The organism is Streptomyces sp. GD-15H (assembly GCF_045291515.1).
Lineage (GTDB): Bacteria > Actinomycetota > Actinomycetes > Streptomycetales > Streptomycetaceae > Streptomyces.
Genome location: NZ_CP149447.1, coordinates 1598337 through 1713679 on the forward strand (window position 1 = coordinate 1598337; position 115343 = coordinate 1713679).

Genomic DNA, 115343 nt, shown 5'->3' on the forward strand with positions numbered 1-115343 from the left:
CCCGCTGGACGCCGTCCACGGCGAGCGCCGCCGCACCTGGGCCGAGGCCCCGCCCGCCGCCCGCCGTCGACTGCGCGGCACCGTAACGGACCTGCTGAGCGTGGCGCCCGAGGCACCCGCCGACACGGCCGAACCCCTGCGCTGGCTGCTGGAGTCGGTCGGCGACGGAGTGACGCTGACCCAGGCCGGCGACCTGCCGCGCGCCCTGGTCATCGAGGCCGCCGAACGCTACGACTGGTATCTGCCCGGCATGGTGCCGCGCACCGAGTACGACGTCGTCCGCCTCGCCGAACTGCACGAACTCGCCCGTGCGGCGCGGCTGCTCGCCAAGCGGCACCGCAAGCTCGCCCTGACCGCCCGTGGCCGGCAGCACCTCGCCGACCCGGCCCTGTTGCAGGCCACCGCGGCCCACGCCTGGTTCGGCGACGGCGTCCGAGCCGAGCTCGCCGAAGCCGCCGCCGCAGCCCTGCTCGACGGGGAGCTCACGCTCGACGACCTCACCGCCGCCGTGCACACCCTGGCCGCCGAGGCGTTCACCCTCGCCGACGGCAGCGCCCCACGGCCCGACGACACCCGCCACTTCCTGTGGCAGTGGCTGCGTCCCGGCGAGGCCCTGGGCTTCCTGGCGTACCGCGACCGCCGCCGCTCCACCCTCTCCCTCACCCCCACCGGCCGAGCCGCCGCCCTCACCGCGCTCCGAGCACGTGCCCACGCCCCGCGGACCGCGCCCTGGGCGTGAACCTTCCGCTCAGGGGCGGGCGGGCAGGACGCAGCCGAGTTTCAGCAGCGCGGTGCGGAAGGCCGGGAGATCGTCGGGAGCCACCATGAGGTGCCTCGCCGGGAGCACAGCGCGCCCGCCCTGCGGTCCTTCGCGATCATCACGGCCTGTGCCTCGTCCACGCACTCCAGCAGGTGGCACGTGCCCAGATCCCGTACCTTTTCGGTGCGGGAGGTGGCGTCGGCCGGCAAAGCCGTGACGGTCTGCGGCAGTTCCTCTCCTGGGCTGCCCTCGGTCAGGAAGCGACGCAGTTCCTCCAGGCCGCGGCCTGCGTGGAGGGCCTTCGACAGGAAGGCGGTGGACAGCGTCCAGACATGGTCGGCGGACCGGGTCGCGAACGCGTCGAGCAGCAGCGCCTCGGCCGGGGCCAGGCCGTCGAGTTCCACGACGTCGAAGTTCGGCAGGACCCTGACCGGGCTCTGCGCCCCGACAGCGGGTGCCGGACCCGGCCCGGTAAGCGCCAGCGGCCAGGCGAAGGCCCTGACCGCCTCGCCTCCGTAGAAGCCACCGCCGGTGAGGATCTCGCCCAGCGCTCGGATCGTGGCCGCGGAGGGGCGCTTCGTCTTGTCGCTGCACCGCAGCCTGTCCGCGGCGGCCGGCTGCAGCACCGCTGCCGTTCCCCGCCCGCACCCACCCGCGGCGGCGGTAGGGTCCGCCATGTGAGCGAGTACCAGTACTACGAGTTCCAGGCCCTCGACCGGCCGCTCAGCCGCGAGGAACAGGAACAGCTGCGGGCCATCTCCACCCGGGCCCGGATCACCGCGACCAGCTTCACCAACACCTACCACTGGGGTGACCTGAGCGGGAATCCGCGCCGTATGGTCGAGCGCTACTTCGACGCGCACCTGTACGTCACCAACTGGGGCACCCACCGTCTGATGCTCCGCCTGCCCAGGCAGACCCTGGCTCTGCCCACGGTGAAGCCGTACTGCCTCGACCACCACGTCGACGCCTGGACCACCCGCACCCACCTCCTGCTCGACCTCACCAGCGACGACGAAGGCGGCGACTGGGTCGAGGGCGCCGACGACTCCCTGGCCGCCCTCATCGGCGTCCGCGACGAACTCGCCACCGGCGACCTGCGCCCCCTCTACCTCGCCTGGCTCTCCGCGCTCGCCGCCTGGGAACTCGAGGACGACGACGAAGAGGAGTACCAGACCTGCCCGGAGCCGCCCGTCCCGGCCGGGCTCGGCGAACTGACCGCCCCGCAGAGCGCGCTCGCAGACTTCCTGCGCGTGGACAACGACCTGCTGACAGTCGCGGCCCAGGCCAGTCCCGCCGCGCCCAAGAAACCGGCCAGGCCCACGAAGAAGGAACTCGCCCCGCTGATCGCCGCAATGCCCCAGAAGGAGAAGGACGCTCTGCTGCTGCGGCTCGCCCTCGGCCCGGAACCCGGGCTGCGCACCGAACTCCTGCACCGCCTGCACGGCGCCGACGCACCCACCACGGTCCCCGGGCGCCGCTCCGCCGCCCAACTCCTGGACGCCGCCCACACACGGCGCGCCGAACGCCAGAAGCGCGCCGAACACGAACGGACCACCGCCCGCGCCCAGCGCCTGACCGCCCTCGCGAGCGAGGCCGAATCGGCCTGGCAGAAGATCGAGGCGCACATCGCCACCAAGAAGACCAGCGCCTACGACCAGGCCGTCACCCTCCTCGCGGAACTGCGCGACGCCTCCTCCCACACCGGGCAGGACACGGACTTCCACCAGCGGCTGACCCGCCTTCGCGAGGACAATCAACGCCGCCCCGGCCTCATCCACCGCCTCGACCGCCACGGCCTCCGATAGGACCTCTCCTCCCTGGCACCGATCGGGCCGAACTGCGCCCTCCCCACCTCGGGGAGACAGCGTGAGCGCCGGAACGCGCACGGTCCCATGGAGCGCCGGTCTCCACGGTCACCGCATCGTGACTCCTCGCTGTCTCTTTCCGAGACAGTTGCCGCGTGGTTCGCAGCAGATCGTTCAGGCGCTTCTCCCCCTCACCCGAGCCCCTCACTCTGCAACCCAAAGCCACCTGACACCCCATCAGAAAGAGCGTCAAATGAGCGTCACGAGCGTCATTTCAGCGTCAAGACATCGCCCGTAACGCCCACACCGCGCATCATGCGCACGCACAAATCCGCACTCATGAGGGCCGGGCCTGTCAAGAGGCGTAGACGGTCCTCGCCCGCGGCTTTCGGTGGGATGCCGGGGCGTTTTCCTTGCGGAGCTTCCTCGCGGTGTGTCCGTGGGGCCGCCGCGTGGGAGGGGTCCAGTTGGAGCGCCCGGAGCCCCGCGAGGAACGAGCGGGGCGAGGACGAACGAGCTGGAGGCCGACGAGCGGTGACCCAGAATGGAGGCCGAGGAAGCGTCACGGATATTCGCGGATACGGTCGTTGGCATCCCCGGAGTTCGTGCTGGTCGGCGGAGTGGTCTCACAAGCACCCATTCGGCGTCTGGCCGCACAGGCCGGCGCCATGACCATGGTTCGGGGATCCGGACTGCTCAGTCAGGTCATCGAGCGCGGCCGTGAGGCCGTCTCATGCATGTTTGCGAGCGCACCCGGGGTCTGCGACCGCCCCTGGCGGTTGTCATCGGCTGCTGTCATCGCGCCCCCTGTTGCGCCTGCACGGCGCGCAGCAGGTGGTAGGCGCGCGTGAGCAGCCGGCGAGCCACCGCCGTTGTGGCGATCTTCTTGCCGCGGCGGTGGGCGAGGCGCTGGTAGGAGGCGGCGAATTCCGGCGACCGCTTCGCGGTCTGCGCGGCCTCGCACAAGATCCACCGAAGCCAGTTGGAGCCCTGTTTGGAGATGTGGCCGTGCCGCACGGTCAGATCGGATCCGCGGACGGTGGGGGTCAGTCCGGCCCAGGCGGCGAGCTTGCGCGCGGAGGGGAAGCGGGTGATGTCCCCGACCTCGGCCACGATCATCAAGGCGGTGAGCGTGCCGACCCCCGGCAGCTGGGTGAGCGCCTTGACCTGGGGATCGCCCCGTGCGGTGGCGAGCAGCTGCCGGTCGAGGGCGTCGATCGGCTCTTTGAGGGCATCCATCAGGCCCAGCAGATCGTCGATCACGCGACGTGAGGCGTCCGGCAGCTCCAGGCCGCCCAGCCAGGCCCGGCCGGGGGCGGTGAAGCAGTTGCCGGGCCGGTCGCAGCCGTGGTCCGCCAGAACAGCGTGGACGCGGTTGCGCAGCCGGGTACGCAGCCGCACCAGCTGGCAGCGGTGCCGCACCAGGGCCCGCTGCTGCCGCACCTGGAGCGGGGCGATCCACGCCTCCGGCAGCAGATCCGCACGCAGCAGCTGCGCGAGGGTCGCCGCGTCGACCTTGTCGTTCTTCAGCCGGGCGGAGGCGATCGCCTTGCACCGCAGCGGGTGGACCAGGTGCGGCTCGAAACCGTAGTCCTCCAGCAGCTCCACCAGCCAGCCCCACCCGTAGGCGGCCTCGAACGCGACCGGCGCCCCGATCGGCAGATCCCCGATCACCGACAGCACCGTCTTGACCCCGTTCGGCACATTCCGGTTGGCCTGCACCGCACCCTCGCGATCCACCACGGCGATCTGTGACCGCTTGCGGTGTACGTCGATACCGACGTAGACAGACATTGAGGGCCTCCTTCCCGAGTTCGTACATATCCGGACGGTAGGTACCGCCGGGCTGAGCAGGGAAGGGGGCCCGGCCCTCATAGGGTCAGGTCAGAAACCCTTTGCGGCCGGTCCGAGGATGGCGACGCACTCCACATGGTGCGTCATCGGGAACAGGTAGATGGCCGCCGTTCAGCTGCATCGGTGCCTGGACCGAACAACCTCGTCAGCGAAGGGCGGGGATGATGTCGGTGCCGTAGGCGTCGATGGTGGCTTCGCGGTTGTCGTGCATGTCGTAGACGGCAAACTGGTCGACGCCCAGGTCCTTGAGGTGCCGGAGCTTGTCGATGTGGGCCCCGGTGGGGCCGAGGAGGCAGAAGCGGTCGACGATCTTGTCGGGGACGAAGTCGGTGGACGGGTTGTCGGCGCGGCCGTGGTGGCTGTAGTCGTAGCCGTGGCGGTCCTTGATGTACGTGGTGAGCTCGTCGGGGACCATGGCGGAGTGCTCGCCGTACTTGGCGACGAGGTCGGCGACGTGGTTGCCGACCATGCCGCCGAACCACCGGCACTGGTCCCGGGCGTGCGCCAGGGCATCGGGCGAGTCGTCGGCCGTGACATATGCGGGCGCGGCGACGCAGATCGTGAGGGCGTCGGGGTCCCGGCCGGCGTCCTGGGCCGCCTTCCGTACCGCCTTGACCATCCATTCGGTGAGGAAGGGGTCGGCGAGCTGGAGGATGAAGCCGTCGGCCTTCTGGCCGGCGAGCGCCAGCGCCTTCGGGCCGTACGCGGCCATCCAGACCGGCAGCCTGCCGTTCTGGATCCACGGGATGCGGACCGGGTTGCCGTCGACCAGCGCCTCCCGGCCCTCGGCGAGGTCGCGGATGACCTCGATGGCCTCGCCGAGCCGGGCCAGGGTGTTGGGCCTGCGGCCGGCGACCCGCATCGCGGAGTCGCCGCGGCCGATGCCGCAGACGGTCCGGTTGCCGTACATCTCGTTGAGGGTGGCGAAGGTGGAGGCGGTGACCTCCCAGGTGCGGGTGCCGGGGTTCGTCACCATCGGACCCACGTGCAGCTTCGTGGTGTGTTCCAGGATCCGGCTGTAGATGACGAAGGGCTCCTGCCACAGCACGGCCGAGTCGAAGGTCCAGCCGTAGCGGAAGCCGTTGCGCTCCGCCCGGCGCATCAGCCCGACGACCTGCGACGCCGGCGGGTCGGTCTGCAGGACGAGTCCGAAGTCCAACGCGGGACCTCCAGTTCAAATCGGTGCGGGGAGGTCCTGGGGGTCAGCCCAGGTACTGGCAGGTGGAGCGCGGGACGAACGTGCCGTGGCCGGCGTGACCGACGTACTTGCGCTGGTCGATGACGACCTCACCCCGCGAGAGCACGGTCTCGACCTGGCCGGTCACCGTCTTCCCCTCGTACGCCGAATAGTCGACGTTCATGTGGTGAGTCTCGGCCGAGAGCGTCTGGGTGACGTGCGGGTCGTAGATCACCACGTCGGCGTCGGCGCCCGGCGCGATCGTGCCCTTCTGCGGGTAGAGGCCGAACATCCGGGCCGGGGTCGCGCAGGCGATCTCGATCCAGCGGCGGCGTGAGATGTGCCCTTCGACGACAGCCTGGTGCAGCAGGTCCATACGGTTCTCGACGCCAGGCAGGCCATTGGGGATCTTCGAGAAGTCGCCCCGGCCCAGCTCCTTCTGGCCCACGAAGCAGAACGGGCAGTGATCCGTCGACACCACCTGGAGGTCGTTCGTCCGCAGACCCCGCCACAGCGCCGCCTGATGCTCCTTCGGCCTCAGCGGCGTCGAGCACACGTACTTGGCGCCCTCGAAGTCCGGCTCCGCCAGATTGTCCGTCGACAGGAACAGGTACTGCGGGCAGGTCTCGCCGAACACCGGCAGCCCCATGTCCCTCGCCGCCGCCAGCTCCGCCACCGCCTCCTGGGCCGAGACGTGGACGACGTAGAGCGGCGCGCCGGCCACCCGGGCGAGCTGGATCGCCCGGTGGGTGGCCTCCGCCTCAAGGAGCGTCTTGCGGACCTCCCCGTGATGGCGCGGATCGGTCTCGCCGCGGGCCAGGGCCTGCTCCACCAGGACGTCGATCGCGATGCCGTTCTCCGCGTGCATCATGATCAGACCGGCCGTGTCACCGGCCACCTGCATCGCCCGCAGGATCTGGCCGTCATCCGAATAAAAGACCCCCGGATAGGCCATAAACAATTTGAACGAGGAAATGCCATGCTCGATGAGCTTCGGCATCTCCTTGAGCGTCGCCTCGTTCACGTCCGACATGATCATGTGGAACGCGTAGTCGATCGCGCACTTCCCGTCCGCCTTCTCCAGCCAGGCATTCAGGCCGGCCTGCAGCGAATGGCCCTTTGACTGCACCGCGAAATCAACGATCGTCGTCGTCCCGCCCCACGCCGCCGCCCGCGTCCCCGTCTCGAACGTGTCCGAAGCGAACGTCCCACCGAACGGCAGCTCCATATGCGTGTGCGCGTCGACCCCGCCCGGGATCACGTACTTCTGCGACGCGTCGATAACACGGTCAGCCGTCCACTCCTGCGTCCCCGGCGCCGCCAACGCCACCACCCGGCCATGTTCGATCAGCACATCCGCGTGCACCTCGTCCGCGGCCGTGATCACCAGACCACCGGTAATCAGAGTCCGAGTCATTTCCCAGCCATCCCTTCATACCCGCCGACCACGCCACCCCTGACACAGGCCGGGACCACGCCCCGGCCCACCCGCCCCCTCACGCCGCCATCTCGCACGGCACACGGCCTACTCCGCTAGAAAACCCCTGGTCACGCGGCCGAATGAAACCCTTGAAGGAGGTGACGCCCTCCTCGACCAGGTGGTCCATCTCCTTGAGGGTCTGCGGGGTCACATCGGAGACGATCATGTGGAAGCCGTAGTCGATGGCGCAGTTGCCCTCGGCCTTGGCGTGCCAGGCGTCCAGCCCCTCGCGCAGGGAACGGCCGACGCTCTGCACCGCGAAGTCGACGACGGTGGTGGTGCCGCCCCAGGCGGCGGCCCTGGTGCCGGTCTCGAAGGTGTCGGAGGCGAAGGTGCCGCCGAACGGCAGCTCCATGTGGGTGTGGGCGTCGACGCCGCCCGGGATGACGTACTTGCCGGTGGCGTCGACGACCCGGCCGTCGGTGAACGCGGCGGCGGCCGGGGTGCCGGAGGCGGCGAGGGCGGCGATGCGGCCGTCCTCGATCAGGATGTCGGCGTGGATCTCGTCGGAGGCGGTGATGACGAGGCCACCACGGATGACGGTGCGGCTCATGCGTTGACCCTCCGCTGGGTTGTGGTGGAGAGTTGCGGGTCGTCGGTGGCTGTCGCGCGGTTCCCCGCGCCCTTCGACGGCTTCGCCGGGCACGGGGGGCACGGCCGATCGCACTGGTCACGGCGCGGGGCGGTGATCATGCGGCGGTCCCTTTTTCGGCTTTGGTCACCTTCGAAGGGCTGGGCGCGGTTCGGGAGACCGACCGGGCCCAGCCCTTCGGGCCGCTACAGTGCGCTCCGCAGCGCGTGCTCGAGGATCGCGGCTCCCTCCTCGGCCTCCGCCACGTTGAGGGACAGCGGCGGGGCGATACGCAGGGCGCTGGTGTTGTGGCCGCCGCCCTTGCCGATGAGCAGTCCGCCCCGGCGGGCGGCCTCCAGTACGGCGGAGGCGGCCTGCGGGTCGGCCTCGTCGGTGCCCGGTTTCGTCAGCTCGACGCCGATCATCAGCCCGCGCCCGCGCACCTCCCGTACCGCGGGCACCTGGGCGGCGGCGGCCCGCAGGCGTTCGATGAGCATGCCGCCGACCCGCCGGGCGTTGCCCTGGAGGTCGTGCTCCAGCAGGTAGGTGAGGTTGGCCAGGCCGGCCGCCATGGTGACCTGGGTGCCGCCGAACGTCGAAATGCTGTTGGCGTCCAGACAGTTCATGATCTCGGCGCGGGCAACGACACCGCCGATGGACATGCCGTTGCCGATGCCCTTGGCGAAGGTCACGATGTCGGGCGGGCCGTTGCGTCCGTGGGCCTGCCAGCCCCAGAAGTGGTCGCCGGTGCGACCCCACCCGGTCTGCACCTCGTCGGAGATCCACAGGATGCCGTGTGCGTTCAGCACCTCGCGGAACGCCGCGTACAGCCCGTCGGGCGGTGAGGTGAAGCCGCCGACGCCCTGGATCGGTTCGGCGATCAGCGCCGCGGGCGGGCGGGTGTGGCCGAGCAGGTCCTTGAGGTCGTCGACGCAGGCCGCGATGAAGTCGTCGTCACCGAGCGAGGCGTACGGGCCTCGGGTGCGCACGCCGCCGTGCACGTACAGGGTCTGCAGCGGGGACAGGGAGGTCGGGGACCAGCCACGGTTGCCGGTGATGCCGACCGCGCTGAAGGAGCGGCCGTGGTAGCTGTTGCGCATCGCCAGGATCGAGTTGCCGCGCCGGTAGGTGGTGGCGAGCAGCAGGGCGGTGTCGTTGGCCTCGGTGCCGGACGTGGTGAAGAAGACGCGGGCGTCCGGGATGCCGCTCAATTGGGCGATGCGTTCGGCGAGTTCCACCATCTGCCGGTCGAGGTAGAGGGTGGAGGAGTGGATGATCCGCCCGGCCTGCTCGGCGACCGCCTTCGTCACCTCGGGCAGGGCGTGGGCGGTCATGGTGGTGAGGATGCCGCCGAAGAAGTCGAGGTACCGGTTGCCCGCGGAGTCCCAGACGTGGCGGCCCTCGCCGTGGGTGATCTCGATGGGCTCCTCGTAGTAGAGGGCGAGCCAGTCGGGGAGCACGGAGCGGTGCCGGCCCAGCAGGTCGTCGGTCACGGCCGCACCAGCCCCTCGTAGGCGTCGGGGCGGCGGTCGCGGTAGAACGCCCACTGCTGCCGCACGTCTTCGATGAGGTCGAAGTCGAGGTCCCGGACCACGAGTTCCTCCTTGCTGTCGCTGGCGACGTCGCCGACGAACTGTCCACGGGGGTCGACGAAGTACGAGGTTCCGTAGAAGTCGTTGTCCCCGTACTCCTCCTGGCCCACCCGGTTGATCGCGGCGACGAAGTACTCGTTGGCGACGGCCGCGGCCGGCTGTTCCAGCTGCCAGAGGTAGGACGAGAGGCCACGGTGCGTGGCTGACGGGTTGTAGACCAACTGGGCGCCGTTCAGACCGAGTTGCCGCCAGCCTTCCGGGAAGTGGCGGTCGTAGCAGATGTAGACGCCGACCTTGCCGACGGCGGTGTCGAAGACGGGCCAGCCGAGGTTGCCGGGCTTGAAGTAGAACTTCTCCCAGAACCCCTTGACCTGGGGGATGTGATGCTTGCGGTACTTTCCGAGGACGGTGCCGTCGGCGTCGATCACGGCCGCGGTGTTGTAGTAGAACCCCGACTGCTCGACCTCGAACACCGGCACGACGATCACCATGCCGGTCTCGCGGGCCAGCTCCCGCATCCGGCGGACGGTCGGCCCGTCGGGCACGGGTTCGGCCCAGCGGTAGTGCTCGGCGTCCTGGACCTGACAGAAGTAGGGGGAGTTGAAGACCTCCTGGAACCCGATGATCTTCGCACCCCGCCGGGCCGCCTCGCGGGCGTACTCCTCGTGTTTCGCCAACATGGACTCCGTGTCGCCGGTCCAGGTGGCCTGGACCAGGGCGGCACGTACGACGTGTGCCATGAGCTACTCCTTCGACGCGACGTCAGCGCCTCTACGCTCGTAGAGAGGGCGTAGAGGGACGAACGTATGCCTCTCGGGCGGCCTTGCCAAGACCATCGCCGTCAACCCGCGGGGTCGATCACGATTCGCACTCCGGTGGGTGAGTCCCGCCCTGAGCCCGTCGCGCGACGGGCGGGCAGGCGGACGGCCCGCGTATGGGACTCCGGCTCGGGCCCGGACTCAGGCCCAGCCCCCGGCCCTGGCCCAGCCCCCGGCTCAGGCAGCGACCGACGGCACGACGGGTGGCACCACGGGCGGTACGACCGGGGCGCAGCGGCTCACCAGCTCGTCCATCGACAGGTCGAGCACGCGGGCGAGGGCGGCCACCGTGAAGAACGCCGGGGTGGGGGCCCGGCCGGTCTCGATCTTCCGGAGGGTCTCCGGGGAGATGCCCGCGCTCGCCGCGATCCGCGTCATGCTCCGGTCGCCGCGCGCCTCACGCAGCAGCCGGCCGAGCCGCTCGCCGCGTTCGCGCTCTTCGGGGGTGAGAGGGGTGCGTACCATGCCGCCATTCTAATACCGGTATAGTAATTGGCATGGTGGAGTTGAAGACCGACATGTCGATCGACGCGATGTATGAGGCGGGCCAGGTCGTCGCGACCGCCCTGAAGGCCGTGCGGAAGGCCGCCGGGGTGGATGTGTCCCTGCTGGAGCTGGACGAGGTGGCTCGGGACGTGCTGCGCGAGGCGGGTGCGAGCTCGCCCTTCCTGGGCTACCGGCCCTCCTTCGCCCCGACCCCGTTCCCCGCCGTCATCTGTGCGTCGGTCAACGACGCGATCGTGCACGGCGTCCCAAACGGCTACCGGCTGCGCGACGGCGACCTGGTGTCGGTGGACTTCGGTGCCGAACTGGGCGGCTGGGTCGGCGATTCGGCGATCAGTTTCCTCGTGGGCACCCGGCGTGCGGGCGACATGAGGCTGATCGAGACCGCCGAGCGGGCCCTGACGGCGGGCATCGAGGCCGCCGTCGTCGGCAACCGCATCGGGGACATCGCGCACGCGATCGGCACGGTGTGCCGCGCGGCGGGCTACGGCGTCTTAGACGGCTTCGGTGGGCACGGCATCGGCCGCCGTATGCACGAGGACCCGCCCGTCCCCAACGAGGGCCGGCCGGGCCGGGGCATGCCGCTGCGGCACGGCATGGTCCTGGCGATCGAGCCCATGCTCATCGGTGGCGGCACCGACGGCTTCCGCACCGCGCCCGACGGCTGGACCCTGTGCACCGAAGACGGCTCGCGCGCCGCCCACGCCGAACACACGGTCGCGATCACCGCCGCCGGCCCCGCGTCCTGACGGCCCACTGAGCACGGACCCGCGGACCCACCGAACGTCCCGCCGACGGGCTACGCCGGCCCGCTTCCGAGGTGCTGCGCCGGAGCGATCGTGCGAGGGTGTTCTACGAGCGCGCCGCAGGCACCGCACACGCCAGACCCACACCGTGCGGGCACCGCACGCACCGCGGGGACACGCACGAGTGTAACCGGGAGACGGTCGGGCACCCGCGTCCGGACCGTACGTCGAGCAGTGAGCGCGCCCCGGGCCTCCTTCGGGTCCCCGGTTCCGCCCGGCCCAGGGGGACCCCGCGGGGCGCCGGAACGGATGTCCATGAGCAGCGGGTTCACGGGTCCGCAGGGCTACGGCTCGGACCCCTTCGGAGAATTCCTCGCACGCTTCTTCGGCGGGCCGCGCCCCCGGCAGATCGACATCGGCCGGCTGCTGAGCCAGCCGGCCAGGGAGCTGGTGCGCGGCGCCGCGCAGTACGCCGCCGAGCACGGCAGCCGGGACCTGGACACCCAGCACCTGCTGCGCGCCGCGCTCGCCACCGAGCCGACCCGCGGCCTGCTCAGCCGGGCGGGTGCGGACCCCGACTCGCTGGCGGCGGAGATCGACAAACGGTCCGGGCCCGTCCAGCACGGGCCGGACGACGCCCCTCCGCCGACGTCACTCTCGCTGACCCCCGCCGTCAAACGGGCCCTGCTGAAAGCCCACGACATGGCGCGGTCGACCGGAGCCGGCGACATCGGCCCGGAGCATGTCCTCAGCGCCCTGGCCGCCAACCCCGACTCGGCCGCCGGGCACATCCTGCACTCGGCCCGGTTCGCCTCCGCCGGGATGCCGCTGCCGCCCGACGCGCCGGACTCCGCGCAGCCGCGCACCGAACGCCCCCGCCCCGCGACGGGCACACCGACGCTGGACAAGTACAGCCGTGACCTGACCGAGCTGGCCCGCGAGGGCCGTATCGACCCGGTGATCGGGCGGGAGGAGGAGATCGAGCAGACCGTCGAGGTGCTCTCCCGGCGCGGCAAGAACAATCCGGTGCTGATCGGTGACGCGGGCGTCGGCAAGACCGCCGTGGTGGAGGGGCTGGCGCAGCGGATCTCCGACGGGGACGTGCCCGACGCGCTCATGACCCGGCGGGTGGTCTCACTGGACCTGACGGGCGTGGTCGCCGGTACCCGCTACCGGGGCGACTTCGAGGAGCGGATGAACACCATCGTCGACGAGATCCGCGCCCACTCCGACCGGCTGATCGTCTTCATCGACGAGCTGCACACCGTCGTGGGCGCCGGAGGCGGCGGCGAGGGCGGTTCGATGGACGCCGGCAACATCCTCAAGCCGGCGCTGGCCCGCGGCGAGCTGCACATCGTGGGCGCGACCACGATGGAGGAGTACCGCCGGATCGAGAAGGACGCGGCGCTGGCTCGCCGCTTCCAGCCGATCATGGTGCCGGAACCCACGCCCGTGGACACGGTCGCGATCCTGCGCGGACTGCGCGACCGGTACGAGGCCCACCACCAGGTCCGCTACACCGACGAGGCGCTGGTGGCGGCCGTGGAGCTGTCCGACCGCTACCTCAGCGAACGTCGCCTGCCGGACAAGGCGATCGACCTGATCGACCAGGCCGGCGCCCGGGTTCGGCTGCGGGCCCGGACCAAGGGCACGGACGTACGCGCCATGGAGCAGGAGCTGGAGCAGCTGATCTGCGACAAGGACCAGGCGGTCGCCGACGAGAAGTACGAGCAGGCGACGCAGTTGCGCGACCGCATCGGCGAACTGAAGGAGCGCATCGCCGAGGCCGGCGGTGAGGGCCGGGTCGACGAGGGACAGAGTCTGATGGTGGACGCCGAGGCGATCGCCGAGGTGGTGTCCCGGCAGACCGGCGTCCCGGTCAGCCGGCTCACCGAGGAGGAGAAGGACCGGCTGCTGGGCCTCGAGGAGCACCTGCACCAGCGCGTCGTCGGCCAGGACGAGGCGGTGCGGGTGGTCGCGGACGCGGTGCTGCGCTCCCGGGCCGGGCTCGCCAGCCCCGACCGGCCGATCGGCAGCTTCCTGTTCCTCGGGCCGACCGGCGTCGGCAAGACGGAGCTGGCCCGAGCGCTGGCCGAGGCCCTGTTCGGCAGCGACGACCGGATGGTCCGCCTCGACATGAGCGAGTACCAGGAGCGGCACACGGTCAGCCGGCTGGTCGGCGCCCCGCCCGGGTACGTCGGCCATGAGGAGGCGGGGCAGCTGACCGAGGTGGTGCGCAGGCATCCGTACTCGCTGCTGCTCCTCGACGAGGTGGAGAAGGCGCACCCGGATGTCTTCAACATCCTGCTCCAGGTCCTCGACGACGGCCGGCTGACCGACGCCCAGGGCAGGACGGTGGACTTCAGCAACACCGTCGTCGTGATGACCAGCAACCTCGGTTCCGAGGCGATCACCCGGCGCGGTGCGACGCTGGGCTTCGCGACGGGCGGCGCGGAGGCGGACGAGGAGGCGCGGCGCGAGCAGATCCTGCGGCCGCTGCGGGAGCACTTCCGGCCCGAGTTCCTCAACCGGATCGACGAGGTGGTGGTGTTCCGCCAACTCAGCGCCGGGGAGCTGCGGCAGATCACCGATCTGCTGCTGGAGGGGACGCGACGCGGCCTGCGGGGTCAGGGCGTCACGGTCGAGTTCACCGACGCGGCCGTGGACTGGCTGGCGCGGCGCGGCCACCAGCCCGAGTACGGGGCGCGGCCGCTGCGCCGCACCATCCAGCGCGAGGTCGACAACCAGTTGTCCCGGCTGCTGCTGGACGGCAGTGTCCAGGGCGGCGACCGGGTGACGGTGGACGCGGCGGACGGGAACCTCACGTTCCGGACCGGGGCGAGGGGCGGAGCCGGCACCGAGGCCGAGCCCGGCAGGACCGGAGCCGAGGCAGGGGCGGGCCCGGACGCTGAGGCCCGCCACCGGCCCGGGGAGGCGCCGGCTTCCGGACGGTGAGCGGACAGGAACCTCACGTTCCGGGCGGGGGCGGGTCCAGTGGACGAGAGCGGGTCCGGTACCGGTACCGGTGCCGCGGCCGACGGGACCGGTGCCGAGGCAGGGCGGGCTCGGATCCGGAGGCCGGTGGTTCAGACGCTGAGGCCCGGGACCGGCCACGGGCCCGGGAAGGCGCCGGCTCCCGGACGGTGAGCGGGTGGGCCGGGCGCCTCTCCGACACCCGCTCACCGCGCCGGAAGGCGCCGTTCCCCGCCCGCCCACCTGTCTCACCGGGTCACCGGTGCTCCGGGCGCACGACCATCGCGGAACCGCCGCCCCGGCGGGTCTTCTCCGCCGCGGCGAGCCATCGGCCGTCCGGCATCCGCTGCACACCGGTGGTCGCGCCGATCTCCGGGTTCTCCTGGAACGAGTGCCCGATCGCCTCCAGTTTCTGCCTCAACGCACTGTCGTACAGGCCGGGTTCGAGGTCCGTGCGGGCCGTGTTGCGTTGGCTGGCGCGCGGCGCGGCGATCGCGTCGACCAGTGGCAGACCTCGGTCGAGGAACCCGGTGAGGGTCTGCAGCACGGTGGTGATGATGGTCGGACCACCGGGCGAACCGAGCGCCACGACCGGCCGGTCGTGCCGGTCGAGCACAATCGTCGGGGCGATCGACGACCGGGGCCGCTTGCCGGGGCCCGGCAGGTTCGGGTCGTGTACGGCCGGGTTCGCCGGGGCGAAGGAGAAGTCGGTCAGCTCGTTGTTGAGCAGGAAGCCGCGGCCGGGCACGGTGATGCCGCTGCCGCCGGTCTGCTCGATGGTGAGGGTGTAGGCGACGACGTTGCCCCACCGGTTGGCGGTGGTGAGGTGCGTGGTGCTCTCACCCTCGTACGTCGTCGGGGCCGAGGTGCCTCCCTCCGCGCAGGGCGCGGGATCGCGCGGGTCGCCGGGGGCGAGCGGGCTGGTGAGGACCGCGTCGTCCTCGATGAGGCACTCGCGGGAGTCGGCGTACCGCTGGGAGAGCAGTTCCGCCGTCGGTACGTCCTCGAAGGCGGGGTCGCCGAGCCAGCGCCCCCGGTCCGCGAACGCGATGCGGCTCGCTTCGATGAGGCGGTGCAGGTAGCGGGTGTCGTCGGCCCGGGAGAGGTCGGTCCGCTCCAGGATGTTGAGGGCCTCGCCGACTGTGGTGCCGCCGGAGGAGGAGGGCGCGATGGAGTAGACGTCCAGACCGCGGTACGACGTCTTCGTGGGCGGCTGGAACTTGGCGCGGTACGCCGCGAGGTCCCGGGTGGACAGCTCGCCGGGGCGGGCGTTCCAGCCGGAGGCCGGGTCCACGGGCGGCTTGTTGACCGTGTTCACGATGTCCCGGCCGATGCCGCCCCGGTACAGCGCGTCGACGCCCTTTCTGCTCAGCTCCGCGTAGGTGCGGGCGAGGTCGGGGTTCTTGAAGGTGGTGCCGACGACCGGGAGCCGCCCGCCGGGCAGGAACAGTTCGGCGGTGTCGGGGAAGTGACGGAAGCGGGCCTCGTTGGCGGCGGTCTGGTCGCGGAAGGTGCTGTCGACGGTGAAGCCGTCGCGGGCGAGCCGCTCGGCGGGCTTCAGGACGGTACGCAGGGACGTGGTGCCCCACGTGTCCAGCGCCCGCTGCCAGGTGGCCGGGGTGCCCGGGGTGCCGACGGCGAGGCCACTGGTGACGGCCTCGGCGAAGGGGAGAGGCGTGCCGTTCTCCAGGAAGAGGCCGGAGTCGGCGGTCAGCGGGGCGGTCTCGCGTCCGTCGATGGTCCGCACGGCGCGGGACCCGGCGTCGTAGAGGACGAAGTAGCCGCCTCCGCCGATCCCGGCCGAATAGGGCTCGGTGACGCCCAGTGCGGCGGCGGTGGCGACGGCCGCGTCGACGGCGTTGCCGCCTTTCCTGAGGATCTCGATCCCGGCGGCGGAGGCGTCGGCGTCGACGCTGGAGACCGCTCCGCCGTAGCCGACGGCCACGGGGGTCTTGGCAGGGGGCCAGCCGGGTCCGCCTCCCTGCGGCCCGCCGTCCTGCGGCCCGCCGCCCTGCGGTGTGGCGGCCGAGGGCGGCGCTGCCGCTCCCGACGAGACCACGAAGGCGGCGACCGCCAGAACCGTCAGCTTCCGTCTGACACGATGACGCATGCGCACCTCCGTTGAAGGGCCGTTCGCGCGGCCTAATCCATCACCATGCCCGCGTCAGGAACCTCGCGGGGCGTGCCGCCGCGGCCTCCCGGACGCCCTTTCCCCGGACGCCTCGAACACGGGTTTGCTCGAGCCCGCTGACATGCGCGCCCATGAGTGACGACGTACGCAACATTGTTCTGGGTGTGGTCGCCTCCGGCCTCTTCGCCGCGCTGGGCTGGATCGCCCGTACCTACCTGTGGAAGCGCGGACTCAGGCGCAAGCAGGCCTTCTTCGGACTGCCGGACAACTCCGAGTCGCTCCTCGTCGTCAACCGCGATCCTGCCACGGCGGAACCGGCCGTGCATCGTTTCGACGTCTTCTCGCTGCTCGGACTCTCGGCGTTGATCAAGGAATGCGGTGCGCATGTCCAGGTGGTCACGCAGGACGCGCCCCACCAGGGTTTCGGCGAGCGCACGGAGTTCTGCGTGGGGAGTCCCGGGTCGAACGGTCGCGTTTCTCCGCGGCACCCACAATGGATGCAATGGTCAACGGCTTGAGGCTCACCGGATCTCAGCTTGACTCTGTCGGGATCTTGGTTGCGCCTCACGGCGCAACCAAGATCCCGACAGAGTCAAGCTGGGTGGGGTCCGTCCGGGGTCAGTGGCCCCTGCGCACCCGGGCCGCCGCCCGGGCCTCCGCCGCCTTGCGGGCCTCGGCGGCCTTGCGGGACTCCTTGACGGGACGGCCCGGACGGCTGCCGAGGCCGCGGAAGGGCATGTTGCCGCTGTTGGCCTTCGTCCCAGCCGGCGGGCGTTTCGCACCGGTGAGGGCGGTCAGCGTCGCCTCGCCGGAGCGCACCGGGGTGACGGTCGGCCGGACACCGGCGTCGGACATCATCCGGTTCACCTCGCGCCGCTGGGCGGGAGTGACCAGGGTGACCACGGTCCCGGACTGTCCGGCCCGCGCCGTGCGCCCGCCGCGGTGCAGGTAGTCCTTGGGGTCGGCCGGCGGATCGACGTTGACGACGAGGTCGAGCGCGTCGATGTGAATGCCCCGCGCCGCGACGTTGGTGGCCACCAGCACGGTGATGTCACCGTCCGCGAACCGGGCGAGCGTGTGCGTGCGCTGCGGCTGCGACTTGCCGCTGTGCAGGGCAACGGCCCGCACACCGCTGGCCCGCAGATGACGTGTGAACTGGTCGACGCCCGCCTTGGTGTCCAGGAACATCAGCACCCGGCCGTCCCGAGCGGCGATCTCGGTCGCCGTGGCGTACTTGTCGGCGGGATGAACGGTCAGGACGTGATGGTCCATCGTGCTCACCGAGCCCGCCCCGGGGTCGACCGACGCGTGGACCGGTTCGTTCAGATGACTCCGCACCAGTTGCTCGACGTGACGGTCGAGCGTGGCCGAGAACAGAAGCCGCTGCCCGTCGGAGGGGACCTGTTCCAGAATGTCCGAGACCTGTGGCAGAAACCCCAAGTCGCACATCTGGTCCGCCTCGTCCAACACCGTGATCCGAACGTGGTTCAGATGGCAGTCCCGGCGCGACACGAGGTCGGCCAGCCGCCCCGGCGTCGCGACGACCACATCGGCACCGCTCCGCAGCTCCGCCACCTGCCGGTTGATCGACAGCCCGCCGACCACCGTCGCCAGCCGTACGTTCAGCGTCCGCGCGTACGGCACCAGGGCGTCGCTCACCTGCTGGGCGAGCTCCCGGGTCGGCACCAGGACCAGCGCGAGCGGCCGCTTCGCCTCTGCCCGCCGGCCCGCCGTCCGGACGAGCAGAGCGAGCCCGAAGGCCAGCGTCTTGCCGGACCCCGTCCGTGCCCGTCCGAGGATGTCACGGCCGGCCAGCGCGTCGGGCAGCGTCGCCGCCTGGATGGGGAACGGTTCCGTCACCCCGAGCCCTCCCATCGTCTCCACCAGCTCCGGCGGCAGCCCGAACGCGTCGAAGGACGCGGCCGGGGTCACCTCCGGCGACGCTGTCACTCGCGGGGACGTGCCGCCCCTGGAGAGTCCGGAGGCCGACGGCTTCGCGTTCATGAGGCACCTTCCTGATCTGGCGCCCGGAGCGCACCGGGGCCCGTACCGTTCGGTACGGACCCCGGTGTAATGAAGCGCGGGCACAGCTTACCAGCGGCCCGGAATGCACCTCTGGCACTGATTTCTCCGCCTTCGCCGGCGTTCACACCCTTTGTTTTGTCGTCCCCTCCTCGGTTTGTGAATCGTGTCGGAGAAGCATGACCGGGCCTGGCTCGGCACCAGCCCGAGTTCCACCTTCACTCACAGGTTCACTTGCTCGGACGTCGCCGCCGCCCTGAGCTGCCCGAGCCGTCCAGCCTCCCCGGCTACGACTGCCGCCGCACCGACGCCGAAGTGATGATCTGCGACAGTTTGCCCTTATTGCTTCGGTGTTGATGTGTCAGTGATCCGGGGCGGTGTTGGCCCGGGGCGGTGTTGGCCCGGGGCGGTGTTGGCCCGGGGCGGTGTTGGCCCGGGGCGGTGTTGGCCCGGGGCGGGATGGTGACGGCCGGTGTTGTGCCGCTGACACCGGTTGCCGGTAGAGCACTGACGTTTTTGATGGACCGCCAGGTCATGGTGGTGCCGATCGGCATCACGGCTCGGTGTTTGTGCTGGTCGGTGGGCCAGGCTATGGCGAACGGCTTCGGTGCAGGTGGCGAGTTCGGTGTCGTTCCGGGTCGTGAGGAGGGGGAGAGGGCGGCGGCGCTGCCCGGCCATCTGCGCGCCGATCAACCCCCAAGCCCTTTGCCGGTCAGCGGCGCCTGGGGTGCTCACCGAGGCGTCTGCGCCCCACGCGCGATGTGTCGGCTTCGTGTCAGTGCCGGTGGCCGGCAGTCACCGTGGGCCGCTGCTGGCCATCTTTCCGCTGGTCACCGTGGAGGCGTGTGACGGTCCGCCACCGACACCGGGGTGGCATGGGCATCGGATTTCACTGTCATGAGGCGACAGATCCCCAGGTGGTCTGCCGGCATGAAGCCGAGAGATCACAGGTAAGAGGTTCGCCGTCACCCGCCGCCTGCCGGGTGCCGGTTGTGCTGATGACGTCGCCGCGCCGGCGGCTGCTGACCTTCCCGCCCTTCTCTGCGCCGGCCTTCAGCGCCGCGGGCTCGGTCACTTCTTCGAGGGGCACACGGTCGACCTATAGTGGGCCTCATGAGCCGTTGGAGCGAGTTGACCGGGGAGAAGTCCGGAGAGGAGTACGCCGCACGGTTCGCGGCCCTGGCCCGTAGCGGGAAGGAGGTGCACGGTGAGGCACGCTTCTGCGCGGCTCTCGTGCCTGCCGGAGCGCGGGTGCTGGACGCCGGGTGCGGTACCGGACGGGTCATGATCCGGCTTGCGGAGCTCGGGTACGACTGTGTCGGGGTGGATCTCGACGCGTCGATGCTGGCGGTGGCGCGGCAGCAGGCGCCGGAACTGCCCTGGTTCCAGGTGGATCTGGCCGGGTTCGAGCCGGACCTGCTCGGCGTCGCAGCGGACTTCGATCTCGTGGTCGCCGCAGGGAACGTTTTCCCGCTGCTCGCCGCCGGCACCGAGGCCCCGGTGGTCAAGCGCCTGGCCGCGGCCCTACGTCCGGGCGGTCTGATGGTCGCCGGCTTCGGCCTGGACGAGGCCCACCTGCCCGTGCCGCCCGGCATCACGCTGCCGGAGTACGACGACTGCTGCGCCGCGGCCGGCCTCACCCTCGTCGACCGCTTCGCCACCTGGGACGCCGCCCCTTACGACGGCGGCGGCTATGCCGTCAGCGTCCACCGCCGCTGAGGACGTGAGAGTTCGGCCCGCGGCCCGCGCGCCCCGACATCGTCGCGTACCACCCACGTGCCGCCGTCATCATCGGGCGGTTTCATGACTGGGACGAAACGAAGCCGCACGCTCTACACGGGCTCAACGGCAGGATGCACGGCATCACCGTCATGACCCATGACCAGCTCATTTCCCAATGTCACGCACTGCTGAGCCATGTAACGGCCGTCAACGAGATCCCCGAAGCCGCAGCCACCGAGTTGACCGCATAGACCTCATGCCGTCTCGGAACGTCAGCGGGGCCGGACAGGAACTCCTGCCCGGCCCGCGCTGTTTGCCCGTACGCAGCTACGTCCAGCGCATGCCGATTGCGGAGAGCTGTTCCACACGCTCCGGTGCCAGCGTCGCGGCCCGGGACCGCTGGTTCCCGATCCATGCCCCAGCCGGAGTTCTCGTTCCTCCTGGTGCTCGCCGTCGCGGGCCGGACGCGCGGGTGGTGTCCTGGGGTGTGGTGTTTCAGATGACCCAGAGCAGTCCGTTGCCGCCGAGGAGTGTGCCGTGGTCCTGGGTGAGTCCGACGGAGGATGCCGTGAACAGACGGCTGCCGGTGGCGGTCGGGCGGGAGGTGCCGCCGGGGAACACCCATACCGCGCCGGTGGAGTTGTTCTCCTCCGCGGCGCCGACGAACAGTTCAGGTTTGCCGTCCTTGTTGATGTCGCCGGCGGAGACCGTGGTGCCGAAGAAGTCGTCCGTTTCGGAGGCGCCGGGGACACCGGCGGTGTCCTGGGAGAAGGAGTAGGCGCCGGTGCCGAGGGTGCCCGTGCGGCGGCCCGGGACGATGGTCACCTGGCCGGCGCGGGGTGTGGCGAGATCCTCGTACGGGGAGCCGATCATGATGTCCGCGAGGCCGTCCCGGTTGAGGTCGGCCACGGCGAGGGAGCCGCCGAAGGCGTCTCCCTTTTCGCTCGCGCCGGGGACTCCGGTGGTGTTCTGGGTGATCTGCACGGGCCTGGTGTCGTTCGTGATGCCTTGTGCCGAGCCGTACCAGACCAGGACACGGCCGCCCGTTGCGCCGTCCACGCCCGCGACTTCCGGCTCGTCGGGGTCGCCGGCCACGAGGTCGGTGTAGCCGTCGCCGTTGAGGTCGCCGGTGGCGGCAATGAGTCCGTTGCCGTGCTTCAGTTCGCTGCCGTAGGCGGGCTTGGTGTAGATCTGGCCGCCGCTGAGGCCGGACAGGCGGCTGGTGACGACGGCCGGGTCGGGCACCGCGTCCTTGTCGAAGTCGCCGAGGGCGACGGACTCCAGGGAGGGGGTATTCTCGTTGAGGGTGGCCGAGCCGAAGGTGCCGCTGCGGCTGAAGGGCCCGGTGAAGTGCACGGACGCGTCCCAACCCGCGACCAGGACACGGGTCCTGGTGCCCGCGCCGGTGCTGAGCGCGGCGACGTCGAGGCCGTAGGAGCCGGGGCGGCCGGACGGCGTCGGCAGGTTCGTACCGCTGGTCAGTCCGCTTCGGCTGCCCCAAAGGACCGTGACCGTACCGGAGTCGGTGCCCTTGGTGGTGTCCTCGTACGGCGAGGAGACCACCAGGTCGGCGTACCCGTCCCGGTTCAGGTCGGCCATCGCGGTGGACGCGCCGAAGCGGTCGTACGCCTCGGCCGTGCCGGGCACCCCGGACGTGTTCTGCGTGATCGTTTTACGCCGGGAGGCCGACAGTCCCGAGGAGGATCCGTACAGCACGACGACGGCCCCGGCCGCCTCCTTGCCCGACACGTTGGCGCCGGGTGCGGGCAGGACCGCGTCGCGGTATCCGTCGCCGTTGAAGTCACCCGGTACGGCACCGTGCACGGCGGCCGCGGGGCCGGCGGCAGCAGGCCTCCCACGAGGCCGACGGTGACGACTGCGGCCGCACCCCATCGCAAGCTCATGCGTGTCCCCTTCACCCCAGGCGCACCCCCTGTGCGCCGACATCACACGGGAAGTGTAGAGGCAGGTCCGCCCAGACATGGGGCGCCGGTGTCAGGGCCGGAGTGCAGGCGGTTCGCCGTCGATGCCGCACAGGGACGGGGGTATGGACGTACGGCGTCGGCAGGGGGTCAGGCCGGACGCGCTGGAGGGGGCAAGGGGGACAGTCGTGCCCGCTGCCAGCAGCAGGACGGCTCGCGCCGAAGTGGGCGCGGAAACGGTACGTGGTGCCCGCGCTCGGCTTGGCCTTCTTCCTCGGCATCGGCGCCGGAGGCGGCGGCAGCCAGCCGCCGACGACGCCAAGCCGGCCGCGGCCAAAGCTCAGCCGACGGCCACCGTCACCGCGACCATGACAGCCACGCCGACCGCGAGACCCGAGCCTGCGCCGATCGTGACGGAGACCGCGGAGGTCGAGGTAACTGAGACGGTTACCGCGAAGTCCGCCGCCGACTCCGGCAGCAGCAGTAGCGACGGTGGCAGTGTCCACTACCAGAACTGTGCCGCCGCCCGAGCCGCCGGGGCCGCACCCGTCCACCGCGGCGAGCCCGGCTACGGCAGTCACCTCGACCGCGACGGCATCGGCTGCGACTGGGGATAGGCAGGCGAAAGGGCATTGTCACGTTGGCCGACCGGCCTGGGATGATCTTGGAGTTGGTCGTGCCGGGGAGGGGTTCGCTCGTGTCGTCCGCGCCGCCGTCGTACCAGGGGCACCGGTACCCGGTGGAGGTCATCTCCCACTGCGCGTGGCGGTACTTCCGCTTCCCGCTGTCGTTCCGCGAGGTCGAGGAACTGCTGCCCGAGCGCGGTGTCATCGTGTTTCACGAGACGGTCCGCCGCTGGTGTGCGAAGTTCGGGCAGTCCTACGCCGGCGGTCTGCGCCGCCGTCGTGCGAGGCCGGGCGACAAGGGCACCTGGGACGAGGTCTTCATCAAGATCAGCGGGGAGCCGAAGTACCTGTGGCGGGCCGTGGACGCCGCCGGCACCGTGCTCGACATCCTCGTCCGGAACCGGCGCAACAGGGCCGCGCCAGGCGCTTCTTCCGTCGGCTCCTCAAAGGAATCGGAGCCGTGCCGCGGGTGGTCGTCACGGACAGGCTCCGTTCCTGCGGGTCGGCCCGGTTGTTCAGGCCCTCGGTCGAGCACCGCTCGCACAAGGGCCTGAACAACCGGGCCGAGAACTCCCACCAGCCGACGAGGCAGCGCGAACGCGCCGTGAAAGGCTTCCGTAACGTCGGAGGAGCCCAGCGGTTCCTGTCCGCGTTCCGCGGCATCTCACCCCCTTCCGGCCACGCCGGCACCGGATGACCGTCCCCGACCACCGCACCGAGACGATCACCCGCTTCGCCGTCCGGGACCAGATCATCGGCACCGCCGCACAGCCCTCCGATGTCTGACCCGGACCCGGCACCGGCGCCCCCGCACCCCGACGCAACCTCGGACGAGCATTCCTCAGCCCACGTGACAAGGCTCTCCTCCGTTCCCATGACGAAGGCCCCCGTCGGAGCGGGAGCCCTGCATTTCCGCACCCATGAGGGCCGGGCCTGTCACCCATGAGGGCCGGGCCTGTCAAGGGGTGTAGACAACCCCCGCCTGCGGCTTTCGGTGGGATGCCGGGACGTTTTCCTTGCGGAGCTTCCTCGCGGCATGTCTGCGGACCGCCGCGTGGGAGGGGTCCAGTTGGAGCGCCCGGAGCCCCGCGAGGAACGAGCGGGGCGAGGACGAACGAGCTGGAGGCCGACGAGCGGTGGTCGACCATGGAGGCCGAGGGAGCGTCACGGATGTTCAGCAGGGTGGTCGTTGTGGTCCCCGGCGCGGTGGTCGGCGGAGTGGTCTCACAAGCACCCATTCGGCGTCCGGCCGCACAGGCCGGCGCCATGACCATGGTGCGGGGATCCGGGCTGCTCAGTCAGGTCATCGAGCGCGGCCGGCAGGCCGTCTCATGCGGAAAGGCGAGCTCACCCGGGGTCTGCGACCGCCCGTGGCGGTTGTCCTCGGCCGCTGTCATCGCGCCCCCCGCCGGTCGTGTGGGGCCTGCACATCGCGCAGCAGGTGGTAGGCGCGGGCCAGCAGGCGGCGGGCCACCGCAGTGGTGGCGATCTTCTTGCCGCGGCGGTGCGCGAGGCGCTGGTAGGCATCGGCGAACTCCGGCGACCGCTTGGCGGTCTGGGCGGCCTCGCACAGGATCCACCGCAGCCAGGGCGAGCCCTGTTTGGAGATGTGCCCGTGCCGGACGGTGAGGTCCGAGCCGCGGACGGTCGGGGTCAGTCCGGCCCAGGCGGCGAGCTTGCGCGCGGAGGAAAAGCGCGTGACGTCGCCGATCTCGGCCGCGATGATCAGGGCGGTGAGTACGCCGACCCCCGGCAGCCGGGTGAGGGCCCGCACCCGGGGATCGCCCCGCGCCTGCGCGAGCAGCTGCGCATCCAGCGCGTCGATCGGCTCTTTGAGGGCGTCCATCAGGCCTAGAAGATCATCGACCACGTGACGCGAGGCGTCCGGCAGCTCCAGGCCCTCCAGCCAGGCCCGGCCGGGGGCGGTGAAGCAGCCGCCGGGCCGGTCGCTGCCCTGGTCCGCCAGGACGGCATGGACGCGGTTGCGCAACAGGGTACGCAGCCGCACCAGCCGGCAGCGGTGCCGCACCAGGGCCCGCTGCTGCCGCACCTGGAGCGGGGCGATCCATGCCTCCGGCAGCAGATCCGCGCGCAGCAGCTGCGCGAGGGTCGCCGCATCGACCTTGTCGTTCTTCAGCCGGGCGGAGGCGATGGCCTTGCAGCGCAGCGGGTGCACCAGGTGCGGCTCGAAACCGTAGTCCTCCAGCAGCTCGACCAGCCAGCCCCAGCCGTAGGCGGCCTCGAAGGCGACCGGCGCCCCGATCGGCAGATCACCGATCACCGACAGCACCGGTTCCACCCCGTTGGGCACGTTCCGGTTGGCCCGTACCGCGCCGTCGTCCTCGACCACCGCGATCTGTGACCGCTTGCGGTGTACGTCGATACCGACGTAGACAGACATTGAGGGCCTCCTTCCTGAGCTCGCACATATCCGGACGATAGGTATCGCCGGGCTGAGCAGGGAAGGGGGCCCGGCCCTCATAGGGTCAGGTCAGGCGGCTGTCATGAAACTGAGTTCAAGGTGGGACTCCTGGAACGTGTCCGAACCGGCGGATGGTGGCCCGTATGTCGGCGATGCCGCCCGGGGTTCGGGTCAACGTCGATCCGGAGCCGGGGCCGGACCGGGGCGCCTTCCGGATCGGCACCGAGCGCTACCGCATGGAACCGGGGGTGACGGAGTACGTCCTGCTCGCCCGGCTCACCGCCGGTGAACGGCGCGATGCCCGGCCGGTGTTCCTGTTCTGCGGTCAGCGCGCGATCACCGACCAGGCCGCCACCCGGTACCTCGCCCGCATCCACGAGCGGCTGGCCCGCAAGTACGGCTCGAACTCCTTCGTCCTGCTGCTGAAGGTCATCAACTCGCAGGCGTACGGCCCCGATGTGGTGGACCTGGTGGAGGACGTGACCCGCGCGGCGCAGACCCCGCTGCCGACGCCCGCCGCCAACTCGGCGACCTCGGCGGAGCCGCCGTCCGCGCCCGCTCCACCCAGCTCACGCGGCTCACGCAGGAAGGAGCAGAAGTCTGAGCCGCTCGTGAGCAGCGCAACCCGTCCGGCGCGCAGCTGACCTTCTTCCCGCCGGTGAGCGGCCCGTGGTGCGGGTCGTCTCCACCGCGCGAGCAGTGATCTCCGGCTGCCGCCGGACGGGACTGGCCTATGTGAACCGCCGCCCGCAGGTGTGGGGCGGTAGGCCCCACCCGGCGGCAGCGTCCCCGCTCCGGTCGCGAAGTCCCCTCCCCCACCGGAATGGAGAGCACATCGTAGTCGAGGTTCGGCGGGACGGACTTCTCCGCGTCATCCCGTTCGGTGCTTGAGGATCTTGGAGAGGGAGTCCTCGGCCCGGTCACTGCTCGGATTCGGGAAGAACTCCTCGGGCGTGCGGTCCTCTGCGATACGACCGCCGGCCACGAAGACGACGCGGTGGGCGGCCATCAGCCGTATTCACACCGGAGCGCGGCCCGGCGTCTCACGCCTCCGCGACCTCGGCATACAGCTGCGACAACTCGGGCACACCACTGGCGGCCCATTGGTGTCCGGAGTCCACCACGTCGAACTCCCGCCCGGAGGCGAGCCGTACGACGGGCTGCCCGTCGGACCGGATCTCCCAGGCGGCTCCCGGCACGGTGCGCACGATGACGGTGCCCAGATAGAGTCCGGCGTCGTTGCCCAGCCAGGTCAGCGTGTCCTCGTCGTCCCGCCAACTCCCGGGCACCAGCTGGTCCAGCGCCTCCAACGAGGCCTGGGAGTCGTCCAGTCGGACTCCGGCACGGGACGCCTGGGAGCGCAGCAGCTCACACTCGGCGAGGAGTTCCGCAATGCCCTCGGGATCACGGACTCCTGGCTTCTCGCGCCGGTTGCCCAGGAAAGGGATGTTCATACCCCCAGCCTGACATTCGTACCGCCATCCGCACCACAGGCGCGCGGGCAGCCCCTTCACCGAAGACCGTCACCCGGGGAACTGCCCCCGGAGCCTTACAGGTCGAGATCCACCACGACCGGCGCGTGGTCCGAGGCGCCCTTGCCCTTGCGCTCCTCACGGTCGACGTACGCGTCGGAAACGGCCTTGGCGAACGGCTCGTTGCCGTACACCAGGTCGATGCGCATGCCGCGGTTCTTGGGGAAGCAGAGCTGGCGGTAGTCCCAGTACGTGAACGGGTGGTCGTACTTCAGCGGGCGCGGGACGACGTCCGACAGGCCCGTCTCGCGCAGGGAGGTCAGGGCGGCGCGCTCGGCGGGGGTGACATGGGTGGCGCCCTCGAAGGCGGCGATGTCGTGGACGTCGTCGTCGGTCGGCGCCACGTTGTAGTCGCCGAGCACCGCGAAGGGGCGGCTGCCCGCCGCGTCACCGGCCACGGCCGCCTTCAGCGCCTCGAACCACTGGAGCTTGTACGCATAGTGGGGGTGGTCCACCTCACGGCCGTTGGGCACGTACACCGACCAGACGCGGACCGGGCCGCAGGTCGCGGAGATGGCACGGGGCTCCACGGCACCGTCGTACCCCGGATCGCCGGGCAGGCCCTTGACGACGTCCTCGAGGCCCACCCGGGAGAGCACCGCCACGCCGTTCCACCGGCCGGTCGCGTGCACTGCGGACTCGTAGCCCAGCTCGCGCAGTTGCTCGGCAGGGAACCGCTCCTCGGCGACCTTGGCCTCCTGGAGGCACAGCACGTCCGTGCCGCTGCTCTCCAGCCAGGCCAGGAGCCTCGGCAGGCGGGCGGTGATCGAGTTCACGTTCCAGGTGGCGATGCGCATGTCTCACAACCTACCCGGCACCACCGACAATGCCCGGCCGCCGACGGGCGACCGCCGCCTCGGCTCACAGCTCGGCCGTCGCCCCGGGGGCGAGCCGCAGGTGCTCCGAGCCGCCGAGCGCGCCGATCTGGCGGTCGTAGATCGGGCGGGCCAGATCGGTGAGCAGGGCGTCATGGACGTCGTAGGCGCGCTCCGGCCGGACCTCGCGGAGGTAGTCGATGACCTCCGAGATCTTGTTCCAGGGGGCCATGACCGGGAGCATCAGCGTCCGGACGGGGTGGTCGGGGACGGTGAGGGCGTCGCCGGGATGGAAGAGGACTCCGTCGTCGACGAGGTAGCCGACGTTGGTGACGCGCGGGATGTCCGGGTGGATCACGGCGTGCAGCTCGCCGTGGACCTGGATGTCGAAGCCCGCGGCGGTGAAGGCGTCGCCGTGCCCGACGGTGTGCACACGGCCCGGGAACGCGGCCGAGAGCTGCTCCGCGACGGACTTCAGGGTCCAGACCGCCGCGGCCGGGTCGGCCTCCAGGGCGGCCCTCAGCCGACCCTCGTCGAAGTGGTCGGGGTGTTCGTGCGTGACCAGGATGACGTCCGCGCCGAGTGCGGCGTCCTCCTCGCTGAACCCGCCGGGGTCGATGACGAGGGTGCGGCCGTCCTTCTCCAGGCGGACGCAGGAGTGCGACTTCTTCGTGAGCCTCATGAGCCCATTCTGCCCCGCACCCACACCCGCGCGGGGTGCCCGGTGCTCACTGGTCGCCCGGTGCTCACTCCTGGGGGGTGGTCTCCTCCCGGACAACCTGCTGGGCCACCCGGAACGCGCTGTTCGCCGCGGGGACCCCGCAGTAGACGGCCGCCTGGAGCAGTACCTCCTTGATCTCCCCCGGGGTGAGACCGTTGCGCAGGGCCGCCCGGGTGTGGACGGCGAGGTCCTCCAGGTGGCCGCCGGCGACCAGGGCGGTGAGGGTGACGCAGCTGCGGGTGCGCCGGTCGAGGCCGGGCCGGTTCCAGACCTCGCCCCAGGCGGAGCGGGTGACGAACTCCTGGAAGTCGCCCGAGAAGTTGTCGGTCTGCGCCAGCACCTGGTCGACATGCGCGTCGCCCAGCACCTCCCGGCGAACCTTGGTCCCGGTCTCGTACGGGTCGGGCCTGCCCTGGGCCTGCGACGGGACGGCGGCGGCGATCTCGGCGACGGGCCCGCTCTGCCGCGGTACCACCGCCCGCGCGGCCTGGTCCGGGACGGCGGGCAGGGCGGTCTGGCCGGTGGCGGACTCGAAGGCGGGCTGCCAGGCGGTGGAGAAGTGCCGGACCAGCAGGTCGGTGACCGCGGCCGGCTGCTCCACCGGCACCAGGTGGGAGGCGCCGGGCACGACGGCCAGCCGGGCGTCCGGCACGCCGGCGACCAGCGTGCGGGCCTCGGCGGGGCCGGTGACCTGGTCGTCTGAGCCGACCAGTACCAGGGTCGGCACGCCGACGCTGCCGAGTTCGGCCCGCACGTCGAACGAGGCGAGGGCCTCACAGGCGGCGATGTAGCAGCCCGGGTCGGTGGTACGCACCATCTGCACGGCCCACTCGGTGATCGCGGGCTGCGCGGCCGCGAAGCCGCTGGTGAACCAGCGGTCGGGCGCGGTGCGGGCGATCGGGTCGAGCCCGTTGGTCCGGACGATCACCCCGCGCTGGCGGAACTCGTCGGCGGTGCCGAACCGGGGCGAGGCGGCGATCAGGGCGAGGGAGGCGACGCGTTCCGGGTGCCGCAGGGCCAGTTCGAGGCCGATCGCGCCGCCGAACGCGCAGCCGGCGTAGCCGAAGCGCTGCACACCGAGGCCCTCGAGGGTGGCGAGCAGTCGCGCGGTGAGATCGCCGACCGAGCCCGCCGGGTAGGCGGGGGCGCCTCCGTGCCCCGGCAGATCGAACCGGAACACCCGCCACTGCTTCGTCAGCTCGGGGATCTGCCGGTCCCACATGTGCCATGTGGTACCCAGTGAGGGAGCCAGGATCAGGACGGGAGCCTCTTCCGGCCCGTCAAAGCGGTATTGCAGGGTGTTCGGTGGTGTCTCACTCACGCCCAAACTCTCTCACGTGTCACGAGCTGTCACACGGCCGGGGAAAAACCCGGCGACTCCCGCGCCCGGCAGCGCCACACCGCCGGCGCTGCCGGAACCCTCGGGGACCCAGGTACGAGCTCTCCGGCGTGTACGCGTGGCCGCCCGGACAGTGCATCCTCCTGACACGCGCGCTCTCCCAGCCCCTGCTCCGCAGAGCTTCCTGCTTCGACGTGGCTTCCAGATAGTCCGGTTTGCAGCAAAGCGTATACTGCCGGCCCCAAGGATCAGCACGACGCACTTGAAAGCCTTCCGGGATCTCACCGCCAGCAGCCGGAACACCACACGGTGGACAAGCTGCGCCTTTCCCTCGTAGGAGACTTGGCCGTAGCCTGACCGCCCCTCCCCGTTGCAGCTGCCGGTCCACAACCAGCAGCCGGTGTCCGAATCCACCTCGATCTTGGCTTTCATACGGCTGGGCAAATCGCTCCGCCGCCAGGCTTCCTGGCTCACGCTTGCTTCTCCGCCTCAGAACCGTGAAGGCCGTCCCACGTGGTCGCGGCTCCGCGGAGGTCCTCCACGTCCGGCTTCACGTACCACTTCTTCGTGGTCCTGACGTTCGTGTGCCCGGCCCATCGGGCGAGGATGTGATCCGGCACGCCGTTGTTGGCGAGATAGGTGAGACAGGACGAGCGAGCGTCGTACAGGCGTACTCGGCGGAGGCCAAGGACCTCCATGAGCCGGTACGCGCGTCTACGGAGCTGCTTGATCGTGAAGGCTTCCCCGGTCTCGTGTACCACGACGTACTCGGACCCGGGTTCGACGTAATTTGGGGGTTCTAGAGGTCCTGCGGAGCTGAAGGCCCAGGTCATCGGGCTGCGAGAGGCAGAGAAGCCCGAAAGTCCCTAGAGACGCGATTTTTTCCATTCACCTGCGCTGTCCTGGCCGCAGCTCGTATGGTCTAGAGCCGTGTACGTGAAGACGACGAAGCGGGAGAACAAGTCCGGCACGGTCCGGTACCTCCACCTGGCCCACAACGAGTGGGACCCGGCCAAGGGTCGGGCGGTGCCCAGGGTCCTGCTCACCTTCGGCCGCGAGGACCAGCTCGACCGCGACGCGGTCAGGCGCCTGGTCGCGTCTCTATCGAGGCTGCTGGAGCCGGGCGACGCGCTGGCCGCGACCGCCGCGTCCGACCTGGAGTTCGTCTCCTCGGTGCCGTTCGGCGGCACCTACGTCCTCGACCACCTGTGGCGCCGACTGAAGATCGACCAGATCGTGGGCCGGGTCGGGCAGCCCAAGCGCGGCCGCCGCCGGGACATGACCGCCACCGAACGGGTGCTGTCCGCCCTGGTCGCCAACCGGGCACTGGCGCCGTCGTCCAAGCTCGCCGCAGCGGACTGGATCACCCACGACGCGCACATCGACCGCCTGGCCGAGATCGGCGAACAGCCCTGCTACCGGGCGATGGACTGGCTCCATGAAGTGACCGGCGACCTGGAGAAGCAGGTCTTCGACGAGGTCGCCAACCTGCTGAACCTCGAGGTGGACCTGCTGTTCTTCGACACCACCAGCACCTACTTCGAGCTGGAGGAGCCCGACGCCCCCATCGCCCGCGACGACGCGGGCCGCCGGCTGGACGCCGACGCGGGCGACGACAAGGCGAAGCAGGCCGGGTTCCGCGCCTACGGCAAGTCCAAGGACTCCCGCGACGACCTGCCCCAGATCGTCATCGGCATGGCCGTCACCCGCGACGGCATCCCGGTGCGCTGCTGGTGCTGGCCGGGCAACGCCTCCGACCAGAAGCTGATCCGGCAGGTCAAGGACGACATGCGCGACTGGACCCTGGCCAAGATCGTGTGGGTGACCGACCGCGGCTTCTCCAGCGAGGCCAACCGCCGCTACCTGCGGCAGGGCGACCACGCCTACATCATCGGCGAGAAGCTCCGCTCCGGATCACCCGAGGTCAGGGCCGCCCTCTCCCGGCAGGGCCGCTACACCGAGATCGCTGAGAACATGCGCGTCAAGGAAGTACGGATCAGCGACACCGACCGGTTCGTGATCTGCCACAACCCCGAAGCCGCGCTGCGCGACCAGCACATGCGCACCCAACTCGTCGCCAACCTCGAGGAGTTGATCGCCGACACCGACAAGCTCAGCGACTTCAAACGGGGCGAACTACGCGGGAAGATCACCGACAAGCCCGGCCTGAACCGCTACCTGCGCACCACCCCCGCCGGCAAGCTCCGCATCGACACCGCCAGGATCAAGACCGAGGAGAACCTCGACGGCAAGTACCTCCTGCGCTGCTCCGACCCCAAGCTCAGCGCCGAGGACATCGCTCTGGGCTACAAGCAACTCCTGGAAGTCGAGCGCGGCTGGCGGGACATGAAGCAGATCATCGACCTGCGGCCCGTCTACCACCGGCTCGAAGAACGCATCCGCGCCCACGTCATCCTGTGCTGGCTCGCCCTCCTGCTCATCCGCATCATTGAGACCCAGGCCGGCACGACCTGGCCCCGGGCCCGCCGCGAGCTCCAGCGCCTCCATGTCGGGACCTTCACCGGCCCCGCCGGCACGTTCCAGCAGGTCACCGGCCTCACCAAGCCGCAGACCGACCTGCTCGCCAAGCTCGCCATCCCTCACCCCAAGCAGGTCCTCGACCTCCAGCCCACACCCCGCTGACCAGCAGGAATACCACCGCCTAGAGAAACGCCCTCCAGGCGGCCACACCCATGTCCGCGCAGATCAGACCCCAGATTCGGCCCTCCAGGCCACCGAATTACGTCGAACCCGGGTCGGAGTCCGAGTAAGCCTCACCGAGGACGAGCTTCTCCTTGGCCTGGAGTGCCTTGAACGACTTGAGGGCAGCCAGCACGGGAGCCGGCAAGGGCAGATCACGCTCTCCGGCCAGGGACTTGGTGTCCTTTTCCACCACATATCGATTCCCTATCATCGTCCGCGTGTTGGCTATGGTCATCGTGGCATTCTCCAGGTCGACGTCTTCCCATCGGAGTCCGCAGACTTCACCCGGACGCAGACCCATGAGGGACAACAGAAGAGGGGCATAGAGCCGTTCTGTCCTGACGCCCTGAATGAACGTCTGAACTTCCTTGACGTTCCACGGATTCACTTCCTGCTTTTCCTTCCGCTCCTCCTTACGCGCTTTACGGGGGATGGTGACGTGCTGGGCCACATTTATCGTCAGCAGCCGACACGTCACTGCCCGATTCAAGGCGTCCTTCAATCGGGCGAGGCTCATTTCTACACTGGTCACCCCCAACGGAGTTCCTGCTTTATCGCCACGTACTCGCCCATGCTTCAATGACCACTGCATCCACTCCTCTACGCTCTCCTCCGTAAGGCCCTGAAGACGAATGTGACCCATTTTCCCCCTGACCCGGTCGAGGGTGATCCGATAGTTGTAGATAGTGGTTCCTTCCAGGTCCTCTGCTTTCATTGTGAGCCATTGATCAAGCCACTCATTGAGAGTTATCTGGTTGGGTGGGAAAAACGTCCCTTCCTGACGACGGTTGGTGATGCGCGCATACTCGGCCTGCGCCTCCTTGAGTGTGGCGAACGTACGACGCAACTGCTTACGCTTCCCCGTTCCAGGGTCCACGCCGACGTCGACCACGAACCGGTAGCGCACCTGCCCCTTGGAGTTGGGCGGGAGCTTCTTGATCGGAACGGACAGGAGGTACTCACTCTCCTTCAAAGTGGGACCTACGCCAGCCAGGCAAGGGCTCATCTGCCTGGCAGCAGACCGGTGCTGTTTCATCGCATGAATCAGCGATACCTGCTGAGTTCGCTGCAGCTCCACCGCCAAGCACAACCGTGCACACGAACGTCTTTCAAGGATCGCCACGATCGCCGATTTCGCTAACCGGCGATCGTCGTCTATGTTGCGCTCGCCCATCGCAGGCCATCCGCGCGTTCACTGCGTCGCGGACGACGAGGCCGAGAAGAGTAAGCGAACAGATCATTCGCATGCGTCACCAAAGGGATCTCCTCAGCGGGTCAGGGGGCGGATTGACCGGCCCGTGGTTCAGGGATGTTGTACGTTGACATAGACCCACGGCGGATTCCACCCTTTCCGAGATGTTCCTCGTCTGCCGTGAGCGAATGAGGGGCTGGTAGGCGCCGAAATCGGCTTCACCGACCAAGGGCCTGTTCCCGCACCGCTTAGCGGAAGACATCCGCCGAAGCCCCCTCGTCGCGCAGAGCGGGCATCCAGACTCGCTCAAAAAGCCCGCCTATCCAGCGGCCGGCACAGCCCCTCACCGAATGCGGGCACGGTTCTGGTGGCTATGCTCCGCCGGAGCCGGGCGAACCAGGCGGGATGCCTCCAGGCCCTCAGTCTTTGTTCGCCTCGTCCGGCTGGCCGAGGCAACTCAGAGCGCACCCTTGCGGAAGCCCGACCACGGAGGTCGCGGCATGAGCACTGTGCACCGGCCGTCTCTCACCGCCATCTGCCCTGCTGGCTGAACGAGGGCGCCGCGGTTCCACCCTTTGGAGTTCTTTCTTGTCTGCCGTGGACGAATGCCCGCCGACAGCTGCGTGGAGCCCTCCTGCCCCGGACCCATTGAGGCGTAAGGCATGCGCCGGCACCTGCGACTGATGCAGGTCGGTGGGTGAGTCCCACCCGCCTTCACCGGTAGCGACCAACCTTCGGCGTGCCCTGGACGGCTGGGTAGGGTCGCGGTACCCGAGCTGGAAAGGTAGTTGCATGGCCAACGATATTGTGATCGCGCAGACGACCAGCGACAACGAGGATCAGGCGAAGGCGCTGGCCCGGGGCGCGGTCGAGAGCAAGCTAGCAGCGGGCGTCCACATCGATGCACCGATCACCGCCTTCTACTGGCCTCGATTCGTCAGCAGGTTTCGGTCGCTGATCGGTGCGGCGGTTCGCCCGTAATGTCCTCTCCCGCTGGAGGACGGGCCATCGCGTGACGCCGCGGGGTGCGCCGGGTTCCACGGGCCCGGAGACTGCGGGTTGTCCTCCTTCCTGGTCCTCGTCGGGGTGCGAGCCGGCCGTCAGGTGGCGACCGGAAGCTGCGTGATCCTGCTCCAGCTGGTGGTGAACGCCGTTGCCCAGGGCCAGGTCCGCTCGATGCGCAGAAAGCGGCGGCGGGCGTGGCGGGCCAGGCGGGCGGGCAGGTGGTAGAGACGGATGGGGGTCCCCCCGGCCGGAGGCTGGGGGAGCATGGTGGCCGGCTCGGCGTCGGCCAGGTCCTCGCGGTCGTGCAGGGTGAGCAGCCGCAGCCAGGCATCAAGATCGGTCGCGAGGTTCGCGGCGAGCATCCAGCCCGTGTTGACCTGCCACGACTGTGAGGGCAGGTTGTGCAGGCCCATGGCCTTGCCGGTGCGGATGCGGTCTTCGACCTCGGCATGGTCGCGGTGCAGGGCGTCGAGGAACTGGATCTGGTGGGAGCCGGCGCTGCCCCACATGTGCCGGATGTTCGTGGCGGTGATCGAGTAGCGCCGGCCGGTCTTCCGCTCGAAGGCGGTCAGCTTCTTCAGGTGCCGCCGGGACGGGCGCACGCGGCGTGGGGGCACCTCCCGGCCGAAGGCTGGGGGAGATCAGCCGCATGCCCTCCGGCCAGCCGTCGCGGGTGTTCAGCCCGGTCAACTCGGCAACCTGATAACCCTTTTGAAGCTCGCCGCCCTGTGTCAGTGAGGTCTCCCAGGCGCTTTCGGGGAGTCTTGCGATCGCTGCCTCGTCCTCGGGCGTGATCTTCCAGCCGACCGTGTAACGGACCGTGCGCCGCTTCGTGGTCAGCGCCTCCAGGTGCTGGAGCAGGCCGTGGGTGGCGCCCGCGCCGTCGACCCGGACGAGGATCTTCGACTGGGAGGAGTGCGGTATCTGATCCAGCGCGGCGGCCAGGACGCGGACGTGGTCGTCCACGGTGTTCGCCCCCGCGTTGCCCGGGCGGAGTTCCATCGCGAGGCTCTCGCCGGTGTTCGCCAGCCAACTGCCCAGCGGGTGGAAGCCGAACGTGCCCTTGAACGTGGCCGCGGCTCCTTGTTTCCGGGACGCGCTCGTGATGACCGTGGCGTCCAGGTCGATGACGATCCAGCCCGTCAGCCTCCGTCCGGCGACCGTGAGCCACGGAAAGCCGCCGGGCCGCAGGTGGAGCAGCGTCCACACCTGCCGGCGCACCCGCCGCCGGACTTTCGCGATCTTCGCCAGGGTCTTGTCGTCCAGCTCGGCCCGCAGGCGGCGCATCGTCGAGTCCGAGGCCGCAGGGCCGAACAGGCCCTGGTGGTGAAGCTGGAGCTGCTCGGCCTCCAGCAGGCTCCGCGCCCCGAGCACCATCGCCACGGCGAGTTGCACGAGCACCCCGGCCCGCTCCCGCCACCCTGCACTCGTGCTGGAGGGAAGCACCCCGGCGAGTCCTCGTGTCAGCCCCACTCGGTCCGCCAGCCGGCGCAGCAGCACCGCCCCCGCATGCCCGACCAGCCCCTTGCCGTCGGCCGCCACGGACAGCCCACGGTCCCACCCTGTACGCTCGCTCACCAGAAAGGTGTCCTGACTCCTGCACCGGATACGACCTAGACACTCGCATCCTTGCAGGTCAGCGGCACCTTTCTGCTGTCAGGCCGTCAGCCCACCCAATTCCGCTGAATAACCGGGGCCAACGTGGCCAGCGGGATACCTTTCCCGGCTCAGTTCCCGGGGCCGTCGTTCTCGGGAGTGAGTGCCCGCAGAACCAGGCGCACGTGCTCGCGCACGGCTGCGTCGGTGAGGGGCCGATGCCCAACCATCAGGCGGAAGTACAGAGGCGCGTACAGGAGGTCGAGGATGACGTCGGGGTCTGCCTCGCGAATGATGCCAGCAGTGATCGCCGCATTGACGATGTCGATGCCCTGCTCACGTCGCGCGTTGATGTAGCCGTCCCGGAAAGCCTGAGCGATCTCAGGATCGAATTGCCCTTCGGCGATCAGCGCTGCTACGGCGGTCCCGGTCGCGCCACGGAATGCCTCGGCCATCTGTAGGAGCCGGTCTTCGACGTGGTCTATGTGGAAGTCCTCGGGGTAGGGCAGGACGCTGCCCGATTTCCGGAGGAACGCCGTCATGATCACCGCGGCGCGGTTCGGCCACCACTTGTAGATCGTTACTTTGCTGACCCCTGCGCGGGCCGCGATCGCCTCGACCGTCGTGGCCTCGAGTCCGTAGGTCAGAAGGAGTTCGTATGCGGCATCCAGGATGGCAGCTTCGGACCGTGGTGAGCTGCGCGCGCGGCGACCTCTGCCTGGGGTGACAGCCGGCTGGTCAGTGCCCTTCGCGGCGCCTGGCGCAGACCCGGCAACTGCGTCCCGTCGAGGGGTTGACATCGAATGCACCTCGTTAAATTATCTGAACGTACAGTTCATCTTAGAGCGTGAGTCACCACAGTGCCCCACGACTTCCCGTTCCGGCAAGTCCCGTTGCCCGTCGTGCCGCGCCATCCGCAGGCCGGCGGTCTCTGAAGAGTTCCGGCTCGCCCAGCGAGTTGGTCTGTGTCTGCGGTGGCGTGTTCGCCTCCGTCTCCTCCGTCTCTGGTGCTCCGAGCTGTTTGAAGCGCTGAGCCTCTCCCACCACCTCCGGAGTCACGCTATGACAGTTGTCCGTGCCGTCGAGTCGAACGGCGACATGACTGAGTCTGGGTCAGTCGGAGAGGTGACCATTCGTCGCCTGCTGCGAAAGATCCTCCCCTTCCTCATCCTCTGCTACATCGTCGCGTTCCTGGACCGCGTGAACCTCGGGTTCGCGGCGTCTCACCTGAACACCGATCTCGGCTTCACCGCAACACTCTTCGGCTTCGGGGCGGGCATCTTCGCCATCGGCTACTTCCTCTTCGAGGTGCCGAGCAACCTCATCCTGCACCGGGTCGGCGCGCGGATCTGGATCGCCCGGATCATGGTGACCTGGGGCGTCATCTCGGCCTGCTTCGCCTTCGTCCAGGGCCCGGTGTCGTTCATTGCACTGCGGTTCCTGCTGGGTGTGGCCGAGGCCGGATTCTTCCCGGGGATCGTCCTGTACCTGAGCCTGTGGTTCCCGCGACGCGCCCTGGGCCGGGCAACCGCGCTGTTCGTCCTCGGCCTGCCGGCGTCGATGCTGATCGGCGCCCCCCTGTCCACCGGCCTGATCGCCGGCCTGGACAACACCCTGGGCATGACCGGCTGGCAGTGGATGTTCCTGGTCGAGGGCGGGCTCGCCGTCGTCGTCGGGATCATCGCCTTCTTCAAGCTCGCCAACGGCCCGTCCACTGCTCCGTTCCTCACCGACGAGCAGCGGACCTGGCTGGTCCGGACGCTGGCCGACGAGCGTGGTGCAAAGGAGAGCGTGCGGCACTACGGCGTGGTCGAGACCCTGCGCAACCGCCGTGTCCTGACACTCTCGCTGTGCATCTTCTTCAACATCACCGCGCTGTTCGGCATCACGCTGTGGATGCCGCAGATCATCCAGGGCTTCGGTGGCCTGACTTCCACTCAGTCCAACCTGCTTACGGCCGTGCCCTACCTGTGCGCCGGGATTGCGATGTTCTTCAATGCCCAGCATTCCGACCGAACCGGCGAGCGCCGCTTCCACATCTTGGTGCCCGCGGTGCTCGGCGGCGCCGGACTGCTCCTCGCCGTCGCGACCGACTCCCCGGTCGTCGGACTCGTCGGCCTGTGCATCGGCGCGTCCGGGATCCTGTCGTCCAACGTCCTCTTCTGGGGCATTCCGTCGATGTTCCTGACCGGTGCCGCGGCGGCCGCCGGGATCGCGATGGTGAACTCCGTCGGCAATCTCGGAGGCTTCGTCGGCCCGTACCTGACCGGCTGGGCCCGGGACGCGTTCGGCAGCCACACCGCCGGGATGTACTTGCTGGGCACGATGGTGACTGTCTACGGCCTGGCGATCTTCGCCTACCTGACGGTGCAGCGCCGCACGGACGCCGCCGCGGCGCGGCGGGCCGGGATCACCGACACCTCAGCCGTCCAGATCTGACCGGGCCCCGCTTGACAGATCTCCCGCCACCGTAAGCCAAAGAACTAGACGTTCAGTCTTGCCAGTTGTCGCAGTCGGCGACTTCCCCACACCGATGAAAGAGGACCCATGACCACGACGAGCGCTCCGAGCGACGCCGAGTTCAGCTCCTTCGAGCTTCCTGTCACGCGGATCGAGGACACCGGGCCGATCACCGACGCCGAGATCGCCGTGCGCCGAGACCTTGCCGCGGCCTACCGGCTGTGCGCGAAGTTCGGCTGGGACGACTTGATCTACACCCACATCTCCGCGCGGGTGCCCGGACCGGACCACCACTTCCTGGTCAATCCGCTCGGACTGGGCTTCGACGAGATCACCGCGTCGAGCCTGGTCAAGATCGACCTCGACGGGAACGTGATCGGAGACAGCCCGCACCGGCCCAACGCCGCCGGGTTCGTCATCCACGGTGCAATCCACAGTGCCCGCGAGGACGCCCAGTGCGTGATGCACCTGCACACCGAGGCCGGGATGGCGCTGAGCACCCTCGAGGAGGGGTTGCTGCCGCTGACCCAGCACGCCATGCGCTTCCACGGCCGCATCGGCTACCACGACTACGAGGGCATCGCGCTCACCAAGGACGAGCAGCAACGCTTCATCGCCGACCTGGGCGACAACATCGCGCTGATCCTGCGCAACCACGGCACGCTCACCGTCGGACGCAGCGTCGGACACGCCTTCACCGAGACCTACTACCTCGACAAGTCCGCGCGTACGCAGCTGCTCGCCCAGGCCACGGGACGCCCGCTGCGTGTGCCGCCGGCCGAGATCATCGACCTCACCGTCTCGCAGTGGGTCAACGACCTCGGCACATCGAACGACCGCGAGTGGCCCTCGTTGCTGCGCAAGCTCGAGCGCACCGATCCGTCCTACAAGGACTGAACAACTACCCCCAGGAATGATCCGATGAGTCTTGCCGAGAAGTCTCCACTCAACGCCCTGGGCGTCAACCTGGCCGGGCAGCGGGTCGCCGTGATCGGCGTCGGCGGAATCGGCCTCGAAGTCGGCCGCATCTGCGCCACCCTCGGCGCCCGGCTCGTCATGGTCGACGTGGCCGCCCAGGATGACGCCGTCACGTCGTCGCTGGCCCACCCCGACCGGCATACATGGGTCGTCGCCGACATCACCGACGCGACCGACCAGGCCGGCATCGTCGACCGTTGCCGTGACGTCGACGCTGTCGTCATCACCAGCGCGATCTGCCCGGACGAGACCGTGGTCGACATCGATGACGACGAGGCGTGGGCTGCGAGCTTCGAGAGAATCATGGCCGTCAATACCGCCGGTCCGATGCGGATCTGCCAGCGCTTGCTCCCACACATGCAGGCCCGCGGCAGCGGCCGAATCGTCATCTTGAGCTCCCTTGCGAGCCGCAACGGCGGCCTGTTGTCCGGACCGCACTACTCGGCCAGCAAGGGCGCGCTGAACTCGTTCGTCCGTTGGATGGCCACGCGCGGCGCACCGAAGGGCGTGAGCGTCAACGGAATCGTCCCCGGCGTCACCGAGACCCCCATCCTCGGCGGCCGCACCGTCGACGCGTCCCGAATCCCCACTGGCCGAATCGCCAAACCGATCGAGGTGGCCCGCGCCGCCGTATTCCTGGCCAGCCCTGCGGCCAGCTACATCCACGGTGTGACGCTCGACGTCAACGGCGGTGTCTGGATGGGCTGAGAGCCCGCACCCGTGCGCGCAGGAGACACGACAACGACCGAGAACGCCCCTCGGGGAGCGCGGACCCGCGCCGTGCCGGTGCTGCGGCCCCCACACGACGGCATGCAGGGCATGCTCCCGCCGCTCGTCGAGGGCGCAGCCACCGACGAGCGGCGGGAGCACATCCGGCAAGACGCCCAATGCCCATGGCGTTCATGAAGAAAGGCGACTCGGTGATCGCTGACATCGAGGCGGGCGCCGTTGACCGGCCCACCCGCCACAGCGCGCTGCTCACGGCACCCACCCGCCCTGGGAGAGAGACAATGACCGACCCCATCACCGACCCTCGCGGGGCAGGACAACTCCAGCGCCGTGAGGCCGGCCACGCCATCGTCGTGACCGGAGCCGCCGGTGGCATCGGCACGGCCGTCGTGTGCCGACTGGCTGCCGACGGCTGGACCATCGTCGCGGCCGATACCGACGCGGCCACCTGCAAGCCGTTGGCCGACGAGTTCCCGGAACTGGTCAGCGCGATCCGCCTCGACGTGACCGATGACGCAGCGGTCACCATGGTCGCCGCTCGGCTACGCGAGACCGACACCGCGGCGTCGGGGCTCGTCAACGTCGCCGGCGTGCTGCAGGACGTCGAACCGCTGCTGACCCACGACCCGCAGACCATGCGACGGGTCTGGGAGGTCAACTACTTCGGTGCACAGGCCTGCGTGCAAGCATTCACCCCGCTGATGGTCGCATCCGGCGGTGGCGCGATCGTCAACATCACCTCCATCAACGCTCACCGTCCACTCCCGCTGCACGCCTACGCCCCGGCCAAGGCCGCCCTGGCCTCGGCGACGACGCTGGCGGCGGGCGAGCTCGGCCGGTACGGCATCCGGGTCAACGCCGTGGCGCCCGGTTTCACTCTCACCCCGACCCTGCAGCGCAAGCTCGACAGCGGCACCCGCGACGCTTCGGCGATGACCGCACACGCTGCCCTCGGTCGTCTGGTCGCGGCCGGGGAAATCGCGTCGACAGTGAGCTTCCTGCTCAGCGACGAGGCGTCGGCGATCACCGGGGTCAGCATCCCGGTCGACGCCGGCTGGACGGCCACCTCGCACTGGATGAACTTCGGCGACCACCTGACGGAGGCCTGATGACACACCTGAACACTTTCCACGCGCACTGGTCGCGCACCGTCGCCGCGCACGGTGGATCGACCTTTCTCCTCTTCCACGACCAGTCCGGCACCGTTGAGTACACCTACGACGAGTTCGACGCGATCGTTGCCCGAACCGCGGGCACGCTGCGGCACAACGGCGTCATGCCGGGTGCGTCGGTGCACGTAGCCCTGCGAAACAGCCCGGGTTTCCTCGCGATCTGGCTCGCCGTCGCCCGGCTCGGCGCCTGGGTCGTGCCAGTGGACCCGGCCTCTTCACCGCGGGACATCGCCAACCAAGTCCGCCGCACCACTCCAGCCGTCGGCGTGTGCGCCTCCACCCGGGCGGAGATCTACCGCGAAGGCGCCGCTGAAGCCGTCCCCGTCGTGCTGGAGTTGACCGAGACAGCCCTGGACGTCGCCGACGGCGGCGCGCTCGTCACCGGCGCGCCCGTGCCCGGAACGGACGCCGACATCGCCCCGGCGGACCGGCTTGCTGTCATGTTCACCTCGGGTACCACCTCGGAACCCAAAGGCGTGGTGCTGACGCAGGAGAACTACGCGACCGTCGCCGAGACCATGGCCGCGGCAGTCGACCTGCGACCGGAACACCGCTGGCTGGTCACGCTGCCGCTGTTTCACGCCAACGCTCAGTACTACTGCTTCTCGCCCGCCATCGCGGTCGGCGCCAGCGTCGCGTTGACCCACACCTTCTCGGCGTCGCGCTGGGTGCACCAGGCACATGAGCTCAGGGCCACCCACGCGAGCCTGTTCGCCGCTCCGATCCGGATGATCCTCGCCCGCTGCGGCGACGATCTGCCTCCGCTGAAGCTCGAGCACGTGTGGTTCGCACAGAGCCTCGGGGAGGAGCACCATGAGCGGTTCAGCGAGATCATCGGCTGCCGCCCGCGCCAGCTCTACGGAATGACTGAGACCGTTGCCGCCGTCACCGGCGACACCAGTGTCCCGCTGCGCCACGACGTCATCGGCGATCCCCTCGGCGGTCGTCGAGTCGACGTCGTGGACGCGGCTACCGGACAGCCGTCCGCGCCGGGCACACCAGGAATGCTGCTGGTTCACGGGGTCCGCGGGCGCGACCTGTTCTCCGGCTACCTCGACGACCCCGAGACGACCGGTCGCAGCTTTGCCGACCAGGCCGATGGCACGAGCTGGTTCCGCACGGGCGACCTCGTCAGCGCCGACCCCGATTCAGGAGCACTTCGGTTCGTGGGCCGCGCAGACGACGTCATCAAGGTCTCCGGCGAGAACGTCAGCCTCACCGAGGTCGAGTCCGTGCTCGCCCAGGCCCCTGGAGTACTCGAAGTCGCAGTCCTCGCCACGGCCGACCCGATCCGCGACCACGTACCCGTCGCCTACGTCGTGCCCAAGGACCGGGCCAACCCACCGGAGACCACAACGCTGGCCGACTGGGCCGCTGGCAATCTCCCACCCGCCGCCCGACCGCGCGACTGGCACATCATCGACGAACTCCCCCGCACGAGCGTCGGCAAAGTCCGACGCTTCCGTATCGGCCCGAAGTGAACCGTTCCGGGTTCCATAGGTTCACAGTGAGGATGTGACGTGGTGACGCTGCCAGTGGGTCTGCCCCTTGAACCGACTGACGTCTCGACTGCCGTGGAGTTCCGGCGTCGTCGAGGGACACGTGAACCGGGTGAAAACGCTCAAGAGAGCGATGTATGGCCAGGCCTCGTTCGCACTCCTTCGGACCCGCGTCCTCACCCAGCCATGAGTCCCGGGGTCAGGAGAAGGCACCAGGCGACAGCACAGCATGTACGAAACCAGTCGGCGGCAAGTAGCTGTGGGCTTCGACATAGTGAGCAACCAGCTCAGGAGCAGCGTAGGCGACGCCATTCCCCATGACGCGTATCTCTGAACTGCCCCGTGGACTGTCACCCCGCGGTCCGAGCAGTCTCGAGGCACACCAAGGGCAGAAGTGACAGCCGCGCGTCTGCTGGGCCCGATGCGTCTGAGCCATACGCTGCAGCGCGTCTACCAACCCCGAAGGTGGCGCCCCTTTCGAGTAGGTCTTACTGCGGCTGAGCCAGCCCACGTTCAGCAGCGGGACACCTCGCCAGCAGCCTGACGCTCCTGGGTCCCAATTATCCCTTTCGTACGTGTACGGAGTCAGGTCTGCGTAGTAGGTCATGAGATTGTCTATCAACCAGAGTCGATCGAATCGCATGTGCCGGGACCCGACCACGCCACAACGCGCTCGAGGATCACGGAACTGCGGCCAGAGCCTTGAAAACGGCCAGCCAATGCTCTGTGGCGGGCCAAACCTGCTCTCTTGATCTCCCCACCCTTCGTGTGATCTCGATCAGCGTGTCGGGATAGGTGCTACCGCAGAAGCGTGAACACCAGGGCAGCGGTGGAGCCCAACGTGAAGTCAACACCGTTGCGGTTGGCCCCTGAGCTGTACGTCAAGCCCTGTGAACAGAGCAACGGGACCACCTGATAGATCAACGATCGGCGAAGAAAGTCGATCAAGGTCAGGGGTCCCGTTGCAGGAGAAGTCTGTCATCACGTCCACGATCGAGACAGCGCGGGGTGTGTTCGCGCCGGGCCATCTGGGGGAGTTGACCCAGATCGTGGACTTCGCGCTGGTGGACGCGGTGCCGGAGGAGACCGGTCGGCGCGAGAAGCGCCTGCGGCTGCTGCCGTCGCGGGTGGTGGTGTACTTCGTGCTCGCTCTCGCGTTGTTCGAGCACTGCTCGTACCGCATGGTGTGGTCCAAGCTGACCGCCGCCCTGACCTCCCTGGCCCTGGCGCGTCCTGCGGTTTCCTCGCTGCCGCGGGCCAGACGCAGGGTGGGGGCCGCACCCCTGCAGCGCCTGTTCGAGACGCTCGCCGGGCCCGTCGCCCACCCCGGGCAGGCCGGGTCCTTCCACCGGGGCCTGCGCACGGTGGCCGTCGACGGGAGCCTGCTGCACGCCCCCGACGACGAATCGGTCACCTGGCGCTACCCCAAGCGGGCCGGGGAGACCGTGGAGTTCGGCTATCCGCTGCTGCGGCTGCTGGTCCTGGTCGAGTGCGGCACCCGCGCGCTCATGGCCGCCGCCTTCGGACCGGAGTCCGAGGGGGAACTCCCCTATGCCAAGCGAATTCTGAGCGCCCTGGACGAGACGATGCTCCTGTTGGCCGACGCGGCCTTCGACGGCAACGAGTTCCTTGATGCCGTTCATCGGAGCGGGGCGCGTTTCTTGGTGCGCTCCGGAGCCCGCCGCGTCCCCACCCCCGCCGAGCACCTGGGCGACGGCTCCTACCTCGCCCGCATCGGCTACGGCGTCCTGCGGGTACTGCTGCCGGTGCGCGTGATCGAGGCGGCCCTCACCGTCACCTTGGCCGGTGGCACGGTCCGCACCGAGCAGTGGCGGCTGATCACCAACCTGCTGGACCCTGCCCGGTATCCGGCGGCCGAGCTCGTCGAGCTCTATCACCGCAGGTGGCAGGCGGAAACGACGTACTTTTCGATCAAGGCCACGATGCTCGACGGCCGCGTCCTGCGCTCCCGCAGCATCGACGGCCTCGACCAGGAGGTCTATGCCCTGCTCACCGCCTACCAGGCCCTGATCCGCGCCGGCAACGACGCCCTGACCGGACGGCCGGAAGTACCCATGGGACGGATCAGTTTCACCGTCCTGCTGGCCGCCGCAGCCGGCACCGTCACCGCCGGCCATGGAATCTTCCCCGGCACCCTCATCGACCTGGTCGGCACGATCGGCCACGCTGCCCTGGGCGCCCTCCTGCCCGCTCACCGACGGCAACGGGTAAAGGCCCGCACCCGCAAAAACCCCACCAGCAAGTACGGCCCGAACGCCGGACAGCGCCCCGCAACCAGCCAGAACTACACCGTCCACGCCACCGTCACATTCTTCGAACACGGTCTCAATGGCCGCTCACGACGCTAACGCAACGGTGTTGAACGTGAAGTTTCCCCGTGATCTTGGACACGGGGAAACTTCAGGGGCGCCTAATCGAGTACCGGTGGCCCCGCCTCGATGCGCCGCAGCACCGGAGCCAGGCAGTCCACATCGGGGCCGGGATCGAGTTGCCTTTCGTCCCACCAGGTGGCACCCGCGTCGCGCAGCGGGCCGATCACATCCTTGGCCTTGGCAGCGTCCGCCGGAGTGGCGCCGCCGGCTACGAGGTCGAAGGGGCGCTGGGTGTCGCCTTCTCGATGACCGCGCACATAGGTGATCAACTCCCGCACGTCCTCGCGGTCCGGCGGGTATCCATGCAGGGCGTTCTTGAACAGAGGAACCGCGCCGTCCCACCGCGCGGCCCGTCGCATGGGCGGACGGTTCGGCCAGAATCCCCCGATCCACACCGGCGGCCGGGGCCGCTGCACGGTGGCGGGCTGCAGGCTCACGTTCCGCGCCTGGTAGTGCCGACCGTGATGGTCGACGGCCTCGCCCGTCCAGAACCGCCCCAACAACTCCAGCCCTTCGTCCAGTCGCTCGGCGAGCACACGTCGATCGGTGGAGTCGCCGAAGCTGCCGTACTCGTCCTCGACCGGCCCACCCAGCCCCGCGGCGAAGACGACCCTGCCTCTGCTGAGGTTGTCCAAGGTGGCCACCTGCCGCGCGAGCTGCTGCGGCCGATAACGAGCTACCGGAGTGAGCAGCGTCCCCACCCGGATCCGTGACGTCGCGAGTGCGGCGGCGGTCAGCAGCATCCACGCGTCCCCGAAGGGCCGCCCCGAGTACCCCCGGTAATGAACGTGGTCCCAGACGAAGAGCCCGTCCCACCCGGACTCCTCGGCCGCCGCCGCTACGGTTGCCACGTTTCGGGGGTCGGCGAAGTCGCCGAAGTTCGGGATATTGATCGAGAAGCGCATCCGGGCATCGTGGGCTACCCCACCTGCCCAGGCAACGGATTATGCGCGGTCACGCGGTGGAATCCATCGGTGCCCCCGGCTGCGGGGGCATCGAAGAACGAGCAGCCGGGGGCCGAGCGCGGAATCGAGCCTGGGGATGAGCGGGTGTAGGACGGCTCCGCGTCTACCCCACCCCCGACCAGCACCGATACCAACTCACGGTGTGAACCACCATCTCCCTCAGCAAGAGCTACACCCTTTCGGGATTGCCCGCACCCAGCTCGCGTCGGGACTGACCCGGAAACTGCCACCTTCACTGCGAATCCCGGAGCAGAGCGTCTCACCATCCTGACAGTGCCCAGTTCAGGAACCACCGATCTCGCCATGATCGATGAGACGCCCACTCGGCACCGAGCTCAGGCCTTCGCGACACCCTGAGGGGCCTCGCGTTTTTCGGACAGGGAATTTGACTGCCTAATTGAGGGGTCTCGCGTTTTCCGGACGGGCGTCTGACCGTCTATTTCACGCGGCGATTCGCAACTTCTCGTACTCGGCGCGGACTTCACGCGGAGGGCGGTAACCCACCGCCGAGTGGAGGCGTTTGCGATTGTACCAGAATTCGATGTAGCGAGTGATGTCCTGCCGGGCGGCCTCGCGGGTCAGGTAAGTCACCCTTGATACACGCTCGTTCTTCAGGGCGCCGAAGAATGATTCGGCCATGGCGTTGCCGAAACAGATCCCGGTGCGGCCGGAAGATCTGCGGAGCCCGAACCGGTCGAGCGTCTTCCCGAACTCGGCTGACATATAGTTGCTTCCGCGGTCGGAGTGAAATATCGCGCCGGCCGAGAGGTTCCTGTTCCGTGCCGCATTGCGGATCGCTCTGGATATCAGTGGGGTTCGGTAGTGGTCGTCCATCGCGTAACCGATGACTTCCTTCGTGCAGCAGTCGATGACCGTTGCGAGGTACAGCCAGCCTTCCCCGGTCGCGATGTAGGTAATGTCGTCGACGAGTTTTTCGCCGGGTGCGTCAGCGGTGAAGTTGCGGCCGACGAGGTCCGGCACCTGGCCGACCGTGGCCTGGGTGAGGCTGAACCTCTTCGGCTGCGGCTGGCAGGGCTCAAGGCCCAGCTCGCGCATGAGCCGGCGGACCAGTTCCAGGCCGGCGGTGACGCCCCAGCGGTCCAGCTGAGCCCGGATGCGCCGGTGGCCATAGGTGCCGTCGGACATGTCGAAGGCCTCCTCGATGAGCAGTTTCAGTTCCTCGCGTCGCTGGGCCCTCGCGGATTCCGGGCGGGATCGCCATTCGTAGTAGCCGGATCTGGAGACGCCGAGTCGGCCGCACATGAACTCGACGCTGTATGCGTACTCCGTGGTGTCGAGCCGCATCTCGTCGATGAACTCGTACTTGCTTGCTACCGGGGATCCTTCGCGAAGTACGCTGCGGCTTTTTTCAGGAATGTAACTTCCATCTCCAGCTCGCGGTTGCGTCGTTCGAGTTCCTTCAGGCGCGCCCGCTCGTTCACCGTCAGTTCCGCATCGGGAGCCGGTTCCTGCTGCTTTTGGTGCTTCTTGACCCAGCCGCGTAGTGTCTCCGGGTTCGGCTCAAGCTCCCGGGCGACTTCGGAGATCGTCTTGCTCGACCTCAACGCGATCTGGACGGCTTCCTCGCGGAACTCCGGCGAGTACTTACTGGGTGGCGCCACTTCTTCCTCGTTTCCTGTTCAGGACAACCCTATTGGGTCCCTGTCCGGAAACTTCGTGGCCCCTCACGGCAGTCGACACAGTGTGAGCAAGACACCCCGGTCAACGCTGTCAGGAGTCAGACCTCCGCCGCAGGACAGCACCCACCCAGTCTCCCCACACTCACGGCCCCCCGATCCAAGCCCGCAGAACATGCTCAATCCCAGCTCTGGAACACCCTGAAATCGACTCTGGCCGACCACAACGGACCGCGAAGATCGACATCACGTTCAACCCCGATACTTCAGCGGCCGTGAGCGCATGCCCGGGCCGTTGGTTCGCCCTGTTTCTTCTGTGTGATCGCGGGCGGGGTGCTCACCGCCCGCGCGACCCGTGAAGCCACCCCGGCACCCGCGGCGGCCGCAGCGGTCGCTGCGGCCGCGGCTGCCCTCTTGTCTTGGGGCTGGGGCAGCGGGCAGATGAGACGGATGCCGACCTGAGCGCCAGTACGTCTTCATGGCGGCGGGTCGTATCGAGCGCTCGTTGAAACCCCGATAGCGGGTCACGGAGTAGCCTCAGAAGGCGGCCCGGCCGCTCTCGGACGACGGCCTGCCCATCGTCGGAGCAGCGAGACCATCGACAACGACATCGCGGTCACGGATGTCACCTTCGGCTTCCCTGGACCGGCTCGAGACCACGGCCGAGCCGCCCCTGCGCGACCTCGTCGTCGAGTTCATGGGGCACCACATCGGCTTCCGGCATGGCGGGCGGGGCCGGCGAGCACTTCGGGGACACCGCCATCTGTTTGCCCAGCGAAGGAAGCTGCCTCGGGGCCCTCTCAGCCCACTTGCTCCTGAGCGCCGACGGCACCCGCGTCTCGACTACTCCGAGTAGACCAGTGGCGAGGCCCACCGGGAGGCAGATAACGCCGGAAAACACGACAGGGCGCACGAGATCTTCTCCAGCACCGGGCGAACGGTTCGGCCACGGAAGGTGGTACCGCTTTCACCACTCCCCGTTCCGGCCGCCGGCGTGATCCGATCGTGCTGAGACAGCCACTGCGTGTCCCGCTCCGTCGGGAAAAGGAGATCCCACAGGCAATGGATCACCCTGTCCCGCTCTCCGGGTACCGTCAGGGTATGAGTCATCCGCACCCCGAGCTGAAAGCCGCCCCACCCCTTCCCGAAGGAGGGCTGCGGGTCATCGCCCTGGGCGGCCTAGGTGAGATCGGCCGCAACATGACCGTCTTCGAGCACGCGGGCAAGCTGCTCATCGTCGACTGCGGCGTGCTGTTCCCCGAGGAGACCCAGCCCGGCGTGGACGTGATCCTGCCGGACTTCACCTCGATCCGGGACCGGCTGGACGACATCGTGGCCGTGGTACTCACCCACGGCCACGAGGACCACATCGGCGGCGTGCCGTACCTGCTGCGCGAGCGGTCCGACATTCCCGTCGTCGGCTCCAAGCTGACGCTGGCGTTCCTGGAGGCCAAGCTCAAGGAACACGGCATCCGGCCGCGCACGGTGCGGGTGCGGGAGGGCGACCGCCGTGGCTTCGGGCCCTTCGACTGCGAGTTCGTGGCGGTCAACCACTCCATCCCCGACAGCCTCGCGGTCGCGATCCGCACCCAGGCCGGGATGGTGCTGCACACCGGCGACTTCAAGATGGACCAGTTCCCTCTCGACGACCGCATCACCGATCTGCGCGCCTTCGCCCGCCTCGGCGAGGAGGGCGTGGACCTGTTCCTCACCGACTCCACCAACGCCGAAGTACCCGGCTTCACCACCTCCGAGCGGGAGCTGAACCCGGCGATCGAGCAGGTGATGCGCACCGCGCCACGCCGGGTCATCGTCTCCAGCTTCGCCAGCCACGTGCACCGCATCCAGCAGGTCCTGGACGCCGCCCACCAGCACGGCCGCAAGGTCGCCTTCGTCGGCCGGTCGATGGTCCGCAACATGGGCATCGCCCGTGACCTGGGCTATCTGAAGGTCCCCTCCGGTCTGGTCGTGAGCACGAAGGAGCTGGAGAAGCTCCCGGACCACAAGATCACTCTGGTGTGCACCGGTTCCCAGGGCGAACCGATGGCCGCGCTGTCACGGATGGCCAACCGCGACCACATGATCCGCATCGGCAAGGGCGACACCGTCCTGCTCGCCAGCTCCCTCATCCCCGGCAACGAGAACGCCATCTACCGGGTGATCAACGGACTCACCCGGTGGGGCGCCCACGTGGTCCACAAGGGCAACGCCAAGGTGCACGTCTCCGGGCATGCCAGCGCCGGCGAACTCGTCTACTGCTACAACATCGTCAAACCGCGCAACGTCATGCCCGTGCACGGCGAATGGCGCCACCTGCGGGCCAACGGCGACCTCGCCACCCGTACCGGTGTCGACCCCGAGCGGGTCGTCATCGCCGAGGACGGCGTCGTCGTCGACCTGGTCGACGGGCGCGCATCCATCACCGGCAAGGTCCCCGCCGGCAACGTCTACGTGGACGGCATGGAAGTCGGCGGCGCCACCGAAGCGTCCCTCAAGGACCGCCTCACCCTCGCCGCCGAAGGCGTGGTCACGGTGGTGGCGATCGTCGACGCGGACACCGGCGCCCTCGCCGAGGCCCCCGACTTCCTGGCCCGCGGCTTCGTCCACGACGACACCACCTTCGAGCCGGTCATCCCGGTCATCGAGAAGACCCTGGCCACCGCGGCCGAAGAAGGCGTCGGGGACGCGCGCCAACTCGAACAGCTCGTCGCCCGCGCCGTGGCGAACTGGGCCTTCCGCACCCACCGCCGCAAGCCCCTCATCATCCCCGTCATCATCGACGCCTGAGCCACAGCCCGGCAGCACGCCCCCGGTTCCGGTCGGGGTCTCGCCGGCATCGAGGTCGGGCACGGGAGTCAGCAGCCACCCCAGGAGGCCGGAATGGCAACGCACTCCACATGATGAGTCATCGGGAACACATCCCAAGGAATGGAGGCGCGAAAACCCGCAGTTCAACGGGAGTTTTAGCACCTTGGGGGCGGTCTCTGGAGTGCCCGGAGCGCCAAACGAGCGTCACGGTCACGCCAGCCGAGGTCGTGCAGGACCTCGCCCACCTGTACGCCGCCGTCACCCACGACAAGACCACCGGGCACGACCGAGGCGACCATGTTCGCCGACGGCGTCACAGCACCACCTCATCGACCAGATCCAGCAAGCAGCCAGTGAGAGGGAACGGGCGCTTGGCCAAGTGGAATACCATTCAAGGGCACTGTGGTGCCATAGCATCTGCCCGGCACCGGGCTTGGCGCGGGCCCCTCCGGCACCCGGGACAGCACCCTGAGCACCAGCGAGCGGCGAGGAGTCACCGTGACCGTATGCGGGCCTGACGGGGACGATGGGCCGACCACTCGTCCTCACGAGAACGGGGGCGACCGGGGCGGGGCGATGACCTTGGCGGGGACACTGGCGGCGGCGCAGACTGCAGCGCCCGCGGAGTCACTCGACGTGGTCGCGCGCATGCTCAAGGAGCAGCTCGGGGCCGCGTCGGTGTCGTTCCTCATCACCGACTTCACCGGCGGCTCGGTCGTACGGCTGGGGGCGGCGGGCAGCGTCGAGACCGATGAACCCGCCCGGCGCATCACGCTGCGGGACACCCTGTACGACGACGTGATCCGCACCCAGCGGCCGAGCGTGGAGGACAAGGGCGAGGGCGCGCTGGTTCGGGTCGTCGCCCCGGTGACCAATCGCGGGGACGCCATCGGGCTCCTCGAACTGTTCCTGCCCACGGCCCCGGACGCGGAGGCCATGCGGAATATCGGCGAGACCGCGCACGCCCTGGCGTACATCGTCATCGCGAACCGGTCCTTCACCGACGTGTACCAGTGGGGCCGCCGGACCACCCCGCTGAGCCTGGCCGCAGAGATCCAGCACCGGTTGCTCCCGGCGTCACTGGCGTGCGAGGCGGCGCAGTTCGCGGCGGCCGGGGCGCTGGAGCCGGCCGACCGCGTCGGGGGTGACACCTTCGACTACGTGATCGACCGGGACACGGTCCAGCCCTCCGTCACCGACGCCATGGGGCACGATGTCGACGCCGCGCTGCTGGCCACTCTTCTGGTGGGCGCCCTGCGCCGGGCACGGCGGGGCCGGTGCCGACCTGGCCGAACAGGCCCGCCAGGCCGACCGGGCCGTGCGCGAGCACGGCCGCCAGGGCTACGTCACCGGCCGGCTCTGCGCATCAGCCTGATCGACGGCAAGACCGAGTTCATCAACGCCGGGCACCCCTGGCCTCTGCGGATGCGGGACGGAAAGGTGCGGGAGATCGCTCCGGAGATCGATATGCCGTTCGGCTTCCATGCCCCTCACCGCTACCGGGTCCAGTCGCTGGACCTGCGTCCGGGCGACCGGCTGGTGATGCCGACCGACGGCATGCTGGAGCGCAACGCCCACAGCCTCGATCTGTCGGACCTGATCGTCCGCACCCGCGCGCTGCATCCCCGTGAGGCTGCCCGCACCCTCATCGCGGCGGTCGTCGACGCCCACCACGGCCACCTGCAGGACGACGCGACCGTCATGTGCCTGGACTGGCACGGCGTCGACCACTCCCGGCGGGACGCCGACACCGGCGCCGACCTCGCCGACGCCTCCGCCCGGCGGACGGGGCGGACCGTTCCTGAGCGATGACTCGGGAACTTCTCCGATACCCCGCTTCAGCTGGCTCTTGGGCAGGTGAAACGGGGTGCTCTGCCCCAGGCGACCGCGTCACCGGGGCAGGCGCCTGCGGCGGCGGCCCAGGCGCAGGCCGAGGAGGATGAAGCCGGGACGCCAATCGTGTGCCGCTCATGGTCGAGCACGTCGTGGCCTCGCCATTCCCTAATGTCTTCCGCCTCGAACACGGGGACCCCTCTATCGCAGGTCGGTTGAAGACCGCTGTCTCGTCTTTCCCTCGCCCCTCCCTCCTTACCTGCCCACGGAGCGCCGCCCCCTGGAGAGCAGCCGACTTGCAGACCGGACGGCGGACGGCTTTCACGCGCGGGGCGATGCCTCGGCGACCGCCCGGCCCGTCGCGGTCCGGCGCGCGGCATCGTGGGCGATGAGCGGCACGGGCCGGAATACTGTGGTGGGGTCAGTAGGTGGCGAGGGAGATGGCGGCGTAGTGCGCGGTGAAGGCTGCCACGGTCAGGGCATGGAAGACCTCGTGGAAGCCGAACCAGCGGGGCGAGGGGTCGGGCCGCTGCAGGGCGTAGACGACCGCGCCCGCGCTGTACAGGAGACCGCCCGCCACGATCAGGGCGAGTACGGCTGCTCCGCCGGTGTGCAGGAAGTCGGGCAGGTAGCGCACCGGCGCCCACCCCAAGGCCAGGTAACACGGGGTGTACAGCCAGCGCGGAGCTCTGACCCACAGGACCCGGAACGCGATGCCGGCCAATGCGCCCGCCCACACGATCCACAGCAGCATGGACCGCTGTTCCGGCGGGAGGAGGAGCACGGCCAGGGGGGTGCAGGTGCCGGCGATGATCAGGAAGATGTTGGCGTGGTCGAGACGTCGTAGAAGAGCCTCGCCCAGCGGTCCCCAGGTGCCGCGGTGGTAGATGGCGCTCGTTGCGAACAGCAGCCAGGCGGTGACCGAATACACGGCGCAGGCCAGGACTGCCTGCGGAGTACGGGCCAGGTAGATGAGTACGACGCCTGCGATCAGTGCGGCGGGGACCATTCCGGCATGAAGCCAGCCACGCAACCTCGGCTTGATCGGTTCGGCCAGGTCGGCCGCCCGCTCCACCAGAGCAGCAACCGAGTGAGCCTTCTCCCGTGCATGGTCGCCTTGTGATCCGCCGGGTAGCCCGTCCTCACGGCGCTCTCCACGCGCTGAAGCGACGTGACCATATTCCACTTCAGCGGCGTCGCGGGACACAGCTTCTCGTCCTCTCTCGGGCACCTGTGCGTGACTGGCAGCCATGCGGTCATGCTAAATAGACCTCACTCCGGCAGCATGATGGGAGGTCGGCCCAGAACCCCAGGGACACGTCGCCGGGCATGGGCTGGTTCGCGAGGGTGAACCCCAGCTCCGTAGACGCTGCCGCCGATAGGGCCTGCCGAAGCCGAGTAGATCGGCTGGTCATGGGAACGATCAGGGCTCCAGAACGGGCATCTCCGCTCGCCTACGCGCAAGGATCGCCGATGCTTCCTGAGGTCCGCCCCCACGTATCCGCCCCCCTGGCACACCAGCTGGAACATCAGTTGGGTCTGGCTTCGTATCTCGAAGCCGGCCATCTCGATGTGGGGGGCGTCGTCGGCATCGCAGTCGTCGCAGCTGCCCACTCCGATGGCTATGCAGCCACCGGTCATCTCCTCGGGCTGCTGGCCGCGCTGCCTGCCCCCACCAAGGCAGGAGAACGCTTCTGGTCGGACCTGTGGAGGTCGTCGGACACCGCGTACCTGCTGCCCGTCAACATCAAGGCTCTGGTGCTGCGTTCGCTGGCAGGAGAGGGAACCGCCCTGGCCCGGCAGGTCCTCTCGGCTGTCGATGAGATGACCCCGCCCCAGCGCTTCGCGGCCGGGGAGGTGATCGGTCAGGCCCTCGCCGAGTCCGACGATCTTCCCGACCTCAAGACACAGGTCATCGGAGAACTGTGGCTCCGAGATCTCGAGCTCACCGCCTGGCGCGTCCTGCATGCAGACCGCGAATGGGACGATCCGGCTGGACGGCAAGCTTTCGTCGACGCCTGGACGAGCGCCTGACCGTTTGCTCCTCCAGGCAGCCGCGCAGGGCACGCGGCACCCGAGCCGGCACGTGGCGCGCAGACCCGGCCTCGTATCCGTACTCATCCGGCTCGGTGCTGCTGCACCTTGCGAGCAACCCTGGTCGCCGACGAACTGCCCGCCGGCGACCTGGACGTAGTGTCGTGGCCCTCGGCTCAACGGCAACTCGACGGTGAGGCGGCCGAGTCCGGGACAACGCTTGGAGCAACCGAGTTCAGGAAGTTTCCGGCCGAGGTCGCGTCGCTCCGGATGCACCTCAACGGATCGGGGCCGCGCAGCCATTGCTGCGCGGCCCCGATCCTGTGCACGGCAGGTCCTGTCGACGCCCGGCACGAGAGCGGGTCCCCTTTTGTCCGGCTGAAAGCACGGCCCGCACGGGCCGCGGCAGTCACCGGACGCGGAGTGCCCTGTCCCTCGGGCAAGGCTGCGAGGTCAGGCCGGGTTGATGTTCTCGGCCTGTGGGCCCTTTTGGCCCTGGGTGACGTCGAACGTCACAGCCTGGCCCTCCTGGAGCTCACGGAAGCCCGAGGAGTTGATCGCGGAGTAGTGCGCGAAGACATCCGGGCCGCCCCCGTCCTGGGCGATGAAGCCGAAGCCCTTCTCCGCGTTGAACCACTTCACGGTTCCCGTAGCCATAGTCGTGCCTTCCAGTCGATGAACGCCTCCCACTCCATGTGGAAGGCAGAGGTGATCGCCCTGGTTCCTGCGGCACAGCACAGCAAAACGCCCACACCAAGGCGTGGGCAAAGGGGAACTCCGAACCACGACAGCTGACGCAGACGCTACACGGCCGCACACCGCGTCACCACTGGAACGATCACGCCGCAGACCGGGACCGTGCGGGCGGTGCCCGCCGATACCGGCGGGCACGCTCCTCTCATGCCGCGGCCGGGGGGGTTGGGTGATCCGGCGGCGCGGCGGTATGCGGCGTTGAGGCGCTGGGCTTCCTCGAGCTGGTCTTCGAGGATGACGATGCGGCAGGCGGCCTCGACGGGGGTGCCCTGGTCGACGAGTCCCCGGGCGCGGGCCGCGATGCGCAACTGATAGCGGGAGTAGCGGCGGTGGCCGCCCGCGGAGCGCAGCGGGGTGATCAGGCGGGCTTCGCCGAGGGCACGGAGGAAGCCCGGGGTGGTGCCGAGCATCGCGGCGGCCCGACCCATCGTGTAGGCGGGGTAGTCGTCGTCATCGAGCCGGCCGAACGAGTCGTCTGCGGTCATTGCACCTCTCTGTAAAACGCGGGGAGGGGCCCTGGTGCCAATGGCACCAGGGCCCCGAAGGAACTGCTACACCATCTGCCGGCCCTGGTCCTGCGCCGGCCTTCTGTGTCCGCGGACCCGACCGAGATGCCGTCGGGGGTGCGGGGATCGCGGTTGCTTGACCGGAGACCACCTCACTATCGATGTCCTGCGGTACCCGGGCCCAAGACGTCCGCCCGGGCGATCCTGATGGCGCTCGGCTCCTCCGTTCTTCCCTCTTGATCAACTACTTACCAACGGGGGACTGCGCACTGCTGGTACTACGCACTGCTTGTACTACTGGATACTCCGAACTGCTGGTGGCCTGTGACAGCGCCACTCTTCGACAGCCGGCCCCGTCGCCCGTCCTGCGTCTGCTCTGGCTTAGAACCCCACTGCCGAACTTCCCGGTGCGCGCGTCCGCAGCCGACGCCTTCACCGAGGTACTGCTCACTGACTTCACTGCGGGGTCCTGCTCACGGCGGCCCCTGATCACTGCGGGCCACCCGGTCCGGTCGTCAGCCCCGTCGCCGTCCTGCAACCGCTCTGGCTTCGGAACTCCACCACCGCACCGTCATGCGGGTACCGCTGCCCGGCAGTTCGTCTCTGCCGGGCCCTGCTTGATCTCGGCTACGAGAGAAACCATAACCACACCACCACCCAATGTCTACTCCGGCCAACATAGATTTCCGCGTGTTTGACGGTGAGGCAATCGGGCCCCGCCGGGTCAAGGGGCGCTGGGCGGGGCCCAAGCACCGGGCAAGCAGGACCGGGCATTGACGAGCCAGAGGCCAGGGTGGACCTGCTGGACACGGTGTGCGTCGAGGCCACGACCATCCGCCCCGCGACCGCGGTCGCCGACGCGCGCGAGACCACCCGGGCCTTCCTCGAAGCCCTCCGGCAGCCTGTGCCGCTCGAAAAGTCATCGTCGCCGGTCAAGCGGTGTCGCGGTACTCGCCGATCACACCGCCGAGGAGCCGGGTCCGCAGTACCCGGCGGGCGTCGAGGGCGTGCACTGTGGCGTCGGGCCGTTCCTCGGCGTCAGGCGGTAGTTGCTGTCGGGCCTGGTGAGGTCGGTGCGCGGTGTAGTGCCGCTGGTAAGCCGCCAGGACCTGGCGCGCATGGGTCTCTCCGAGGATGAGGACGTGGTCGAGCATCTCGCGCCGGATGCTGCCGATGATTCTCTCGCCGTGGGCGTTTCTCCGGGGAGCCCCGAGGCCCGCTCTGGATGACGTCCGGTTCCTCGGCCTCGAAGACCGCGGCGAACGCCGCACCGTACGTGCCATCGCGGTCACGCGGCAGGAACCGCAGAGACTCCTGGCGCATGCCCCGGGCGGTGCCTTTCGGTGAGGTGCAGGCGTCTGGTGCCGTGCTCGCCGAACGCCGGTGCGTACGGCCTCGTGCCAAGCGCGGTGCCGGAGTGGAAGAAGTCTGCCGCGCTGATGCCCCGGCCCGGGCGGCCAGGAACTCGCGCCAGGCCGGGCCAAAGCGACGCGGGCCGGGCCGGTGCCCGCGGCGGGGAGGATCTCCCCTACCGTCGAGGCGGCGATCCGATGCCCGAGTCGGGCCGCCTCCCCTGGCATGCGCCGGTGGCCCCACCGCGGATTGTCCCGAGCCAGCCGCAGGACGAGGGTCTTGACTGCCGCTGGGGTGGGTGGGCGTCGGCGTGCGGTGTGATCCCCCGTGGCGGCGACGAACCGGCGGTGCCAGCCGAGCAGGGTGGCGGGGTGACCGGGAAGACCTCCCGCCGGCGTCGCCGGGATATCAGCACGGACAGGGCGGCGCACCAGAACCGGTCAGCCTGCCCGGAGCGGACCGGGCCTGCCAGTTACCGGCGCAGGACGGCGTTCTCGTGCCGCGGCACGAGCAGCTCCGCGTCCTGGGTGGTGTCACGGCGCGGCAGCACCGACGGGACGGACAGCAGCCTCCGGGCCACCCGGTCCAGCAGGGACACGATCACGCGGACATGATCCCAGGGCCGAACCGCACCACTCCCACCTGCGCCGATGACTCTTCGAGCGGCACAGGTTCCACCCACGACCTGCGCGGCTACCACCTCAACGACCAGACCCACTCCCTGAAGATCAACCGCAACGACTGCGGATGGACGCCCCGCGACCGGAACAGCCGGTGCGTGCCCGCGCCGCTGCCGCCGACTGGAGGCGAGAAGGCCCCGGCCCTGAACAGCAGGGCCGGGGGCGTTCCTGCCCCAGGCCCACTTCACCCTGAACGAGCAGGACTCCCCACGTTGCGGCCCTGCTCAGCGGCGAGCCCCACGCTGTGTGGGGCGGCCTTGCCACATTCGCCGCCGCCGTGCGCGATGGGAAGGTCCGCATGGTGCGGCAGGCCCCAAGCGCCCCTTCCCGGGGCGGGTTCCGGCGCACCTCGGCGGTGAACAGGCTGCTGCAGACGTGCTGCCGGGCGGGCCCCGGCGGCGCGGAGCTCACCACCGTCGCCGACAGGGCGAGCACCCTTCACCAACTCCGCGTGTGCGGCCGCCTCACCCGATGGAGACGGCCTGCCGGCGTTTCACGGTCTTCACGGGAGGAAAGGGGCGGCGGAGCGGGCCCGCCCCCACATGCCGGGCAGCTGTTCCTTGGGACGCTGCTGCTCACCGTGCAGGGCGTTGAGGATCACCAGGCATCCGGTCAGGGCCGGCACCGCCCACTGTGCGTAGGCCAGTTGCCGCCGGGCCTTGGTGGTGTCGATGGGATGCTGCTCTGCCTTCTCGGCGTCCTGCGGGTCGGGGGAGGAGGCCAGCTCGATCTTCTTGCCCAGAGTGCGGGCGTAGGCGGTGGCGGCCAGGGCCGCGGCGGTGACGACGGTCTTGGCCGTGGTGGAGGCGGCCACGCCCTGCTGCGTGGCGACCCGGTGGGCGTTCACGGCCAGCAGCCCTCCGCCGCCGAACAGGTGCGCGCCGATGGCGGCGGCGTTGACCGGCGTCCACTTCGCCCAGCCCGACGAAGCGATCCGTGCCTTGGTCTCATCGGTTCCGCCTTCGTCCTTGGCCGCGCCGTTCAGACCGACCGCGCCCATCAGTGAGCCGCCGAACCAGGCTGCCAGGCCCAGATCGTGCAGGCTGCGGATCCAGGTGTTGCGTTCGGACACGAGTGTGCTCCTTCGAAAGGGGGTGAGCCGACGGGAACATCGAGTACTCCTCCACCCTCACCGGGCCCTGTTCTCGCCGCCATCACTGCTGACCCGGGCGGGTGCTCCGCTTGCGTAGGGCAGCTCATCAGGGGGAGCCGGTGTCCAGGCGCAGGTCCAGACGGGTCTCTCCGCTGCCGTAGGGGCGAACACCCCAGACGGAGACAGTGAGCATTTTCAGCGTGGCCACCGATCCGGTGACGGCTTGAGGGCCGCAACGTACGAGGCCCCCGCGCCGTGGTGCCGGTGCGAAGGACCGACTGGCGTTCACCGACCGGCTTTTGGCCACCCTCGTGCATCTGCGCCACGGAACCATTCACGACGTCCTGGCCTGCTGGTTCGGCATGGACCGCTCCACCCTCACCCGGGCCATCGGCGAAGGGCGACCCCTGCTCGTCGAGCGCGGACGCACCGTGAGCCCTGGTCTTCGGTTGCGGACTCTGGCCGAGGTCGTCGACCATCTCGGCGCCGGCGGGAAGACCGGGATCATCGCCGCACCGAGATCCGGGCCCGCCACGGTCACGCGGAGCCGGACAGACGTCAGCCCCGTCCAGCGAGCGCCGGACGGGGCTGACTTGAAGAGGTGTGGTTGTGAAGGGCGGTCGCCTACGCGGCGAAAGGCTCTGCAGGGCGTTGTCACGTTGGTGGGGTGTTGATCGGTTGAGAGCGCGTCAGGGGCGAGCGGGGCCCGGGGCACACTGTGGTGGGCGGGGCGGTGGCGCCGGTGATCTGGTCCCAGATCGCGAAGCGGGTGGTCATCCCGGTGCGGTATCCGGGGGCGGTCATCGGGTGGCGGCGGGGCCGGAATCGGGGGGAGATACCGCTGAACGCGGCCGGGGACCGCTGGGCCCCGCCGACGGAACGGAAGTCCTTCCTCGCGCGTTCGCGCCGGCGGGTGGGCCAGTGGCTGTTCTCCGCGCGGTTGTTCAGGCTGTGGGGCTCGTAAAGTCATCGCCGCGGCTCAAGCCGTGTAGCGGTACTCGTGGATGGCCCCGCCGACGACGCGGGTGCGCAGGAGCCCGCGGGGCACGCGATCGTGCCGTACCGCCGGCTGTTCCCGGGCTTCGGATGCTTGTTGGTCTCGTGACCGGTGTGGCCGATGCGTGGTGCAGTGCTCCTGGTACTCGGCGAGGACCCGGTGGGCGTAGGCCTCGTGCACGATGAGGACGTGGCCGGGGAACCCCGCGCCGGATCGTGCCGCTCGCTCGCCGTGGGCGTGCCTGCGCGGCGCCTGTGGCGCGCTGGGCAGCAGGTCCATGGCTTCGGCCGCGAAGACGGCGTCGCAGGAGCCGGTGTACTGGCTGTCGCGGTCGCGGAGCACGAAGCGGAGCGACTCGGCGCGTGCGCCGGGGTCGGCGGTCGGATGGCGGGCCTGCCGGGTCGCCCACCGCGCGGTGGGGTGGGCGGTGATGCCGGTGATGTGGAGTCGGCGGGTGCCGGGTTCGAGGAAGGCCGGCGCGTACAGCCGCCTGCCGGTGATCGTGTCGACGTGGAAGAAGTCCGCCGCGAGGATCCCCTCGGCCCGGGTGGTGAGGAATTCGCGCCGGCCCGGCCGGTGCGGCGTCGGTCGGCGTAGTCCCCCTTCTTGGCGATCAGCCTGCGGTGCCGGGCCGGCAGTGTCCCCGGCGTGACCGGGAAGACACGGCTCCGGCTCCGGCGCGGTGTCGGCGACGACAGCGCGGCCGGCCAGAACCGGTCCGCGGGCTCGTAGCGGACCGGTCCGGCGAGTTGCCGTCGCAGCACCGCGTTCTCGTGCCGCGGCACCAGCAGTTCGGCGTCCTTGGCCGTGTCCCGGCGCGGCAGGACCACAGGCACGGACAGCAGCGCCCGGGTGGCCCGGTACAGCAGCGAGATGGCCCAGCGGTTCTCTCTGCCTTCAGTGGCATCTCCCCCACGTCCGCCCCCGTCGCCACCTGGTGACCGCCGCCGACTACCGCACCGAAATGCGCCACCGCTTCACCGTCTGGAACCAGATCACCAAGGCCGTTGGCCTGTCTGCCACCCCCTGAGCACGAAAGCCCGGGACCCCGCCGCACAACGCCCTGACGCACCCCTGCCCAGCACCTCACCCGACAAGTTGACAACGCCCCTCTTCGGCATCTTGGCAAGAGCCTTCGGTGCTCTGCGCTCCACCTCCGGAGACGGACCGAATCTCTCCGGCTCATCCTCGCGGCCGTACGCCTCACCGTGCCGCCGCTGCTGCTCGCCAGACCCCAGGCCCCGGCCCTGGTGAGCGGTGGCGCGTCTGTGTCGCAGTCTCATGAGAAGACAGCTCCTTGCGCGCGGATACGCGGCTCCGGGCCCCCGGGGCCGGCCGGATACGCCGTCCGGAGTGCGCATCAGCGGGGTGGCGCGGCGCGGCGGACGTGCGGGCGCCCGGGACGGGGGCCGTCGCTCTTCCCGTCCCGGGCGCCTGGAGTGCGGGGGTGGGGTCAGCGGCGGCGCTTGTCGCGATCGTCGGTTTCCTCCTCGGCCTCGATGCGCTCCTTGCGGACCTCGCCGGTGACGGTTTCCTCCTCGGTGACCTCCTCGGTGGTCAGGCGGACCCGCTCCTTGGGCACGGCCCTGGTTTCCACCACGGGCTCCTCCGCGTGGAGGATGACCTCGTGTTCCGCCTCGGCGATGTCCGGGCCGGCCATGGCGTCGCCGCGGTTGGCGTCGGTGATCGGCTCCCGTTCGACGCGGACCTCTTCGTGGCGCACGGGGACGGTCATCTGCTGCTCCTCGGTGACGACGTACTTGCGCAGCCGCACGCGGCCTGCCTCGCGGCGTTCGGTGCCGACGTGCATCTCCTCCTCGGACCGCGTCATCGCATCCTCGGGGGTGGCGGCGGCCTGTCCGGTGCCGGTCTGCGCCTGCTGCCAGGCGGCGTCCCAGCCGATGCCGTAGTGCTCGTACAGGCGGTGTTCCTCCTGCTCGGACAGGTGGCCGCCGGCGTCGACGTCGACGTTGGGCGCGTCCTTGACCTTGTCCTTGGCGTACGGCACCTCGAGGTGGTCCTCGACGACGGAGGCGTCGTGGACGGGGACGAAGGACTCGCTGGTGCCGAACAGGCCGGTCTTCACACTGACCCATTCCGGCTGGCCGGTGACGTCGTCGAGGAACACGTGCCTAGCGTCGCCGATCTTGGTGCCGCTGGTGTCGTAGACCGGGTGGTCCAGCACGGCGGGGATCTGCTCTCGGGTGATCATCTGGGGGTTCTCCTTCGTTGGTATCCGTACATCCCCCACATTGCGAAAAACCGGCATGTGCTCAGCGGCCGGCTCCGCCGTAGGCGCCCTGGGCACCGCGTGCGCTGCGTGAGCGGGCTGTCGCGCTGGCGGCGAGGGCGAGCAGCAGAGCGATCAGACCCGTGATGACGTTGTTGATGACGGTGCGGGTGGTGTCAACGTTGCCTGCCACCACCCAGGGCGCGATGACCGTCCACGCGCCCAGCGCGCATGCGGCCCAGGCCATGCTGTGCGTCCGGTCGTAGGCACGGCCGAAGCCGCCGCTCATCAGCAGCGCATAGCCGATCCCCACGATCAGATTGTTGACGGCCAGCCTCGAGAAACCGCCGCCGTTGAACCCCGCGATCCAGGGGGAGGCCGCGAGGTAGAGGCCCGTGAGCAGCGCCAGTGCCTCGATTGCCTGTGCCCGCGGGGTCGTTGCGGCGCGCTCGGCCAGCGCGTGACGCTGGCGCATCTCGACGATGTCGGGGTGGGTTTCCATGGTCGACGCGGTCGACGCGGTCGATCCGGCTGATCCGGTCGATCCGTAGTTGGGTGACGTCACTGCGATCACTTCCGAAGAGAGCAGCTGGGTGGTGTTCGGCACGCCCGCCGTGGGGCCGGCAGGACCATGCCGTCGGTCCGCCTGATGCGGCGGCGTTCCCTAGGGTCCGGGGCTGCGGGTCTGCCCGCGTGCTTCCTCGGCCGGGGTCTGTATGGACTGGCGGGCCTGGTCGGTGACCTGCCCGGCTTGTTCCTCGGCCTGTTCCTTGGTGGCGCGGGCGGCCTCGGCGGCGGTGTCCTTGACTTCCCCAGCTGCCTGCCGGCCGGCCTGGGGGCGTCCTCCTTCAGCTGCTGCGCGGACTCCACCGCAGCCCGCTTGACCGGCTCGACCGCCGGCCGGCCCGGTCGGCGAGCTCTTGACCTGCTCGGCGGCAGTGCCGACGACCTTACTGGCCGCCTGCCTGGTCTGACCGGCCATGGCCAGCGCCTCCTGCTTCGCCATCTGCCCGGCCTGCTGAACGCGCCCGGCACTCACGGTCGCCATCTCGCTCATTGGACCCCTCCCTCTGATGGCACCCCCGCCGCGGCCGGCTCGCCGAGGCCGAAGACCTGGGTCCGCGCAGGCCTGCGACTCGCCGGCATCCGCACCGCCGGCCATGTGCCGCGGAACCAACATCGGACTCGGTGCCTGTGCATACCCTCCTCGACTAACCGCCATCTCACCGGCAAAACCTTAGAAATCATCCTAAAAGTCATTGAAAGGACAACAGGGTGGGTCATTCGTCCCGGGCTTGCCGCGCCCGCAGAGCCTCACCCGGCGCCTGACCGTGCCGCCGTGCCCGCGCGGCTCGGGCGCTCGCGGAGGTCGCGGCCTCGGGTGGCTGCCGACCGAGCGGGGGCCCGCTGTTCCCGCTCGGCCGGCTGGACGGAACTCCGCTCCCCTCCACGCGGTGGGGCGGCCGGTCAGCGGCGGTTTGCGGCACGGTGCGGCCGGGCGGAGCCTGAAGCTGTAATGCCTGCCCGATACCCCGTACCAAGGTCCCCAGGTCAAGGAGGCGGACCGGATATGAGCAGCATCGCCGACCGCATCACCACGTTGTTCCGGATCAAGGCGAACAAGGCCCTGGACGCGGCCGAGGATCCCCGCGAAGTGCTGGACTACTCCCACACCCAGCAGATGGAACTACTGGGCAAGGTGCGGCGCGGCGTGGCCGATGTGGCCGCCAGCCGCAAGCGCGTGGACCTGCAGATCCATCAACTGCAGCAGTCCGCCGACAAATTGCAGGCGCAGGCCCAGCAGGCGCTGGCCGCAGGGCGCGAGGACCTCGCCCGGGAGGCGCTGACCCGGCGCACGGCCGTCGCCTCCCAGCTCACCGACCTGCAGGCCCAGCAGGCATCGCTGCGGGCGGAAGAGGACAAACTCACCCTTGCCTCCCAACGTCTGCAGGGCAAGGTGGAGGCGTTCCGCACCCGCAAAGAGACCATCAAGGCCACCTACACCGCGGCCCAGGCCCAGACCCGCATCACCGAGGCCGTCACCGGCATCAGCGAGGAGATGGGCGACGTCGGCATGGCCATGCAGCGCGCCCAGGACAGGACCGAACAGATGCAGGCCCGCGCCGGCGCGCTGGACGAACTGATCGCATCCGGCGCATTGGAGGACGCAACCCTCCCCGCCGGACGCGACGACATCCAAGCCGAGCTCGAGGCCCTCACGGCCGGCACCGACGTGGACAGGGAACTGGCCCGGATGAAGGCCCAACTCACCTCATCCGCCGCCCCGCCGGCCGTGGAGAACCGCAGCCAGAACCGGCCGCCCGACCAGTGAAGGAGAGACCATGATCATCCGGATCCTCGGCGAAGGCCAGTACGACATCACCGACGACCACCTCGACGAACTCAACGAGCCGGACTCCGCCCTGCAGTCCGCGGCCGACGCCGGCGACGAGGCGGCCTTCCGCACCGCGCTGAACTCCCTCCTGGGCGCCGTACGCCGACTGGGCACACCGCTGCCGGACGACGCCATCACACCGTCCGATCTCGTACTCCCCGACCAGGACACGAGTCTGCACCAGGTGCAGGCGCTGCTGTCGGACGAGGGCCTCATCCCCGGGTGAGCATCCTGCTGGCCCTCGCCCGCCGACGCATCAACGTCCTATGGGCCATGATCCGTGACGGAGAGTTCTACAAAACGCCACCCTCTGTCACCGCCGCGGCTTGACATCCTGATTGGGAAGCTCCATCCCCAGCTCCTTGCCGTCCCTCTTCAGCTGGGCGTCCTCTCGACGCAGCCGCTCAAGCTCCTCGCTCTCGCCCGTAGGACCGGCCCCGCCTGCCCTGCGAGCCCGCGACACCCAGCCGGCCAGTGTCGTCTCGTTGATCCCCAGGTCCTTCGCGACCTGGGCGACCGGCTTCCTGGTCTCGGTCACGATCCGCACAGCCCCCTCACGGAACTCCGCGTCGATCTTCCGCCTCTTCTCCGCCATGACTCCCGACTTCCCCTGCAGTCAGGGTCTCTACGCTACGAGGGAAGACTCACACGGCGGGTTCGGCGGGCGGGGACGGGAAAACCGACGTCCGCAAGGACGCACGGCGTCCCGTCCCCGACCCAACAGGGACCAGGCGGTGGAGAACGCAGCCCTGCGCAGGAAGGTCCGTGAGCTCGAGGAGGAACACGAGAGCGGCTCACACGTCGGTTATGCGCAGTCCCGCGTGGGCCTTGTAACGGCGGTTCACTGAGATCAGGTTCGCGACCAAGGACTCCACCTGGTGGGCGTTGCGCAACCGTCCCGCGTAGATCCCGCGCATGCCGGGGATGCGGGCGGCCAGCGCCTGCACGACATCGGTGTCCGCGCGGGACTCGCCCAGCACCATCACGTCCGTGTCGATCTCGTTGATTTCCGGGTCCTGCAACAGGACCGCCGACAGGTGGTGGAAGGCCGCTGTGACCCGCGAGTCCGGGAGCAGCATGGCCGCCTGCTCCGCGGCGCTGCCCTCCTCTGGGCGGATCGCGTACGCGCCCTTCTTGTCGAAGCCCAGCGGGTTGACGCAGTCGATCACCAGCTTGCCCGCGAGGTCCTCGCGCAGGGCGTCCAGGGTCTTGGCGTGGCCCTTCCACGGCACGGCGACGATTACGACGTCACTGCGCTGCGCGCACTCGGCATTTTCGGCGCCCTCGATGCCGAGGCCCAGGCCGTCCGCGGCGGCCTGCGCGCGCTCGGCGACGCGCGAGCCGATGATCACCTTCTGGCCGACCCGGGCCAGCCGGTAGGCCAGGCCACGGCCCTGGTCACCGGTGCCGCCGAGCACGCCGACCACCAGGCCGGACACGTCGGGCTGCTCCCGCGGGTTCATTCCCGGGGTCTTCTTCACCTCATCAGTGATTTCCTGGGACGGCGCCGATCGCTCTGCAGGGGTGTTCACCACAACGAAATCTTCCATTCTCGAAAGGACGCCCATCGGTGGCTCGGAGCCGCGGTCATGACGATTGCGGCCCTTCCCGGCTCGTTCGACCATGGCCACGTTGAGACAGGCACATGTTCTGAGAAGGACCCGGCGCAGCATCTGACCGATGGGCGATGCCAGGCAGTGAGGTTCTCTGGATACGGTCAAGCCTTTGCGAGGTGCCACGCCTGACCACACTCATGCTGGCCGGCTGCATCATGTGACTCTGCTCGCTTGCCGACCTTGCGGACTCGGTCAGCCTCTACAGGTGTTGATCTCCTCGGTGAGCTGCGGGACGACCTCGAACAGGTCGCCGACGACGCCGTAGTCGACCAGGTCGAAGATCGGGGCCTCGGCGTCCTTGTTGACCGCCACGATGGTCTTCGAGGTCTGCATGCCGGCCCGGTGCTGGATCGCACCGGAGATGCCGCTGGCGAGGTACAGCTGCGGCGAGACACTCTTGCCGGTCTGGCCCACCTGCTGGGTGTGCGGGTACCAGCCGGCGTCCACCGCGGCCCGTGAGGCGCCCACCGCCGCGCCCAGCGAGTTGGCCAGCGCCTCGATGAGCGCGAAGTTCTCCGCGCCGCCCACCCCTCGGCCGCCGGAGACCACGATCGCCGCCTCGGTCAGCTCCGGCCGCCCGGTGGACTCCCGCGGCGTGCGGCCGGTGATCCTCGTGCCGGTGGCCTGGTCGGAGAACGACACGTTCAGCTGCTCGACGCTGCCCGCAGCCGCAGCCGGCTCCACCGCCGCGCTGTTGGGCTTAACGGTGATGACCGGGATGCCCCGGGTGACCCGGGACTTGGTGGTGTACGAGGCGGCGAACACCGACTGGGTGGCCACCGGGCCGGCCTCGGACGCCTGCAGGTCGACGGCGTCGGTGAGGAGGCCCGTGCCGAGGCGCAGCGCCAGCCGGGCGGCGATCTCCTTGCCCTCGGCGGAGGAGGAGACCAGCACCGCGGCCGGGGAGACGGCCTCGACCGCGGCCTGCAGGGCGTCCACCTGCGGCACCACCAGGTACGCGGCGTACTCCGCCGCGTCGTGGGTCAGCACCCGCGCCGCGCCGTGCTCGGCCAGCACGCCGGCGGTGTTCGCGGCGCCGGCTCCCAGGGCGACGGCGACCGGCTCGCCCAGGCGGCGGGCCAGGGTGAACAGCTCCAGGGTGGGCTTGCGGACGGCGCCGTCCGCGTGGTCGACGTAGACGAGGACTTCAGCCATGGGACTTCTTCTCTCCTGCGTGCAAAAGGATTGCGGGGCGGATCAGCGAACTGCGGGCCTCAGATGAACTTCTGGCTCGCGAGGAACTCGGCGAGCTGCCGGCCGCCCTCGCCCTCGTCGGTGACGATCGTGCCCGCGCTGCGGGCCGGCCGCTCGGTCGCGGAGTCGACCGCGGTGTAGGCGCCGGCCAGGCCGACCTGGTCGGCCTCCAGGTCGAGGTCGGACAGGTCCCAGGAGGTCACCGGCTTCTTCTTGGCCGCCATGATGCCCTTGAACGACGGGTAGCGCGCCTCGCCGGACTGGTCGGTCACCGACACCACCGCCGGCAGCGAGGCCTGCAGCTGTTCGGAGGCGGCGTCGCCGTCGCGGCGGCCGGTGACGGTGCCGTCCTCGACCGCCACCTCGGACAGCAGCGTCACCTGCGGCACGCCGAGGCGCTCCGCGAGCAGCGCCGGCACCACCCCCATGACGCCGTCGGTGGAGGCCATGCCGGAGAGCACCAGGTCGTCGCCGGCCTTCTCGATCGCCTTGGCCAGCACCAGCGAGGTGCCGAGCGCGTCGGTGCCGTGCAGGTCGTCGTCCTCGACGTGGATCGCCTGGTCGGCGCCCATGGACAGCGCCTTGCGCAGCGCGTCCTTGGCGTCCTCCGGGCCCACCGTCAGGACGGTGATCTCCACGTCGTCGTCGGCGTTCTCGGCGATCTGCAGCGCCTGCTCGATGGCGTACTCGTCCAGCTCGGAGAGCAGACCGTCCACGTCGTCGCGGTCGACGGTCAGGTCATCGGCGAAGTGCCGGTCGCCGGTGGCGTCGGGCACGTACTTCACGGTGACAACGATCCTCAGGCTCACGTTCAACTCCTGCTTTCATGCCGCGACGTCATCGGGGGGATCGATGACAACATCGGCCTCGGTGGTGCTGCGTATCTGGTCGGTGGTGCCGTCCGGTGCGAGTTCGCGCAGGACGACGCTTTCGCCGGTGATGTCGAAGACGCCCAGGTCGGTGATGACGCGGTGGGCGCACGCCTTGCCGGTCAGTGGCAGGGTGCACTCGCGCACGATCTTCGGGCTGCCGTCCTTTGCGGTGTGCTTCATCAGGACGATCATGCGTCGGGCGCCGTGGACGAGGTCCATGGCGCCGCCCATGCCCTTGACCATCTTGGCGGGCACGGTCCAGTTGGCCAGGTTCCCGTTGACGGACACCTGCATGGCGCCGAGGATCGCGGTGTCGATGTGCCCGCCGCAGATCATGCCGAACGACAGTGACAAGTCGAAGAAGGAGGCGCCCGCGGCGACCGTGACGGTCTCCTTGTCGGCGTTGATCAAGTCGGGGTCGACCTCGTGGTCGTGAGGGTAGGGGCCCACTCCGAGGATGCCGTTCTCGGAGTGGAGTGCGACGTCGATGCCGGGTGACAGGTGGTTGGGGACCAGGGTGGGCAAGCCGATGCCGAGGTTGATGTAGGAGCCCTGGATGCGGACCAGCGGGCAGCCCTCGCTGCTTTGGCCTGACAGCTGGGCGGCACAACAGGCCAGCCATAGCTGACGTGCGTCTGCGGTCGAGGACGGCCCACTACCACACCCTGGCCACGCTCTCCCCCCGCTCGGACACGTCGGAACTCGGGCGGCCCTGCTCAGACCGCAGGCAGTAGTCAACCGCATCCTGATCGGATCACCGGCCCGATTCCCGAAGATCAGGACGCAGGCGGCACGCGGCCCGGCCGTGCGCCGTCACCGGAAGGCGGGCAGTCCCGTCAGGGCCTGGCCGATGATCAGGGTGTGGACCTCGCTGGTGCCCTCGTAGGTGAGCACCGACTCCAGGTTTCCGGCGTGCCGCATTACCGGGTACTCGAGCGAGATCCCGTTGGCCCCCAGGATCGTCCGGCACTCGCGGGCGATGCGGATTGCCTCGCGGACGTTGTTGAGCTTGCCGAGGCTCACCTGGTCGGGGTGGAGGTCACCGGAGTCCTTCAGGCGCCCCAGGTGCAGGGCGAGCAGCATCCCCTTGCCCAGCTCGAGGGCCATGTCCGCCAGCTTCTGCTGGGTGAGCTGGAAGCCCGCCAGCGGCCTGTCGAACACCTCCCGGTCGATGGCGTACGCGGTGGCCGCCTCCAGGCAGTCACGGGCGGCGCCGAGGGCGCCGAAGACGATGCCGAACCGCGCCTCGTTCAGGCAGCCGAGCGGTGCCCGCAGCCCGATGCCCTCCGGGAGCATCGCGCTGCTCGGGAGGCGGACGGAGTCCAGTACGAGCTCCGAGGTCACGCTCGCCCGCAGTGACAGTTTCTGCTTGATCTCGGGGGCGGAGAACCCGGGTGTCCCGGCGGGCACCACGAAGCCGCGCACGCCCTCCTCGGTCCTGGCCCACACAACGGCGACGTCCGCGATGGACCCGTTGGTGATCCACATCTTGGTGCCGTTCAGCACCCAGTCGCCGCCGTCGCGCCGGGCGGTCGTCCGCATCCCGCCCGGGTTCGAGCCGTGGTCGGGTTCGGTGAGCCCGAAGCAGCCGATCGCCTCGCCCGCCGCCATGCGAGGAAGCCACTCCTCCTTCTGTTCGTCGCTCCCATGGGCTCGGATCGCTTGCATGGCGAGGCTGCCCTGGACCGACACCAGCGATCGGATCCCGGAGTCGGCGGCCTCCAGCTCCAGGCAGGCCAGTCCGTACGCGGTGGCACTGGTTCCCGCACAGCCGTACCCCTCCAGGTGCATACCGAGCACCCCGAGTTTGCCGAGCTCGCGGGCGAGTTCACGGGCCGGCAGCGTGCCCTTGTCGAACCACTCGGCGAGGTGCGGCCGGACGCGGTCGTCGCAGAACCGCCGTACGGTCTCCTGGATGGCGCGCTCCTCCTCGGAGAGCAGGCCGTCCATGCCGAAGAGTTCGAGAGCGGTACGGGACTGGGTGGCGGCGGTCGCCATGGTGACTCCTTGGATTGGGGACAGCACGCCGCTGCTGTGAGCGGCGGTATCGGACGGCGGATCAGGCTGCGGCTGGCTCCGGCCCGAGCCGGGCCCGGCCGCGGTCGAGGACGACCGTCCCGTCACCGCGCCGGGTGCGGAACGTCAGGTCGTCCCCGTCCTGCCAGATCTCGACGGTGAGCGAGTCTCCCGGCAGCACGGGGGCGGAGAAGCGGCCCCCCATCGCCGACAGGGTGCCGGATCCGCTGCCGCCGCGGTGGGCGAGCAGGGCCCGGCAGGTGAAGCCGAACGTGCACATCCCGTGCAGGATGGGGCGTTCGAAGCCCCCGCGCCGGGCGAAGACCGGATCGGAGTGCAGGGGGTTGCGGTCCCCGTTGAGGCGGTACAGCAGCGCCTGCTCCGGACGGACCGTCATCCGCACCTCGCGGTCGGGCCGCTCGCGGGGCGGCGCCCAGGGCGGGGAGGTGCCCCGCTCACCTCCGAAGCCGCCCTCGCCGCGGATGAAGCTGGCCGACCGCGCGGTCATCACCGGCTCACCGGTCACGGCGTCGACCGAGGTGGTCTCGGTCCACACCAGGGCACCGCTGGTCTTGTCGTGGATCGCCGCGACCCGGGCGGTGGTCAGCACCGATCCGGCCGGGGTGAGCGGGCGGTGCAGCTCGATGTGCTGCTCGGCGTGGACGAGCTTGCTGCGGTCGTACTCCCCGATGTCCGGCCGTGGCACCTGCTGCCCGATGACGACAGCGAACGACGGCAGCACCCGCTGTTCGACGCCCTCGCTGTTCTCCGTGGTGAGCGCCAGCTCGGCCAGGGGGTCCTGCCCGGCGCCGACGGACACGGCGTACAGCAGCGAGTCGCGTTCGTCCCAGCCGAGCGGCACGGGCCCGTTCTCCCGTCCGACGGCGTCGAGGTCCAGTGGCATTGCGGTTGCTCCTCGGGTCAGGGCTGCGGCAGGCGGGGGTTGCGGTAGGCCTTGGCGAGCAGCCCGGGCAGGGCCTCGCCCACCTCCTCGGTGGTGAACAGGCGGGAGCGCTCCTCGCTCGGGCCGGGCCGCCAGCCCTCCAGGACGGTGACCGTGCCGCCGGAGACCGCGATGACCTGACCGGTGGTGTCCCCGGCGGCCTCCGAGCCGAGCCAGACGACGAACGGGGCGATGGCCGCCGGGTCGAACGGGTCGTACGCGCCGTCGGGCTCCTCGATCAGCCCTGCGGTCATCCGGGTCCGGGCGCCGGGCGAGACCGCGTTCACCTTGACGCCGTAGCGGTGCAGCTCCATCGCCGTGATCACGGTGAAGGAGGCGATCCCGGCCTTCGCGGCCCCATAGTTGGACTGCCCGACGTTGCCGAACAGCCCTGAGGTGGAGGTGGTGTTGACGATCCGGGCGGAGACTGGGCGGCCCTCCTTGGCGAGGGAGCGCCAGTGGCGGGCGGCGTGGTGGGTGGGGGCGAAGGTGCCCTTCAGATGCACCCGGACGACGTCGTCCCACTCGGCCTCGGTCATGTTCGCCACCGTGCGGTCCCGGACGATCCCGGCGTTGTTGACCAGGGTGTCCAGGCGGCCGAACCGGTCGATGGCCCCCTGCACCAACTGCCGGGCCCCCTCCATGTCGGCCACGTCGTTGTGGTCGGCGACGGCCTCACCGCCGAGGGCGCGGATCTCCTCGACGACCCCGTCGGCGGCGGAGACGGACGCGGCGGAGCCGTCGAGCTGGACGCCGCGGTCGTTGACCACCACCTTGGCGCCCTGCCGGGCGAACTCCAGGGCGTGGAAGCGGCCGATGCCGCCTCCGGCGCCCGTCACGATGACGACCTTTCCGTCGCACATCAGATCAGTCATGGTCAGCCTCTCTCGAAATCCCTGACGGGGGGTCAGGCAGCGGCGGCGGGGGTGCCGAGGACGAGGACTCCGGCGCTCATGAACATGCCGCCGTTGCCGAGGACGACGCTCACCTCGGCGCCGGGCACCTGCGCGGGAGCCTGTCCGCGCAGCTGGCGCACGGACTCCTGGATCGCGAACATGCCGTACATCCCGGTGTGCGTGTAGGCCAGTCCCCCGCCGTTGGTGTTGAGCGGCAGACGGCCGCCGGGCGCGGTGTTGCCCTCCTCGATGAAGGCCGGGGCCTCGCCCCGCCCGACGAAGCCGAGCGCTTCGAGGCCGTAGATCGGCACATGGGCGAAGGCGTCGTAGATCATCAGGTGGTCGACCTCGTCGCGGCCGATCCCGGATTCGGCGAAGGCCCGTTCCCCGGCGACCCGGAACGCCCTCGACTCGGTGAGGTCGTCCATCATCGAGATCATGGCGGACTCGCTCGACTCGCCCGCGCCGAGGATCACCACGGGATCGTGCGGCAGGTCCATCGTCTCGGCCCGCTCCCGTGAGGTCAGCACGACGGCGGCGCCGCCGTCGGTCACCAGGCAGCATTCGAGCAGGTGGATCGGGTAGGACACGAGCCGCGAGGAGAGCACGTCGTCGACGGTGATCGGGTCGCGGAGCTTGGCCCGCGGGTTCCGTGCCGCCCACTGCCGCTGGATCACCGGCACCATGGCCATCTGCTCCGGCGTCATGCCGTACTCGTGCATGTAGCGCAGGATCCCGATCGGGAAGGCCGTGGGGGCGCCCATGATCCCGTAGGGCACCTCGAACTGACCGCGCATCGACTGCGGGGCCGGTGCCCACGGCTGCATCCCGACCCGTGACCGCCCCGACTCCCCGTGGGTGATGAGCACGGTCGTGGCGAGGCCCGCCTCGATGGCGGCGGCGGCGTGCCGGACGTGCAGCATGAACGACGCGCCGCCGACGTGGGTGCCGTCGAGGTACTGCGGTGTGATGCCCAGGTATTCGGCGACCTCCACGGGCGACTCGCCCGCGCAGGCGATGCCGTCGATGTCGTGGATGGTCAGGCCCGCGTCGCGCACTGCGTGGAGTGCCGCCTCCGCGTGGAGCTGCATCGCCGACTGGTCCGGGATCCTGCCCAGCCGGGTGGTCTCCGCGGCGCCGACGATGGCGACCTTTCCCTTGATGGTCACTGCGCGCCTCCCGCGGGGGTGAACACGGGGACGGCGAGGTCCCCGCGCTTGTCGAAGACCACCTCAAGCTCCATGTCGAGGACCAGGTGCTCGGGTGTCTGGGGGATGCCGACGATGTTGCTCATCATCCGCGGTCCCTCCTCCAGTTCCACGACGGCGATCGCGAACGGCGTCTCCTCCTCGAACCCGGGCGCGGGCCTGCTGCTGATCAGATAGGAGTGCAGCCGGGCCCGGCCCGAGCACAGCGTCCACTCGAGGTCGTCCGAGGAGCAGCGCGGGCACCACGAGCGCGGGTAGAAGAACATTTCGCGGCAGGCCCGGCACGTGGGCAGACGCAGCTCGCCGCGGGCGGCGGCGTCGAAGTAGGGCTGGGTGTCGGGGGTGGGCACCGGGACCGGCTTGTCCGCCACGGTCACCACCCCAGTTCCCGGGCCAGCCGCTCGCGCTGCGCCGCGGCGTTGCCGAACAGCAGCTCGGAGGACTTGGCCCGCTTGAAGTACAGGTGCGCGTCGTGCTCCCAGGTGAAGCCGATACCGCCGTGGATCTGGATGTTCTCGGCGGCGACAGCGAAGTAGGCGTCCGAGCAGACGGCCTTGGCCACGGTGGCCGCGACCGTCCGGTCGGCGGTGTCCTCGGCGACGGCGCGGGCCGCGTAGAGGGCGGCGGCGCGGGCCGCCTCCAGCTCCAGCAGCATGTCGGCGGCCTTGAACTTGATGGCCTGGAAGCTGCCGATCGGCACTCCGAACTGCCTGCGGGTCTTGGCGTACTCCACGGCCATCTCCAGTACGCGGGCGGCCCCGCCCACCTGTTCGGCGGCGAGCGCGGCGTACGCGATCTCGGTGATCCGCGCCAGCACCTCGCGGGCCCTGGCCCCGGTCGCGACCGCGTTCCCTCTCGCGTCGGTGAACGTCACCGTGGCCATCGGCCTGGTCTGATCGAGCACCGGCAGCTCGTCGACGGACACTCCGGACTGCCCGGTGTCGACCGCGACCAGGACCTCGTCCTGGCCGCTGCGGGCGAGCACGATCACCAGGCCGGCCGTGGCGCCGTCCAGGACGAAGCACTTGCGGCCCGTGACCCGGAATTCCGGTCCGTCGGCGACCGCGGTCGTGGCGATCATGCCGGCGTGCCAGTCGCCGTCGTCCTCCGCGACCGCGACCGTCGCAGCGATCTCGCCGCTCGCGATCCGGGGCAGCCATGTGCGGCGGGCCTGCTCGTCGTCGCCGAGCAGCAGGGCGTTCGCGGCGAGGACGACGGTGGGCAGATACGGCGAGCAGTGCACGACCCGGCCCATCTCCTCCAGGACCACCGCCTGCTCCATGAAGCCGAATCCGGAGCCGCCGTACTCCTCCGGGACCGCCATGCCGTGCAGCCCCAGCTCCTCGGCCATCGTCTTCCACAGGGTGGTGTCATACGGCTGTGGGGACTCGAGGACCTGGCGCAGCCGCTCGCTGGATGCCTGCTCCGTGAGGAGTTTGCGTACGGATTCCCGAAGTGCCTCGTGTTCGGGGGTGTAACTCAGTGTCACTTGTCTCTCCTCATCACGCCGAGCGGGCCGGCCTGGCCGGAACGATCAGTGCGTCGAGTGCCTCGACCCCTTCGTGGTCGGCACGCACCGGGTTGACCTCGATGGATTCGACCGTGTCGCCCAGTGCGGTGGCCACATCGGTCAGGGCGAGCACGGCGTCGGTGAGCCGGTCGAGGTCGACACCGGGCCGCCCGCGGACATCGCCCAGGAGCGCGGCTCCGCGCAGCTCGCCGAGCATCTCCGTCACGTCGTCCCGGGTGACGGGCAGTGGGCGCAGCGCGACGTCCCGCAGTACCTCGACCAGGACGCCGCCGAGGCCGATGAGCAGGACCGGTCCCCAGACGGGGTCGCGGTTGACGCCCACGATGAGTTCGACCCCGCCGGTGCGCATCGGGGAGACCAGCACCCCGTCGAGCCGCGCCTCGGGCAGGGCGGCCCGCACCTTCGCCGTGATCGAGTCGTAGGCGGCGGCGACCGCCTCGTCGCCGCGCACATCGAGGACCACACCGCCGACGTCGGACTTGTGGGGCACGTCGGGTGAGCAGATCTTCAGCGCGACGGGCCCGCCGAACGAGGCGGCGGCGGCCACGGCGTCCCGCGCCGAGGCGGCCAGGGTCTGCGGGACGGCCGGGAACCCGGCGCCGGACAGCAGCCGCAGCGCCTCGTACTCGGACAGAAGCTGCCCGGGGCGGTGGTCGAGCGTGATCGGCGGCCGGCTGCCGCGTACCGCGCGGGTCAGGTGCTCGCGCCGGGCGGTCCAGTCGACGGCGTGCGCCAGCGCGGTCAGCCCGAGGCCGATTCCGGGGAGTCTGGTCAGGCCGCCGTCGGCGAGGATGTCCCGGGCCAGGTCGGAGACCGGGGCGGCGACCTCGTCGATCATCAGCACGGGCAGCTCGGTGGAGTGGGCCGCCTCGGCGATCGCGGTGAAGTGCCGTCGCACCGCGGCTGAGTCGGGTGCGCTGTCGGGCGGCAGGACGAAGGCCTGGAAGAGCACGGTGCCAATCCCGCCCGGGGAGGACAGGACGGCCTTCAGCGCGCGCACCGGCAGGAGCGGGTCGACGGTCGCGAACCCGGTGACGTCCAGCGGGTTCTGCGCGTGGGAGATACCGGGGAGCACCTCGGCCAGCGCCGCCGTGCTCCCGTGCGACAGCTCGGGCACCTCCAGGCCGGTCTCGTCGGCCTTCTCGGCGATGAGTTCGCACGCCCCGCCGGAGGCGCCCACGACGGCGATCCTGTTGTTGCCCGGGCGGCAGCCCCTTGCCAGCAGGTCGGTGGTGGCGACGAGTTCTTCGAGGGAGGTCACCTCCACGACGCCGAGGGAGCGCAGCACGGCGGAGGAGACGGCGGCGTCCCCGGCGAGCGCGCCGGTGTGCGCCCGGGCGGCGCGCTGGGCGACGTCGCTGCGTCCGACCGTCAGCGCCACGATCGGCTTGTTGAGTTCGCCGGCCCGCCGGGCGAGCCGGCGGAACACGGCGGTGTCCCGGACGGTTTCGAGGAAGAGACCGACGGCATGGGTGCGGTCGTCCTCAATCAGGTCGGCGGCCAGCTCGGCGGCGGTGAGAGCGGCCTCGTTGCCGGTGCAGGCGACCAGGCCCACCCCGGCCCCCCAGGACCGCGCCAGCCCGAGGAGGGGTTTGACCAGGCCGCCCGACTGGAGCACGAAGGACGCCGGTCCGGGCGCCGGGAGTTCCGGCAGGGCGAGGCCGAACGGGACGATCCGGTCGTGGAGGTTCACCAGCCCGTTGCCGTTGGGCCCCAGCAGTGCCAGCCCGCCCTCCCGGGCGGCTTCGACGGCCGCGGCCTGGTGTGCCCTTCCGTCCTCGGTCTCCCCGAAGCCCGCGGTGAGCACGACCGCGGCCCGGGCGCCGCACCGGCTCGCCTCGCGCAGGATGCCCGGGACCGTCTCGCGCGGGGTCATCACATAGACCAGGTCGACCGGGGCACCGATCTCCTCGAGGGAGGTGTACGCGGTGGCGCCGTGCACGGTGCCGCCCTTGGGGGTGACGCAGTACACCGCCACCTGGGGCGAGTACCGGCGCAGGTTGTCGTAGGTCTGCCTCGACCAGCCCGACCGGTCCGTCGCGCCGACCAGGGCGACCGACGCCGGGCGCAGCAGCGCGGACAGGCCCGCCCGGGCGTCGTCGCGGGCGGGTGCCGCCTCGGCGGTGGGAGCGGCAGAAGGGGTCATCGGGTGGCTCCGGCGGTCGTCTCGCGGGGCAGGCCGAGCACCCGCTCCGCGATGATCCGGCGCTGCACCTCGCTGCTCCCCGCGAAGATCGTTTCCGCTCGGCTGGCCAGGAACGCCTTCTGCCAGCGGTCGACCGGGTAGCCGTCGCCCTCGGGCCGGACCAGGGCGTGCATGCCCTGCAGGTCCATGGCTATCTCGCCGAGCCGCCGGTGGTACTCGCTCCAGACCAGCTTGGTCAGCGATGCCTCGGGCCCCAGCTCCTGTCCGTCCTGGAGCGTGGCGAGCACCCGCTGCCCGGTCGCCTTCATCACGTGGACCCGGCAGAACGCCGAGGCGAGTTGCTGCCTGACCACGGGATCGGCCAGCCGGCCGAGCTCTCGCGCCCGTTCCACCAGCGCGGTCAACTCCTGCTCGTATTGCAGGTGCTGGGTGGCCGCGACGGCGCCGCGCTCGCTGCCGAGCGTGGTCATGGCGGCCTTCCAGCCTCCGCCGAGACCGCCGATGACATCGGACAGCGGCGCCCTCGCCCCGTCGATGTACTCCTGGCAGAAGGCGTTGTCCCCGGCCATGGTGACGATCTCGCTGATGGTGATGCCGTTGTCGCGCATCGGCACGACGACGAAGGAGATGCCCTTGTGCTTGGGGGCGTCCGGGTCGGTCCGGCACAGCAGAAACATCTTGTTGGCCAGGTGGGCCCGCGAGGTCCAGATCTTCTGGCCGGTGATCACGACCTCGTCGCCCTCGATCACTCCCCGGGTGGTCAGGGAGGCGAGGTCGGAGCCGGCGTCCGGCTCCGAGAAGCCCTGGCAGTAGCGGTCCTCGCCGCGGATGATCGCGGGCAGCAGGCGGGCCTTCTGCTCCTCGGTCCCGTGGACGACGATGGCGGGCCCGGCCAGGCGCTCGCCCATGCCGCGGGTCAGGCGCGGCATTCCGACGGCTGCCAGTTCTTCGGCGAGCACGGCCATGGAGAGTTCGTCGAAGTCCCGGCCGCCGTACTCCGCGGGCCAGTGCGGGCAGACCAGCCGGGCCTCCAAGGATGCGCGTTCATAGGCGAGGTAGGCCTCGTACTTGGGGCTATCGGGGTTGCCCCAGCACTCGTGCTCGACCTCCAGTTCGCTCATTCCGACGAGCGTCGGCTGGCGGTGGACGCTCACCCACTCACGGATCTCCGCACGCAGCTCTTCCAATGATCGCGCAGCTTGATGCACGACGGGACCTCCTGATCGATTCGGGTGAGGTCGTGCCGACAACGGGCGCATTGAGCATCCACTGGGCTGCTCGTCGGCTCTTGTGATCGCCCCCGGTACAAATACCAAACAGTTGGTATGTTGCCAAGGGCGACCGCCGGATCGCACCGTACCCCCGACCCCCAGGGAGACACCTCATGAACAGCCAGCAAGCCCTCCGCCCGGCCTACCTCGTGGACGGCCTGCGCACCCCCATCGGACGCTACGGGGGAGCGCTGGCCGCGGTCCGACCGGACGACCTGGCCGCGCATGTCATACGCGAGCTCGTCACCCGCCACGACTGGCTCGACCCCGGCGCGGTGGAGGAGGTGGTTCTCGGTTGCGCCAACCAGGCGGGCGAGGACAACCGCAACGTTGCCCGGATGGCGGCCCTGCTGGCCGGCCTGCCCGTGACGACCCCCGGCACGACCGTCAACCGGCTGTGCGGTTCCGGGCTCGACGCGGTGGCCGCCGCGGGCCGGATGGTGGCCACCGGGGAGGCGGATCTCGTCGTCGCGGGCGGTGTCGAGTCGATGAGCCGGGCCCCCTTCGTGATCCCGAAGTCGGCCTCCCCCTACCAGCGCGACCTGGGCATCCACGACACGACGATCGGCTGGCGGCTGGTCAATCCGGCCATGGCCGACGCCTACGGCACGGACTCGATGCCGGAGACCGCCGAGAACGTCGCCGAGCTGCACGAGATCTCCCGGGAGGACCAGGACGCGTTCGCCCTGCGCTCCCAGTGGCGGGCCGCAGCCGCAATCGAGCGCGGGCGGTTGGCCCGCGAGATCGGCCCGGTGACCGTGGCGGGCAGACGTGAGAGCGTGGTCGTGGCCGCCGACGAGCACCCGCGGGCCACCACCGCGGAGGCCTTGGCGCGGCTGCCCACCCCGTTCCGCCGGGGCGGGACGGTGACCGCGGGCAATGCCAGCGGTGTCAACGACGGCGCCGCCGCAGTGCTGGTGGCGAGCGCCCGGACCGTGGAGCGCCACGGCCTGGCCCCGCTGGCGCGGATCGTCTCCACGGCGACCGTCGGGGTCGAGCCCCGGCTGATGGGCCTCGGTCCTGTGCCCGCCGTGCGCAGGCTCCTGTCGCACAACGGCCTGTCGGTCGGCGATGTCGACCTGGTCGAGCTGAACGAAGCGTTCGCGGCCCAGTCCCTCGCGTGCCTGCGCGAACTCGGGCTGCCGGACGACGCCGAGCACGTCAATCCCAACGGCGGGGCGATCGCCTTGGGCCACCCCCTCGGGATGAGCGGGGCCCGCCTCGCTCTCACCGCCGCCCTGGAGCTGTCCGACCGGGCAGCACGGCGGGCGGTCGTGACCATGTGCGTGGGGGTCGGACAGGGCATCGCCACCCTGCTGGAACGCCCGTGAGTGCGGCCGGTTCCGGCCACCGGTCCGGTGGCCGGAACCGGCGGAGGGGGCGTCTCGGCCCGAGGTGCTTCTTGACGGGCCTCGATCTGCACAATATACCTACCAGTTGGAATGTAATTGCCCCGACGACGACCCGGTGACCAGGAGGAGCGCGGATGAGTGCGGACAGGGACACCAGCTCGGGCAGCCGCGCGGGCGGCGCACCACGGGAGCACCCCCGGCCGCGGCGCCGCCCCGCGACCTCGGCGGCTTCTTTACCCCGCGGCGGGTGGCCCTGATCGGCGCGAGCGAGTCCTCCGGATGGACCGGGATGGTCCTCGCGGGCACGGAGTTGTCTGAGGGGCTCGACGAGGTCCACCTGGTCAATCCGCGCCGCGCCACAGTGCACGGAAGACGCACGATTCCCTCCCCGGAGGCGCTGGACGGGCCGGTCGACCTGGCGTTCGTCATGACCGGCCCGGACCGGGTGGCCGACACGGTCGAACAGTCGCTGGCCGCGGGTATCAGGGACTTCGTCGTGCTCTCGGCCGGGCTCGGCGAGAGCGGCCCGCAGGGCCGCGCACGGCAGCGCCGCCTCGCCGAGCTGTGCGCGGCCAGGTCGGCCCGCCTGCTCGGCCCGAATGTGAGCGGCTTTGTGAACCTGGCGGGCGGTGTCCGCCTGTTCGGCCTGCCGGTCCCCGACGGGCTGCCCGCCGGCCGCATCGGCGTGGTCATGCAGTCCGGCGGCCTGGCCACCCACGTGCTCAGCCTGGCCCGGAACTGGGGAACGGGCATCAGCCTGCTGGTCACCACCGGGAACGAGGCGGTGATCACCGCGACCGACGCTCTCGACCACCTTGTCGAGGACGAGAACACCGACGTCATTGCACTGTTCCTGGAGTCGGTGCGCGACCCCGATGCGTTCCGGCGGGCGGCGCTCAAGGCGGCCGAGCGCGGAAAGCCGGTCGTCGCCCTGCACGCGGGCAGCTCCTCACTCGGGCGGGAGGCGGCGTTCTCCCACACCGGTGCCCTGGTCGGCGACCACGCCCGGACGCTGTCCGAACTGGAGGACCTCGCCGTCGTTCCGGTGAACTCACTGGAGGACCTGATGGCGACGGCGGCCCTGCTCGGCCACCGCCCCCGGGGTCTGCGCGGTCGCCGCCTCGCCGTCGTCGCCGCGTCCGGCGGAGCATGCGAGCTGATCGCCGACGCCGCCGAACCGCTGGGGTTCACCCTGCCCCCCTTCACCGGTCCCTTGGCGCGGTCTCTGACCGAGGAGATGCCGTCCATGACCGAGGTACGCAACCCCCTGGATGTGACGGGCTTTGTCGTGAAGGCGGCCGACCTGCCGTTCTCCGCGACCCGGCTCGTAGCCGAGCACGGCGCGGACGACTACGACGCGCTGATCCTGCAGTCGGTGGTGCTGCCGACCGCGCCGGGACCGGACGAGGACGCGGTACGGGCCCGGTTCAAGCGGCTTGCGGACACGGTGGCCGACAGCCCGGTGCCGGTGGTGCTCCAGACCGGCGCGGTCTTCGCGCTCAGCCCGTTCGCCCTGGAGCTGGTCCGCGAGCACGACCTGACCGTCATGCCCGGGATCGCGGCCGGGATGACCGCGCTCGACCGGGCCGCCCGGTACGCGGAGCTGCGGCCCCGGGCACTGCGCGACCGGGGCCGCAACGCTCTCCCGGCCACCCCCGAGCCCGGCGGCGCCCCGGGAGCGGCCTCCCTCACCGTCCTGCTGGAGCGGTGCGGGGTGCCGGTACCGCCCGGTCGCACGGCGCGGACCGCCGACGAGGCGGTGGCCGCGGCGGTCGAACTGGGCTTCCCGGTGGTGCTCAAGGTAAACAGCCAGGACATCCCCCACAAGTCCGACGTCGGCGGGGTGGTGCTCGACCTGCGCGACGCCGCCGCTGTGCGCTGCGCGTTCGACAGGATGCTGGCCGAGATCGCGCGCCGCCTGCCTACCGCCCGGCTGGACGGCGTGCTGGTCGTACCCATGCGTCCAGCGGGGGTGGAGTTGCTCGTCGGCGTGGTCAACGATCCGGCATGGGGCCCGTTCCTGACCGTGGGCTCGGGGGGTGTCCTCGCGGAGCTGTTTGAGGATGTCGTGGCCAGGCCGCTGCCGGTGCCAGAGAAGGACATCCCGGCAATGCTGTCCGAACTGCGGATCTGGCCGCTGCTGACCGGCTACCGCGGCTCCGCGCCCGCCGACCTGGCCGCCGTGGCGGCGGCGGTCCACGGGGTGCAGCGGCTCGCGGCCGAACTCGGCCCGGACCTGCGCGCGGTCGAGATCAACCCGCTGTGGGTGCGTGGGGCGAAGGTGGAGGCGCTGGACCTGCTGGTCGACCTGGCCCCGCGGCCCGGTCAGCGGCCGGAGGCCGGCCTGGCCGGAGGTGCGCCCTCGGACGCGCCGAGCCGGGACGAGGGAGACGGCCTGTGACGACGGAAAAGACCGCGACGGGCACGACCGCGGCCGGAACGGCCACGGCGGCAAAGTCCACGACAGCATTGCCCATCACCGATTTCGAGACAGTGCTGACCACCACCCGGGCGGTGCGCCGCAGGCTCGACTTCGACCGCCCGGTGCCGCGGGAGACCGTCCTCGACTGCCTGCGGATCGCGCTTCAGGCGCCGACGGGCGGGGACGCGGAGGATTGGCGCTTCATCCTGGTGGGGGACCCCGAGGTCCGCCGCCGGATCGGCGAGGAGTACCGGCGCCTGTTCGACCTGAACATCAGGCCTCGCATGGGGAAGATCCTTGACGGGGGGACCATGCGGACTGAGCCCCCGAAGCAGCCGCTGGAGGAGGAGACGCGCCACCGCAAGGCGCGGGTCTACTCTGGCGCCGCCTACCTCGCTGAGAACATCGGCCGGGCGCCGTGGCTGGTGCTCGCCTGCGCCACCCGCCCGAACCCGAGCCCGAACATCGCCGCCGCGGTGTACGGCTCGGTCTTTCCCGCCGTCTGGTCGTTCCAACTGGCCCTGCGCTCCCGGGGGCTCGGCTCGATCATCACCACCCTGCATCTGCGGGATCCGGAGACGGTGACCCGGCTCCTCGGGATCCCGGAGGGGGTGACCCAGTGCGCTCTGCTGCCCGTCGCCTACACCGTGGGGACCGACTTCCGGGCCGCGCCGCGCAGGGCGGTGGAGGAGGTCGTCTTCCTCGACGGGTGGGACCGGCCCCTGGTTGGGGACTGACCGCGATGCGGAGCACGCGGACGGTGGAGCCGGGCGGTGCGGGAGCGCCGGAGGGGGAGGCGGCGCAGCGGGCGCGGGGCGGTGCAGGAGCACCGCCCCGCCCGCCGCGGCGGCGGGGGCGCGGTGACGATCGAACGCCGCTCCCCGTTCGCGGCACTCAGCGTGGTGGGGTACCGCTGGTTCGCCTTCGCGCAGGCACTGGGGAACGGTGCGATGTGGATGCATCGCACCGCCCACGTGTGGCTCGTCATCGAGCTCTCCGGCAGGGACGGCGTGGCGGTCGGGGTGGTGACCGGCCTGCAGTACATCCCCATGATCGTTCTCGGGCTCAGTGGCGGCGCGCTCGGCGACCGGTTCGACAAGCGCCGGATGATGCTGCTGACGCAGGGGGTCGTCGTGGTGGCCAGCCTCGTGTTGGCGGCGCTGGTCGCGCGCGACGCCGTGACCCTGCCGATCGCCTACGTCTTCGCCGTGCTGCTGGGCATCCCCGGGGCGCTGGACGCTCCCGTGCGGCTGTCGTACCCCAGGCAGCTTGTGCCGACGGAGCTGCTCGCTGCGGCGGTGGGGATCAACGGCGCCGTCTTCCAGCTCGCCCGGATCGCTGGGCCCGCCCTGGCCGGCGGCGTCATCGCGTTCTCCACCACCACCCTGGCGTTCGCTCTCGTCGCGGCGCTCGGTCTGGTCGCCTGCGGGGCGCTGTGGAGGGCTCACCCGTTCCCGGGCTCCCAGGCGCCCCGCGAGGCGCGGCCGGGCGGTGCCCGTTGGCGGAGTACGGAACTGCGCACCTCCGCGTATCTCGTGCCGCTGCTGGGCGGGCTGCTGCTGGGTGTCGGCATGACTCATCTTCAGCTTGCGCTTCCCCTGCTCGTGGACCCGACCGAGGGCGGTGCGGCGGGGACCTTCGGCACCCTGACGGCGATGATCGGACTCGGCGGGGTCGTGGGCGCGGGGCTCGCGGCGTCATTCACCGAGGTGACCAACCGGACGCTGCTGCTGCTGTCGTCGGCCTTCGCCGTGGTGACGGTCGTGGTCTCCACGCTCCCTCAGGGAATCGCGTTGGCTGCCGGGTTGTTTGTCGCGGGCACGACGATGCAGCTCTACGGCACCTCGGCCATCTCGGCGCTGCAGTTGCGCTCCCCGGCGGATGTCCAAGGGCGGCTGATGGCCGTGTACGTGGTGGTCTTCTTCGTCTGGGCCCCGGTGGGCGCTCCGGTCTTCGGCTGGTTCACCAATCTGGTGGGGGTACGCCAGGCGCTCGGCGGCTCGGGACTGCTCTGCCTCGTCGTCGCCGTGGTGGCGCTGGCCCTGCGCGGCGGGCGGACCGCCGCCCTGCCGGAACGGTGACCGCCCCGGGTTCCCTCTGGCAGAGGGGGCTCCGGAGCGGCGGCCGACTGCCGGGCTCAGGAGCGGATCCGCACCGCTCCCGGGTCACGGCTGGTGAAGTGCCGCCGGAAGTGTGCCCATTCGGTCTCCAGGCCCTCGGCCGGGGACTGCCTGCCAACCGTGCGGGCCAGCGCGGTCATCTCCCGCAGGGCGGCCGGGTCGTACCCGGCCAGCGCCTCGGTCGCCTGGTCCACCGCGTCCACCAGCTCCGGCCCGGGAACGACCCGGCTGACCAGCCCGAACTCCATCATCTGGGCGGCGGTGAACCGCTCGCCGAGCAGCAGGATCCGGCTCGCCCGCGCCGGTCCCACCGCGCGGACCAGCCGCGCGGAGCCGCCCCACGCGGGGATCCGACCGTGGGGCAGGTGGAGGTCGCCGAGGACGGCGTCCTGTGACGCGATCACCAGATCGCACGAGAGGACCAGCTCGAACCCCCCGGCGAACGCGGCCCCGTTCACCGCCGCGATGACCGGCACCGGTGACGCCTCGATCATGACCATGAGCCGGCGTCCCCGGTCCAGGAAGGCCAGCCGGGAGGAGGTGTCCGGCATGGCGGACGAGGCCCGCACATCGGCGCCCGGGCAGAACGCCCGGCCGGTGCCCGTGACGACCAGGGCCCGGATGTCGGGGTCGTCCGCGCCCTCGGCGAGCCACTCGGTCAGCCCGGTGATGATCTCCGGGCCCAGGGCGCCCGCCCGCTCGGGCCGGTCCAGGCGGGCCCACAGCGCCGCGCCGCGGCGGCTGACGTGGATGTAGCTCAAGGCTCCACCACCAGCTTGCCGAAGACCCGGCCGCAGATCAGCCGGTCGAACTGGTCGCGGGCCGACGCCAGCGGCGCCACCGAGTCGACCAGCGGCCGGATTCCTCCGGCCAGCAGGAACCGTATGAGGTCCTCCAGTTCGGTCCTGGTCCCCATGGTCGAGCCGGCCACGGTGAGCTGACGGGAGAACAGCCGCCCGAGGTTGGTCGGCGCGTCGAAGCCGCTGGTCGCCCCGCACAGGACCACGGTGCCGCCCGGCACGGCCGCGGCGAGCGACGCCTTCCACGTCGCCTGCCCCACCGTGTCGACGACGATGTCGCAGTCGGACGGCAGGCGCTGCCCGGCCATGACGACCTCGTTCGCCCCCAGCTCGGTGACGCGCTCGGCCTTGGCCGGGTCGCGGGTGACCACCCGCACCCACAGTCCGGCGGCCCGGGCCAGCAGGAGCACGGCCGTGGACACCCCTCCCCCGGCGCCCTGCACCAGCAGCCGGTCGCCGGGACGGGCACGGGCCCTGGTGAAGAGCATGCGGTAGGCGGTCAGCCAGGCGGTGGGCAGGCAGGCGGTCTCGGCCCAGGACAACTCGGCGGGCTTGGGCACCAGGTTCCGGCGCGGGACGACGATCCGCTCGGCGAGCGTGCCGTGTCCGGCGTCGGAGAGCACCGTCCTTCGCGGGTCCAGTGTCTCGTCGCCCCGGCCGCGCAGGCTGTCGCCGAGGACGGCGTGCACCACGTACTCGTTGCCGTCGTCGTCCACCCCGGCCGCGTCGGTGCCCAGGACGCGGGGGAACCCGGCGGACGGGGCGACGGAGCCGCGCAGGGTCCACAGATCGTGGTGGTTGACGGTGGCGGCCTTCACCGTGAGCGGCACCCAGCCGTCGGGGACCGCGGGCTCGGGGAGTTCGCCCACGGTCAGGGCGGCGAGCGGATCGTCGGCGGACGTCGTATGCGCGAACGCGGCGAGCATGGACCAAATCCTCGGGTCGGGGACTGCGGTGGTCGGGTCGTCAATCCGGACGTCAATCCGTCCCGGCCGGGTCCGGCTTCATCGTCGCGGCGCGGAAGGCCCGCACCTCCTCCTGGGTGGGCAGGGCGATGACCTCGACCTGGTTGCCGTCGGGGTCATCGCAGAAGAACAGCGTCACGGGGCCGTAGTTGGTCAGGGTGTTCGTGGTCGGCTCGGTGTAGCAGTGCACGCCCATGTCCTGGAGCCGCTGGTAGACCTCGTGGATTTCCGCGTGGGAGATGGAGAATGACAGCACACACGGCCCGGGGTCGCCCGCCCGCTTCGGTCGGGAGTCGCGGGGCACGGGCAGGTCCCACTGGAGCAGTTCGAGCTGCCCGATCCGGGTCGGGCCCTGGAGGAAGACCGACTTGCCGGTCGTGCCCTCGGGCAACGCCATCGTCCGCCAGGTCGTGGGGTTGCCGACGGGCATCTCCAGCGTCTTCCGCAGGCCGAGCCCGTCCCGGTAGAACCGGAGCGACGCCTCCATGTCCGTGACGTTCACCGCGACGTGGTGGATCTCCCCTACCGCTGCCATGGTCCGGCTCTCCTTGTTCTGGTCGGTGTTCTGGTCGGTGTCCTGGATGGCGTCCTGGCTGGGGGTTGCTCGTGCACCGGTGCGGCGGCCGTCCGCCTCGGCCGCCGACGGGCTCACAGGTTGCCGCCCATCCGCTCGGGGGGCGCCGCGCAGGCCAGCAGCGACTCGGCGATGGCCCCGGCCTCCTCCGGCTCCGGCACACCGTCGGGGACGGTGCCTGGCCCGTGCCGCCAGGGCTCGGCGATCCCGAAGCGCTTCCCGGAGAGCTCGAAGACCCGGCCGGTCACATGCCGCGACCGTGGGCTCGCCAGCCAGACGACCAGCGGCGAGACATACTCGGGGGCGAGCACCCGGGAGGCGCCGTCACCGGTCACGAGGTCGGCGGTCATCCGCGTGTAGGCGACGGGCGCAACCGCGTTGACGGTGACGCCATAGCGTCCCAGCTCCTCGGCGGCGATCATCGTGAGCGTGGCGATACCAGCCTTCGCCGAGCCGTAGTTGGCCTGCCCCGGCTTGCCGAACAGACCCGACGGCGAGGTGGTGTTCACCACGCTCGCCTCGACCGGGTTGCCGCCCTTGGCCTGCTCACGCCAGTACGCCGCGGCGAACCGGAGCATCGCGAACGTGCCGCGCAGATGTACCCGGATCACGTCGTCCCACTCTTCGACGGTGGTGTTGACGATCATCCGGTCGCGCAGGATTCCCGCGTTGTTGACGACGCAGTCCAGCCGCCCGAAGGTGTCCACGGTCTGCCGGACCAGCGCCTCGGCCGACTCCCAGTCGCTGATGTCGTGGGTGCTCGCCACCGCCTCTCCGCCCAGAGCACGCAGCTGCGCGGCGACCTCCTCCGCGACGGGCTTGCCCTGTGCGGCACCGTCGCGTTCGACACCGAGGTCGTTCACAACGACCTTCGCACCGGCGCGCACCAGCGCCTCGGCGTGGCTGCGGCCGAGCCCCCGGCCCGCCCCCGTCACGATCACCACTCGGTCCTCGCAGATCACCGCGTCATCTCCTTGTCCCGCTCCGGCTTGTCCTGTGCGCACTGTTCCTCTGTCTCCCACCACAGCGACCGGTCCAGGACTGCGCGGGCGATGATGCCACGCTGGATCTCCGAGGTGCCCTCGACGATCGTGAGCTGGCGGGCGTCCCGTACCAGCCGGTCCGCGGGGTGTCCGGCCAGGCAGCCTTCGGCGCCGTGCAGTTGTGCGGCGAGCGCCGCGGCCTTCACCGCGATCTCGCTGGAGGCGAGCTTCGCCGCCGCGAGCAGGCCGGCGGCCTCCCGGCCGCTGCGTCCGGTGTCCACCAGGTCGGCGGCCCGGTAGGTCAGCAGCCGGGCAGCCTCAAGCTGGACTGCGGCATCGGCCAACTGCCACTGCACCCCCTGCTGCGCGGCGACCGGCCGTCCGCCCACCGACCGGCTCTCGATCCGGGCGACGGCGAGCATCAGCGCGGCCGCCGCGAGGCCGAGCCCGCGGGCGGAGACGACCGGCCGCATCGTGGCCAGCGCGCCGAGCAGCGGCCCGATGCCGTTGATGCCGGGGAGCCTCCGGTCATCGCTCACGGCGACCGCGTCGAGCCGCAGATCCGCGAGGCTGACCCCACGAGTCCCGGGCCGCTCGTGCTCGCGGGAGACGGTGAGGCCGTCCGCGCCCGCGTCGACGACGAACGCGCGCAGGGCGTCGGGGCGGCGCTCCCCCGGCTCGGCCGTCGTAGCCACAACCAGGTACCAGTCGGCCTCGCTGCCGCCGGACACCCATGCCTTGGTCCCGGTCAGGCGCCAGCCGCCGCCGTCCCGCTCGGCCCGGGTGGCGAGCCCCAGGACATCGCTGCCCGCCTGGGGCTCCGACATCGCGTAGGCGCCACGGCACTCGCCGCGGCCCAAGGGGGCCGCCCACCGCAGCAGTTGCTCCTCGGTGCCCCCGGCGAGCAGGGGTGCCACGGGGAGCCGGGACAGCAGCAGCAACAGCCCCGCCGCGGAGGAGTGCTTGGCCGCCTCCTCCGTCGCCGCGGTCAGGGCACGGACGCCGAGCCCCGGCCCGCCGAGGCGGGTCGGTAGGGACAGCGCCAGGTAGCCGTGCTCGGCGAAGCACTCGAAGAGGTCCTGGGGATAGGCACCGCTCCGGTCGATCTCCTCGGCCCTGAGGGCAACGTGTTCGCGCATGACCCGCGCGATACGGCCGCGCAGCGCGGCCAGCCCGGGGGGATTGTCTTCCATCAGCCCCTCCATTAAATACCAACTGGATGGTATGTTGCCTGTGATTTCAACGTCAAGACCGGGAGGCCCCATGGCCGACGCCCTGCTGCGCAGCATCGCCCTCGCCGCTCCCTCGGGGACCGGCGGGCCGGAACGCATCCTCAACGCCCTGGTCAACCCGCCGGTGACTGTCCGCGACGGCGAACGCTGGACCGCCTTCGACCTCGGCGGACTGTCCCTCGCGCTCGCGGCCCGCGAGGAGCTTCCCCGGCGCCAAGGCGAGCCTCAACATCAAGGTGGACGACGTCCCGGCGGCCTTCGACCGGCTGGTCGCGGCCGGGGCCGAGCCCGCATCGCGCCCGGCGACGGGCACCCACGAGGAGCGTGCGTCCGTGTGGCTCAGCGAGGGCGTCGCCCTGTCGGTCTACCGCTCGCTGCCCGGCTGACCCAGCACAGGTGGCCGGTGCATGTCGCGGCACCGGCCGCCGATGTCCCGTACCGCGAGAAGCGGCACAGCTGCTTGCCCGAGCATTTCCACCAACGCGGCTGGCGCGCGGGCCTGGCCGCCCCTTTCCAACCCGTCGGCGGATCATCCCACGACGAAGCCAGGGCGAGTACCCCGGCCCGATGTCGGGCAAAAAGGGGAGGCAGCAAGGCGGCAGCACCCTCGCACCGACTGGGCGCGCCGCCCCTGCGGTGAGATGCCGCGCTGGACCCTCTTCCTCAGCCTGTCGGCGGATGAAGGTCCCCCTGCCCACCGGGGGCAACGAGGGACCACCACGTCCCTGGCGCGCATCGGCCCTAGCCCTCCGCGCCGAGCCGGGCCCGCACCGTCTCCTCCACCTCGTCGCGGCGGATCTTCCCGACCTCGCTGCGCGGCAGGGAGTCGACGAGGACCACCTTCCGAATCGCCTTGTAATGCGCCAGCCGCTCCCGGCAGTGGCCGATCACCGCCTCCTCCAACTCCGCTCCCGCGCCGGGCTCCGCCGGCACGACGGCGGCCACCGGGATCTCCCCCAGCCGGGGGTCCGGGCAGCCGACCACGGCCGCGTCGGCCACCCCAGGAGCCGCCCGCACCACCTGTTCCAGCTCGGCCGGCCACACCTGGAAGCCCCCCGTCTTGATCAGCTCCCGGCTGCGCCCGACGAGGAAGAGAACCCCGTCATCGTCCACGTAGCCCATGTCTCCCGACCGCACCCAGCCGCCGGTGACCAGGTCCCCCGCGAGGGTCCGCTCGCCGCTGACATAGCCGAGCGTCCGCCGCGACCGCACCCAGATCTCGCCCGGCCGACCGGCGTCCAGGGCGCGGCCGCCCTCGTCGCGGATCTCCAGGGTCACCCCGTCGTAGACCCGGCCCACCGCACCGGGCTTCCAGCGGCCCGCCTTGATGTCGCGCCCGGTCCACCCGGCCACGTGGCCGAGCTCGGTCGACCCGTAGTTGGAGAGCACCATGACCTGGTACTTGTTCTCGAACTCCTGTTGGAGCATCGGATCGAGGCGCTGCCCCGCGACCAGCACCCGCCGCACCGACGCGAGGTCGGGAGCGGGCTCGGCGCGGACCAGGTCGTAGATCATCGTGGGCAGCAGGAACAGATTGTCGACCTGGTGCTCGGGCACCAGGCGGGCGATCCGGTCGACCGAGAAGCGGCTCATCAGCACCGCGGGGCGCCCCAGGTGCCAGGCGACCAGCAGCGACTGGAAGCCGCCGCTGTGGAACAGGGGCAGGGCCAGCAGGTTCGGCGGGATGTGCGGCTGCGCCATCGGCAGCGGTCCGGGCCGCCCCTTCTGCGCGCGGACCAGGTTGCTCATCGAGGCGTAGGTGCCGGCGTGGGTGAGCAGGACCGGTTTGGGCTCGCCCGTCGTGCCCCCCGTGAACAGCACGATGCCCTCGTCGGTCTCCCCCACCGCCGGAGAGCGCCGCCCGGCCACCGGCCGGTCGTGGCCCGGTCCTTCATAGCGCGCCGCGATCTCGGCGACCAGCCCGGGCGGCAGGACCACCGCCGCCTCGTCCTCGGACGCCAGGGCAGTGGAGACCAACACGGCGGGCCCGACCTCGGCCACGCACTTGCGTACCTCGTCGGCGTTGTACAGCCCGGACATCGCCACCGGGACCAGCCCGGCCTTCCAGGATGCCAGCAGGGCGACGACGAGTTCGGGGCTGTTGGGAAGCTGGACCGCGACCCGGTGCCCGCGCCCCGCCGCCGCCTCCTCCAGCCGTCCGGCCAGGATGGCCGCGGCGGCGTCCAGCCCGGCGAACGTCCACCGCCGCCCGTCCTCGAATGTGAGCGCGATCCTGCCGGGGGCCTCCGCCGCCCGTGCCTCCAGGTCGGCCGCCAGGTTCCGATGGGGTCCTGCGGTCATGACTTGCCTCCTTCGCACCGAGGTGGACGCACCAGCGTCACACCGTGATCCATCGCTCGACCCCGCCCTCGCCGCCGTTCCGGGCCAGCACCCCCCTGCGCTCCAGATGGACCAGGTGCGCCTGGGTCTCCGCCAGGGCCAGCCGCCTGGTCGGCGCGGTCACCTCCTCCAGCGGGCGCGACCAGGTGAGCAGCCGGGCGACCTCCCAGGCGGTGCGCCCGGCACCGGCCGTGACCAGGTCGCACACCTCGGCCAGCCGCCTGGCGTGGTGGTCCTTCAGTTCGGCGACCCGCTCCGCGGCATCGGTGAAGACCCGCTCGTGTGCGGGCAGGACGACCTGGGTGTCGAGGGCCGCGACCGCGTCCAGCGAGGCCATGAACTCGGCCAGCGGATCGCTCTCCTGCGCGGGGTGCATCCCCACCACCGGGGTGATCCTCGGCAGTACGTGGTCACCGGAGAACAGCAGCCGGTGGCCGGGCTCGTACAGGCACAGGTGCCCGGGGGTGTGCCCGGGTGTCCACACTGCCCTCAGATCCCATCCCGCAAGCGGCAGGGTCTGGCCCGAGGCGACCGGCTCGACGGGCACATCCCAGGAGCGGGCGAGGATGCCCGCGCTGCTGCCGGTCCACTCGTCCAGGTCGCCGACGGGGACGCCCCACCGGGGAAACGTGGCTTCGACCGCCGCCCGGTAGCCGTGCGGCCCGGTGGCCCCTCCCCGCAGCCGTCGCACCTCCTCCTCGTGGAGGAGTACCGGGGCACCGGAGGCGGCCTGGATCCGCCCGGCCAGCCCGAGGTGGTCGGGGTGGGCGTGGGTCACCACCACGCAGGCGATCTCCTCGACGGTGTGGCCGGTCGCCTCGATCCCGGCGCACAGGCTGGCGTACGAGCGTTCGTCGTCCCATCCGGTGTCGATCAGGGCCGCGCCTCCGCCGTCGAGTTCGAGGAGGTGGACGTTGACGGTGCCCAGTGCGGGGATCGGGATCTCCACAGGGATGCGCCACAGCCCCGGGACCACCTCCTCACAGGTCACCGGAGCTCCCCGTACCTTCCGCCGAGGAAGATCAGGGGGCTTGGGCCGGGCCGGCCTCGAGCCGCTCGACGCGTCCGAGCACGATGGTGTGGTCTCCCGCCTCGTGCTCCTCGTCGATGACGCACTCGATCCAGGCCGTGACCCCGTGGATCATCGGTATGCCGTGGGCGGAGGGACTCCACTCGACCTCGGCGAACTTGTCCGGCCGCTTCGAGGCGAAGACGGCGCTGACCGGCTCTTGGGGCTGGGCCAGCACATTGACGCAGAACCGCTTTCCCGGGCGGATCCGGGGCCAGCTTGTCGATTCGCGTCCCGCGCAGAAGGCGATCAGGGGAGGGTCGAGCGACACCGAGGTGAGGGTGCCGACGGCGAGCCCGACCGGCTCCCCGTCTGGTGCCAGGCCGGAGACCACGGCGACGCTGGTGGGCACCCGGCCGAGGATCTTGCGGAACCGGTCCGGGTTCGGCTCGGCGCCCTCACCGCGGGCCACCAGACGTTCGGACGGGGGCATGATGCTCATCGCTCCGCTCCTTCTTCCGCACGGAACCGGGGGACGACCTGTTCGGCGAAGAGCCTCAGGGAGCGGTGCGCCATCTCGGCGGGCATCCCCGTCCAGAACGGCCGGAAGACGATGTGGTTGAAGCCGGTCGCCCGCAGCTCCTTGATCCGCCGCTCCAGGTGGTCCGGGTCCCCGATGAGGAACACGTTGTCCCACAGGTACTCGAACGCCGAGCGCTGCCAGGACAGCTGGGAGTACTCGGAGTACGCGAAGTAGGAGTCCTGGACGTAGGGGCGTACCTCTGCCCGGGCCCCCTCGAATGTCTCCCCGCAGTACAACTGCACGATCAGCGGGTACTCGCGTCCCTCGCGGGTCTTGCCGGCGTCGGCCAGCGCGGTGTCGTGCCACTCCATCGCCCGCTGCAACCAGTTCGGCTTGGGCGAGTTGCCGGGGGCGAACCACGCGTCGCCGAGCCTGGCGGCACGCTTGACCGAACCCTCGGCCCCGGCGCCGATCCAGATCGGCGGGCCGCCGGGCTGGTAGGGCCGGATGCCGATGTGCTCGCCCTCCACGGCGAAGTGCTTCCCGCGGTAGTCGACCTGCTCGCCGGTCCACAGGGCGCGCAGCAGCTCGATGCCCTCGCGCAGCCGGCTGAACCGGTGGGATTTGTCCAGGCCGAACGCCCGGTACTCGTTGTCGCGGTATCCGGCTCCCACGCCCAGCACCAGGCGGCCCTTGGCAAGGTGGTCGAGGGTCGCGAACTCCTCGGCTATGTGCACCGGGTGGAACAGCGGCAGCAGCAGGATGCCGGTGCCGACGGTCATGTCGCCGGAGTGCTGGATCAGTTTGGCGGTCGTGGAGATGGTCTGCGGGGTCTGCAGGTTCCCCATGAAGTGGCTGATCATGAAGACCGAGTCGTAGCGGAGCTCGGCCGCCAGCTCGGTCAGGTCCCACAGCTCGCCGAGCCGCTGCTGCAGGTCCTCGTGGAAGGGGTACTGCGCCGAGGCGAGGATTCCGAATCGCATCGCGGCCTCACTCCCCCAGCCGTCCGCCGAGGCGGAAGAACGGCGCCACGGCCTCGTCGCGCTCGCGCAGCGCCTGGGACAGCCCCTTGTCGCGGCGCTCCTTGACGAAGTTGAACTCGTCTTCCTGGAGCTGGAGGTTGGTCGCCCAGCCATGGCCGACCCACGCCGTCATCTCGCCGACGCCCTTGCCCCTGGCCTCCTGGGCCAGCCGCATCATCGACTTGCCGATCATCAGCCCGTCCAGCGGCATGAAGGAGATCGCCTGGCAGTAGTCGCGCACCCACCGGTCCAGCTCGTCGTGCGGGACGACCTTGTTGACCAGCCCGGCGCGCTCGGCCTCCTCCGCGCCCAGGGGGCGCATGGTCAGCATGATCTCCTTCATCTTCTTCACCCCCAGGTTCTCCATCCACTGGTACATGTCCTGCGGGGCCGCACCCAAATAGCGGAAGGCGGGGTGGGTGAACTGCGCGTCCGGTGCGGCCAGCACGATGTCGGCGCCGAGGGCGATCTTCATGTGGCCGCCGTAGCAGTAGCCCTGGACCGCGCAGAGCGTGGCCTTGAGCGAGTTGCTGATCGGCTCGGCGAACGCGCCGGAGAGCAGGTTGCGGTCGGGCAGGATGCGCTGCCGCTGGGACGGGGGCCTTCTCCGCTCGCCGGAGGCCTGCTTCTTGTAGCCGATGTAGTGCCCCAGCTCGGCGGCGTCGGCCCCGGTGCCGAAGGCGGGGCCGTTGCCGCGGAAGACGATGGTCTTGACCTCGTCGTCGTAGTCCGCCTCGCGGACCAGGTCGCCCACCCGCTCCAGCGCGGCGATCGGCAGCGCGTTCAGCTTGTCGGGCGCGTTGAAGGTGATGAACGCCGCCGCGATGGACGGGTCCTTCTCGTACAGCACCAGGTCCTCGAGCAGCTTGGGGTCGGTCTTCATCCCCGAGGCGTTCCAGACGCTCTGCAGCAGGTCGGTCACACGCTTCTTCATGGTCGTCTCCTGGCCTCTCAGGCGCTCGCGGGCGCGGTCTCGCGCTCGCGCAGTTGGGGGATCACTTCGGACGCGAAGCGCTCCATCGAGCGGAGCGCGATCTTGCGGTCCAGGGACGGGATCTGGAACCACCCGATGTAGTGGGTGATGCCAAGCTGGTCACGCAGGGTCCCGATGGCGTCGACGACCTGGTCGACGGAGCCGAAGTTGCCGCCGTGTGTGAGGGTCCGCTCCAGGTCGAGCAGTTCGATGTTGCGGCGGACGGCGTCGTAGTACTTGCGCTCCGCCTCCAGGGCTTCCTCGGAGCCGGGGATCACCTGTCCGACCTGCTTGTAGTAGGCGAGTGCCGCCTCGCTGGCCGCCATCAGTCCGCTGCGGCCGTCGCCGCACCACACCTGCTGCATGTACGGCAGTTCGAAGGCGTCGACATTGTGCCCGCTCTCGGCGAGGGCGGCCTTGTACTGAGCGAAGTTCTCCCGCATCAGCCTCAGCGGGGTGAACTGCGGCGAGCAGATGATCGGCTCCCCTCGCAGCCCGCGCATCCGGTAGGAGTCCCGCGACGAGCAGGCGTGGATGATCGGCGGTCCCCCGGGGTGAGCGGGCGGGGGAAGATCTCCATGTCCTCGTAGCTGTAGTGCTTGCCCTGGTAGGACCACTTCTCCTCGGTCCAGGCCTTCTTCAGGATGTCGACGGTCTCCTGGTACAGCTCCCGGTTGTGCTCGGCGTTCTTACCGAAGCCCTTGAACTCCTTGGGCTGGTAGCCGCGGCCCACCCCCAGCCGGAGCCGCCCCCCGCTGAGGTTGTCGAGCAGGGCGGCGTCCTCGGCGAGGCGGATCGGGTCGTGGAACGGCAGGACGAGCACGGCGGAGCCGATGAGGATGCGCTTGGTGCGCTCCGCGAGGTAGGCCCCGAAGGTGATCGGGTTGCCGAGGAGCCCGTACCGGGAGAAGTGGTGCTCCGCCAGCCACGCCGAGTCGAACCCGAGCTCGTCGGCCAGCGCGATGTCCTCGATCGTGTTGAGGAGGACGTCACTGTCGTTCCCCTCGGCCGGGAAGAGGTGCATGACCCCGAATTTCACGACTGCTCCCTACATTCCGACTAGTCAGTATTAAGGTGAGACGGGACTCCGGACGGTGAGCCGTCATATTCCAACCGGTTGGTATGTTAGCCGCCCAAGGCACGGGTTGGCAATCCTGCCGACGACCGGAGGGCGCCGGGGTCCGCCGCCGAGGACGGCGGACCCCGGCCGCGCGTCAGGGGCGGGGCCGGACCCCGTCGATGACCAGCGAGGTGAGCTGGTCGGCGATCTCCTTGATCCCCAGTCGCCCCGCCGGCTGGTACCAGTTGTACGCCCAGGCGCACATACCGAGGATCCCGAAACCGGCGATACGCGGGCTCAGTGCGCTATTGAAGGCGCCCTGCTCGATCCCGCGGCGCAGCACCTCTTCGTAGATCCCGTCCACGGCGTCACGCTTCTCCTTGATGGCGGAGAAACGCTCCCCCACCAGAAACCTGCGCTCTTGGAGGAAGATGGCGACCTGGGCCCGGTACCTGTCGATACCGATGAGCGCTTCGAGAATGAGTTCCCGGAGCTGCTCGGTGGGATCGTCCGTGGAGGCGATGATCCGCACGCAGTTCCGCAGCCGGTTGTCGATGTAGTCATCCTGGATTTGGAGCAGTACATCGAGCTTGTTGTCGAAGTGGTAATAGAACGCACCCTTGGTCACGCCCGCCGTCGAGACGATCTGCTCCACGGACGTGGCGTGGTAGCCGTTCTCCTCGAACAGCTTCAGCGCCGCCTCCAGCAGCAGCCGCCGCGTCTCCTCGGGCGCGTAGGTACCGCCGCGCGAGCCCTTCCCGCCCTTGCGGGTCGCCATCGTGTATTTCCCTCTTCTCTCCGCTGCGATGTCTGCTACGGGACCTGTTCCAACGACGGTGCCAGTTCCCGCAGCTCACGCTTGAGTACCTTTCCCGAAGCGTTACGCGGCAGCACTTCAATGAATTCCACGTGCTTCGGTGTCTTGAATGACGCGAGAGAAGCACGGCAGTGGGCTATCAACTCGTCAGCACGGGCAGTTTGACCCTTTTTCAGCACAACGAATGCCTTGGGAACTTCCTGCCACCGCGGATCCGGTACGCCGACCACGGCGACTTCCTGCACCGCTGGATGATCGTAGATGACGCGTTCGATCTCCCCACTGGCGACGTTTTCTCCTCCACTGCGGATCATATCCTTCAGCCGGTCGGTTATGGACAGGCATCCGTCAGCATCGACCACACCGACGTCACCGGTGTGGAACCAACCGTCGCGCCACGCCGTCTCGGTCGCACCGGTGTCACCCCAGTAGCCCGGGGTGACCTTCGCGCCGCGCACCACGATCTCTCCCGGGGTGCCCGCGGGCGCCTCGCGGCCGGACTCGTCGACCACCCGGAACTCGATGAACGGCACGGCCGTCCCCACCGTTCCCAGCTTGGCCGAGGCCAGCCGCTCGGGGACGCAGCTCACCATGCTGCAACCCTCGGTCAGCCCGTAGGACTGTACCAGCCGCGCCCCCGGGAACTGCTTGCGGATGTCCCGGTAGAGCTCGCCCGCCGCGGCGCCGAAGATCAGCCATTTCACCGACGAGACGTCGGTGGAGCCGTCCGAGGCGTCGCGCAGCGCGTGCAGCATGGCCTGAACGAAGATGCCGCCGCTGACCCGGTGCCTGGCCATCAGGTCGAGTGCCCCGGCCGCGTCGAAGCGGCGCATGACAACGATGGCCCCGCCCTGGAACAGCACGTTCAGCCCGGGGGCGTCGAGAGCGGCGATGTGATACAGCGGCGAGGAGACGAGGATGCGGTCCTCGGCCGACAACTGGAACTCGGCGGTCATCACCGCGAGGTTGCACAGCACCATGCCGTGGGTGACGAGAACACCCTTGGGGCGGCTCGTCGTCCCCGAGGTGTACATGATCCGCTGCACGTCCTGCGGGCCGACCTCGGCCACCGGGACCGAGCTCCCGGCGTGCGCGGCGACCGCCTGGGCCCACGGCTGCCACCCGGCGCCGCCCGCCCCGTCCAGGCAGACCCGGAGCCGCAGCTGCGGGGTGTCCGCGAGGATCGCGTCGATACTCGCCGTGTACTCTCCGTCCGCCAGGATCGCCACACTGCCCGAGTCGCGCAGCAGATAGGTCAACTCCTCGGACTGCAGCCGGTAGTTGAGCGGGACGGCGATACCTCCGACGCGGTAGACGGCCAGCAGCGACACGACGTACTCCGCCGAGTTCTTCGCCAGCAGGGCCACCCGGTCGCCGCGGCCCACTCCGCGATCGTGCAGCCAGGCCGCGAAGGAGTGCACTGCCTGGGCGAGGTCCTCATAGGTCCACACCCGGCTCTCGGTGATGATCGCCGGCTGATCCGGGCGCCGGCTGCGATGCGAGTCCACAACCCCGCCGAGATTGATGCTGCTCACTGCCTTCCCTCCACTGACGACACTCCGTCCACTGCGGACGGACCACACGCTCCGCTCCCGGCCGGCACGGACTCCAGGGCCGGCAGCACCTCCTCGCCGAGCAGGCGGATCGACCGCATCACATCCCGGTGCGGCATCCCCGTCCACTGCAGCCGCAGGATCACGTCGGTGTAGCCGATCTCCGCGTACGCGCGGAGCCGTTCGGCCACCGCCGCGGGGTCCCCGACGACGGCCTGACCCGCGAGCAGGTCGTCGATGGTCGCGCCGTGGTCCCAGCCGCGGTAGTCGGCGTACTGCTGGGCAAGGTAGGGCCGGGCCGTGTCCAGGGCGGCCTGCCGCGTGGGCGCCACACAGCCCTCGCGCAGCAGCGGGTAGTCCCGCTCCGGCAACCGCCCGTACTCCGCGAGCGTCTCCCGGAACGCGGTCATCCGGTCGGTGACCTCGGCGAGGTCACCGTTGGGGGCGACGGCCCACGAGGCGTCGAGACGGGCCACCCTCCGCATGCCGACCGGCCCGAACGCGCCGAGCCAGACCGGCGGCCCCCCGGGCTGCACGGGACGCAGGCAGATCCGCGCACCGTCCAGTTCGCCGAAGCTGCCGCTCGCCGTGACCGCCTCACCGCTCCACAACGACCGCATCAACGGGACGTACTCGTCGAGCCGTCTGAAGCGCTCCTCGAAGGGAACGCCCATGGCCCGGTACTCCACCTTCCGGTAGCCGGATCCGAAACCGGCGATGAGCCGGCCGCCGGAGAGCACGTCGACCGTCGCCAGCTCCTCGGCCAGGGCGATCGGGTTGTGCAGGGGCAGCAGATAGACCCCGAACCCGAGCCGGATCCTCTCGGTCTCGGCGGCGAGGAAGGCGACCGTCGACAGGGGCTGGAGAAACTGCGAACGGGTGAGGTAATGGTGCCCGATGAGGATGGAGTCCAGCCCCACCTCCTCGGCGAGCCGGACCTGCTCCATGGTCTCGCGCAGGCCCGCCCGGGCGTCCGCGCCGATCTCGTAGTGGGCGGACAGCGACATTCCCACGCGCAGGCGGCGCGGGGCGGCCGTCTGACTCACGATCCCTCCTGGTTTCCGGGCACCCTCGGCGCCCTTGAGAACTGTGCGACGGCGGACCGCACACCGAACGCGGAGCGGTCGGCCTCGGGCATCGCCGCAAGGTCGGCGACCAGCCGCTTGGTGGCGCGGACCGCCTCCGGGCCGTACTGCGCCATGGCCGCGGCGAGCGCGGCGGCGACGGTGTCGACCTCATCGGCGGGGCAGCAGCGGTGCACCAACCCCGCCTCGGCCGCCCGGGCCGCGGTCACCGCCTGGCCCGAAAGCGCCCAGGCGCGCACCTCGCGTGCGGGCATCACCGAGAGCAGTTCGGGGGCCACCGTCGCCGGCGGGAACCCCCTCGCGATCTCGGGCAGGCCGAACAGCGCGTCGTCCGCCGCCAGGACCAGGTCGCACCGGGACAGCAGTGCCGCGCCGAAGCCGAGAGCCGCACCGCCGACCGCGGCCACGGTCGGCTGCGGCAGGGCCGACAGCGCGGCGAGCAGCCTGCGGCCGTGCGTGAAGAATCCGGCGAGGGCCTGCTCGTCGGCGCCCGCGAGACCGGCCAGGTCCCGGCTGTCCCAGCCGCTGCAGAACGGCCGCTGTCCAAGGCCCAGGGCGACCACCGCGACCGAGTCGTCGTCGGCGAGGCGTTCCAGCTCCTCGCTCAGCTCGTCGGCCTGGGCGCGTCCGATGGCGTTGCGCGTGCGGGGAGCCTCCCAGCGCAGATGGGCGACCCCGTGGCCGATCTCGGCCCGGAGCACGCCCGCCTGATTGGGCATCACTTCTCCTTCCTGTGGTGGACCGGCGGCGGTCCGGGCGGCGCCGGCTTCGGCACCGCCCGGGCCGTGGGGCATCAGGGGCCGATCAGCCCTTGACGGCGACATCCGGCCAGTGCGGAAGGAGGTCGCGCGGCGCCTCGAAGCCGCTGACCTTCTTCGAGACCCCGTAGATGCCTACGACGTCGTACAGCGGCACATTGCAGACCTTTTCGTGGAGCGCGTAGTGCTCCAGGTCGGCGTACACCTCCTCGCTCTTCTTCTGGGTCGGCGCCTTCAGTGCCTCGGCGGACAGGGTGTCGAGCTTGGGGTCGACGCAGTGCTTGGTGATGGAGTTCGAGGTCAAAAAGCCGTGCACGTACACGTCGGGCTGCAGGAAGACTGGCGAAATCTGGTACATGTACGCCTCGAACGCCCCGATGGGCCGCAGTTCGAAGAACTTGGCCACGTCGAGCGGATTGCGCTTGACCTTGAAGCCGGCCTTCTCCAGCATGCCGGCCACGGCCTCGCCGACCTTGGCGTCCTGCGGGTAGCGGCCCACGGTGTAGGAGAAGGTGATCTTCGGTGACCGGCCGTCGAGGAGCTTCTTGGCGCCCTGCGGGTTGTACTCGATCGCGTCGTCGTGCTCGGGCAGCGCTGACATCAACTGGCCGATCAGATGCGGCTGCGGCTCGGCGCCCTCGGTGCGGAACAGGGACGTGACCAGCGCCTTGCGGTCGATGGCCATGGCGGCGGCCCTGCGCAGGTCGGGATCGTCGAACGGCTTCTTACCCGTTTCGAAAAAGACCGCCATCTCGGAGGTCGAGGTCTTGGTCTCGGCGACCAGCTTCGGGTCGGCCTTGAGGGCAGGAAGCTGCTCGACGGGGACATCGATGGCGATGTCAGCCGCACCCGTCTGGAGCAGGGACATTCGGGAGGCGGGGTCGGGCGCCCAGGTGAAGACGATCTTGCCCACCTTTGGTTCGCCGCGCCAGTAGTCAGCGTTCTTGGCGACCACGACCTCGCGCCCGGGGGCGTATGACTCCAGGGTGAAGCCGCCGGTGCCGACCGGCTTCTTCCCGTAGCCCTCGGCGGTCTGCTCCTTGTAGTACTTCGGCGGGTGCGCGTAGATGACGGACAGCAGTTGGGGAAGCGCGTTGTAGGGCTCGTTGGTGGTCACCAGGACCGTCTTCGCGTCCACCGCGGTGACCTTCTTGACCACGCTCAGATAGGAGGCGAGCCGCGCGGCCTTGTCGGCCCTGTTCTGTTCGATGGAGAACACGACGGCGGAGGCGTCGAACGGCTCACCGTTGCTGAACTTCACGCCCTCGCGGACGGTCAGCTCCCAGGAGGTGAGGCTCTTCTGCTTCCAGGAGGTGATCAGCCCGGTGTCGAGCGGCGCACCCGACTCGTCCACGTCGACCAGGGGGTCCATGATCGCACCCCACACCCGGGCATCGCTGATGACCGAGTGCACCGGGTTCATGGTGACCGGTTCGGTCGGGGTCACCACTTTGAGGGTGGCGCCCTTGGCTGCGGTCCCTGAGCCGCCGGATCCGCCGCTGGAGCAGGCGGTCCCCAGGGTCAGTGCCAGCGCGGATCCGAGCAGGATCAGCCTCCTGGCTAGGGAACTCTTCATATGGACTCCAATTGTACCAACCGGATGGTATGTTCACCGGGCATCCGCCGTCGAGGCAGCCCGGCGGCGGCGTGTCAGCCGGGGACCGCGGCGAGTTCCTCGCCGGACTCCAGCAACAGGCAGCGGGCTCCCGAGCGGTCGTCGAAGCCTGTCCAGGCCACCTGGTCGGTGGTGCAGGATTCACGTGCCACCGGGCATCGGGGAGCGAACCGGCAGCCTCGCCAGTCGGCGGTCACCCGTGGCGCCGATCCGTCGATACCGCGGATCTCGCCACCGCCCCAGGTCGGGATCGCCTCCAGCAGGGCGCGGGTGTAGGGGTGGCGCGGGGCACTGGTGATCTGCCGTGCCTCGCCGGTCTCGACGATCTGCCCGGCGTACATGACGGCGATACGCGAGCAGATCTCCCGGGCCAGCATCAGGTCATGGGTCACGAACAGCATGCCGGTGCGGGAATTCGTGGTCAGCGAGCGCAGCAGCGCGACCACCTCGGCCTGTGTCGTCACGTCGAGAGCGGAGGTGCACTCGTCCGCGATGATCACGCCGGGTTCGGTGACCGCGGCCAGGGCGATGGCCACACGCTGCCGCATTCCGCCGGAGAGCTGGTGGGGGAAGGAGTGCAATACCCGGTCCGGGTCGGTGAACCCCATTGAGGTCAGCACCCGCCGGGACCGTTCGGCGACGTCCGCCTTGGTCGCGTCCCTGTCGTGGCGTTTGATCACCTCGCGCATCTGCTTGCCGATGCGCATGAGCGGGTTCAGCGAGGCCGAGGCGCCCTGGAAGACCATGCCGATGTGCCGTCCGCGCACGCCGTCGCTGTAGGGGACGCCCTTGGCGCAGATGGTCCGGCCGCGCAGGGAGATCTCGCCGCCGGTGACGGGCAGGTTCCGGTCGAGCAGGCCGATCATCGCCCGGACAGTCGTCGTCTTACCGCTGCCCGACTCGCCGATCAGCCCGACGATCTCCCCTTCCCCCACCTCGAGGTCGACGTCCTCGACGAGGGTCACCTGCCCCACCGCGGTCGAGGCCCGGATGGTGAGCCCACGGGCCTGCAGGAGTGCGGTCACCTTCAGTACCTCCGCTTCTTCGGGTCGAGGCGCGAACGCAGGGAGTCCCCGAGCAGGTTGACAAGGAGCACGACGACCGTGATCGCCAGACCCGGAAGGGCCGCGATCCACCAGGCGAGAGCCAACTGCTCGCGGCCCTCCGCGAGCATGGCGCCCCAGCTGATGTCCGGGGCGATGACCCCGAGGCCGAGGAAGCTCAGCGCGGACTCGGCGAGGATGATGGTGCCCATCTGCAGCGTGGCCAGCACCAGCGCGGTGCCCGCGACGTTCGGCAGGATATGGTTGAGCATGATCCGCCAGGTCGGGACGCCCGCGCACTTCAGGCCGAGGACGAAGTGCCGCTCGCGCAGGGAGAGCGTCTCGGCGCGGATGACGCGGGCGTACTGCGCCCAGCCGACCAGGGCGAGCACCAGGACCAGGATCGGCAGTGAACGGCCGCGGGCGGCGATGACCGCGATGGCCACCAGGATGAAGGGCAGCGCCAACTGCGCCTCCACCAGCCGCGAGATGACGGCGTCCGCCCATCCCCTGCGATAGCCGGCCAGCAGCCCGAGAAGGATCCCCGGCACCGCACCGGCGACCATCCCGCAGGCGGCGATGACGAAGGTGAGCCGACCACCGTACACCAGCCGGGACAGGACATCGCGCCCGAGATGGTCGGCGCCCAGGGGGTTGTCCCAGCCGCCGCCGTCGAGCCAGACCGGCGGCCTGAGCGCCTTCGCCAGGTCCTGGGCGTTCGGGTCCGGCAGGGGCAGCAGAGGAGCCAGCAGGGTCACCAGCGCGATCAGCAGGAGCGGGACGCCGAACGCGATGACCGATCCGGTGCCGCGGGCCTTGCCCTTGCGCGGGGCACGCACACGGGCGGGCCGGGTGATGATGGCGCTCATTCCGCCGCCTCCCTGATACGCGGGTCGACCACCCCGTAGAGCAGGTCGACAAGCAGGTTGATGACGACGAAGGCGAGAGCACCGACGACGACGATCGCTTGCACCAAGGTGAAGTCGCGGCCCTGGACGGCCTGTGTGGCGAGGGTGCCGAGACCCGGCCAGGCGAAGACGAACTCGACCGTCACCGCCCCGGAGAAGAGCATGCCGATCTGCAGGCCCACAATCGTCACGACCGGCAGGGCGGCCGAGCGCAGCGCGTGGACGTAGACGATCCGCCACGAGGCCAGACCGCGGGCCCGCGCCGCGGAGACGAACTCGTCCTGCAGGACCTCGCTCATGCTGGAGCGGGTAAGCCTCGCGATCTGGGCCATGGGCAGGGTCGACAGGGTCACGGCCGGTAGGATCAGCGAGATCGGCCCGTCGTTCTGCCCGGCGGGGAGCCAGCCGAGCCGGACGGCGAAGACCAGAACCAGCATCAGACCGAGCCAGAACAGCGGCACCGACTGCCCGAGCAGGGCGATCGCGGAGGCGACCCGGTCGACGATGCTGTTCTCGCGCAGCGCGGCCAGGATGCCCAGCGGGACACCGATCACGACCGCGATCACCAGGGCGAAGAAAGCAAGTTCAACCGTGGCGGGCAGCCGGGAGGCGACCAGTTCGACGTTGCTCTGGCCGTACCGCAGCGATTCGCCGAGGTCGAACCGGACCAGGCCCCACAGGAAGTTGCCGTACTGCACCAGCAGCGGCTTGTCGAGGCCCAACTGGGCACTGACCTGGGCGACCTGCTCCTCGCTCGCGAAGTCGCCGAGGATCTGCCGCACCGGGTTGCCGGAGCTGCGGGCCAAGAAGAACGCGATGGACACCGCGATGAGCAGGGTCAGCAGGGCGTTGACCGTCCTGCTCAGTACCAGCCGGATCACGATGCCCCCCGCACCGGTGCCTCGGTGAGGACGGGCGCGGTCCCCCGCGAGCGGGAGGGCTCCGCTTCGGCCCCGGTCCGGGCCGTACCGCCTGGAACGGCGTCGAGCAGGGTCCGGGTGTACTCGTGCCGGGGCTTCTCCAGCACCTCCGCCGTGCGGCCCGACTCTACGACTACTCCGTTGCGCATCACGTAGACCCGGTCGCACAGCGTGCGTACGACGGCGAGATCGTGGCTGATGAACAGGATGGTCAGCCCGTCGGTGTCACGGAGCTCCTTCAGCAACTTCAAGATCTGTGCCTGGACGGACACGTCCAGGGCGGATGTGGGCTCGTCCGCGAGCAGCAGAGTGGGACGCAGCAGCAGCGCCCGGGCGATCGAGACCCGCTGGGCCTGGCCACCACTGATCTGGTGCGGAAGCCGGTCGAGGACTTCGGGCGGCAGCCCGACCCGGGCGAGGAGACCGACATCGTCGATCCAGTCCGTACGGCGCGGGTGCAGCTTTCTCAGCTCGCGCAGGCCGCGGCCTATGCTCTGCCGGGGGTCCAGGGAGGCGTGCGGGTCCTGGAAGACCATCTGCACCGCCGCCCGGTCCTCCCGCGACATCCGCGGCCCCGGCCGTACCCTACCCACGCCGATCACTCCGTCGGTGACCCTTCCGAGCCCGGCCACCGCCATCGCCAGCGAGGTCTTGCCCGAGCCCGACTCCCCCACAATGCCGACAATCTCGCCGGCGTCCGCGGTGACCGTGACCCGGTCGACCGCCGTGTTGGCTTGCCGACCCCGTCTCGCAGGGTGGATGATGGACAGATCATCAACCGTCAGCACAGTGCTCGTCACTACGGCAGCCTCCTTGGTTCGCCACCGACCCGTGCGTTCCGGCCGACAGTCGGCTGGACACCAGGAAGGCCCCCGGTGTCGTGCAACAGGGTGCGAGTTGGTCCCACCAGAGCCTCCGAAATTTCATAACGGCCGGTCGGTATGCTGGGACTGTAGGCCCTGTCACACCCTCGGTCAATGAGATCGACAAGGCAGTTTCGCGGCGAGAGCCATCCGCAAGTCCGACCTCCGGCGCCTCCCGTATGGTTCAAACTGCTTGCACACCCTGCCCTTGCCGAAAACCTCATCCGCCGAGGTGGGAGCCGGTGTGCGGGATGCGCGGGTTCTCGAGCACGGACGCTGGAAGCGATTCGGTTGCGTCCTGGGAAGTGGTGTACGGACTCCCACCCGATCCGGGCGTTTGGCCCGGCGTCGGAGTGAGTGCCCGGATATGACAACGGCCACCGGCTGATCTTTCAAGACGACCAAGTCTTTGAAGGAGATCAGCCTGATGACCGCACCCGCCATCTGCCCCTGCACGCCCTCGCCGAGGACAATCTCGCCTGGAGGTCCCCCGCTTGCGGGGAGAGTCCGGACCCGCTACGCGCGATGGTCAAGACGTTCGCCGACGCGCTCATGTCGGCGGAGGCCGACGCCCTCTGCAACGCCGAGTACGGGCAGGTCAGCGACGAACGCGTCAACCACCGCAACGGCTACCGCCCGCGCGAGTGGGACACCCGCGCCGGGACGGTCGAGCTGGCCGTCCCCAAGCTGCGGCAGGGCAGCTACTTCCCGCACCGGCTCCTCGAACGCCGCCGCCGGGCCGAACGGGCCCTCATCTCGGTGGTCGCCACCGCCACCTCCTCGGCGTCTCCACCCTCCCCGCAAGCGGGGGCACCCCCAGGGTCGAGAAACCCGCCGACTCCCTCGGCGTCACGTAGCTGTCGAAGTCCCAGGTCAGTGCGATGGCCCGGCACCTGGACGAGCAGGTCGCCGCCTTCCGCAACCGGCCCCTGGACGCCGGCCCGTCCTCGTTCGTCTGGGTCGACGCGCTCACCCAGAGGGTCCGCGAGGGCGGCCGGATCACAGGCGTCCACGCGCTGATCGCGGTCGGCGTCAACGCCGACGGCCACCGCGAGATCCTCGGCATCGACGTGGCCACCGCCGAGGACGGTGCCGGCCGGCTCGCCTTCCTGCGTTCCCTGATCGCCCGCGGCCTGTCCGGCGTCCAGCTGGTCGTCTCCGACGCGCACGCCGGCCTGGTGGACGCGATCGGCGCGGTGCTGCCCGGCGCCTCCTGGCAGCGCTGCCGCACCCTCCCCCACGCCCTGAACGGGCGCGGGCGGTACCCCCATCGCGAGAAATCTGCTGAGCCAGGTGCCGAAATCGGCCCGGCCCTGGGTGGCGCCTCTGCTGCGGACGGTCTTCGAACAGCCCGGCACCGACGCGGTCCACGCACAGATGAGGCACGTCCTGGACGCGCTGGAGGCCAAGTTCCCCAAAGCAGCAGGCCACTTGGAGGCCGCCCAGCACGATCTGCTGGCCTTCACCGCCTTCCCGCGGGAGATCTGGCGGCAGATCTGGTCGAACAACCCGCAGGAGCGGTTGAACAAGGAGATCCTCCCCCACGGCTGCGCCGCGGGAGGTGCCCCCAGCCGCACCGACGTGGTCGGCCTCTTCCCCGACCGCACCGCGGTCATCCGGCTCGTCGGGGCGGTCCTGGCCGAGCGGCACGACGAGTGGACCGAGGCCCGCCGCTCCATGGGCCGCGAGCTCCTCGCCAAGGCCCGCCTCCACCCGATCGAGTCAGAAACCGACGACACCGTCCTGCCCACCGAACTCACCGCACGGCCTCAAAAACGAGATCATCGAGTGGCCGTCGATACACCACTCCAGCGGACGTGACCACGGCAGAGGTCCAGGCCCACGGCCGGTACGCCTGCGTAGCCCTCAGGAAACAACTGGCTCAAAATGTCCTGTCCCATTGGAGGTGAACTGTCGATGACGCTGTGACCAGGGCGGAGCAGGTTTCGGTGAGACGAGTCGGGCGGAGGGCGTGTCGGTGAAGGTGCTCCATTCCGTACGGCGTTCCGTCGCGTTTCGCTGAACCTGCGCGGTATGGCCCTTCCTCCTGTGCTGGAGAGCAGCTCAACGCGCAGAGGCGTCAGCGAGGATCGCTTGAAGTCGTGCCCGGCATTCGGCTACGAAGGCGGGGAAGGTGTGCCAGTAGTAGGAGATCCCACTGGCGCCCACCGCGATCGCCCAGGCGCGGGCGCGGGTCCAGGTCACATCGTCGAGGTCCAAGGTGTCCCAGTAGGCCTGTCGTGCTTGTGGCGGCAGGTCCCAGAGTGTGGAGTGCTCCGCGTCGGGAAAGCCGACCGAGAGTCCGCCGAAGTCGATGACCGCGCGGAGCTTGCCTTCTCGGACCAAGAGGTTGGTCGGCTTGAGGTCGCCATGGAGCCACACATGAGGTCCAGAGGGCTCGGGCAGTGCGAGCGCGGCTCGCCACAACTGTTCCAAGGCGTCGACGTCGAGCTCAGAACCCACGGTGGTCCGGCAGTCATCGAGACACCTGCTGATCCACTGGTCGCACGGCCCCAGGCTGCCTCCGCGATACCAGCTGAGGCCATCTGCGCGAGTCGCTCCCATGAGGTCGACGCGGTGGAGCTCCCTCACGACCGCCGCCAGGTCGGCTCCGAAGGCGGCCCAGTCCCGGACGGTGTCCGGGCCGGCTTCGGCACCGTCGATCCAGCGGTAGACCGACCAGACCAGTGGGAAGGCGTCGGTGGGCGTCCCAGCGTGGACGGGTTCGGGAATCAGGCATGCAAGGCGGGGTGCCAGGCGAGGAAGCCATTCCTGCTCCTTCCGCACGGACTGCCCGTTGTCGGCGGTTCGGGGGAGCCGCACGAGCAGGTCATCACCCAGCCGGTACATGGTGTTGTCCGTGCCCGCGCCCGCGGGCGACAACGGTAGGGCGGCCCACTCCGGGCGCTGTGCCTGCAGCAGCGACCGGACCAGGGTCTCGTCGACCGGGATCTCATTCTCATGAAGCGTCACGTCCGAAGTCTCATCGCTGGGTCGACCCGGAAGCCAGTGACTTTTCGTCAGCCCTGGCCTTGTCCTTCGAAGATCTCGGGCTGATGATGCCAAGAGCCGTAGGGGGAAGGGGCGAAGCGGTCTTCGAGACCGTCAAGCACCCTGTCAGGGGGCTGTCGAAAAATAACTCCTCGATCTTGATGTGGAGTTATGGGGGCGTGGAGTCGTGCCCGGCGATGGTGGCGAGTTGCTGCGTCGTGGTGACGGTGAGAGGGCAGGCGGGGATCGTGTGGCCGAGTGCGGTGAGGACGGGGTTGGCGTCCCGGAGCGTCGCACCGATCCTGCTCTTGGTCAGTCCGGTCACCTCGGCCAGCAGGGCGTGGGTCATGGACCAGCGGTTCTTGAGGAGGAGGACCGTGAGGTGATCGGCGGCGGAGAGTCGACGGCCGCCGGCGCCGGGACCACCGTTGGGTCGTTTCCCGGGGAGTAGGACGGGAGGGTGCTCCGTGCACCAGGTGCGGTAGCGGGCGACGAGGCTGTCGAAGACCGCCGGTTCCAGGCCGGTGAGGCTTGGATGACGTAGCCAGGCGGGGGTCTTGTCTCCGGCGGGGAACCTGCCGAAGGCCGGGTCACGAGGTGGCCTGGGCGCGGGCGGGGCGAGCGGTTCGGGTCGCACGGTGTAGTTCCAGGTGCCGTGCCAGTCGTGCGGCGTGAGGGGCAGGCGGTCCATGACGCCGTCGGGGACGGTGACGCCGGTGGGGTAGGCGCCGGGGTCGAGTTCGGCGTGGACGGTCAGTCCGGTGCGGGTCCGGGTGGCGCCGATGGTGGAGACAACGACTTCGTGGCTGGTCAGAGGGCGTCCGCGCCAGTTGATGCTGATCTGGGAGAACAGCCGGTGCTCTATTTTATTCCACTTTGATGTGCCCGGCGGAAAGTGACAGACGGTCACCTGCAGGCCGCTGTCCAGGGCGAAGGCGGCGAGTTCCTTCTTCCAGGCCCGTACTCGGTAGCCGTTGGAGCCGCCCGCGTCGGCTGTGATCAGCAGCCGGGAGGCGCCGGGGTAACGGTGCCGTCCCTCCCTGTCCCACCAGCGGCGCAGGGTGGCCACGGCGAACGCGGAGGTATCGCCGTCACAGCCCACCGTTACCCAGCCGGCGTCCGCGCCGATGTCGTAGATCCCGTACGGGACCGCCTTGAGAGCACCCTTCTCGGGGAAATCGTGCGCACGGACCTCGACAGGATGCCCGGCCCGGTGCCATTCCCGTCCGATGACCGCGTAGCGGCCCAGCGTCTCCTTCTTCTTCGCGTCCACGCTGATGACCGGCTGCCCGTCCGCGAGACACGCCGTGACCTGGTCGTTGATGTAGCGGAACTGGGCGTCACGGTCAGGGTGGCGGGCCCCTTCGGTGGTACGCGAGGTGGCCTGCAGGGAGAATCCCTCGGCCTTCAGGAGCGCGGCCACGGTGTCATGCCCGACCCGCCGTCCCTGCCGCGTCAGTTCCGCAGCCAGGGCGCGGGTCGACTTCACCGTCCAACGCAACGGCGACTCCGGGTCGCCGCGCTCGCCGGGCTCAACCAGCGCCAGGAGACCCGGAACCAACTCCGGGTCAAGATCCCGCAGCCGCTTGCGGCCTGCACCAACAGCCCGGACCCGGCCGTCACTCTCCTCGCCCCGCTCCAGCTCCCGCAGTCCACGAGCCACCGTCGACTCCGCGGCGCCCGCGACACCGGCCATCAGCCGAATTCCGCCATGCCCGTAGACCCGTGCAGCCGCCCCGAGCACCAGCCGCCGCTGCCGCTCATCCAGATGCGGCAACAACAACCCCAACGTCTCCGCCAACCCCGGCGCTATCCCCTCCGTCACCCCGGCATCCTACGGGCCAACGGAAGCCAGAAATCGACGAGTTATTTTTCGACAGCCCCCAGGGACTTTGCGTGTTGCGGTTCTGTCCGGTTGAGCACGTGAGTCCTGGTTGATCATGTCCATCCGAGTGTGACCAGAGGGCGGCCTGGGTGGCGGGCATGGTGGCGGCTGGCGGCGGCAATGTTGGTGCGGCCGTCCTGCCGGCAGACGCTGATGGCGAGGTTGCGAAGGCCGGCCATCACGCGGGGCAGGCGGCCGGCGCGGACGGTGGAGGAGTCCTCGGCGAACGTGGTGTCACGGACGTGGTGGAGCTGGTTCTCGATCTTCCAGTGGCCGCGGAGCCGGGCCGCGATCCGGGCTCCGGACGCCGCGCCGGGTGGGAGGCTGGTGACGAAGTGCAGCCGCTCGATCGTGAGCTTGTTGCCGGTCAGGTCCTTGCGCCGGCGCATGACGCGCAGGGCTTGACGGGCGCCGGGATGGTCGAGGTGCCGGAACGCGGCTGTCTTCAGGTGACGGACCTCGAGCCGGCCCCGGCCCCTGGTGCGGTCCTTGTGGTCCAGGGCGATGTCGGCCCACGGCAGTTTCCTCAACTGCTTGAGCAGGCCGGGATGGTTGCCCTTCACGACAGCGATGTAGTGGGCGCCTTGCCCGCGCAGCCAGAGGCCGTTCGCGTGCTGGGGGTGGGCCGCGTCCGCGGTGACGATGGCGTTCTCCAGGCCAGGCCGTCCAGAAGAGGGATGAACGCGGGTGTCTCGTTGCGCTTCGTGTCGATCTGCCGCTGTGCGAGGACCGGTCCGGCATGGTCCATCACGGCCGGCAGCCATACCGCCTTCCCGCCAGCCGCTCTTGATCCGCGCAGCTGTCTCCCGTCCACGGCGACCGCCCGCCACCGCGCTTTTTCTGCGTCCAGGTCAGCGGCTCTGGCCTGCAGGAACGCGCTCACCCGGCCTTGGGGACCAGCGGTACAGCAGTTGGCGCTAAGCACTTGATCTTGGTTGCTTAGCAGGTGGGATGCCCAGGGCCCCAGAGAGGGGGCACGATCGTGGAGCCTTGCGCTGAACCTGGGCGGCGGGTTATCGCGGGCGGCTAAGGTCGCCGGGTCTGTTGTCGTACGAGAGGGAAGTGCGCGATGCCCGAGTGGGTCTGGCACCCCATCAGCAAGCTGGAGTTCTTCATCGGTCACACCCGGCGCTGGCTGGCGGATGTGCAGGAGCACGCCGACACGCTGGAGGAGGCCCGCACCGAGCCACATGTACTGGCGGACTCCGATGTAGCGCGGATCAAACGGGTCTACACCGAGCAGGCCGGCGACCTGACGCTGTTCGAGGAGCAGGCGGAGAAGTGGGGCCGACTCTCGGACCTCAGCCCGTCGCGGCGAGCGAAGCTCAAGACCCTTGACGAGCAGCTCGCCGGGCTGCGGGAGCTGAACAAGAAGGTGCTGGCCCTGGCCGAGGAACTGGCCAAGGGCACCATCGACACGGTGATGGCCGCCTCCGATGAGGAGTTGGGCCTGGCCGCGCTGCTCGGCGAGCGGCCGTGAAGCGGGCGCGGGCCGTTGAACTGGTCGAACAGATGCTTCGCCGGCTCGACGGTGACGGTGCCTGGCCGCTGGCCCTGGTCGGGGCGCCGGTAAGAACGCTGTCACCGATCCTGCTGGTTAATTCCGTGCCGTCCGGTGTGACGGCTCGTTGGCCAGGGTGGCGACCGTTTTGCCGTTCCGGTTGCGGGTGGGGTGCTGGATGTCGATGCAGTCGCGGCCTTGGCCGCAGGTGCCGGAGCTGACCGCGCAGGTGGCTCGCGCGGTCGCAGCCCGCGGGCCGTATCCGCTGGCGATGCGGGTCCGCGATGAGCTGGGCGAGCTGTTCCCGGACACCGAGTTCGCCGAGGCGTTCGCAGAACGGGGGCGGCCGGGCTGCTCGCCGGGCCGGCTCGCCCTGGTGACGGTGCTGCAATTCGTGGAGAATCTCACCGACCGCGCGGCGGCGCATCGCGTCCGCTATGGCATGGACTTCAAGTACGCGCTGGGCCTGGAGCTGGACGATCCCGGGTTCGACGCCTCGGTCCTGTCGGAGTTCCGCGCCCGTCTGGTGGAGCACAGCCTGGAGGAGAAGGCGCTCGAACTCCTGCTGTCCCCGCTGAGGGACCGGGGCCTGGTGAAGGCCGGTGGCAAGCAGCGCACCGATTCCACCCGGGTCTTGGCCGCGGTCCGGGACCTGAACCGGCTGGAACTCGCCGGGGAGACGCTGCGGGCCGCGCTGGAGGCTCTGGCCTGTGCCGCCCCGGACTGGCTGGCCGATGCGGTGCCGGTTCGGGAGTGGGCCGAACGGTACGGGCCGCGAACCGACTCGTGGCACCCGCCTGCCTCGAAGGCCAAGCGCGCGGAGATGGCCCTGGTCTACGGCCGGGACGGATTCGCACTCCTGGAGGCGGTCCACTCGCCGGCCGCGCCGGTGTGGCTGCGTGATCTGCCGGCGTTACGGGTTCTGCGCACGGTGTGGATGCAGAACTACCACCGCACCGTCACCGAGGCGGGAACGGAGGTGAAGCGGCGGGAGAGCGAGGATCTCCCGCCCGGCAGGCTCCGCCTCGCCTCCCCCTACGACACCGACGCACGCTACGGCCTCAAGCAAGGCTCCTGGTGGACCGGATACAAGGTCCAGACGCCTACAACGTAAAAGGTAACTTCGAGTTCCAGGTCATCGCGGGCATGACGGCCGCGGTGCGAACCCGGTCCCCGCGGGCGACGGACGGCTGATCTGCGCGGCGCTACGGTCGAAGAGCGGGTGGTGGCCTCCACGATGTCCCACCGGCATCGGGCCGCGGGCGGCGAGTCCGCCGCCGGCTGGGGGCACCGATGGACCACCCGGAGATCGCGATCGAGTTCGTCTTCGACCGGCTGGGCGCGGTGGAGCTCGCCGCCGCCTACCAGATCCTGGTCCCCGTCCGGGGACGTGTTGTTCGCCCAGGCCAGCGAGGTGATGGCCATGATCCACACAACGTTGTACGCCCGCGTGTCCTCGGCGCGGCAGAAGCGGCACGAGACGATCGACAGCCAGGTCGCCTGCCTGCGCGACCACGCGCGGGCACAGGGATGGGAGATCCCCGAGGAGGGGGTGTTCACGGACGACGGGTGGTCGGGGGCGACCCTGGTCCGACCGGCGCTGGAGCGGCTGCGGGACCTCAGTGCCCAGCAGCTGGTTGAGCGGGTGCTGTGCCTGGCCCCGGACCGGCTCGCCCGCAGCTATGTCCACCAGGTGCTCTTGGGGGAGGAGTTCGCCAAGAACGGCACCGAGCTGGTGTTCCTCCGTAATCCCGCGGCCGACACCCCCGAACAGGCGCTGATGGTGCAGGTCCAGGGGGTGATCGCGGAGTACGAGCGGGCCCAGACCGCCGAGCGCACTCGCCGCGGCAAGCTGTACCGGGCCCGGACCGGAGCGGCCAGCGTGCTGGGCCGGGCGCCGTACGGCTACCGGTACCTGTCCAAGGCGCAGTACGGCCAGGCCGCCTACGCGGTCGACGAGGCCGAGGCCGCCGTGGTGGCGCGGATCTTCCACCGGTACGCGGCCGGCGGGATCTCGATGCGGGCTCTGGCCCAGGAGCTGACGGACGACCACATCCCTTCCCCGCAGGGCCGATCTGCGTGGGATGCGGGCACGCTGGGGCGTATGCTGCGCAATCCCGCCTATACGGGCCGGGCCTGTTTCGGCAAGACCCGGACCGCTGTCTGTCCGCCCCGTCCCAACCGCACCTCGCGGCAGGCCGGACGCGCGGTATCGGCCCAGGCCGGGGTGGTGTCCCGGCCGCGCCAGGAGTGGATCGAGATCCCGGTCCCCGCCCTGGTCAGCGAGGAGGTCTTCGCCTTGGTGGAGCGGCGGCTGGCGGAGAACGCGAAGTTCTCCCCGCGCAACACCAAGGAGCCCGCGCTCCTGCAAGGGCTGCTGGTGTGCGACATCTGCGGCTATTCCTACGTCCGGACCTCGCAGGGGCCCGGCCCGAAGAAGTACCGCTACTACCGCTGCCCGGGCACCAACGGCTGGGACCTGCCCGGCGGCCGACGGGTGTGCTCCAGCCGTCCCCTGCGGGCCGACGATCTCGACCAGCTGGTCTGGGAGCGCGTGGTCGCCCTGCTTGCGGATCCGGCGTTGGTCCGCGCGGAGCTGGAGCGGCGTCTGGTGCGGATGCGCGACGCCGAGCCGGTCCGGGCCCGCCAGGAGCGGCTGCACCAGCAGGTCGCCGCCGTCGACGCGGCCCTGAATCGCCTGATCGGCGCCTACCAGGAGGACCTGATCACGCGGGAGGAGCTCCGCGAGAGGGCGCCCGCGCTGCGGGCGAAGCGGCAGAACCTGCACGGCCGGCTGGAGGCCCTGGCCGCCCGGCTCGTCGACCAGCAGGCCTACCTCAGGCTCGCCGAGAACCTGGAGGGGTTCCTGGCCCGTCTGCACGAAAGCGCCCGGACCGCGTCGGTCCTCGAACGCCAGCGCGTCCTGCGCGCGGTGGTCAAGGAAGTCCGGATTGGCCCGGGCACGATCACCATCCGGCACTCGATCCCGTCCACCGACCCGGACCCGACCCCGGGTTACCTATTGCAATGCGGTCGTCCACATCAGCGAGACCTGCGACGATCCGGTACCGGACCCGGCCGACGGCGAACCCGCGCCCCGGATCATCACCAACATCGCCACCACCGACGCCACGGTCACCGACGCGGAGATGACCGAACCGATCCACCAGATGCTGGCCGCCCGTGACCTGCTGCCGGCCGAGCACTTCCTCGACTCCGGCTACCCGTCGGCCGAACTCATCGTCGCAGTGAAACGCAACTTCGGCGTCGCCCTGGTCACCCCGGTGCTGCTGAACAGCTCGCCCCAGGCCCGCGCCGGTGCCGGATTCGACCGGACGGCGTTCACCATCGACTGGGACAAGCGCCAGGCCGTCTGCCCGCGCGGGAGCACCAGCACCTGGTGGAGCCCCGCCAGCCAGCGCGGGACGCCGGCCATCGTCGTCAAGTTCGACAAGCAGACCTGCCAGGCCTGCCCCGTCCGTGACCAGTGCACCCGCTCCAGGACCGGAGGCCGCTCGCTCTCCCTCCAGCCTCGCGAACGGCAAGAAGCCCTCGACCAGGCCCGCGCCGAACAGACCAGCGAGCGGTGGCGCACCAAGTACGGCACCCGCGCCGGCATCGAAGGCACCATCCACCAGGCCGTCGCGGTCACCGGCATGAGACGCGCCCGCTACCGCGGCCTGCCCAAGACACACCTCGAACACGCCTTCTCCGCGGTCGCGCTGAACCTGCTCCGTCTCGACGCCTGGTGGAACGGCCACCCGCTCGACCGCACCCGGACCGGCCACCT

Annotated in this window: 91 protein-coding genes and 14 pseudogenes (2 of these 105 cut by a window edge); 34 read left to right on the forward strand and 71 right to left on the reverse strand. The window is 70.1% G+C overall.

Translation table 11 applies throughout. The features are described from left to right. Window positions 1-739 carry the 3' portion of a hypothetical protein gene (locus tag WJ438_RS07815; protein WP_406724559.1) on the forward strand. Its footprint begins 524 nt before the window's first position, so 739 of the gene's 1263 nt are visible here — the last part of the coding sequence; the start codon falls outside the window, past its left edge; its stop codon occupies window positions 737-739. Between the two features lie 41 nt (window positions 740-780). Here the strand turns inward: WJ438_RS07815 and WJ438_RS07820 are convergent, their stop codons facing one another. Next, entirely contained in the window at window positions 781-1386 is a 606-nt protein-coding gene (locus WJ438_RS07820) for a hypothetical protein (RefSeq protein ID WP_406724560.1), read from the reverse strand. Window positions 1387-1437: 51 nt separating this feature from the next. On the opposite strand from WJ438_RS07820, the gene WJ438_RS07825 reads away from it, so the two are divergent. Beyond that, window positions 1438-2568, forward strand: a complete 1131-nt coding sequence (locus tag WJ438_RS07825) for a hypothetical protein (RefSeq protein WP_406724561.1) — start codon at window positions 1438-1440, stop codon at window positions 2566-2568. 795 nt (window positions 2569-3363) lie between these two features. Here WJ438_RS07825 and WJ438_RS07830 read toward each other — a convergent pair. The 7 genes and pseudogenes from WJ438_RS07830 to WJ438_RS07860 all read right to left on the reverse strand — a co-directional run bounded on the left by WJ438_RS07830 (window position 3364) and on the right by WJ438_RS07860 (window position 10525). Further along, window positions 3364-4362, reverse strand: a complete 999-nt coding sequence (locus WJ438_RS07830; protein ID WP_406724562.1) for an IS110 family transposase — start codon at window positions 4360-4362, stop codon at window positions 3364-3366. Between the two features lie 205 nt (window positions 4363-4567). Continuing rightward, window positions 4568-5581, reverse strand: a complete 1014-nt coding sequence (locus WJ438_RS07835) for a TIGR03842 family LLM class F420-dependent oxidoreductase (protein ID WP_406724563.1) — start codon at window positions 5579-5581, stop codon at window positions 4568-4570. Window positions 5582-5624: 43 nt separating this feature from the next. Then, a complete protein-coding gene (gene hydA / locus WJ438_RS07840) occupies window positions 5625-7016 on the reverse strand; it encodes a dihydropyrimidinase (RefSeq protein WP_359886734.1) in 1392 nt (463 codons plus the stop codon). Window positions 7017-7158: 142 nt separating this feature from the next. Then, window positions 7159-7632: pseudogene (locus WJ438_RS07845) on the reverse strand (amidohydrolase family protein); the annotation flags it as partial. Window positions 7633-7856: 224 nt separating this feature from the next. After that, window positions 7857-9143 (reverse strand): aspartate aminotransferase family protein, encoded by a 1287-nt coding sequence (locus WJ438_RS07850; RefSeq protein ID WP_406724564.1) that lies wholly within the window; start codon window positions 9141-9143, stop codon window positions 7857-7859. Beyond that, window positions 9140-9982, reverse strand: coding sequence for a nitrilase-related carbon-nitrogen hydrolase (locus tag WJ438_RS07855; protein ID WP_406724565.1), 843 nt, complete (start codon window positions 9980-9982; stop codon window positions 9140-9142). Before WJ438_RS07855 ends, WJ438_RS07850 begins: the two co-directional genes overlap by 4 nt. A gap of 255 nt (window positions 9983-10237) precedes the next feature. After that, window positions 10238-10525, reverse strand: a complete 288-nt coding sequence (locus WJ438_RS07860) for a helix-turn-helix domain-containing protein (RefSeq protein ID WP_406724566.1) — start codon at window positions 10523-10525, stop codon at window positions 10238-10240. A 32-nt stretch (window positions 10526-10557) separates the two neighbouring features. Between WJ438_RS07860 and map the strand changes: the two genes are divergently transcribed. Together map and WJ438_RS07870 are read left to right on the forward strand one after the other, a co-directional pair. Continuing rightward, entirely contained in the window at window positions 10558-11313 is a 756-nt protein-coding gene (gene map / locus WJ438_RS07865) for a type I methionyl aminopeptidase (RefSeq protein ID WP_406724567.1), read from the forward strand. Between the two features lie 312 nt (window positions 11314-11625). Then, window positions 11626-14265 carry an ATP-dependent Clp protease ATP-binding subunit gene (locus WJ438_RS07870; protein ID WP_406724568.1) on the forward strand — a complete coding sequence of 880 codons (2640 nt, stop codon included), beginning with the start codon at window positions 11626-11628 and terminating at the stop codon, window positions 14263-14265. Between the two features lie 274 nt (window positions 14266-14539). On the opposite strand, the gene ggt is transcribed toward WJ438_RS07870, so the two are convergent. Next, window positions 14540-16393, reverse strand: a complete 1854-nt coding sequence (ggt, locus tag WJ438_RS07875) for a gamma-glutamyltransferase (RefSeq protein WP_406724569.1) — start codon at window positions 16391-16393, stop codon at window positions 14540-14542. 152 nt (window positions 16394-16545) lie between these two features. Between ggt and WJ438_RS07880 the strand changes: the two are divergent. Continuing rightward, window positions 16546-16890 (forward strand): annotated as a pseudogene (locus tag WJ438_RS07880) (hypothetical protein); the annotation flags it as partial. Window positions 16891-17032: 142 nt separating this feature from the next. Here WJ438_RS07880 and WJ438_RS07885 read toward each other — a convergent pair. Further along, on the reverse strand, window positions 17033-18418 hold the full coding sequence (locus WJ438_RS07885) for a DEAD/DEAH box helicase (RefSeq protein ID WP_406724570.1): 1386 nt from the start codon (window positions 18416-18418) through the stop codon (window positions 17033-17035). 1131 nt (window positions 18419-19549) lie between these two features. Here WJ438_RS07885 and WJ438_RS07890 point away from each other — a divergent pair. Next, window positions 19550-20155, forward strand: a complete 606-nt coding sequence (locus WJ438_RS07890; RefSeq protein ID WP_406724571.1) for a class I SAM-dependent methyltransferase — start codon at window positions 19550-19552, stop codon at window positions 20153-20155. Window positions 20156-20653: 498 nt separating this feature from the next. Here the strand turns inward: WJ438_RS07890 and WJ438_RS07895 are convergent, their stop codons facing one another. Then, window positions 20654-21982 carry a VCBS repeat-containing protein gene (locus WJ438_RS07895; RefSeq protein ID WP_406724572.1) on the reverse strand — a complete coding sequence of 443 codons (1329 nt, stop codon included), beginning with the start codon at window positions 21980-21982 and terminating at the stop codon, window positions 20654-20656. Window positions 21983-22275: 293 nt separating this feature from the next. Between WJ438_RS07895 and WJ438_RS07900 the strand changes: the two are divergent. Continuing rightward, window positions 22276-22697, forward strand: a pseudogene (locus tag WJ438_RS07900) (excalibur calcium-binding domain-containing protein). Between the two features lie 41 nt (window positions 22698-22738). Further along, window positions 22739-23492 (forward strand): annotated as a pseudogene (locus tag WJ438_RS07905) (IS6 family transposase). A 607-nt stretch (window positions 23493-24099) separates the two neighbouring features. On the opposite strand, the gene WJ438_RS07910 reads toward WJ438_RS07905, so the two are convergent. After that, entirely contained in the window at window positions 24100-25107 is a 1008-nt protein-coding gene (locus tag WJ438_RS07910; RefSeq protein ID WP_406724573.1) for an IS110 family transposase, read from the reverse strand. A gap of 122 nt (window positions 25108-25229) precedes the next feature. Here WJ438_RS07910 and WJ438_RS07915 point away from each other — a divergent pair. Beyond that, window positions 25230-25664: pseudogene (locus tag WJ438_RS07915) on the forward strand (hypothetical protein); the annotation flags it as partial. A gap of 335 nt (window positions 25665-25999) precedes the next feature. On the opposite strand, the pseudogene WJ438_RS07920 reads toward WJ438_RS07915, so the two are convergent. The 6 genes and pseudogenes from WJ438_RS07920 to WJ438_RS07945 form a co-directional block, all read right to left on the reverse strand. Next, window positions 26000-26134: pseudogene (locus WJ438_RS07920) on the reverse strand (amino acid ABC transporter ATP-binding protein); the annotation flags it as partial. A 37-nt stretch (window positions 26135-26171) separates the two neighbouring features. Then, entirely contained in the window at window positions 26172-26582 is a 411-nt protein-coding gene (locus tag WJ438_RS07925; RefSeq protein WP_406724574.1) for a DUF6278 family protein, read from the reverse strand. 95 nt (window positions 26583-26677) lie between these two features. After that, window positions 26678-27457 carry an exodeoxyribonuclease III gene (locus tag WJ438_RS07930; RefSeq protein WP_406724575.1) on the reverse strand — a complete coding sequence of 260 codons (780 nt, stop codon included), beginning with the start codon at window positions 27455-27457 and terminating at the stop codon, window positions 26678-26680. 64 nt (window positions 27458-27521) lie between these two features. Further along, window positions 27522-28157, reverse strand: a complete 636-nt coding sequence (locus WJ438_RS07935; protein ID WP_406724576.1) for an MBL fold metallo-hydrolase — start codon at window positions 28155-28157, stop codon at window positions 27522-27524. A gap of 64 nt (window positions 28158-28221) precedes the next feature. Further along, a complete protein-coding gene (locus tag WJ438_RS07940) occupies window positions 28222-29517 on the reverse strand; it encodes an alpha/beta fold hydrolase (RefSeq protein WP_406724577.1) in 1296 nt (431 codons plus the stop codon). Between the two features lie 488 nt (window positions 29518-30005). Next, window positions 30006-30368 carry a tyrosine-type recombinase/integrase gene (locus tag WJ438_RS07945; protein WP_406724578.1) on the reverse strand — a complete coding sequence of 121 codons (363 nt, stop codon included), beginning with the start codon at window positions 30366-30368 and terminating at the stop codon, window positions 30006-30008. A 103-nt stretch (window positions 30369-30471) separates the two neighbouring features. On the opposite strand from WJ438_RS07945, the gene WJ438_RS07950 reads away from it, so the two are divergent. Continuing rightward, window positions 30472-32178, forward strand: coding sequence for an IS1634 family transposase (locus tag WJ438_RS07950; RefSeq protein WP_406723693.1), 1707 nt, complete (start codon window positions 30472-30474; stop codon window positions 32176-32178). Between the two features lie 97 nt (window positions 32179-32275). Here the strand turns inward: WJ438_RS07950 and WJ438_RS07955 are convergent, their stop codons facing one another. Continuing rightward, window positions 32276-33412 (reverse strand): Arm DNA-binding domain-containing protein, encoded by a 1137-nt coding sequence (locus WJ438_RS07955; RefSeq protein WP_406724579.1) that lies wholly within the window; start codon window positions 33410-33412, stop codon window positions 32276-32278. Between the two features lie 810 nt (window positions 33413-34222). Between WJ438_RS07955 and cutA the strand changes: the two are divergent. Beyond that, window positions 34223-34357 (forward strand): annotated as a pseudogene (gene cutA, locus WJ438_RS07960) (divalent cation tolerance protein CutA); the annotation flags it as partial. Window positions 34358-34530: 173 nt separating this feature from the next. Here the strand turns inward: cutA and WJ438_RS07965 are convergent. The 3 genes and pseudogenes from WJ438_RS07965 to WJ438_RS07975 form a co-directional block, all read right to left on the reverse strand. Next, window positions 34531-34944, reverse strand: a complete 414-nt coding sequence (locus tag WJ438_RS07965) for a transposase (RefSeq protein WP_406724580.1) — start codon at window positions 34942-34944, stop codon at window positions 34531-34533. A 184-nt stretch (window positions 34945-35128) separates the two neighbouring features. Next, window positions 35129-36013, reverse strand: a pseudogene (locus tag WJ438_RS07970) (transposase); the annotation flags it as partial. A gap of 149 nt (window positions 36014-36162) precedes the next feature. Then, entirely contained in the window at window positions 36163-36831 is a 669-nt protein-coding gene (locus WJ438_RS07975; RefSeq protein WP_406724581.1) for a TetR/AcrR family transcriptional regulator, read from the reverse strand. 325 nt (window positions 36832-37156) lie between these two features. Here WJ438_RS07975 and WJ438_RS07980 point away from each other — a divergent pair, with 325 nt between their 5' ends. From WJ438_RS07980 to WJ438_RS08005, 6 genes are all read left to right on the forward strand, one after another. Then, the gene (locus WJ438_RS07980; RefSeq protein WP_406724582.1) at window positions 37157-38470 is read left to right on the forward strand and encodes an MFS transporter; all 1314 of its coding nucleotides are present in this window, start codon (window positions 37157-37159) and stop codon (window positions 38468-38470) included. 108 nt (window positions 38471-38578) lie between these two features. Beyond that, a complete protein-coding gene (locus WJ438_RS07985) occupies window positions 38579-39388 on the forward strand; it encodes a class II aldolase/adducin family protein (protein ID WP_406724583.1) in 810 nt (269 codons plus the stop codon). 24 nt (window positions 39389-39412) lie between these two features. Beyond that, window positions 39413-40177: an SDR family NAD(P)-dependent oxidoreductase gene (locus WJ438_RS07990; protein WP_406724584.1), complete on the forward strand. Its 765-nt coding sequence runs from the start codon at window positions 39413-39415 to the stop codon at window positions 40175-40177. A 194-nt stretch (window positions 40178-40371) separates the two neighbouring features. Further along, the gene (locus tag WJ438_RS07995; protein WP_406724585.1) at window positions 40372-41307 is read left to right on the forward strand and encodes an SDR family NAD(P)-dependent oxidoreductase; all 936 of its coding nucleotides are present in this window, start codon (window positions 40372-40374) and stop codon (window positions 41305-41307) included. Then, complete coding sequence (locus WJ438_RS08000) at window positions 41307-42851, forward strand: class I adenylate-forming enzyme family protein (RefSeq protein WP_406724586.1); 1545 nt, start codon at window positions 41307-41309, stop codon at window positions 42849-42851. The genes WJ438_RS07995 and WJ438_RS08000 overlap by 1 nt, the downstream gene beginning before the upstream one ends. 980 nt (window positions 42852-43831) lie before the next feature. Beyond that, window positions 43832-45238 (forward strand): IS4 family transposase, encoded by a 1407-nt coding sequence (locus tag WJ438_RS08005; protein ID WP_406724587.1) that lies wholly within the window; start codon window positions 43832-43834, stop codon window positions 45236-45238. Between the two features lie 62 nt (window positions 45239-45300). On the opposite strand, the gene WJ438_RS08010 is transcribed toward WJ438_RS08005, so the two are convergent. Both WJ438_RS08010 and WJ438_RS08015 read right to left on the reverse strand, forming a co-directional pair. Continuing rightward, window positions 45301-46167, reverse strand: a complete 867-nt coding sequence (locus tag WJ438_RS08010) for an LLM class flavin-dependent oxidoreductase (RefSeq protein ID WP_406724588.1) — start codon at window positions 46165-46167, stop codon at window positions 45301-45303. 501 nt (window positions 46168-46668) lie between these two features. Continuing rightward, window positions 46669-47849 (reverse strand): IS3 family transposase gene (locus WJ438_RS08015; RefSeq protein WP_406724589.1). Its coding sequence is split into 2 segments (ribosomal slippage): window positions 46669-47585 and window positions 47585-47849, totalling 1182 coding nucleotides; the frame shifts between segments, so codons are not numbered across the junction. 556 nt (window positions 47850-48405) lie between these two features. Here WJ438_RS08015 and WJ438_RS08020 point away from each other — a divergent pair. The 3 genes and pseudogenes from WJ438_RS08020 to WJ438_RS08030 all read left to right on the forward strand — a co-directional run. Continuing rightward, window positions 48406-48582, forward strand: a pseudogene (locus tag WJ438_RS08020) (6-phosphofructokinase); the annotation flags it as partial. Between the two features lie 383 nt (window positions 48583-48965). Beyond that, on the forward strand, window positions 48966-50651 hold the full coding sequence (locus WJ438_RS08025) for a ribonuclease J (RefSeq protein WP_406724590.1): 1686 nt from the start codon (window positions 48966-48968) through the stop codon (window positions 50649-50651). 597 nt (window positions 50652-51248) lie between these two features. Beyond that, window positions 51249-52484 (forward strand): annotated as a pseudogene (locus WJ438_RS08030) (PP2C family protein-serine/threonine phosphatase). 442 nt (window positions 52485-52926) lie between these two features. Here the strand turns inward: WJ438_RS08030 and WJ438_RS08035 are convergent. Then, window positions 52927-53712, reverse strand: a complete 786-nt coding sequence (locus WJ438_RS08035) for a hemolysin III family protein (protein WP_406724591.1) — start codon at window positions 53710-53712, stop codon at window positions 52927-52929. Between the two features lie 266 nt (window positions 53713-53978). Here WJ438_RS08035 and WJ438_RS08040 point away from each other — a divergent pair, with 266 nt between their 5' ends. Next, window positions 53979-54539 (forward strand): hypothetical protein, encoded by a 561-nt coding sequence (locus WJ438_RS08040; RefSeq protein WP_406724592.1) that lies wholly within the window; start codon window positions 53979-53981, stop codon window positions 54537-54539. A gap of 453 nt (window positions 54540-54992) precedes the next feature. Here the strand turns inward: WJ438_RS08040 and WJ438_RS08045 are convergent, their stop codons facing one another. From WJ438_RS08045 to WJ438_RS08065, 5 genes and pseudogenes are all read right to left on the reverse strand, one after another. Then, entirely contained in the window at window positions 54993-55196 is a 204-nt protein-coding gene (locus WJ438_RS08045; RefSeq protein WP_019072426.1) for a cold-shock protein, read from the reverse strand. A gap of 254 nt (window positions 55197-55450) precedes the next feature. Continuing rightward, a pseudogene (locus WJ438_RS08050) lies at window positions 55451-55777 on the reverse strand (MerR family transcriptional regulator); the annotation flags it as partial. Window positions 55778-56730: 953 nt separating this feature from the next. After that, the gene (locus WJ438_RS08055; RefSeq protein WP_406724593.1) at window positions 56731-56952 is read right to left on the reverse strand and encodes a hypothetical protein; all 222 of its coding nucleotides are present in this window, start codon (window positions 56950-56952) and stop codon (window positions 56731-56733) included. Window positions 56953-57623: 671 nt separating this feature from the next. Then, window positions 57624-57755 (reverse strand): hypothetical protein, encoded by a 132-nt coding sequence (locus tag WJ438_RS08060; protein WP_406724594.1) that lies wholly within the window; start codon window positions 57753-57755, stop codon window positions 57624-57626. A 578-nt stretch (window positions 57756-58333) separates the two neighbouring features. Further along, entirely contained in the window at window positions 58334-58903 is a 570-nt protein-coding gene (locus WJ438_RS08065) for a hypothetical protein (protein WP_406724595.1), read from the reverse strand. A 332-nt stretch (window positions 58904-59235) separates the two neighbouring features. On the opposite strand from WJ438_RS08065, the gene WJ438_RS08070 reads away from it, so the two are divergent. Next, a complete protein-coding gene (locus WJ438_RS08070; protein ID WP_406729625.1) occupies window positions 59236-59598 on the forward strand; it encodes a transposase family protein in 363 nt (120 codons plus the stop codon). Window positions 59599-59781: 183 nt separating this feature from the next. On the opposite strand, the pseudogene WJ438_RS08075 reads toward WJ438_RS08070, so the two are convergent. The 5 genes and pseudogenes from WJ438_RS08075 to WJ438_RS08095 all read right to left on the reverse strand — a co-directional run. Next, window positions 59782-59872, reverse strand: a pseudogene (locus WJ438_RS08075) (IS6 family transposase); the annotation flags it as partial. 31 nt (window positions 59873-59903) lie between these two features. Then, a complete protein-coding gene (locus WJ438_RS08080; protein WP_406724596.1) occupies window positions 59904-60263 on the reverse strand; it encodes a transposase in 360 nt (119 codons plus the stop codon). Window positions 60264-61374: 1111 nt separating this feature from the next. Then, the gene (locus WJ438_RS08085) at window positions 61375-62133 is read right to left on the reverse strand and encodes a DUF2382 domain-containing protein (RefSeq protein ID WP_406724597.1); all 759 of its coding nucleotides are present in this window, start codon (window positions 62131-62133) and stop codon (window positions 61375-61377) included. A gap of 61 nt (window positions 62134-62194) precedes the next feature. After that, window positions 62195-62653, reverse strand: coding sequence for an SPW repeat protein (locus WJ438_RS08090; protein WP_406729626.1), 459 nt, complete (start codon window positions 62651-62653; stop codon window positions 62195-62197). A gap of 162 nt (window positions 62654-62815) precedes the next feature. Further along, on the reverse strand, window positions 62816-63208 hold the full coding sequence (locus WJ438_RS08095) for a hypothetical protein (protein WP_406724598.1): 393 nt from the start codon (window positions 63206-63208) through the stop codon (window positions 62816-62818). A gap of 513 nt (window positions 63209-63721) precedes the next feature. Between WJ438_RS08095 and WJ438_RS08100 the strand changes: the two genes are divergently transcribed. Next, the gene (locus WJ438_RS08100) at window positions 63722-64483 is read left to right on the forward strand and encodes a PspA/IM30 family protein (RefSeq protein WP_406724599.1); all 762 of its coding nucleotides are present in this window, start codon (window positions 63722-63724) and stop codon (window positions 64481-64483) included. A gap of 10 nt (window positions 64484-64493) precedes the next feature. Continuing rightward, the gene (pspAA, locus tag WJ438_RS08105; RefSeq protein WP_406724600.1) at window positions 64494-64772 is read left to right on the forward strand and encodes a PspA-associated protein PspAA; all 279 of its coding nucleotides are present in this window, start codon (window positions 64494-64496) and stop codon (window positions 64770-64772) included. A gap of 87 nt (window positions 64773-64859) precedes the next feature. Here the strand turns inward: pspAA and WJ438_RS08110 are convergent, their stop codons facing one another. The 13 genes from WJ438_RS08110 to WJ438_RS08170 all read right to left on the reverse strand — a co-directional run bounded on the left by WJ438_RS08110 (window position 64860) and on the right by WJ438_RS08170 (window position 78089). Further along, window positions 64860-65141 (reverse strand): transposase, encoded by a 282-nt coding sequence (locus tag WJ438_RS08110; protein WP_406724601.1) that lies wholly within the window; start codon window positions 65139-65141, stop codon window positions 64860-64862. 199 nt (window positions 65142-65340) lie between these two features. Next, window positions 65341-66009 carry an NADPH-dependent F420 reductase gene (gene npdG, locus WJ438_RS08115; protein ID WP_406729627.1) on the reverse strand — a complete coding sequence of 223 codons (669 nt, stop codon included), beginning with the start codon at window positions 66007-66009 and terminating at the stop codon, window positions 65341-65343. 345 nt (window positions 66010-66354) lie between these two features. Beyond that, the gene (locus tag WJ438_RS08120) at window positions 66355-67317 is read right to left on the reverse strand and encodes an electron transfer flavoprotein subunit alpha/FixB family protein (RefSeq protein ID WP_406724602.1); all 963 of its coding nucleotides are present in this window, start codon (window positions 67315-67317) and stop codon (window positions 66355-66357) included. 59 nt (window positions 67318-67376) lie between these two features. Continuing rightward, window positions 67377-68165 carry an electron transfer flavoprotein subunit beta/FixA family protein gene (locus tag WJ438_RS08125; protein WP_406724603.1) on the reverse strand — a complete coding sequence of 263 codons (789 nt, stop codon included), beginning with the start codon at window positions 68163-68165 and terminating at the stop codon, window positions 67377-67379. Window positions 68166-68180: 15 nt separating this feature from the next. Next, window positions 68181-68753, reverse strand: coding sequence for a 3-oxoacid CoA-transferase subunit B (locus WJ438_RS08130; RefSeq protein ID WP_406724604.1), 573 nt, complete (start codon window positions 68751-68753; stop codon window positions 68181-68183). A gap of 288 nt (window positions 68754-69041) precedes the next feature. Further along, window positions 69042-70226, reverse strand: coding sequence for an acyl-CoA dehydrogenase family protein (locus WJ438_RS08135; RefSeq protein WP_406724605.1), 1185 nt, complete (start codon window positions 70224-70226; stop codon window positions 69042-69044). A gap of 61 nt (window positions 70227-70287) precedes the next feature. After that, complete coding sequence (locus WJ438_RS08140; RefSeq protein WP_406724606.1) at window positions 70288-71148, reverse strand: MaoC/PaaZ C-terminal domain-containing protein; 861 nt, start codon at window positions 71146-71148, stop codon at window positions 70288-70290. Between the two features lie 17 nt (window positions 71149-71165). Beyond that, window positions 71166-72062, reverse strand: coding sequence for an SDR family oxidoreductase (locus tag WJ438_RS08145; protein WP_406724607.1), 897 nt, complete (start codon window positions 72060-72062; stop codon window positions 71166-71168). 32 nt (window positions 72063-72094) lie between these two features. Beyond that, entirely contained in the window at window positions 72095-73252 is a 1158-nt protein-coding gene (locus WJ438_RS08150) for a thiolase C-terminal domain-containing protein (protein ID WP_406724608.1), read from the reverse strand. Next, window positions 73249-73662 carry a Zn-ribbon domain-containing OB-fold protein gene (locus WJ438_RS08155; protein WP_406724609.1) on the reverse strand — a complete coding sequence of 138 codons (414 nt, stop codon included), beginning with the start codon at window positions 73660-73662 and terminating at the stop codon, window positions 73249-73251. Before WJ438_RS08155 ends, WJ438_RS08150 begins: the two co-directional genes overlap by 4 nt. Window positions 73663-73664: 2 nt before the next feature. Beyond that, window positions 73665-74780 carry an acyl-CoA dehydrogenase family protein gene (locus tag WJ438_RS08160; protein ID WP_406724610.1) on the reverse strand — a complete coding sequence of 372 codons (1116 nt, stop codon included), beginning with the start codon at window positions 74778-74780 and terminating at the stop codon, window positions 73665-73667. Between the two features lie 13 nt (window positions 74781-74793). Next, window positions 74794-76968: an acetate--CoA ligase family protein gene (locus WJ438_RS08165; protein ID WP_406724611.1), complete on the reverse strand. Its 2175-nt coding sequence runs from the start codon at window positions 76966-76968 to the stop codon at window positions 74794-74796. Continuing rightward, window positions 76965-78089 (reverse strand): acyl-CoA dehydrogenase family protein, encoded by a 1125-nt coding sequence (locus WJ438_RS08170; protein ID WP_406724612.1) that lies wholly within the window; start codon window positions 78087-78089, stop codon window positions 76965-76967. Before WJ438_RS08170 ends, WJ438_RS08165 begins: the two co-directional genes overlap by 4 nt. Window positions 78090-78352: 263 nt before the next feature. On the opposite strand from WJ438_RS08170, the gene pcaF reads away from it, so the two are divergent. The 4 genes from pcaF (at window position 78353) to WJ438_RS08190 (ending at window position 84094) form a co-directional block, all read left to right on the forward strand. After that, window positions 78353-79570 (forward strand): 3-oxoadipyl-CoA thiolase, encoded by a 1218-nt coding sequence (gene pcaF / locus WJ438_RS08175; protein WP_406724613.1) that lies wholly within the window; start codon window positions 78353-78355, stop codon window positions 79568-79570. Window positions 79571-79838: 268 nt separating this feature from the next. Next, complete coding sequence (locus tag WJ438_RS08180) at window positions 79839-81992, forward strand: acetate--CoA ligase family protein (RefSeq protein ID WP_406724614.1); 2154 nt, start codon at window positions 79839-79841, stop codon at window positions 81990-81992. Beyond that, window positions 81989-82750: a nitroreductase family protein gene (locus WJ438_RS08185; protein WP_406724615.1), complete on the forward strand. Its 762-nt coding sequence runs from the start codon at window positions 81989-81991 to the stop codon at window positions 82748-82750. The genes WJ438_RS08180 and WJ438_RS08185 overlap by 4 nt, the downstream gene beginning before the upstream one ends. Before the next feature lie 81 nt (window positions 82751-82831). Continuing rightward, window positions 82832-84094: an MFS transporter gene (locus WJ438_RS08190; protein ID WP_406724616.1), complete on the forward strand. Its 1263-nt coding sequence runs from the start codon at window positions 82832-82834 to the stop codon at window positions 84092-84094. A gap of 56 nt (window positions 84095-84150) precedes the next feature. On the opposite strand, the gene WJ438_RS08195 is transcribed toward WJ438_RS08190, so the two are convergent. From WJ438_RS08195 to WJ438_RS08215, 5 genes are read right to left on the reverse strand one after another with little or no spacing between them, the layout of a single operon-like run. After that, entirely contained in the window at window positions 84151-84894 is a 744-nt protein-coding gene (locus tag WJ438_RS08195) for an enoyl-CoA hydratase/isomerase family protein (protein WP_406724617.1), read from the reverse strand. Then, window positions 84891-85859, reverse strand: a complete 969-nt coding sequence (locus WJ438_RS08200; protein ID WP_406724618.1) for a zinc-binding dehydrogenase — start codon at window positions 85857-85859, stop codon at window positions 84891-84893. Before WJ438_RS08200 ends, WJ438_RS08195 begins: the two co-directional genes overlap by 4 nt. A gap of 52 nt (window positions 85860-85911) precedes the next feature. Then, entirely contained in the window at window positions 85912-86550 is a 639-nt protein-coding gene (locus WJ438_RS08205) for a VOC family protein (RefSeq protein ID WP_406724619.1), read from the reverse strand. After that, a complete protein-coding gene (locus WJ438_RS08210) occupies window positions 86547-87434 on the reverse strand; it encodes an SDR family NAD(P)-dependent oxidoreductase (RefSeq protein WP_406724620.1) in 888 nt (295 codons plus the stop codon). The genes WJ438_RS08205 and WJ438_RS08210 overlap by 4 nt, the downstream gene beginning before the upstream one ends. Then, window positions 87431-88648: an acyl-CoA dehydrogenase family protein gene (locus tag WJ438_RS08215; RefSeq protein WP_406724621.1), complete on the reverse strand. Its 1218-nt coding sequence runs from the start codon at window positions 88646-88648 to the stop codon at window positions 87431-87433. Before WJ438_RS08215 ends, WJ438_RS08210 begins: the two co-directional genes overlap by 4 nt. A 275-nt stretch (window positions 88649-88923) precedes the next feature. On the opposite strand from WJ438_RS08215, the gene WJ438_RS08220 reads away from it, so the two are divergent. Next, complete coding sequence (locus WJ438_RS08220) at window positions 88924-89073, forward strand: hypothetical protein (protein ID WP_406724622.1); 150 nt, start codon at window positions 88924-88926, stop codon at window positions 89071-89073. Between the two features lie 355 nt (window positions 89074-89428). Here the strand turns inward: WJ438_RS08220 and WJ438_RS08225 are convergent, their stop codons facing one another. From WJ438_RS08225 to WJ438_RS08295, 15 genes and pseudogenes are all read right to left on the reverse strand, one after another. After that, window positions 89429-90988, reverse strand: coding sequence for a class I adenylate-forming enzyme family protein (locus tag WJ438_RS08225; protein ID WP_406724623.1), 1560 nt, complete (start codon window positions 90986-90988; stop codon window positions 89429-89431). Between the two features lie 37 nt (window positions 90989-91025). Continuing rightward, a complete protein-coding gene (locus tag WJ438_RS08230; protein WP_406724624.1) occupies window positions 91026-92018 on the reverse strand; it encodes an MBL fold metallo-hydrolase in 993 nt (330 codons plus the stop codon). Between the two features lie 31 nt (window positions 92019-92049). Then, entirely contained in the window at window positions 92050-92538 is a 489-nt protein-coding gene (locus WJ438_RS08235; protein WP_406724625.1) for a flavin reductase family protein, read from the reverse strand. Continuing rightward, window positions 92535-93542 (reverse strand): LLM class flavin-dependent oxidoreductase, encoded by a 1008-nt coding sequence (locus WJ438_RS08240; protein ID WP_406724626.1) that lies wholly within the window; start codon window positions 93540-93542, stop codon window positions 92535-92537. Before WJ438_RS08240 ends, WJ438_RS08235 begins: the two co-directional genes overlap by 4 nt. 7 nt (window positions 93543-93549) lie before the next feature. After that, complete coding sequence (locus tag WJ438_RS08245; RefSeq protein WP_406724627.1) at window positions 93550-94515, reverse strand: enoyl-CoA hydratase/isomerase family protein; 966 nt, start codon at window positions 94513-94515, stop codon at window positions 93550-93552. Between the two features lie 17 nt (window positions 94516-94532). Beyond that, window positions 94533-95578 (reverse strand): annotated as a pseudogene (locus WJ438_RS08250) (LLM class flavin-dependent oxidoreductase). Between the two features lie 190 nt (window positions 95579-95768). Continuing rightward, the gene (locus tag WJ438_RS08255) at window positions 95769-96392 is read right to left on the reverse strand and encodes a TetR family transcriptional regulator (RefSeq protein WP_406724628.1); all 624 of its coding nucleotides are present in this window, start codon (window positions 96390-96392) and stop codon (window positions 95769-95771) included. Between the two features lie 35 nt (window positions 96393-96427). After that, on the reverse strand, window positions 96428-97966 hold the full coding sequence (locus tag WJ438_RS08260; RefSeq protein WP_406724629.1) for a class I adenylate-forming enzyme family protein: 1539 nt from the start codon (window positions 97964-97966) through the stop codon (window positions 96428-96430). Continuing rightward, window positions 97963-99030: an LLM class flavin-dependent oxidoreductase gene (locus WJ438_RS08265; RefSeq protein WP_406724630.1), complete on the reverse strand. Its 1068-nt coding sequence runs from the start codon at window positions 99028-99030 to the stop codon at window positions 97963-97965. Before WJ438_RS08265 ends, WJ438_RS08260 begins: the two co-directional genes overlap by 4 nt. Then, complete coding sequence (locus WJ438_RS08270; protein WP_406724631.1) at window positions 99027-99788, reverse strand: enoyl-CoA hydratase-related protein; 762 nt, start codon at window positions 99786-99788, stop codon at window positions 99027-99029. The genes WJ438_RS08265 and WJ438_RS08270 overlap by 4 nt, the downstream gene beginning before the upstream one ends. An 85-nt stretch (window positions 99789-99873) precedes the next feature. Then, window positions 99874-101403: an ABC transporter substrate-binding protein gene (locus WJ438_RS08275; protein ID WP_406724632.1), complete on the reverse strand. Its 1530-nt coding sequence runs from the start codon at window positions 101401-101403 to the stop codon at window positions 99874-99876. A 74-nt stretch (window positions 101404-101477) separates the two neighbouring features. Further along, window positions 101478-102467 carry an ABC transporter ATP-binding protein gene (locus WJ438_RS08280; protein WP_406724633.1) on the reverse strand — a complete coding sequence of 330 codons (990 nt, stop codon included), beginning with the start codon at window positions 102465-102467 and terminating at the stop codon, window positions 101478-101480. Window positions 102468-102469: 2 nt separating this feature from the next. Further along, window positions 102470-103354: an ABC transporter permease gene (locus WJ438_RS08285; RefSeq protein ID WP_406724634.1), complete on the reverse strand. Its 885-nt coding sequence runs from the start codon at window positions 103352-103354 to the stop codon at window positions 102470-102472. After that, on the reverse strand, window positions 103351-104274 hold the full coding sequence (locus tag WJ438_RS08290; RefSeq protein ID WP_406724635.1) for an ABC transporter permease: 924 nt from the start codon (window positions 104272-104274) through the stop codon (window positions 103351-103353). Before WJ438_RS08290 ends, WJ438_RS08285 begins: the two co-directional genes overlap by 4 nt. Continuing rightward, window positions 104271-105113 carry an ABC transporter ATP-binding protein gene (locus tag WJ438_RS08295; protein WP_406724636.1) on the reverse strand — a complete coding sequence of 281 codons (843 nt, stop codon included), beginning with the start codon at window positions 105111-105113 and terminating at the stop codon, window positions 104271-104273. Before WJ438_RS08295 ends, WJ438_RS08290 begins: the two co-directional genes overlap by 4 nt. Before the next feature lie 513 nt (window positions 105114-105626). On the opposite strand from WJ438_RS08295, the pseudogene WJ438_RS08300 reads away from it, so the two are divergent. After that, window positions 105627-106997: pseudogene (locus WJ438_RS08300) on the forward strand (IS256 family transposase). A gap of 243 nt (window positions 106998-107240) precedes the next feature. Here the strand turns inward: WJ438_RS08300 and WJ438_RS08305 are convergent. The 3 genes from WJ438_RS08305 to WJ438_RS08315 all read right to left on the reverse strand — a co-directional run bounded on the left by WJ438_RS08305 (window position 107241) and on the right by WJ438_RS08315 (window position 110816). Further along, window positions 107241-108149 carry an aminoglycoside phosphotransferase family protein gene (locus WJ438_RS08305; RefSeq protein ID WP_406724637.1) on the reverse strand — a complete coding sequence of 303 codons (909 nt, stop codon included), beginning with the start codon at window positions 108147-108149 and terminating at the stop codon, window positions 107241-107243. A gap of 187 nt (window positions 108150-108336) precedes the next feature. Further along, window positions 108337-109992, reverse strand: coding sequence for an ISAzo13 family transposase (locus WJ438_RS08310; RefSeq protein WP_406724638.1), 1656 nt, complete (start codon window positions 109990-109992; stop codon window positions 108337-108339). Between the two features lie 113 nt (window positions 109993-110105). Beyond that, window positions 110106-110816: an ISAs1 family transposase gene (locus tag WJ438_RS08315; RefSeq protein ID WP_406724639.1), complete on the reverse strand. Its 711-nt coding sequence runs from the start codon at window positions 110814-110816 to the stop codon at window positions 110106-110108. Between the two features lie 305 nt (window positions 110817-111121). Between WJ438_RS08315 and WJ438_RS08320 the strand changes: the two genes are divergently transcribed. The 4 genes from WJ438_RS08320 to WJ438_RS08335 all read left to right on the forward strand — a co-directional run. Beyond that, window positions 111122-111532, forward strand: a complete 411-nt coding sequence (locus WJ438_RS08320; protein WP_406724640.1) for a hypothetical protein — start codon at window positions 111122-111124, stop codon at window positions 111530-111532. A 199-nt stretch (window positions 111533-111731) separates the two neighbouring features. Continuing rightward, on the forward strand, window positions 111732-112667 hold the full coding sequence (locus WJ438_RS08325) for a transposase (protein ID WP_406724641.1): 936 nt from the start codon (window positions 111732-111734) through the stop codon (window positions 112665-112667). 309 nt (window positions 112668-112976) lie between these two features. Beyond that, complete coding sequence (locus tag WJ438_RS08330) at window positions 112977-114740, forward strand: recombinase family protein (RefSeq protein WP_406724642.1); 1764 nt, start codon at window positions 112977-112979, stop codon at window positions 114738-114740. Beyond that, window positions 114703-115343, forward strand: partial view of a transposase gene (locus WJ438_RS08335; protein ID WP_406724643.1) — the 5' portion only. 31 nt of this gene lie beyond the right edge of the window; only the first 641 of its 672 coding nucleotides appear in the window; the start codon lies at window positions 114703-114705; the stop codon falls past the right edge of the window. The genes WJ438_RS08330 and WJ438_RS08335 overlap by 38 nt, the downstream gene beginning before the upstream one ends.

What these genes read in the sequence shown, in the direction of transcription:
- WJ438_RS07830 (WP_406724562.1), bottom strand. Translation starts at nt 4,362, where the DNA reads ATGTCTGTCTACGTCGGTATCGACGTACACCGCAAGCGGTCACAGATC.
- hydA (WP_359886734.1), bottom strand. Translation starts at nt 7,016, where the DNA reads ATGACTCGGACTCTGATTACCGGTGGTCTGGTGATCACGGCCGCGGAC.
- WJ438_RS07855 (WP_406724565.1), bottom strand. Translation starts at nt 9,982, where the DNA reads ATGGCACACGTCGTACGTGCCGCCCTGGTCCAGGCCACCTGGACCGGC.
- WJ438_RS07860 (WP_406724566.1), bottom strand. Translation starts at nt 10,525, where the DNA reads ATGGTACGCACCCCTCTCACCCCCGAAGAGCGCGAACGCGGCGAGCGG.
- map (WP_406724567.1), top strand. Translation starts at nt 10,558, where the DNA reads ATGGTGGAGTTGAAGACCGACATGTCGATCGACGCGATGTATGAGGCG.
- WJ438_RS07870 (WP_406724568.1), top strand. Translation starts at nt 11,626, where the DNA reads ATGAGCAGCGGGTTCACGGGTCCGCAGGGCTACGGCTCGGACCCCTTC.
- ggt (WP_406724569.1), bottom strand. Translation starts at nt 16,393, where the DNA reads ATGCGTCATCGTGTCAGACGGAAGCTGACGGTTCTGGCGGTCGCCGCC.
- WJ438_RS07885 (WP_406724570.1), bottom strand. Translation starts at nt 18,418, where the DNA reads ATGAACGCGAAGCCGTCGGCCTCCGGACTCTCCAGGGGCGGCACGTCC.
- WJ438_RS07890 (WP_406724571.1), top strand. Translation starts at nt 19,550, where the DNA reads ATGAGCCGTTGGAGCGAGTTGACCGGGGAGAAGTCCGGAGAGGAGTAC.
- WJ438_RS07910 (WP_406724573.1), bottom strand. Translation starts at nt 25,107, where the DNA reads ATGTCTGTCTACGTCGGTATCGACGTACACCGCAAGCGGTCACAGATC.
- WJ438_RS07925 (WP_406724574.1), bottom strand. Translation starts at nt 26,582, where the DNA reads ATGAACATCCCTTTCCTGGGCAACCGGCGCGAGAAGCCAGGAGTCCGT.
- WJ438_RS07930 (WP_406724575.1), bottom strand. Translation starts at nt 27,457, where the DNA reads ATGCGCATCGCCACCTGGAACGTGAACTCGATCACCGCCCGCCTGCCG.
- WJ438_RS07935 (WP_406724576.1), bottom strand. Translation starts at nt 28,157, where the DNA reads ATGAGGCTCACGAAGAAGTCGCACTCCTGCGTCCGCCTGGAGAAGGAC.
- WJ438_RS07945 (WP_406724578.1), bottom strand. Translation starts at nt 30,368, where the DNA reads ATGACCTGGGCCTTCAGCTCCGCAGGACCTCTAGAACCCCCAAATTAC.
- WJ438_RS07955 (WP_406724579.1), bottom strand. Translation starts at nt 33,412, where the DNA reads ATGGGCGAGCGCAACATAGACGACGATCGCCGGTTAGCGAAATCGGCG.
- WJ438_RS07965 (WP_406724580.1), bottom strand. Translation starts at nt 34,944, where the DNA reads ATGTGGGGCAGCGCCGGCTCCCACCAGATCCAGTTCCTCGACGCCCTG.
- WJ438_RS07975 (WP_406724581.1), bottom strand. Translation starts at nt 36,831, where the DNA reads ATGTCAACCCCTCGACGGGACGCAGTTGCCGGGTCTGCGCCAGGCGCC.
- WJ438_RS07985 (WP_406724583.1), top strand. Translation starts at nt 38,579, where the DNA reads ATGACCACGACGAGCGCTCCGAGCGACGCCGAGTTCAGCTCCTTCGAG.
- WJ438_RS07990 (WP_406724584.1), top strand. Translation starts at nt 39,413, where the DNA reads ATGAGTCTTGCCGAGAAGTCTCCACTCAACGCCCTGGGCGTCAACCTG.
- WJ438_RS07995 (WP_406724585.1), top strand. Translation starts at nt 40,372, where the DNA reads ATGAAGAAAGGCGACTCGGTGATCGCTGACATCGAGGCGGGCGCCGTT.
- WJ438_RS08000 (WP_406724586.1), top strand. Translation starts at nt 41,307, where the DNA reads ATGACACACCTGAACACTTTCCACGCGCACTGGTCGCGCACCGTCGCC.
- WJ438_RS08010 (WP_406724588.1), bottom strand. Translation starts at nt 46,167, where the DNA reads ATGCGCTTCTCGATCAATATCCCGAACTTCGGCGACTTCGCCGACCCC.
- WJ438_RS08025 (WP_406724590.1), top strand. Translation starts at nt 48,966, where the DNA reads ATGAGTCATCCGCACCCCGAGCTGAAAGCCGCCCCACCCCTTCCCGAA.
- WJ438_RS08040 (WP_406724592.1), top strand. Translation starts at nt 53,979, where the DNA reads ATGCTTCCTGAGGTCCGCCCCCACGTATCCGCCCCCCTGGCACACCAG.
- WJ438_RS08045 (WP_019072426.1), bottom strand. Translation starts at nt 55,196, where the DNA reads ATGGCTACGGGAACCGTGAAGTGGTTCAACGCGGAGAAGGGCTTCGGC.
- WJ438_RS08055 (WP_406724593.1), bottom strand. Translation starts at nt 56,952, where the DNA reads ATGCTCGACCACGTCCTCATCCTCGGAGAGACCCATGCGCGCCAGGTC.
- WJ438_RS08085 (WP_406724597.1), bottom strand. Translation starts at nt 62,133, where the DNA reads ATGATCACCCGAGAGCAGATCCCCGCCGTGCTGGACCACCCGGTCTAC.
- WJ438_RS08090 (WP_406729626.1), bottom strand. Translation starts at nt 62,653, where the DNA reads ATGGAAACCCACCCCGACATCGTCGAGATGCGCCAGCGTCACGCGCTG.
- WJ438_RS08095 (WP_406724598.1), bottom strand. Translation starts at nt 63,208, where the DNA reads ATGAGCGAGATGGCGACCGTGAGTGCCGGGCGCGTTCAGCAGGCCGGG.
- WJ438_RS08100 (WP_406724599.1), top strand. Translation starts at nt 63,722, where the DNA reads ATGAGCAGCATCGCCGACCGCATCACCACGTTGTTCCGGATCAAGGCG.
- pspAA (WP_406724600.1), top strand. Translation starts at nt 64,494, where the DNA reads ATGATCATCCGGATCCTCGGCGAAGGCCAGTACGACATCACCGACGAC.
- WJ438_RS08110 (WP_406724601.1), bottom strand. Translation starts at nt 65,141, where the DNA reads ATGGCGGAGAAGAGGCGGAAGATCGACGCGGAGTTCCGTGAGGGGGCT.
- npdG (WP_406729627.1), bottom strand. Translation starts at nt 66,009, where the DNA reads ATGAACCCGCGGGAGCAGCCCGACGTGTCCGGCCTGGTGGTCGGCGTG.
- WJ438_RS08120 (WP_406724602.1), bottom strand. Translation starts at nt 67,317, where the DNA reads ATGGCTGAAGTCCTCGTCTACGTCGACCACGCGGACGGCGCCGTCCGC.
- WJ438_RS08135 (WP_406724605.1), bottom strand. Translation starts at nt 70,226, where the DNA reads ATGGCGACCGCCGCCACCCAGTCCCGTACCGCTCTCGAACTCTTCGGC.
- WJ438_RS08140 (WP_406724606.1), bottom strand. Translation starts at nt 71,148, where the DNA reads ATGCCACTGGACCTCGACGCCGTCGGACGGGAGAACGGGCCCGTGCCG.
- WJ438_RS08145 (WP_406724607.1), bottom strand. Translation starts at nt 72,062, where the DNA reads ATGACTGATCTGATGTGCGACGGAAAGGTCGTCATCGTGACGGGCGCC.
- WJ438_RS08165 (WP_406724611.1), bottom strand. Translation starts at nt 76,968, where the DNA reads ATGACCCCTTCTGCCGCTCCCACCGCCGAGGCGGCACCCGCCCGCGAC.
- WJ438_RS08170 (WP_406724612.1), bottom strand. Translation starts at nt 78,089, where the DNA reads ATGAGCGAACTGGAGGTCGAGCACGAGTGCTGGGGCAACCCCGATAGC.
- pcaF (WP_406724613.1), top strand. Translation starts at nt 78,353, where the DNA reads ATGAACAGCCAGCAAGCCCTCCGCCCGGCCTACCTCGTGGACGGCCTG.
- WJ438_RS08200 (WP_406724618.1), bottom strand. Translation starts at nt 85,859, where the DNA reads ATGCTCGCCGCGTTCGCGCATACGACGTCCGCCGACGATCCGCTCGCC.
- WJ438_RS08215 (WP_406724621.1), bottom strand. Translation starts at nt 88,648, where the DNA reads ATGGAAGACAATCCCCCCGGGCTGGCCGCGCTGCGCGGCCGTATCGCG.
- WJ438_RS08225 (WP_406724623.1), bottom strand. Translation starts at nt 90,988, where the DNA reads ATGACCGCAGGACCCCATCGGAACCTGGCGGCCGACCTGGAGGCACGG.
- WJ438_RS08235 (WP_406724625.1), bottom strand. Translation starts at nt 92,538, where the DNA reads ATGAGCATCATGCCCCCGTCCGAACGTCTGGTGGCCCGCGGTGAGGGC.
- WJ438_RS08240 (WP_406724626.1), bottom strand. Translation starts at nt 93,542, where the DNA reads ATGCGATTCGGAATCCTCGCCTCGGCGCAGTACCCCTTCCACGAGGAC.
- WJ438_RS08245 (WP_406724627.1), bottom strand. Translation starts at nt 94,515, where the DNA reads ATGAAGAAGCGTGTGACCGACCTGCTGCAGAGCGTCTGGAACGCCTCG.
- WJ438_RS08255 (WP_406724628.1), bottom strand. Translation starts at nt 96,392, where the DNA reads ATGGCGACCCGCAAGGGCGGGAAGGGCTCGCGCGGCGGTACCTACGCG.
- WJ438_RS08270 (WP_406724631.1), bottom strand. Translation starts at nt 99,788, where the DNA reads ATGCCCAATCAGGCGGGCGTGCTCCGGGCCGAGATCGGCCACGGGGTC.
- WJ438_RS08275 (WP_406724632.1), bottom strand. Translation starts at nt 101,403, where the DNA reads ATGAAGAGTTCCCTAGCCAGGAGGCTGATCCTGCTCGGATCCGCGCTG.
- WJ438_RS08285 (WP_406724634.1), bottom strand. Translation starts at nt 103,354, where the DNA reads ATGAGCGCCATCATCACCCGGCCCGCCCGTGTGCGTGCCCCGCGCAAG.
- WJ438_RS08315 (WP_406724639.1), bottom strand. Translation starts at nt 110,816, where the DNA reads ATGGCTGCCGGCCGTGATGGACCATGCCGGACCGGTCCTCGCACAGCG.
- WJ438_RS08320 (WP_406724640.1), top strand. Translation starts at nt 111,122, where the DNA reads ATGCCCGAGTGGGTCTGGCACCCCATCAGCAAGCTGGAGTTCTTCATC.
- WJ438_RS08325 (WP_406724641.1), top strand. Translation starts at nt 111,732, where the DNA reads ATGTCGATGCAGTCGCGGCCTTGGCCGCAGGTGCCGGAGCTGACCGCG.
- WJ438_RS08330 (WP_406724642.1), top strand. Translation starts at nt 112,977, where the DNA reads ATGATCCACACAACGTTGTACGCCCGCGTGTCCTCGGCGCGGCAGAAG.